This window comes from Haloarcula laminariae, from assembly GCF_025457605.1.
Lineage (GTDB): Archaea > Halobacteriota > Halobacteria > Halobacteriales > Haloarculaceae > Haloarcula > Haloarcula laminariae.
Map to the genome: position 1 here is coordinate 1 of NZ_JAMZFY010000002.1, position 108,265 is coordinate 108,265.

The following is a 108,265-nucleotide window of genomic DNA, read 5'->3' on the forward strand; positions in this document are numbered from 1 at the left end:
GCTGTCGGGACCGGTGAGATGTCCGGCGTTGAGTCCAATTAAACCGCAGGCTCCTCCGGTTGTGGTGCTCCCCCGCCAATTCCTTTAAGTTTCATCCTTGCGGACGTACTTCCCAGGCGGCTCGCTTCTCGGCTTCCCTAGGGCGCAGCGCAGGCTCGTAGCCTACGGCACACCTAGCGAGCATCGTTTACAGCTAGGACTACCCGGGTATCTAATCCGGTTCGAGACCCTAGCTTTCGTCCCTCACTGTCGGGTCCATCCTCCTGAGGTGGTTTCCCCATTGGTGGTCCGTCCAGGATTACAGGATTTCACTCCTACCCCGGACGTACCCCTCAGGTCTTCTGGCCCCAAGCCAAACAGTTTCCACCGGACGCCGACGCGTTGAGCGCGTCGATTTCCCAATGGACTTGCTTGGCCAGCTACGGACGCTTTAGGCCCAATAATATCGGTCATCACTCGTGCTGCCGGTATTACCGCGGCGGCTGGCACCGGTCTTGCCCAGCACTTGTTCCTGTACCTCCCTACGGTACAGAAAAGCGAGGACTATATGCCCTCGCACTCGGAGTCCCCTTATCGCACTGTCGTGCAGTGTAAAGGTTTCGCGCCTGCTGCGCCCCGTAGGGCCCGGTATCTTGTCTCAGATACCGTCTCCAGGCTCTTGCTCTCACAACCTGTACCGATTATGGGCATGGTGGGCCGTTACCCCACCATCTACCTAATCGGCCGCAGCCACATCCTATGGCGCCGGAGCGTTTCTCACTCTCTGCACTCCAGCATGAGAGTGGTATCAGGGATTAGCCTCAGTTTCCCGAGGTTGTCCCTGTCCATAGGGTAGTTTGGCCACGTGTTACTGAGCTATATGCCGCGGGTCTGAACCCGCGCGACTAGCATGGCTAAATCGGACTCCAATAGCAATGACCTCCGGCAGGATCAACCGGAATGTCTCCCGGCACAAGGCCGGGGGGTTAGGCGGGTCACACTCCAGATGGAGTGTGGTCGCTATCGAAGGGTGTTCGAGGACACTCGCCGACCGAGTGTCACCGAACTATCAGGGCTCACATCAGATCCCATCTTGACGGCGGACCGCAGGGGTGGAATCCTCATTTCTTCGGACCTGCATATTGTCCCGAAGCCATCTTAAAGGCTTCGAGTTCCGATGGCGACCCGGTGTCGCCGCAGTGTGTGGCCGGGTTTTGTCGGCCCCGGCCAGGCCTCGTTCGCGTTCAACCCGAATACCCTGTTACACTTAAGGGCATCGGAGTTGGGTCGCGTCGAACCGCACGACGTGAGCGACCTTCGCGTTCCATCCGAACACCCTGTTACACTTAAGGGCGTCGGTTGGTACGAGGCCCGACCGGGGAAGTGTCGTCCCCGACCTCCTTCGCATCAGAGTCGATGGGAGTGTCACACTTAACCTCGTCGGACCGAGGCCGCTTCGGCAGGCGATTACACGGGGTAGTGACTCTCATGGGGTGGACAGTCACATCGAACATGAGACGCGGGCGACGAGCTGGTGGCAAGTCCGCATATGCGTGGGTCGTGCGTGTGCGCGTTCACGCGCGCCCGAAGAGTAGGAACTGTGTGGCGGAGCAACCGGCCGGGTCGTCGGCAAAAAGTGCGTGCTGGGGAACTAGATGTCGTCGAGGTGCTCGACGCCCTCTTTCGAGACGTTCCCTTTCGTGATGTCGCCCGGCATCCAGTCCGGTTTGTCGTCGGGCGCTGTTTCTACCCAGGCCCACGCCTCGTAGATGTGGACCTTGTGGGTGCCTTTCTCCCGGAGCCGAATCTCCTCCGGGTCGGCTGCGTCCTCGCTGTCGGCCGGGTCGAGACGCCGGGCGGCCTTCAACGCAGCCTGCCGGGGTGTCCCGCCTGAGAAGACGCTCGATTCGTCACCATCCTCACGGAGCGCAAAGTTGCGCTTGTCGCTGTCGCGTGCCATGGTTTTCTCCGCTCCATGTCAACCCAAAACATGGCACAACATAAATATACCCCCCGAATCGGGCTCCCTGCCGGGGTACGTTTATATAGTGGAAGCCGAGCGCGACCGTATCCGGCCACGATTCGGGGAAAATCGCCGCCCCGACGCGCGGCCGCAATCGGCCCGCCGCACGGTAGACTTAAGTGTATCCTACGGCGATGCACGGAATAGGATAGCGCGATGGTGCGAAAGAAGAAGCTCAGCCCGAGTGGCGCCAAAGATGAGAACGGCGAGTACCACAACGTACATATCAACATCCACGAAGACGAACTCGCCGTCGCCGGCATGGAGATCGGCGACGAGGTGTTCGTTCGGGTTCGTGATAACAAGATCATTATTCAAAAGGCCGACCCCGAAGAGGTCGAACACGATTTCTGACGTGCCGTCGCCAACCCCCGGCAATCGTCGGGGGTCGGTTCGAACGCCCCAATGAGACTCTACGACATCGCCAAACCGGTTCTGTTCTCGCTCCCGGCCGAAACGGCACACGGTGCCGTTCACAGCCTATTGAAGACAGCACAGGGCACCCCGATAGCGACTGCGATGGCCCGGCGCTACACCGTCGGCGACGACCGGCTCGCCGTCTCCGCGTTCGGCCGGGAGTTCGACAATCCCGTCGGCGTCGCCGCGGGCTTCGACAAGAACGCGACGATACCGAACGCCCTGGCGTCGATGGGCTTTGGCTTCGCCGAGGTCGGCGGCGTCACGGCCGAGCCACAGGCCGGCAACGCCCGCCCGCGGATGTTCCGTCTGCGAGAGGACGGCGGCCTCATCAACCGCATGGGGCTGAACAACGAGGGCGCGGCGACCGTCGGTGAACGGCTGGCGGCGACCGATGCCCCGTTCCCGCTGGGGGTCAACATCGCCAAGAGCGAACACGTCGGTACCGACGCGGCGCCGGCGGACTACCGGGAGACGTACGAACGGGTCGCCGAGGGCGGCGACTTCTTCGTCGTCAACGTCTCCTGTCCCAACTCACAGGGGTTCGAGGAGCTCCAGAACCGGGCGGCGATGACGGCCATCTTCGAGGAGCTTCAGGACGCGGGCGCCAGCCCCCTCCTCGTGAAGCTCTCGCCGGACCTCCCCGACCCCGCGGTCGAGGACACGCTGGAGCTGGTGACCGAACTCGACCTCGACGGCGTCGTCGCCACAAACACGACGACCGAACGCCCCGAAGGGCTGCGCTCGCCCAACGCGAGCGAGACGGGCGGGCTCTCGGGCGCGCCGATCGAAGACAGAGCGACGCGAATGGTCCGCTTCGTCGCCGAGCGCGTCGACGTGCCCGTCGTCGGCGTCGGCGGGGTCGCCTCGGCCGAGGGCGCCTACCGGAAAATCCGCGCTGGCGCGTCGCTCGTCCAGCTCTACACCGGGCTGGTCTACGAGGGGCCGTCGCTGGCCCGCGATATCAACGAGGGGCTGGTGGACTTGCTGGACCGGGACGGCTTCGACAGCGTCGAAGACGCCGTCGGTGCGGACCTCTAGCGACACTCCGCTATCGGAATCGCGGCCTGGATGTCGGCCGACAGCCACGCCGTCCGGCTGTCGCCCGTACCCGGCACGATGGTGAGCACCGAGGGCGCGTCGGGGTCGTCGACGACCCAGTCGAGGGCGAACCACGGATAGGTCTCACAGGCCGGGTTGCCGTAGCGGTCCGGGTCGCCGCAGTCGGAGTGTCGCTCGGAGGCAGTCATTGTCCCTCTGTGTGCTAGTACGTGGCAATAACGCAAAAGCGCCCTGTAACGGGGCGGTAATCGGGTTACCGGACGGTTACGCCGGTCGACCGGACTCGCGTCACTCCAGCGCGCCGAGTCGGAACTCGAAGGCAGCTACCGGTAGCTCTAGGTCGTGCTGCTACCACCTTTTTCAGCGTCGGGTGGTCTCGCTGTACTCGACCACCACTCCTCGAAAAACGTGGGCGAAAAAGCGCTCACTCCATCAAGTCGCTCGCGTCACTCTAGCGCGTCGAGTCGGAACTCGAAGGCAGCTACCGGTAGCTCCAGGTCGTGCTCGACGAGCACCTTCGGATGCACCTCGCCGATGACGCCGACCGTCTCGCCGTCCAGGACGACGTCGGCGGCCCGACCGCCGATGAACGTCGGATGCTCCGTCGCGGGCGTTTCGAGGTCCTTGTCGAAGGCCTCGGCGATGGCCTGCAGGCGGGCCTTGGCGTCCTCGTAGGAGGCGTCAGTGCGGGCGAGGGCGCCGGCGACGGTCCGGTGCTCGGCCACGCCGGTGTTGTGGCTGTCGTCCAGCCCGGCGGCGAGCCCGATTTCCGCGATGTCCTGGGGGTAGCGCCGGTGGGTGTTGTTCTCCAGGACCATCATGAGCGACGGGAGTGCCCACGTGCGGAGGATGGTGTAGTCCTCGCTGTAGGGCTCTTGGATGGTGACCGGGTCCGCGAGGCCGACGAGCGAGTCGTCGGCGTCCGCCGTTCCGGGGTCGGGGAGGTTCATCCGACCGTAGTTCTCCGCCTCGTTGGTCATGTGGAAGTTCAGCAGGTCCTCGAAGCCGAGTCCCACGAGGGTATCGCGGGCGGCGTCCTCCAGGACGGAGCGGTCGTGGCGGCCGCCGACGGTCGAGACGTCCGGATAGGTCGGTTCGAGGCTGTTGAACCCGAGCGCGCGCCCGATGTCGTCGACGATGTCGAGGGGGTGGATGATGTCGACCCGGTAGGGCGGAATCTCGACCTCGAAGGCGACGCCGTCGTCGGTCACGACCCGCGTGGCGTCCAGTCCGGCGCGTTCCGTGTAGTCGATTATCCGCTCCGGCTCCAGGTCGACGCCGAGCAGCGACTCGATGCGGTCCTGCGTGACCGTCTTCGTCCGGGTCCCGAAGTCCGGGCGCGACAGCGTCCGGCCGGCGTACTCGCCGGGCGCGTCGTCGGCGTACTCGACGTTGACGCGCTCGACGGTCCCGCCGCGGGCCTCCAGCGCGTAACAGACGATGTTGCACATGTGGTCGATGGTCCACTGGTCGGTCCCGGTCATCTCGATGAGGAGGTCGCGGGAGTCCTCGCTGACCTCGGTCCGGCGGCCGTTGATGACCGGCGGGAACGAGAACAGCCCGATAGCGTCGTAGATGGCTGGGACGCGGTCGAAGTCGGCGACGAGGTCGCCGTAGGTCTGGCCGGTGTCGTGGCCCTCGATGACCTCGGCCGGCGTCATCTCGGCGTCGCTGTCGAGCGGGACGAAAGTGGCCTCGTCGGGGTCGGCGCTGGTGTAGGTAATCGCGTTGCCCCCGACCGGTTCGACGGCGGCGTCGCCGACCATCTCGTCCTGGGGCTCCTCGCTGGCTTCGGTCGGGTCCTGCCCGCCGGTCAGGTCCAGGCTGCTCGATTCCCCGTCGGACGGCCGGAGGTCGGTCCCCTTCAGCATCGTGAGGTCGTGGACCCCGATGGCGCCTTTCGCGCGCTTGCGGCCCATCGTCGCGTGGAGCTTCTCCTGCAGTTGAATCAGGGACTCCAGAGCGCCGTCGGAGAGGTCCAGCCCGCGGACGACGGCGCCGGTGACGTAGGGTCGTTCCGGCGGCTGGTCCTCGACCTCGATGGTCCACTCGGCGCTGTTCGTGTTCGGGACGTAGACGCCGCGGTCGTCGCCGTAGTGGTATCGCAGCGAGCGGGCGACGCCCTCGACGGAGAGGCGGTCCAATCTGTCGGGGGCGAACTCCAGCTGGAACTCGTCGTCCTCGGTCCAGCCCTCGAACTCCAGGCCGAGGTCGAACAGGTCCGATTTGAGTTCGTCGTCGTCCTTCTCGTCGTGGCCGGTCAGATAGCGAAGCTCGTCGGGGTCGACGTCGACGACTGGCATCAGTGAAGCACCTCCGTGGTCCGCAGCAGTTCAAGGTCACACAGCGTCCCGTGGACGTCCCGGATGTCCTCGAAGCCGTACATCAGCATGAGCAGGCGCTCCAGCGAGAGGCCCCACGCCATCACGTCACAGTCGACGCCCAGCGGCGAGAGCACCTCCTCGCGGAAGATGCCCGAGTTGCCGACCTCGACGACCTCGCCGGTCTCGGGGTGGGTACCGAACAGTTCGAAGCTCGGCTCCGTGTAGGGGTTGTAGTGGGGCTTGAACTCCAGGTCGGTGATGCCGAACTGCTCGTAGAACTCGGTGAAGGTGCCCATCAGGTCACGCACGGAGAGGTCCTCGGCCATCACCCACCCCTCTATCTGGAAGAACTCGAGCAGGTGCGTCGGGTCGAGCGTGTCGTTGCGGTAGACCTTCTCGACGCTGAAAAAGCGCTGGGGCGGTTCGAGTTCCCCTATCTCCTCGCCCGAGAGGTACCGCATCGACAGCGACGTGGTGTGGCCCCGCAGGTCCAGCCCGCGAGCCACCTCTTCCTCCCACGGCGAGTGGTACCCCTCGCCGTCGGGCCCGACGCCCTCTCTGTGGGCCGAGCGAACACGGTCGACGAGGTCGTCGGGCAGGTCCCGTATCTCGTCGGGCTGTTCGAGGGCGAACTGGTCCCAGTGGGTTCGCGCGGGGTGGTCCTGGGGCATGAACAGGCAGTCGTTGATCCAGAACTGGGCGTCGACGTGGGGGCCGTCCATCTCCTGGAAGCCCATGCCCACGAGGGTGTCCTTGACGCGGTTGGCGGTCTGGCGCAGGATGTGTTCCTTGCCGTGGCTCACGTCCTCGGCGTCCGCCTCGACGTTGTACTCGGTGAACTCCACGTCCTCCCACTCGCCGCTGGTGAGCAGTTCGGCGGTGAGCTGGTCGACGGTCTCGGCGGCCTCGACGCCGCCCATCAGCGCGGTGACGCCGTCGTCGGTGAGCTGGACCGAGCGGACGGTCTCCTCGCGGACCGAGAGCAGGCCGCGCCGTTCGAGCTGGTCGAGCGCGTCGGCGTCGGCCTCGTCGAGGCGGTCGTCGGCGACGGCTTCGAGCGCGTACATCTCGGCGTCGGACCCGGTGTCGGCGTCGGGGTCCGCGGTTATCTCGCCGCTGTCTATCTCGCCGTACCCCTTGCGGGCGTAGTTCGCCAGTGCCACGTCGACGGCCCCGCCCTCGAGTCCCGAGGCGCCGATAACCTGCCCCATGGCGACCGGGCCCTCGTCGGCGCCCGCGTCGATTGCGGCCTCGTAGAGGTCCTGTTCGGGGAGGCTCTCGAAGACGTACTGGGTGCCTTCGTCGGTCAGCGTGTAGTGTTCGAGGGTCTCCTCGGTGACGGACACCAGGCCGTCGTCTTCGAGTTCGAACGCGGCCCGCGTGGCCGTCTCCGGTTTGAGGTCGGCCGCCTCGGCCACCTCGTCGATGCGACTGGGTGTGTCAGCGTCGGCGGCGTGTAACACGCCGACCTGTGCCTGTGGTCGTTTCATAGAGATGTCTCGGTCGTTGTGGTGATAACCGCGGGTCGCTCAGTTAACGGTTCTCACTTGCTGTGAGGGGCGCCCCTCGCACCGGGCGATTTCGTCCGGGTCACGCCGGCCCCGAGTCCGCCGCCCGTCAGGCCGCGAAGAAAAATCCGAACCCCGGACTGCGCGGCGGCTGGACGGCGACACTGGCAGCGTGGGATTCGGGTGCCAGGTGCGACCGATTGTCGTGCGGTAGAAAAAGGATTGCGGAAGCGCACGCGCCATCGGGGTCGGAATCGTCCCAGTGGCTGAGCGAAGGCGGGCGACGTGAGCACGCGAGCCCCAGAGTTCGGCCCGCCAGGGGGTTCCGGCTGTTCGGAGTCCCCGGTGTCTGACTGAACACGACCGGGCTAGTGTCCGAGTAGATTTAATACGCGAAAAGCGGTATGGAACGCAGATGCAGAAGTACAGCCGCCGAGGCCTGCTTTCGACGGCGGCCGCCGGCACGGCAGCGCTGTCGGGGTGTAGCTCCATGTTCGACCGCAGCGGGACGAGCGCCGAGCGCGGAACCGATACTCCACAACCGGAGTTGAACACCGAAGCGACCGTCCAAGCGACAGCCGTCGCGAGGGAGGGGGACAACCGCGGCCGAGTGACGGTCAACGTCCTCGTCGAGAACCCGAACGACAGTCGCGTCGAGTTCAGCCCGAACATCCGTATCGGCGACACCGACGTGACGGGACTGCGGCCGGTGTCGGCCGGCGACGGGACTGACGATATGCGAGTGGCCCCGGACCAGCAGCGTCGGTTCCAAGCGACGGAGACGGTGTCGGCCGACGACCACGCGGTCACACTCGACGGCGAAGAAGTGACCACGGTCGCGCTGCACCCCGACGACACGACGTACATGGAAGGGAACCCCGGACGGACGGGTCCGACGCTCCCGAACAACGGTATCGGCGTCGAACCGGAGCTTGTGACACAGTTCTCACTGCAGAGCCCGGCCGGTATTGACCAGTCCGGAAGCGGAACGGCGCAGCTCCAGGCGGTGAGCGAGAACCGGCTCTACGTCCGAGTCCGGTGGGACACGCCGAACGGCGAGCGAAGCTCCATCGCCGCGCTGGACCGGTGGACCGGGGCCGAGCAGTGGCAGCAAGTGCTCTCGAAACCCAGCGAGGTCGCCGTCATCGGCGACACCGAGTACGTTTTCGACGGCGGGACGCTGCGGGCGCAGAGGGCCGACGGGACGGTGCGCTGGGAGAACGATGTCGCACCGTTCGAGTACGAGAGCCAGATTGACGAGACGGCAACGTACATGGTGCCGACCGACGGGGCGTTGTTTGTCGGGACCGAGGAGGGCGTCAAGGAGGTGGACCCGGACTCCGGAGACGTACAGCGTACGCTGCCCGGATCGTTCGCGGCGGTCGGCGAGGACGGCCTGTTCACCTACGGCGGACAGGTCCCACTGGCGAAATTCCCCCTCGAAGGCGGGACCGAACCGGAGTGGGTCGCCCGGCCATCGACGGGGACCGGAACGGGCGATACTGGAGCCGTCGCGAACGGTACCGTGTTCGTGAGCTCACCAGCCGGCTACGAAAACGCAGACGACGCGCGCATCGAGCTGTTCGCCTACGACGCGGCGACCGGCGAGGAGCAGTGGTCCGTCGTCGCGAGCCGCACGAGACAGGTAGGCGGCTTCTCCGCACTGCCCGGCCTCAGCGACCTCCGAGTCGCCGATGGCGCGGTGTTTTTCCGGTCGAACCGGGGGCTCAGCTTCGTCGACGTTGCCTCGGGAGAGCTAACCGAAGCCGGAATCCCTGAGACGCTCGGGGCCGGAGAGGTCGTGGCCAGTCGGAGACTGACCTACGGGTTCGCGAACCAGGGAAGCCTCGACATCGCCTCGCCGGCCGGGACACTGCTGACGCCGGCCTCCGCCGACGAGCCCAGGCCGTACCGCTCGGTCCCGGTCCCGGAGCAATCGGACCTCGACATCCGCGGCGGGTCGGCGCTGTACGGGCACGGCGTGCTGTATCTCGTCTCGAACGGCTACGTCTACGGGTACAGCGGGACGGAACAGCCCCGGATGCAATAGCCCCTCGCTTACGCCCGCTTCCGGTCCGAATCGAGGTCGATATCCAGTTCGTCGAGTTTCTCCTCCCACTCGTCGCGTTTCTCCTGGTGCTCTTCGAGGAAGGCTTCCATCAGTTCGGCCGCCTGCTCCTTGCACCCGCCACAGAGGCGCTCGCCGCCGACACACTCCTCGTAGACCTCCTCGGCGAACTCGTCGTCGTCGCCCGACAACAGGTAGGCGTACAGTTCGTAGACGGGGCACTCGTCGGCCTTCCCGCCCTTCTCGCGCTGTTCCTCGGCGGTGGTCCGGCCGCCGGTGGTGGCGGATTTCACCTTGTCGTACCCGTCCTCGGGGTCGTCGAGCAGGGAGATGTGCGAGGCCGGAATCGAGGAGGACATCTTCCCGCCGGTGAGGCCGGTCATGAAGCGGTGGTAAATCGACGACGGCGGCAGGAAGCCGTAGCCGCCGGTGTCGAGTTCGACCTCGCGGGCGAGTTCGTCCGCATCGGCGCGGTCCAGCTCGAAGGCGTCGACGTGTTCGTCGTAGACGCGCTTCTCGCCGGGAACGGCCTCGATGAGCGCCTCGAAGGCCTCGTCGGTGGCGTTGCGGTCGAAGATGCGGGTCCGCGGTCGAAGCGGCTCCTTGCCGGCGTTGTCGAGCTTCTTCGCGACCGACTCGCGGGCGTCGGCGGGGGCCGGTTCCCGCTCGCGCAGGTAGTCGGCGGCCTCGACACAGCGGGGCGTCTCCGGGTCCTCGGCGTACTCCTCGCGGGCGTCGTAGGCCTGCCGGAGCAGCGTCCGCTCGACGGCGTCGGCCTCGAAACTGGCGAACGCTTCGGTGACGCCGAAATAGCGCATCCGCGCCGCGAGGTCACGGGCGAGCCGCATGTGGGGGTCCTGGTCCGGGCCAACCGGGATGACGGTCGGTTTCGGCTCGTCCAGTTGCGGGTAGAGGATGTCGGCCATCTGCGTGACGACCGACTGCATGTGCGAGACGTCGGTCTCGCCGTCGAAGTCGTAGATGGCCTGTAGCTCCGAGAAGTTCGTCTCGGCGCCCAGTTCGAAGGCGAGGTCCTGCAACTGTCGGTTGTCGGACTGGCGATAGAGCTCGCCCTCCTCTGGGTCGAAGCCCAGCGCGAGCAGGGAGAGGACGTAGCTGCGAGCGTGTTCGTCGATTTCCGACCACGAGAGCTCGCGGGCGGCGTGGGCCTCCAGGTCGGCGATGAGCGCGTAGGCGTCGGCGCCCTGTTGCTGGTGCCAGATTATCTCGTCGAACACCATCTTGTGGCCGATGTGGGGGTCGCCGGTGGGCATGAAGCCCGACAGCGAGGCGAAGGGGTCGTCGTTGCGCATGGCCTCGGCGACCGGCGAGTAGTCCCGGTGGCCGAAGATGACGCCCCGGCGCATCAGGTAGTGGGGGTTCGGGACCTCCGGGAGGACGTCGTCGAACTCCTCGATACCGAACTGCTCAAACAGCTTGCGGTAGTCCTCGACGGTGGAAGAGCCCCACGGGTCGAGCACCGCTTCGTCGGCGCCGGCGGCGTCGGTACCCCCGTCGGTCACGGGGGTCGGCTCGGACTCCCGCCACGCCGCTCCCGACTGGCGGCGGTCCTCGTCGGGCGATGCATCGTCGTGGTGGGAGTCGCGGTCTGTCATAGTGATAGACACGGACAGGCCGTGTTAGTACACCCTTGGCTCCGGTCGGCGCAAAAAGGGTTCGCTTCTAGCGTTCTGTGTTGGCTTGAATCGGACAGCGATTGGTTACAGCCAGAAAGCCCCGCTAGCAACCGCAACCACGACCGGCACGGTTGACCTGAACAGCCAGAAAGCCCCCGACCGCTCGATGGCTGCGACTCGCTGCGGTCCTTGCTCACTGCGTTCGCTGTGGTCCTTACGTCGTCTCGCTCATCGAGCGGTCGGCCCCTTTCAGTCCCTCCCGTAGCTGGTTAGGCAAATAGCGCTGGGCGGGACTGAAAGGGGCGGCTGGCTGAACGACGGCGGACGATGTAAGCACCGGAACGAGCGAAGCGAGTGAGGAGCGCAACGAGGCCCCGAGTTCAGCCAGCCGGGGCTTTCTGGCTGTCAAGAGAGCAGGCAAAAACGTGAGTCGACGCTGCTTCGACAGCTAGGGCGTCAGCCGTTCGACCTGCACCCACTCGACACCGTCGCCGACCAGGGCGAACACCATCGTCTTCCGGACGCCGTGGGCCAGCCGAACGTCCAGGGCGAGGTCGCGCGGTTCGAAGGCGTGGCTCGCGGGCAGGACCCGGACGAGCAGTTCGGAGTGGCCCAGGTCCTCGACCGACTCGACGTCGGCGTAGGTCCGGAAGTCGGCGCCGAACTTGAACCCCGTCTTGGGGACGACGCCCGCGTCCCGCAACGCGGCGTACACCCGCAGCCGGCGGTCGAACCGGTCGCCCTCGACGTCGCGGCCCCGTTCCACGACAGCGGTTTCGCCGCCGTCGACCGTCAGCGTCCCCTCGCGAGCCAGGTACGCCGCCTCCACGAGCGAGAGCTGAACGGCGTCCTCGTCCAGCTGCTGCCCGTAGAACGCCTGCTGATACAGCGCTTCGGGCGGCTCCCAGCACAGCACCCGCTCTGACAGCAGGGTCCCGTGGACCTCGGGTACCTCGGCCGCGCTGGTGCCCTCGACAGTCCGACGGCTGGTGTCCAGATACGTCAGTTCGCTCTCCTCGTCGACGACGGCCAGCACGCAGTCGCCCAGCGACGCCGCGGGCACGTCGTCGCGCTCGCCGACGACGGTGACGCGGTAGGCGACTTCGTCGTCCCACGGTCCCTTGCCGCGGGGGTAGACCACGAAGTCCGCGCCGGCGGGGTCGTCGACCCATCCTTCGCGGGCGGGCGTGAGATAGAACCCACGGTCCCGGAGGTCCTTGTAGACCAGAAACTCCATCGCCGAGACGGCCCCGGAGGCGAGGAGTTCGTCGACAGCCATCCCGTCGACGGCGTCGATGTCGCCGCGGTAACAGAGATGTGCGGCCTCCACCGGCGCCAGGTCGAGGTCGCCGTTGCGAGCGTGGCCGTAACCGCGCGAGTCGTAGAACCGCTCGCGGGCGCGGGACCCGGCCCTGACGACGTCGCCGTCTAGCGTGAGTTGCATACCCGTGAGTGGTCGGCGCGGGGTGAAATCCCCTGCGGGTCGACGACGGCGGGCTAGCCGCTGTGCTCGCAGCCGCTGTCCAGACAGCGCCGGCCGCCGCTCGTCTCGAAGGTCGGCAGGCCACACGGACAGCGGTCGACGACGACGCCGGACGGCACCGCGTAGCCGGTGTCGCAGTCGGGGTAGTGCTCGCAGCCGGCGATGAGGCCGCCCCGCCGCAGAATCCGGAGGTCACCGCCGCAGTGCTTGCAGGTCCACTCGCGGTCGAAAAGCGCCGTGACCCGGTCGTCGAGGGACTCACACGTTCGGTCGATGCAACACTCGATGGCCGCGCCGCGCTCGACCCGCATCGTGGGGAGCCCGCAAGCGTCACACCGGCCCCCGGTGACGGTCGCGTCGGTCGGCAGGCCGTAGCGTGTCTCACAGCCGGTACAGGTGACCTCGCCCTGCGCACGCACGAGCGTCCCCGGACAGTCCCGGCAGTCGCCGACCGGGACGCCGGCCTGCGAGGCCGGAAACCGGGCGCTTCCGTGTTCCTCGTGGGCGACGACTCGGAGGAACTGGTCGCCGTCGCGGGCGGTGACGGTGCCGTCCTCGACGGCGACGCTCTCGGCCCTGGTGAGCCACGCGACGGGCTGGTACCCCCCGGCGTCGTGGACCAGAACGGTGTTGTCGGGCTTGACGACGACCAGCACGTCGCCCCGTTGCTCGCGCTCGCGGGACCCCTCGAAGACAGTCGTACACTCACCGGCCATCACGCGCGTTCCGTCGTGCATGGGCCGGGGTGGTCGCGTGCTGGTATTTGAACGTTCCCACGCGGGGGTCGAACTTGGTAGATAGGAATGATGTCTGAGAACGCGGCACACAGGGATATAACAGCCGCTCGTCAGTCTGACGTTATACAGAATGAGAATCGGAAATTCCGCCGTTATTAGCGTTATGGCCGTTGGTTATCAACAGAGAGAATCCAACGATAAGGGTTAAGTTACGAATTATGCGACCGTTGGTATGGACCTGAAGATAAAGCTAATAGTTTTACTTCTTACAATTTCGCTGGTCCCGCTGACCGCGGTTGGTCTGTTATCGGCCAACAGTATGGGCCAGCTGAACCAGGAAGCACAGACCCAGAGCGGCAACTACCTTCGTGGGGCGATGACCGACCAGCTGAACAACAGCGTCGAAGCACGACAGGAGGGGATTCAGAACCAGATAAACCAACGGAAAGTCGACGTCCGGTCGCTCTCTGACTCCTCGACGATGAACAACTACCAGGCCGCACAGGACGGCGAGATGGAACTCGTCCAGGAGTCGAGTCAGCGCCAGCTCGGGTACATGTCGCTCCAGATGCGAACGAGCATCGACAACGCGATGCAGACGGTGCTGGAAAACCAGTACAACGGGCGGGACTGGGATGAGCTCTCACCGTCCGAGCAGGAGGATGTCAAACGGGAAGTCGAGTCGATGATCGGCGGCACGGCCGGGGACCGGACGAACTCGGCCGGGACGATGTACGACTCGTTCCAGCCCGGCTACATGGGTGACACCGGGTACGCGTACATCACCGACAGCGACTCCAACGTCGTCGTCCACCACAGCCTCGACGACGGGCACAACCTCGTCGAGGACAGCGGCGGGACGCTGGTCGTCTTCGAGGACATCGAGTCCGAAGTCGAGTCCAACCAGGCGATCCGCAACGGCGAGGAGTGGGGCATCGCCGAGTACGAGTGGGAGGACACGACCCAGGAGGGCAACCCCGAGATGACGAAGTTCATCGCCTACACCTACTACGAGCCCTTCGACTGGGTCATCGCGCCGAGCGTCTACTACTACGAGCTCCAACAGACCGCCGTCGACGACACCAGAGGCGAGATGGCGGATGCCTTCGAGCGGTACCTCCTGACGCGGTCGGTCACCGTCGGTGACGAGGAACACCTGGCGTACGAACACATCACGTTTGCGGGGCCGAACGGGGACGAAATCCTCCACGCCGACCGGTCGGGCCAGGACGTGACGACCGGCTCGGACAGCTCACAGTCCTACGCCGATGCGGACTGGTTCACCGGCGCCGAATCCGGCAGCGAGGGCGAGGCGTACTTCGGCGAGGTCCGGACCGCGGACGGTCACGAGACGCAGTACGTCTCGACGCCGGTCTACAGGAACGGGGAGTTCCGGGGCGTCGTCGCGGCCCAGTTCAACTACTCGCTCATCACCGAGACGACGAACCGCGTGACGGTCGGGGAGAGCGGCTACCTCTACATCCTCAACGACCGCGGCGAGATAGTCAGCCACCCGGACCGGACCGAAATCGAACAGCGGACGAACGCCGCGGAGGGCGAGTACGGCACCGAACTCGGGACGATTGCACAGAACCGGATGGTCGCCGGTGAGTCGGGGATGACGACCCACACGAAACAGGTCGAGGGCGAGGGCAACGCCACGCGATACGTCGGCTTCGCGCCGCTCGAACTCGGCGACAAGCAGTTCACGCTCGTCGCCACCGTCCCCAAACAGGACATCGACGAACCGATTGCGGCGCTGGGCGCGACCCTCCAGAGTACGACGGACTCGGCACAGACCCTCGTCCTCGGGCTGTTCGTCCTGGCGGCCATCGTGGTCTCCGTGACGGGATACGGGGCGGCCAGGTACATCTCGAAGCCCATCGAACAGGTCCGCGACCGGGCGATGGCGCTGTCGCAGGGGCAGTTCGACGAGACGGACGACATCTCGACCGGCGACGACGAGATCGGCGAGATGGTGACGGCCTTCGAGGAGATGCAGGCGAACCTGAACAGGCAGGTCGAACAGATAGAGTCCGTCAGCGACTCGCTCAGCGACGGGCATCTCGACGACGAGATAGCGACCGACATGCCCGGGAAGTTCGGCGAGATCATGGAAGGGCTCGAAGACGGGATGAGCCAGCTGGGCGCGAGCTTCGCCGAGATCAGCCAAGCGAGCCGGAACATCGGCGCCGGGGAGCTGGACCAGGAGCTCGACACCGACCTGCCCGGCGACTACGGTGAAATCATGCGCGAGCTCAACGCCGGCCTCACGCAGCTCTCGGAGAGCTTCGAACAGCTCCGGGCCGTGAGTGCGGAGCTTCGGGAGGGACGCCTCGAGCAGGAGCTCGACACCGACCTGCCCGGGGCCTACGGCGATGTCCTCGCGAATATCGACGAAGGGCTCGACGCGGTCGACGAGAGCATCGCGCAGGTCCAGTCGATCGCACAGGAAGTGAGCGAGGCGAGCACCGAGGTCGCCACGAGCACGACCGAAATCGAGGAGGCGAGCCAGGAGGTCGCCCGGTCGGTCCAGGAGATATCGAGCGGGGCCGACACCCAGTCCGACAACCTCCAGGAGGTCGCCGGCGAGATGAACGACATGTCGGCGACCATCGAGGAGATAGCCTCCTCGTCGGTCGACGTGGCCGACACGGCCCAGGAAGCGGCCGAGCGAGCGCAGATGGGGAGCGAACAGGCCGCCGAGGCGTCCGCCGAAATCAAGGAGATCGAACACGGGGCCGACGGCGCGGTCGACCGGGTCTCGGACCTCCAGACGGAGATGGCGGAAATCAGCGAAATCGTCGCGATGATCACCGACATCGCGGAGCAGACGAACATGCTGGCGCTGAACGCCTCCATCGAGGCCGCACGAGCGGGCGAGGCGGGCGAGGGCTTCGCCGTCGTCGCCGACGAGATCAAGTCCCTCGCGGCGGAAGCCGGCGAGGCAAGCGAGGAGGTCGAGGCGCTCATCACCGAGGTCCAGGACTCGACGGACGAGACGGTCGATGACATCGAGGACATGCGCGACCAGGTCGAGAGCGGCGTCAGGACCACCGAAAACGCCATCGACCTGTTCGACGAGATCACCGAGGTCGTCCAGGAGGCCGAGCGCGGCGTCACGGAGATAAGCGACGCCACGGACGACCAGGCGGCCACCACCGAGGAGGTCGTGGCGATGGTCGACGAGGTCAGCAGCGTCAGCGAGGAGACGGCCGCCGAGGCGAGCAACGTCTCGGCCGCCTCCGAGGAGCAGTCCAGTTCGCTCACCAGCGTCTCCGAGAACGTCCGGTCGGTCGCCGGCCTCGCGGACGACCTGGAGGAACTGGTCGACGAGTTCGAGGTCAGCGACGGCACGGACCGCACGGGCGGGCCGGAGTCGCTCGACGCGGACGGCACTGAGCCGGCCGCCGGGGACGACTGAACGGTCGCCCCCGTCGGTCACCGCCCGGCGAAAGCGGCGCTACGTTTTACCGGACCCGACACTCACCGCGAGCGCTGTCCCGGACGAGCGGCGCAAACACAACAGGCAAACCCCTCGGACGAGTGAAGGCAGACAATGAGCGACGCGCCGACTGCAATCTGTTTCGACATGGACGGCGTCCTCGTCCAGTCCGAGGACCACTGGGCCCGCATCCAGCGCGAGCACATCCTCCCGACCGTCGCGCCCGACGACGACATCCCGCTGTCGGCCATCACCGGCCGGGACTACACCGAGGTGTATCCGGACCTCGCCGCCGAGTACGAGATGGCGGTCGACCGCGAGGAGTACGAACGGCTCTTTGCGGAGGCCGGCAGGGAGATATACGGCGAACACGCCACGATGCTTGCCGGCGTCGACGACCTGCTCGCGGACCTCCGGGCCGCGGGGATACCGCTTGCGCTGACGACCTCGGCGCCGTGGGACTGGATAGACGTCATCGAGGAGCGGTTCGGGCTGTTGCATCACTTCGACGCCGCCGTCAGCGCACAGGACGTCGACGGCCCGGGCAAGCCGGAACCGGACATCTACGAGCGCGGGGCGGAGGAGTTGGGCGTTGCCCCGGCCGACTGCTGGGCCGTAGAGGACTCCCACGCGGGCGCCACGGCCGCGGTGGCCGCCGGCATGACGACGGTCGGCTTCCGCGGCGACGGCGCGGAGACGGATCTCTCGATGGTCCATCACGTGGCGGGCGACGCCGCGGAGCTACGCGAGATTCTGCTCGGGTAGGTCAGAGGGAGTCGAAATCCTGCGGTGCCCGAGGGGGAGTCAGGCATCCGCACGATAACCCCGGCCCACAATGAGACCGAGGACGTTAGCGAAGAACACACTGGTTAACAGGAGGAGGAGCGTCCGTCCGCCCAGGCCGCTCACGAACAGTGCGGGATACGCCAGGGGCGCTACGACGGCGGTCCAGAAGCCGACGAACTGGACTGACCGAGCGGCTAGGGTCCGGGCGTCGGCACGTCCACTGGGGAGTGCATTGGTCGGTGACCGAAAGGGCGAAGCACTGGACATTGGGTTCCTCCTCACGCGAGTGTATGCCCCATACCCCCATATAAACGAGAGACGGTTGCGGTCAATTCGCGCGGATACGTTTCGTTTGATTGATTTTATCCGGTTTTACCGGCGTCGATGCTGTCCATTTAGACCCCCTCAGACAGCGGCATAAATTTTATCCGGCTGTTAGAGTTCGTTATCTGACTCAAGGTGAGGAGCCGGGCGACACCGGCAGTCCGGGCCTCACTCGACCCTGACCGTCCGCGAGGAGGTGACCGGGTCGAGGGGCTGGTTCGGGAACGCCACTTCGACGGTGAAGGTCAGCTCGTCGGCGTCGGCGCCGAAGACGCCCACCGGGAGCGTCGTCTGGCCGAGGTAGGCGGGTTTGGCCGTCATCTCGCGGCCGTTGACGGTGACGCGCAGTCCCGCCCGGGCGCCGCCGCCGTTGTTCGCGACGGTCACCTCCCGCATGTCGTGGTCGCCGGCCGCGATTGTCTCGGGGAACTCGCCCCAGTCGATGACGACGACGGGGAGGTCCCGGGCGTTCGAGACGACCTGCTCGGCGACGCCCTCGGAGAGCCCGGCCGAGACGAGCCCCGAGACGCCGGCCCGGACGATATCGCCCGGGGTCGAGAGCCCCGCGGCGGCGAGTTTGCCGGCTCGCCCGGAACCCACGCCGTCGATGGCCGTCAGCCCGACCGCGTCGTCGCTGACGCCGTGTTCGACGCGGGCCTCGACCCGGCAGGCCAGGTTGGCGAAGCGACCGGGCGCGAGGTTGTCGAGGAACTCCCGCAGCGCGGCCAGCAGGCGCAGGGCGTTCTGCCGGATGACCCAGGCGTCGCTCTTGAGCTCCGTCGGGGTCGTGCCGGTCATCCCCGAGCGAAGTATCGCGAGCACCTTCCGCTGGCCGGCGTCGAGTTCGTCGGGCGCCTCGCCGACCACCGCGTTCACGGCGTCCTGCTCGTCCGAGCGGGCGCTGACGCTGTCGAACTCGGTCGCGCCCGCGACCGTCGCGAGGAGGTCGTCGGCGTCTATCGAGTCGTCCCCCTCGCCGGCCGCGGCCTCGCAGCGCTCGGCGAGGTCGGCAAAGCGGCGGGCCGTGTCCAGCCGGAGGTAGAACTTCGAGGCCAACTGCCCGAGCCGGGTCGCCTCGATGCGGAGGCCGTCCCGTTCGACGAACCCCCACCCGACCAGCTCCGAGAGCGTGTTCGACACCCGCTCGCGGAGGTCGCTGCCGGCGTCGTAGGCGTCGGGCGAGGACTTCGCGCGGGCGTAGTAGAACGTCGTCTCCAGCCAGCTCATCACGTCGTCGATGTCCCGTATCGTACCCAGCGCGATCTCCGCGTTCAGATGCGCGTCGAGCTCGCCCGCCAGCCGGGACTCTATCTCCTTGCCGTCCCGGAGCAGGCGGCGGTACTTGTCGGCGTCTGAGCGGTCACAGACCACCCAGGCGTAGCCCATGTCGTCGTAGCCCGGCCGGCCCGCCCGCCCGAGCATCTGGAGCACGTCGAGCGGGCTCATGTCGACCTCGCCCTCCAGGGGGTCGTGGAGCTTCGTGTCCCGGATGACGACACAGCGGGCGGGGAGGTTCACGCCCCACGCCAGCGTCGAGGTCGAGAAGAGCAGCTGAATCTTCCCCTCCTTGAACCACTGCTCGACGCGGTTCTTGTCCTCGCGGGAGAGGCCGGCGTGGTGAAAGCCCACGCCGTCGAGGACGGACTGGCGCAGGGTGTCGTTGCTCAAGTCGGCGGCGTCGTTGTGGAAGTCGTAGTCCCCGCGGGCGCCCATCGGGATGTCCCGCTCGGTGAGTTCGTCGCGGGCCTTCTTGGCGGCCTGGACCGTGTCCTGCCGGGAGGAGACGAAGACGAGCGACTGGCCCTCGTCGCGGATGTGTGGCTCGGCTAAATCGAGCGCCCGGTAGAGCCGCCGGTACTTGTCGGCGAAGGCGTTCTCGCCGTGGGTGTAGGTCTTCACGTCGGCGTTCAGCGGCACGGGCCGGTAGTCCTCGCCGAAGGCGAAGGTGGTCTCCTCGGGGGCGTCGAGCCAGTCGGCCACGTCATCGATGTTGGGCATCGTCGCCGACAGCGCGACGACGCGGGGGTCACAGAGCCGCCGCAGCCGCGAGACCGTCACTTCCAGCACCGCCCCGCGGCGGTCCGAGTCCAGCAGGTGGACCTCGTCGATGACACAGCAGTCCACGTCCGTGATGAACGAGTAGCGCGCGGTCTCGTGTTTCCGGGTGGCCGAGTCGGCCTTCTCCGGGGTCATCACGAGGATGTCGGCCCGCTCGGCCCGGCGGGGGGAGAGGTCGCGTTCGCCGGTGACGACGTAGACCGAGTAGCCCAGGTCCTCGAAGCGCTCCCACTCGCTCTCTTTCTCGTTGGTGAGCGCGCGCAGCGGCGCGAGAAAGAGCGCCGTCCCGCCCGCCTGCAGGGTCTTGCAGATGGCCAGTTCCGCCAGCGCGGTCTTGCCACTCGCCGTGGGCGCGCTGACGACGACGTTGTCCTCGCGGTTCAGCAGAGCCGGGAGCGTCTCCGACTGCATCTCGTTGAACCGCTCGAAGGGGAAGGCGTCGGCGAGGTCCGGGAGGACCTCCGTGACCGCCACCGTCGGCTCGCTGTCGGCTCGGCTTGGCACGTGGAATGGGCGTCGCCGTGACGGCAAAGGCGTTTCTATCACCGGGCTCCGGCACCAGCCGAAACGACGGCGCGCTGTCGTGCGGGGCTTGCACTCGCCGGCCGCGGTGTCACAACTCGCGGGCCCGATAGCCGGAGTGGAACCAATGTCAGACCAGAACACCGCGGACGCGGAGGCGAACTACGAGTGCGACGACTGCGGGAACGCGTTCCACGCGAACAGGAACGACTCGCCGCCGTTTACCTGTCCGAACTGCAAGTCGGACAACGCGAGCCCGCTGAACGGCTGACCGTCACAGCGGGCGAACCCAACGGCTTTTGCGGGCACAGTCCAACGCTGGGGTAATGAGTCGCGCGCGCAAGCCCGACTGGCTCAAGACCCGACCGCCGTCGGGCGAGCGGTTCAGCGACATCAAGCAGTCGCTCCGCGAACGCGACCTCCACACGGTCTGTGAGGAGGCCAACTGCCCGAACCTGGGCGAGTGCTGGTCGGGAGCCGCGGGCGACGGGGACGCGGCCGACGGCGGCCCGGGGACGGCGACGTTCATGTTGCTTGGCGACCGCTGCTCGCGGGGGTGTAACTTCTGTGATGTCGAGACCGGCGGGATGGAGCCGCCGGACCCGGACGAGCCCACACAGGTCGCCGACGCCGTCGCCGACATCGGCCTGGACTACGTCGTCCTCACGTCGGTCGACCGCGACGACCTCCCCGACCAGGGGGCGGGCCACTTCGCCGAGACCATCCGGGAGATAAAACGGCGTGACCCGTCGGTTCTCGTCGAGTGTCTCATCCCGGATTTCCGTGGCGAACCCGACCTCGTGCGAGAGATAATCAACGCCGGCCCGGACGTGCTGGCCCACAACATCGAGACCGTCGACCGGCTCCAGTGGCCGGTGCGTGACCGCCGGGCGGGCTACGAGCAGTCGCTGTCGGTGCTGCGACAGGCGAGCCGCGAGAGCGACGTCTTCACCAAGACCAGTCTGATGTTGGGCGTCGGCGAGTACGCCCACGAGGTGTACCAGACCCTCTCCGACCTGCGCCAGGTCGGGACCGACATCGTCACCTTCGGCCAGTATCTCCAGCCCTCCCGCTCCCATCTGGAAGTCGCGGAGTACGTCCACCCCGACGTCTTCGACACCTGGCAACGCGTCGCAGAGGACGAGTTCGACTTCCGCTACTGTGCCTCGGGCCCGATGGTCCGGTCGTCGTACCGGGCCGGCGAGCTGTTCGTGGAGAGCGAGCTCGCGTAGCGAGCCCGGAGCGGACGGCGACCGCGAGGGCGTCCCGCGGGCTGGTACCCGAGACCGCCCGCATCAAAGACGGTATCACCGGGGCCGTCGATTTCTAGGCATGTTCGAGTTCGAGTTGCCCGACCTCGGCGATGGGGTCGCCGAGGGAGAGGTGCTGTCCTGGCACGTCGCGGTCGGCGACAGCGTCGAGGAGGACCAGGTGCTCGCGGACGTCGAGACCGACAAGGCCGTCGTCGACGTGTCCGCGCCGGTCGGCGGCGTCGTTCGGGAGCGCCACGCCGACGTGGGCGAGGTCGTCGCCACCGGCCAGCTGCTGGTCACCATCGATGACGAAGCCAGCGGGGACGCACCCGACAGCGAGCCGGCGGCCGAGAGCGGTAGTTCGCCCGCCACCGACCGCGTCTTCGCCCCGCCGAGCGTCCGCCGGCTCGCCCGCGAGACGGGCGTCGACATCACCGCCGTCGAAGGGTCGGGACCGAGCGGTCGCATCACTGAGGCCGACGTGGCGGCGGCCGCCGACGACGGCCCCACAGCGGAGAGCGACGACGAGGACGACAGCGGGCCGACCTCTGTGGTCTCGAAAGTGAGTGACGACGAGGACGACAGCGGCCCGACCTCCGTGGTCTCGAAAGTTGACGACGACGAGGAGGACAGTAGCCCGACCGCTGTAATCTCGAAGGTGAGCGACGACGAGGACGACACCACTACCGTCGTCGTCGACACTCGGGACGACGCCGACGAGCCGGCGGTCAAGTCCGCCGTCAGGCGGGTGTCCCCCGAGCCGATGGCCGAACGGCGGGACCACACGCTGGCGACGCCGACCACCCGTCGGCTCGCCCGCGAGCTGGGCGTCGACATCGACGCGGTGCCGACCGACGAGACGCGCGACGGCGAGCCCTACGTCGACGCCGCGGCGGTTCGGGCCGTGGCGGAGGGGCGAAACGCCCCGGCGGCGAGCGGCGCCGAGTCGGGTTCGGGCGAGGAAGCCGCGGGCGAGGGGCTCGAAATCGCGGACGGTGACGTACGTGAGGTCGCCGAGCGGGTGGTCTCGGCGCTGCGGGAGACGGCCGACGACATCGGGACGCCCGTCGAGGTGAGCGACGGGGACCGGCGGGATCCCTACCGCGGAGCCCGCCGGACCGCCGGCGAGCGGATGGCCCGCTCCCGGCGCGAGGTCCCCCACGCGACCCACCACGACAAGGTCGCCGTCCCCGGACTGGTCGAGGCCCGCGAGCGGCTCCAGCCGCTGGCCGAGAAACGGGGCGTCGACCTCACCAGTACGCCGCTCGTGCTGAAATGCGTCGCCGCCGCGCTGGACGACCACCCGGTTCTCGCGACGCAGCTGGACGCCGAGCGCGGGGAGATAGTCTACCGGAGCGACCGCGATATCGGCGTGGCGACGGCGACCGACGACGGGCTCGTCGTCCCCGTCGTCGAGGACGTCGACGCGAAGGGGCTGCTGGAACTGGCCGACGAGGTGAGCGGCCTCGCCGAGCGGGCCCGCGACATCGACAGCCAGGCGACGCGGGGCGGCGTCTTCACCGTGCGGAACTTCGGCGCCATCGGCGGGGAGTACGTCGACCCCGTCATCAACGTCCCCGAGACGGCGATTCTGGGCGTGGGGGCGCTGACGGAGCGACCGATTGCCGAGGACGGGACCGTGGCGGCAAAGCCGACGCTGACGCTGTCGCTCGCCGTCGACAGCCGGGTCGTCACCGGCACCGACGCGGCCCAGTTCGTCGACACGCTGAAGTCGTACCTGGCGGACCCGACGCGGCTACTGGCGTAGCCCGCCGGGGCGCGAACGGTTCGTTTATGCCGGCCCCACGCCACCGCTGATACATGAGTGAGGCCGACGCCGAGTCGCGGGCGGGACGGGAGGAAGTGTGGATAGAGAAGTACCGCCCACAGTCCCTCGCCGACGTGCAGGGTCACGAGGACATCGTCGGGCGCCTGCAGAGCTACGTCGACCGCAACGACCTGAGCCACTTCCTGTTCAGCGGGCCGGCGGGGACGGGAAAGACCACCTGCGCCGCGGCCATCGCCCGCGAGCTGTACGGCGAGGACTGGCGCGACAACTTCCTGGAGCTGAACGCCTCAGACGAGCGGGGTATCGACGTGGTCCGGGACCGCATCAAGAACTTCGCCCGGACGAGCTTCGGCGGCCACGAGTACCGCATCATCTTCCTCGACGAGGCCGACGCCCTCACGAGCGACGCCCAGTCGGCGCTGCGCCGGACGATGGAGCAGTTCTCGAACAACGTCCGGTTCATCCTCTCGTGTAACTACTCCAGTCAGATTATCGACCCCATCCAGTCGCGGTGTTCGGTCTTTCGCTTCTCGCCGCTGAGCGACGAGGCGGTCGAGGCGGAGATACGCCACATCGCGAGCGAGGAGGACATCGAGCTGACCGACGACGGGCTGGACGCGCTGGTGTACGCCGCCGGGGGCGACATGCGCAAGGCGATCAACGGGCTGCAGGCGGCCTCGGTCAGCGGCGACGTGGTCGACGAGGCGGCGGTGTACGCCATCACCTCGACCGCGCGACCCGAGGAGATACACGGGATGGTCCAGTCGGCGCTGGACGGGGACTTCACGGCGGCGCGGGCGACGCTGGACCGGCTGTTGACCGAGGAGGGTATCGCCGGCGGCGACATCATCGACCAGCTCCACCGCTCCATCTGGGAGTTCGAAGTCGAGGACCGGGCGGCGGTCCGCATCCTCGAACGGGTGGGCGAAACCGACTATCGAATCACGCAGGGCGCAAACGAGCGCGTGCAGCTGGAAGCGATGCTGGCCTCGCTGGCCAACCCCGAGTAGGGCGCAGTGGCCCTCACGGCCCGTTTTCACCGCCGATAATTGCTCACGCAAGTTTATACCCGAGTGACCGGCTAGCTATCAGTAAGTGAAATGTATCGGTTGAAAGACCACGCAGCCGACGACCGCGGGCAGGTCGGTATCGGCACCCTCATCGTGTTCATCGCGATGGTGCTCGTCGCCGCTATCGCGGCCGGTGTCCTCATCAACACGGCCGGGTTCCTGCAGAGTTCGAGCGAAGCGACCGGGCAAGGTGCGTCCGATGCGACCTCGAACCGCCTCCAGGTAGTCAGCGCGACGGGGAGCGACCTCGACAACGATGCCGTCGGTATCGTCGACATCCTCGTAAAACGCGGCCCGGGCGCGGGCAACGTCGACCTCTCGACGATGACGATACAATGGATCGGTCCGAGCGGCTCGTTCTACCAGCTGGCCGGGACCCAGTCCGGCAACCCCGACGGCTACTTCGCGATAGAGGCAGTACAGGATACCGACGGCTCCCTTCCGGTACTGAACGACCAGGAAGACCGTCTCCGAATCCGGTTGGAGCTGGGCGAGAACGACGGGGAGACCATCCTCGGTGACGACAAGTACAAGTTCGGCAACGAGCTAGGGGAAGGGGAAAGCGCGACAGTCCGCATCACGACTTCCTCCGGCTCGCAGACGACGGAGGAGATACTCGTGCCAAAGACCATCTCCGGCACCTCGGCGGTACAGCTGTAGTCGCCCGCTGTCGGGGGTTTGCGGCCAGTTACCGGGACGGGCGGCGCTCCCGTCCGGGCGCTGTGAGAAGCTGCATGACCCCTTCGGAACTGTTTTACCCGCTGCTGGGCCAACACTACGCCAATGAGCGACCTCGACGAGGCCTACCAACTCGACTACTTCGACGAGGCGGGATTCACCCGCCAGGAGTGTGGCGAGTGTGGCGATATGTTCTGGTCGCGGGCCGACCGCGACACCTGTGGCGAGCCCCCGTGTGCCGAGTACGACTTCATCGACAACCCCGGGTTCGACGAGGAGTACGCCCTCGGGGAGATGCGTGAGGCGTTCCTCTCGTTCTTCGAGGGGCGCGACCACACGCGGGTCGACCCGTACCCGGTCGCGGCCAACCGGTGGCGCGACGACGTCTTGCTGACGCAGGCCTCGATATACGACTTCCAGCCGCTCGTGACCAGCGGGACGACGCCCCCGCCCGCGAACCCGCTGTGTATCTCCCAGCCCTGCATCCGGATGCAGGACATCGACAACGTCGGGAAGACGGGCCGGCACACGATGGCCTTCGAGATGATGGCCCACCACGCCTTCAACGCGAAGGAGGACATCGAGGACCCCGAGGAGTACGCCTACCAGGGCGAGGTGTACTGGAAGGACGAGACCGTCCAGTACTGCGTCGAGCTGTTCGAGGAGCTGGGCGCCGACGTCGACGAGCTCACCCTCATTGAGGACCCGTGGGTCGGCGGCGGCAACGCCGGCCCCGCCTTCGAGGTCATCTACCAGGGCGCCGAGCTGGCGACGCTCGTCTTCATGTCCCTCGAACAGGACCCCGACGGCGAGTACGAGATGAAGGACGGCAACCGCTACTCGGAGATGGACACCTACATCGTCGACACGGGCTACGGGCTCGAACGGTGGACCTGGGTCTCCCAGGGCACCCCGACGGTGTACGAGGCGGTCTACCCCGAGATGATATCCTTCCTGAAGGACAACGCCGGCATCGAGCTGTCGGACGAAGAGGCCACAATCGTCCACAACGCGGCCAAGCTGGCGGGCCGGATGGACATCGACGAGGCCGAGGACATCGAGGCCGAGCGCGACACCATCGCCGAGCAGGTCGGCGTCGACGTCGCGGAGCTGCGCGAGCTCGTCGGCCCCCTGGAAGAGATTTACGCCATCGCCGACCACTCCCGCACGCTGGCGTACATGCTCGGGGACGGCATCGTCCCCTCGAACGTCGGGACGGGCTATCTCGCGCGGATGGTCCTCCGGCGCACGAAGCGGCTGGTCGACAGCGTCGGCGTGGACGCCCCGCTGGACGAGCTCGTCGACATGCAGGCCGACCGGCTGGGCTACGAGAACCGCGACACGGTCCGGGACATCGTCCGCACCGAGGTCGAGAAGTACCGCGAGACCCTCGACAGGGGCGGCCGGCGAGTGCGCCAGCTGGCCGACGACTACGCCGAGCGCGGCGAGCCCATCCCGACCGCGGAGCTGGTCGAGCTGTACGACTCACACGGCATCCAGCCGGACATGGTCGAGGAGATAGCGGCCGAGCGCGGGGTCGACGTCGACGTTCCGGACGACTTCTACGCCGTCGTCGCCGACCGCCACGGCGGGGAGACGGCCGGAGAGGGGGAGGGCGAGGGAACGCCCTACGCCGACCGGCTGGCCGAGTTGCCCGACACCGACCGGCTCTACTACGAGGACCAACAGCGCATGGAGTTCGAGGCCGTCGTCCTCGAAGTGTTCGACCGCGACGACGACCGCTACGACGTCGTGCTCGACCAGACGATGTTCTACCCGGAGGGCGGTGGCCAGCCGCCGGACCACGGCCACCTCACGACCGACGACAACACCGTCGAGGTCGAAGACGTACAGCGGTACGACGGCGTCATCCTCCACACCGTCGACGGCGACCCAGGCAAGGGCGAGTTCGTCCGCGGCCAGGTCGACGCCACCCGCCGCAAGCGGCTGATGCAACACCACACGGCGACCCACATCGTCGTCCACGCCGCCCGGCAGGTGCTGGGCGAGCACGTCCGCCAGGCCGGCGCCCAGAAGGGCGTCGACTCCGCCCGCATCGACGTGCGCCACTACGACTCCGTCTCCCGCGAGCAGGTCAAGGAGATAGAGTCCACGGCGAACGACCTCGTCCAGGACAACGTCACCGTGACCCAGCAGTGGCCCGACCGCAACGAGGCCGAGGCCAAACACGGCTTCGACCTCTATCAGGGCGGTATCCCGGCCGGCGAGCAGATTCGCCTCATCCAGGTCGGAGAGGACATCCAGGCCTGTGGCGGCACCCACGTCGCCCGGACCGGCGACATCGGGACCATCAAGCTACTGGGAACGGAGCGGATTCAGGACGGGGTCATCCGGCTGACCTTCGCCGCGGGCGACGCGGCAATCGAGGCCACCCACCGCACGGAGGACGCCCTCTACGAGACCGCCGACACCTTCGACGTGGCGCCCCCCGAAGTGCCCGACACCGCGGCCCGTTTCTTCGACGAGTGGAAGGCCCGGGGCAAGGAGATAGAGGAGCTGAAAGAACAGCTGGCGGAGGCGCGCGCCTCCGGCGGCGGCGACTCCGAGGAGGTCGACGTGGCCGACACGACGGCGGTCGTCCAGCGCATCGACGCCGACATGGACGAACTGCGCGCCCAGGCCAACGCCGTCGTCGAGCAGGGCCGGATAGCCGTGCTGGGCTCGGGCGCCGACGGCGCCCAGTTCGTCGTCGCGGTCCCCGAGGGCGTCGAGGTCGACGCCGGCGAAGTAGTGGGCGAGCTCGCAGGTCGGGTCGGCGGCGGCGGCGGCGGCCCCGCCGACTTCGCCCAGGGCGGCGGCCCCGACGGCGGGAAACTCGACGACGCCTTGGACGACGCCGAGGACATCCTCCACTCGGTCGCGAACGTCTAATCTCCTCGTAACACTCGTCTCGCGGACTGCATCGCCGTGTTTGTCTCACAGACCAGCGTCAGGTGGTCCCCACGCGAGACGACGAACTCGCCGTCGGGCACCCGGTCCTCCCCGCCGGCGCTGACCATCGCCACGAGACAGCCGTCGGGCAGCGAGTCGGTGAGCGCGTCGACGGACCGGTCGGCCAGCGACTCGTTTCGCAACTCGACTTCCAGCACGTCGCCGGTCTTGCCGGCGTCGGCCAGCCAGTGGGACAGCGCCGGCCGTTCGATGGCGTCGTCGATGGCGTCGGCGACGGCGAAGCCGGCCGAGATGGTCTCGACGTCCAGGTCCGCGAAGGCCTCGACGTTGTCCGGGTTGTTGGCCCGCGCGACGACGGTGTCGACGTCGAACCGGGTGGTCGCGAGCTGGGCGACAAGCAGGTTCACGTCGTCGTCCGCGGTCGCGGCGACGACGACCCCCGCGCGGCCCGCATCGGCCGATTCGAGCGTGCTGGCGTCGGTCGCGTCCCCGTTGACGACGCGATACCCCTCGTTGCGGGCGCGCTCGACGGCGTCGGTGTCGGTGTCGACGAGGGTTACCTCCTCGCCGCGCGCCTCGAAGCGGTCGGCCAGTTCCGTGCCGACGCGACCGGCGCCGACGACGAGCGTCTGTGTAGGCAAGATGTCCAGCCCCTGTGCGATGTGACGGGCCAGCCCGCCTTGAAAGATGACGGTCGCGAAGATGACGAGAAACACCGTCCCCACGAGGACGGTCGCGGCGCGGGGGTTCGTCGGCCGCAGCTCGATGGCAAAGAGGGTCGCGACCGACGCCGGGATGATGCCGCGGGGCCCCATCACGCCGACGAACACCCGCTCGCGCGCGCTCATCGACCCGCCGATAGTCGAGAGGGCGACGCCGAGGGGCCGGATGACGGCGATGACGACGACCACGACGGCGACACCGCCTAGCCCGAGCGCCCGGAGGTCCGAAAAGGAGAGCAGCGCGGCCAGCACGACGAAGACGAAAGAGAGGACGAAGACGGTGATGCCGCCCTTGAACTCCGCGACGTCGGACTCGTGGGGGATGTCGGCGTTGCCCAGCACGACGCCGGCGACGGCCGCGGCCGCGATACCGGCTTCCGAGAGGAGGCTACTGCCCACGGCGTAGGCGACCAGCGCGGCCGTCAGCACGACCAGTCGGGCGTTCTGTGTGGCGTTGTCCTGCGAGAGCGAGACGTACCGGGGGAGCAGGGCGACGGCCCCGCCGACGAGGACGCCGACGAGGACGCCGACCAGCAGGCGCGCGAGGAACGCCTCGACGACGACCAGCGGCGAGGCGGTCTCGGCGACGACGAACTCGAAGGTCGCGACGGCGAGGACGGCCGCGACGACGTCGTTGATGATACCCTCGGTCTCCAGCGCGGCCGCGACCCGCTCGCGGACCGGGACGACGCTCATGATGGGCGTGATGACCGTCGGCCCGGTCGCCACCAGCAGCGACCCGACGAGGACCGCGACCGGCCACGAGGTGGCGAAGACGAACCGGACGGCGAGGGCCGTCCCGACCAACGAGACGAGCGCGCCGACGGTGACCAGCCCCAGCGCCTCGCGGGAGGCCTCCCGGACCCGCTCGACGGTGAGGTGGAAGGCCCCCTCGAAGACGATGATACCGACGCTGAGCCCGACGATGGCCTGCAGTCCGGCCTGTCCGAACTGGGCCGGGTCGACGAGCCCGAGCCCCTGCGGGCCGACCAGAACCCCGGCCACGAGCAGGAACGCCACGCTGGGGACCTGGAGGCGGTCGGCGAGCAGCTGGGCGGCGACACCGATGCCGGCGACGGCGACGACGGCGCCGATGAGTGACGTTGCCCCGGACACGCCCGGGGGTTGGCGAGCCGTCCCCATAGACGTGTGGCTTCGAAACAGTGACCCGGGGCGCGGGCGAACGGGCGGATAATGCCTGCCGCATCCAACGGTGGCGCCTCACTGCACTACGAGACGACGGGCGAGGGACCCACCGTGGTCTTCGTCGGCGACGCCGGCTACGGCGCGTGGCTGTGGGGGTGGCACCACGACGCCGTCGCGGGCCCCTACGAGGCGCTGGTGTGGGACCTCCGGGGGACCGGCGAGTCGGACGCTGTCGGACCGTACGACGTGGACACCTTCGCCGCCGACCTCGAAGCCGTCCTCGCCGACCACGGCGTCCGGAACGCCCACCTCGTCGGCGCGGGGCTGGGCGGGATGGTCGCCCTGCAGTACGCCCACGAGTACGGCCGCGCGCGCACGCTGACGCTGTACAACACCGGGGCGTCGGGCGACGCCGTCGACGCCGACGCGCTGGAGCGACTCTCGCTTGACGCCGGCCCGGAGCAGTCGCTCGCGGGGGCGTTCTCCCCCGCGTTCCGCGAGAACGCGGCCGACCTCGTCGCGGACGTCACCGACTGGCGGCGCGAGGAGGACGCGACCGGCGACGCCTTCGCCGGCCAGGCCGCGGCGATGACCGGCTTCGAACCCCCGCCGCTGTACGAGGTGACCCTGCCGACGGAGGTGTACTACGGCGTCGACGACCCCGTCGTGCCCGGCGACGGCGCCGAGTCGCTGGCGCGGGACCTGCCCCGCGGAACCGCGACGGCCGTCGAGGGGCGTCACCTGTCGTTCGTCGAGCACGCGACCGCCGTCACCGACCGCCTGGTCGCGTTCCTGGACGACCACGCCGCCGACTGAGCGGCGTCACCGACAGCGGCAGCGATAGCCGCCGATACGTGGGCTTTTAGTCGTCGAACCGCTGTCAATCGGTAATGAGTCTGCGTATCGCTCTGCTGAACGCGGCCCACGACGGCTCGGACAACCGTCGGAACTTCCGACGGGAGCTCGACGCCGACCTCGTGGAGTTCGACGTCACCGAGCGCGAGCTACCCGGCAGTTTCGCGTTCGACGCGTGTCTCGTCACCGGCTCGCGGGCCTCGGTCTACTGGGACGAGCCCTGGATCGCCGACCTCGAAGGCTGGGTCAGCGAGGCAATCGACGAGGGTATCCCGTTTCTCGGGGTGTGTTTCGGCCACCAGCTGCTCGCCCACGCGCTGGGCGGGACCGTCGAGGCGATGGACGACTACGAAATCGGCTACCGGACCGTCACACACGACGGAGCGAACCCGCTGCTCGACGGCGTCGACGAGGAGTTCACCGTCTTCACCACCCACTCGGACCACGTCGCCGAGCTGCCGCCCGGCGCGACCCAGTTCGCCGAGAACGACTACGGCGTCCACGGCTTCCGCCACGGCGACGTCTTCGCCGTGCAGTTCCACCCCGAGTACGACCCCACGACCGCCGAGGACGTCGCCTCGGGCAAGGACCTCCCCGACGAGCGCATAGAGCGCGTCCTCGACGGCATCACCGAGACGAACTACCGGGCGGCCTGCGAGGCCAAGCGGCTGTTCGACAACTTCACCGACTACGCCCGCGACCAGCGCGTCGCCGGCGGCGCGGGCGAGCAGGTCGCGAGCGACGACTGATACCGCCGGTCGCCTCCGGCGAGCTTCTCGCGGTGCGGGATTACGCCACGCCGGCACGGCCGGCGGTGAAGCCGAAACGGGTCAGTAGCGCCTGTTGTGCGACCAGGACGCCGACGGCCAGCACGATAATCGCACCCTCCAGCGGCGCGGCGAGGATACCCAGCCCGACGATGAGCGTCGTCGCACAGGCCGGGGCGTGGCCGGTGTCGGTGAGGGCCATCCCGGCCGTGGTGAGCACGACGGCGACGACGCCGCTCGCCGCGAGTCGGAGGCCGGCCATCGAGCCGGGACCGGTCGAGGCGGTGACGACAGCGCCGCCGGCGATGGCGTGATAGGCGATGAGCCCGGCGACGACGCCGACGGCGTGCCCGCCCAGCACCCGCCGAGCCGCCGATGCCCGGGCCGACGGCCGCGTGGCGAAGAGATACGCCGTGGGGCCCAGACTCGGGAACAGGAAGGGGAGCCCGGTGAGCCAGACGACCCCGCCAAGCACCACGAGCAGGGCGCCGGCGTAGCTCGCCTCTCGGAACCAGGGACCGTCGAACACTGTGGCCGAACGTTCCCGTCACCGGGCAAAACAGTACCGTTCGGTACCGGTCAGTTCGAGTGTGCGAGAACAGAGGTGTGGGCCGTGTAGACAGCGAGTCCGACGGAAGCCTTACTCCCGCCGGTCGATATCGAGTTCGTCCTCGAGGTCGTCGAGCCAGTCGGCGTCTTCGAGCTCGGCCATCTGCTCGCGGAAGTGCGTCTTGCAGACGCCGACCTTGATCCCGTCGCTGTCGACGGCGATGTCCGCGTCGCGGTCGCAGTAGTGACACTGCATACGTGAGGGTTGGACCCGCGGGGCATTGAACCCTCGGTTTCCGTCTGCCAGCCGTCAGACGGAACGCGGTCAGTCCCGGGCGATGGCCTCCCGAACCCGGGCCCACGCGGCCCCGTCGAGACCCGCCACCCCCAGCCGGTCGTCGTGGGCGTCACTCCCGCCGGTCGGGAGCAGGTCGTGGCGCTCGATTGAGGCGTCGAGGCGGTCGGTGTCGACGGGGTGGTCGTAGGGGTACCACCGTTCGACGGCGTCCAGGTCCCCACAGCGAGCCAGCGCGGCGTCGGTGTCGCGGTACCGGAACGGGTGGGCCAGCCCGACCAGCCCGCAGGCGTCGGCGAGCAGCTCGCGGCCACGCTCGAAGTCGGGGACCGCCCGCGGGACGTAACAGGGGCAGTCGTCGCCGATGAGGTCGTCGAACACCCCCTGGACGCTGTACTCGGAGACCTCGGCGACGGCACGGGCGATGTGGGGCCGGCCCAACCCGGCGCGGGGTTCGACCGGCAGCGACCGGTCCAGGCGGTCCTCGACGCAGCCGATGATAGCCCGGCCCCGTTCCCGGCGGTCCCGCTGGATGCGGGCACACTCGGCGCGGAGGGCGTCGGTCGGCTCGACGCCGTAGCCCAGCAGGTCGAGCCGCTGTTCGCCCGCGTCGACGCGCAGCTCGATACCGTGGACGACCGTCACGCCGTCGCGGGTCGTCACCGGGCCGTCGAGGGCGGGCTGGAGCCGGTCGTGGTCGGTGACCGCGACCGCCTCGACCCCGGCGTCGGCGGCCGCGGCCGGGAGCGCATCGAGCGTGAGCGAGCCGTCAGAGCGCGTCGTGTGTACGTGGAGGTCCGCGGCGACCATATGGCCACACGGACGCCCAGCGGCAAGCCAGTTGCTCCCCGACCGTGCCACGCCGACCCAATTAATGCCATTACGGAATATTATCATTAAAGACCATGAGGTTTATGTCCCCCGAGTCTCTCCCCTGTGGTATGACGATGCTAACAGACGCGGCGGAGGCGTTCGACGCACACCAGTACCCGATGACCACGGAGGAACTCATCGAGGCCGACGGCGACATCACCCTGGAACTACCGAACGGGACCGAGAAGCTGGCCGACGCGCTCTCGCGGTCGGCCCCGGAGACGTTCGAGACGGCGGAAGACGCGCGACTGGCCGCCTACAACGGCGTCTCTGGCAAGGCTATCGGCCGGAAGGGGTACTCGGACCGGGACCCGGTCTGCATGGGCGAGGACGGCCCGGAAGAAGTCTCGTTCTGAGCGGCGGCGGCCCCAGCTACACTTTTTTCGGCGACGACGACCGACCAGCCTCGCCTAGAGCCCGTAGTCGTCGTCCATCTGGGCGGGGTCTTGCTGTTCGGCCGTGGTCTGGCCGAACATCTCGTCGTCGACCGGCGACTCCGACTCGTCGGTGGTGACGTTGTACGCCGAGATACCGCGTTTCAGCAGGTCCTCGACGGCCTGGTCGCGGTTGAGGAACTCCCCCTGTTCGACGAGGCGCTGGATGTCGGAGTCGACCTGGTCCGGCAGTGACAGTTTGATTCGGCTCATATAGCCCGGCTTATCTTGTCGAGTATATAACCCTGTTGCCGAAAGCGCTAGGAAGGGCGCGGGGCTCCACTGAGGGGCGCGCTACTGCTCTCCGGCTCCCGAGGGTCGCCGTTCCGCCGAGGGCCGCTCCCGGTGGTCGCGCCCCTCGCTACTGCTCTCCGGCTCCTGAGAGTCGCCTTCGAGACGATTCACTATGCGAATCGTTTCGCTACCGCTCCACGGCTCCCAAGGGTCGCCGTTCCGCCGAGGGCCGCTCCCGTTGGTCGCGCCCCTCGCTACCGCTCGAGAAAGTCGGGTCTGTCGACCGGCTCGGTGCTGTCGACGTCCTGGCGGTCGAGCAGGTCGCCCGAGTCGAGCGCGCCGGGGAGGCTGTCCCGCCCGCTCGTCGGGACGTCGTCGGGGTCGACCGTCGTCACCTCGCCCTGGACCAGTTCGGCCCAGACGGCGTCGGCGTCGTCGGCGCCGGGGTCGGCGGCGGCCTTGGCCTCGTTGCGGCCCTCCTCGTAGGCGAGTTCGACCATGCTGCGGTGGTACGCCGACTCCATCTCGGCGTAGATGGCTTTCAGCGCCTCGCGGTTGTCCTCGCCCAGGCGCTCGGCGACGCCGATGGCGTAGGCCCGCGTCGTCGCTTCGTCCTTGTCCATCGACTCCCACCCGCTGTCGAACTCGCGCTCGTAGCGGCTCATGACTCGATTTTCTCGTCGGCGTGGACCTGCAGGCCGCTGTCGGTGAAGGTTATCTTGCGGATGTCACAGTCGATGGCGGTGCCGCGCATCTTGATGACCTGGACGCCGCGGGTCATGCTTCCGCCGTCCAGGAAGTTGTGGAAGAAGATGACGCCGTGAGCGAGGTAGTGCTCGTCGCTGTACGAGGAGGGGTCGGTCATCTCCGAAATCAGAAGCGTCGTCGCGTCGGTCTGTTTCAGCGCCGAGAGAAAGCCCGTTATCTCGCTGTCGACGTCGTTCATGAAATGCTGCAACAGCATCGTCGAGTCGATGACGACGCGCTGGATGTCGTTTTGCTCGATGTAGGCGACCAATCGGTTCGTCAGGCCGCCCTCGGTCCCGAACTGGGTGATGGTCCGTTTGCCGCTCTCGGTGACGAGGTTGAGAAACTGGACGGCGTCGGACTGCATCGCCCGGTCGAAGCCGAAGTCGTAGCCGGCCATGTCCTGCATCAGCTCCTCTTTGGTCTCGTGCATCGTCACGTAGAGACAGGTCTCGCCCTCCTTGGCGCCCTGTGTCATGAACTGCGAACAGAAGGTGGTCTTCCCGCTTCCCGGCGGGCCGCTGACGACGTAGAGACGGTCGGGGAGCAACCCCCCCTCGACGAGGTCGTCGAATCCGGGGACACCGGTGGAGAGTCGCATATCACCAGCGTGCGCGCGTCGTGGCATATGTCTTCGTGTTCTGTTTTCACCGGTGATAACTCTCCCGGCCCGAATTCAATCGCTGATTCGGGCGGCGGCCCCGGGCGCCTCGTCAGCGAGTTCCAGCAGCGTCGCCGTCCCGTCGGCGTCGAAGCGCATCGGGCGACGCCACCACGGCCCCTTCCCCGAGTCCGAGGAGCGCTCCGTGACCAGCCAGTTGGCCTCCGTCCCCCCGGACGGGGCCGACAGCGGGACGACCGTCTCGTAGAGACGCGACTCCGTGGGGTCGCCCAGCAACAGCACCCGGGCGTCGAACTCGGCCCGTTTGACGTGGGCGTTCGAGTCGAAGACGGCCCGCTCGTCGGCCGGGAGGTCGCGGTACGCCTCGCCGGTGACGGGGTCCCGGGCGAGCCGGAAGTGGCCGACGACGTGGGCGCCCCACCGGGGCGGGGCCCACGCCGGCGACTCGCCGGTCGTCGAGAGCGTCGCGTAGAAAAACAGGTAGTCGCCGGCCGACAGCTCCGAGAGCGGGCCGGCCTTGACGCCGTGTCCGTCGCCGTAGGTGTAGCGCTCGCCGCCGACTTCGGGGAACTCCGGGTCGAAGTGGACGGGGCGGTCGGCAACGTCGCTCACGTCCGTCTCCAGGTCGAGGTCGGCGTAGGTCGGCACCGGTGTGGCGGTGGGCTCGGCCTCGGGGATGGGGATGTACTCGAAGGAACCGTCGGGAAAGAGGGGGCCGCGAAAACCGGGTTCGTTGGTGTTGGCGCCGACGTTGATGGCGATGGCCCGCATGGTCGGCAGTTGCGGTCGTCGACCAAAGGGCTACCGGAGCGACTCGGCGCAGGCGCCACAGTACCGAATCATGCTGTGGGACTCGTTGACGGCGCCACAGTGCCCGCAGACGACGGTCTCGGTCGCCTCGGCGGCGACCCGCCGGCCGCCGTCGGCCCGCGTGACGCGCCTCTCGGTCGGCTGTGGGGACGCCGTCCGGTCGCTGAAGTGCCGGTAGAGCAGCACCTGCAACAGCCCGAACCCGAGGACGTACGCCGCGAGCCACACCCAGGGTTGCATAGCCGTATCTGGACGGGAGAGCTACTTCGGTATTCCCCGCCAGTTTTCAGAAATGATAGCAGTCGGGTCCAGTCGCCTGCGACGGCCTCGGACGCCCGGCTGTGACACGCCGGCGGGACGAACGGGCGGGAGCCTCAGCGGTCCGGCGGCGCGAGGTCCCGTTGGAACTCGTCGAAGACGGTGATGTCCTCGGGAATCTCGACGTCGAGCTCCCGGTCGGCGCGGCGGTCGACGTTGGCGTCTTCGAGCGGTTCGGCGACCGACTCCCACCCGTCCTTGATAGCGATGGACTTGGCGGGCGTCCCGGCCGCGATGTGGTGGGCCGGGATGTCCGCGCCGGCGACGGATTTCGCCGCGAGGATAGCGTTCTCGCCCACCCTGACGCCCGCGCGGACCATCGAGTCGTAGGTCAGGCGGACGTCGTCCTCGATTATCGTGTGGTAGTTGTCGACGTGTGTCTGGTCGACCGCGTCGTGGTCGTGACTGTAGATGTGGGTGTCGTCGGAGATGGAGACGCGGTCGCCGATGGTGAGCTTGCCGCGGTCGTCTAAGTGGACGTCGTCGTGGACGACGACGTTGTCGCCGACCTCGATGTTGTGACCGTAGGTGACGGAGATGTTCTTGAAAAAGCGGCAGTTCTCGCCACAGGACTCGAAGAGGTGGTCGGCGAGCATCCGGCGAAAGCGCAGCGCGAACTCGACGTTGTCGGCCATCGGCGTCGCGTCGAACTGTCGCCAGAGCCACTGGAGGTGTTTGGAGCGTTTGAACCGCTCCTCGTCTTTCTCAGCGTAGTACTCGCTCTCCAGGGTCGTGTTACAGGGGTCATAGCCCTGGAGTCGGACCCGCTCGGCGGGCGAGACGTCCCCGCCGGACTGCCAGCGTTCGTAGGCCTCGCGGTCGCCGTGGAGGTCGACGAGCACGTCCGTGACCACGTCGCAGGTGTCTTCCTCGCCCGAAAGCCGCTCGTCGACCTCGTCGATGAAGGCCCGGAGCCCCTCCTCGGCGACCGGCGGCAACGACACGTGGCGCTTCGTCATGTCACAAGCCTGGCCGCGAGGGCAGATAGTGGTTTCCGTTACGTGTTCACCAGCGGGTAACGTGCGTGTAACCGCCCCGCTGACTGCGGGTTATCGGCCACGGACCGGGCTGGCTGAGCCGATGATATAAACCGCCGCCGGTCGAGACACCGGTATGCGCAGGTCCGACCCCGTATCGGCGGTACGTGGCTATCTCGTCAACCCCGGCGAGAGGCGGCTCCGTGCCCCGTGGCGAATCGGTCTCTGGATTCTGTTGGCCGGCTTCGGTTCGGTTGTGCTCACGCTGCTCTTTGCCGCCGTCCCCGCGCCCACCGGAGAGACCGGCGTCGTGGCGGCGCTGTACGCGCTGACCGAACTCGGCTGGGGGTTCCTCGCGATGGGCACTGCCGGCCTGGGGGTCGGCTATCTGCTGGACCGCCGGACGCTGGCCGACTTCGGGCTGGGGCTGGACGGACAGTGGTGGCGTGACGCCGCCTTCGGTGTTGCGCTGGGGCTCGGGCTCCCGACAGTCGTGCTGGCCGGCCAGGTCGCCGTCGGCTGGACCGCCGTCACGAGCGTGCTCCCCGCGACGACGGGCGGGACCTTCGGCCTCGCCTCGACGGGCGCCGTCACCGGGCTCGCGCTCCTGATACCCTTCTTCGTCGTCCAGGCTAGCGTCGAGGAGATACTCGTCCGCGGCTACCTCCTGACGAACCTCGCGGAGGGGGCGGCCGGCGCAATCGGCAAGACGGCCTCGACCGCCGCCGCCACGGTCCTGACCGGCGCGCTCTTTGGCGTCCTCCACTGGACCAACCCCAGCGCGACGCTGCTGTCGGTGACGAACATCACGCTCTACGGGTTCTTGCTCGGGGCCTGCTACGTCCTCACCGGCCGACTGGGCATCGCCTGTGGCTTCCACGTCGCCTGGAACTACGGGCTCTCGCTGTGGGACTTCCCCGTCAGCGGGCTCGACACCGGCGTCGCCCTCGTCGGCACCGAGGCCACCGGTCCCGAACTGGTGACAGGGGGGTCGTTCGGCCCCGAGGGCGGCCTCGTCGCGCTCCCCCTGCTCGCCGTCGGGGCGGGCGCTATCTACTGGTGGGTCCGACGGGAGTACGGCCGCGTCGAGGTGCTGGACAGCATCGCCGTCCCCGACCTCCGGATTACGACACGTGGCGGGGAATGAGAGCACGTAGCCGGCTGAACGACCGACGCGAGCGGGACTGAACGGGGGCTTTCTGACGGTACTGAGGCACAGTATCGGTGGTCGCTACGTCTGCGACAGGAACCAAGAGCGATAAGTGTGGACCGCCCTAACACGGCCCCATGAAGTACGATACGCTCGGGAACACGGGAATCGAAGTCTCGGAAGTGGGCTTCGGTGCCTGGGTCGTCGGCACGGACTGGTGGGGCGACCGCACGGAAGACCAGGCCATAGAGATGCTCCAGCACGCCGTCGACCGGGACGTCACGTTCTTCGACACCGGCGACGTCTACGGCCACGGCGACAGCGAGGAGCTCGTCGGCGAGGCCCTCGCGGAGGTGCGGGACGAAGTGACCGTCTCGACGAAGGTCGGCTACGACTTCTACAACAACCCGCAGGCGGGCCACGGCGAACTGCCGAAGAAGGTCACGCCCGAGTGGATTCGCACCTCGCTGGACCGCTCGCTCGACAGGCTCGACATGGACCACGTCGAGCTGCTGATGCTCCACAACGCCAACGTCGACGAGGTCACGCCGGACGTGCTGGAGACGCTCGACGAACTGCGCGAGGAGGGCAAGGTCGAGGCCATCGGCTGGGCGCTCGGACCGTCCATCGGCTGGCTGGCCGACGGCGACGCCGCCGTGGCAAACGAGTTCGACGCGCTCCAGACCGTCTTCAACCTCTTTGAGCAGACCCCCGGCCAGCACTTCATCGACACCATCCGCGAGCAGGGCGCGGACACGTCGGTGCTGGCCCGGGTGCCCCACTCCTCGGGGCTGTTGAACGAGCAGGTCACCCCCGACACCGAGTTAGAGGAGGGCGACCACCGCGGCCACCGGCCCACCGAGTGGTACGAGACCGGCTGGGAGAAGTTGGAGACGCTTCGCTTCCTCGAACGCGACGGCGAGCGGACGATGGGCCAGGCCGCCATCCAGTGGCTGCTCGCCCACGACGAGGTGGCCTCCGTCACCCCCACCTTCCGCACGAACGCCGACATCGACGAGTGGGCCGGCGCGCCCGACACCCCGCCGCTGTCGGACGAGGAGTACGACCGCGTCCAGGAGCTCCACGCCGACAACTTCGGTATCGACCGCGACGACGGGATGGACGCGCTGCGGTCCTCGGTCGGCGGCGACGACCTGGAAGGGACCGGCATGAAGTCGGCGGGCGACTGAGACCCGGGCCCGCCGAATCTGCAGTCGACAATCTACCCCTCGACAGCCGGTCGAATCAGTTCGCTGTCGTGTGGTTTTCGGTCACAACCCCCTCGTTTCGACAGGAGATGTATCGCCGTCGGGCGGTTTGTTCCCATCCGGACCACTTTCACTCCGGTCCGTCAGACGCCCGAAAGACGCCGGACGGCGCCGGGTTCCACGTGAAACGAGGGGGTTCGGGGCGTGGGGACACGACTCACATCAGCGACCACGGCGCTGTCGCTCACCGGCGACGCAAAACGGAAAAAGACCGTCGGCGCTACTCGTTTTTCAGCCCGGCGCCCTCGACGCGCATGACGCCCTCGCCGTCGGGGAGGTTCGGCGCGTCGACGAGCTTGACGATGCGCTTGTTCCCCTTGGACTTGCGGAGGTAGATGCGGAACGTGGAGGTGTGCCCGAGGATGTTCCCACCGATGGGCTGGGTCGGGTCGCCGAAGAAGGAGTCGGGGTTCGACGCGACCTGGTTGGTGACGACCACCGCGGTGTTGTTGAGGTCGCCCACGCGCATCAGGTCGTGGAGGTGCTTGTTGAGCTTCTGCTGGCGGTCGGCGAGCTGGCCGCGGCCGACGTACTCGGCCCGGAAGTGCGCGGTCAGGGAGTCGACCGCGAGCAGGCGGACCGGGAACTCGTCGTCCTGGCTCTCGCTGGCGATCTCCTGGGCCTTCTCGGCGAGGAGAATCTGGTGGTTGGAGTTGAACGCCTTCGCGACGTGAATCTTGTCCAGCACCGACTCGACGAGGTCTGCCATCAGGTCGTCGTCGGTCGCGTCGGCGGCCTCGTCCTCACCGACGATACCGTGGAGCCGCATCGTGTCCTCGATCACGTCGTCGTCCTGGCCTTCGACCATCTGCTCGATACGTTCGGGGCGGAACGTGTCCTCCGAGTCGACGAAGATGGCGCTGCCTTCCAGCCCGCCGTGTTCGGCGGGCAGCTGGACGTTGACCGCGAGCTGGTGGGTCACCTGTGACTTCCCCGCGCCGAACTCGCCGTACACCTCGGTGATGGACTGGGTCTCGACGCCGCCGCCCAGTAGCTCGTCGACCTCGTCGACGCCCCAGGAGAGCTTGCCGATCTGCTCCCGGCGTTCGAGCACCGCGGCGCCCGTCTCGAACCCGCCGATGTCGGCGGCCTCGCGGGCGGCGCTGATGATGTCGGAGGCGGAGGACTCGCCGATGTCGGCGGTGTTCGACAGCTCGCTCGGGGAGGCGACGGCGATCCCCTGATAGGAGTCGAATCCGTTGTCTTTGAGCTTCTCCGCTGTCGCGGGCCCCACACCCGGCAGGTCTTCGAGGTCTGCTGCTTCGGACATGGATGTGGGTTGCGCCCGATGGGATATAAACCCCCGTTAACAGTGTGGTGAAAGTGAAACTGGGAGACGGCAGTCGGATGAGCGGGACGCGTATCGGGAGATTTAGAAGGGAAGGGGGCGGCGGCGTGTCCCGGAGCCGATGTCGGTCAGGGCAACGACGCCCGCAAAGCGCCAGCCAATCGGGACGGCGCCGGCCGAGCGCAGGTGGTCGTAGACAGCGGGGTCCGACATCTCACTCCCAGGGGTGGTCGCCCGCGCGGTCGGGCCACAGCGGGTACCAGTAGGCCTTGTCGCCCTCGACGCTCAGCTCGCCGTCGAACTTGCTCTCCAGTTTGAACTCCGCCGCCTGGTCGCGCTCGTGGTCCGTGTCGGGGTCGGGCGCGAACGGGTAGAACGCCCCCCGTCGGAAGGAGTACACCCAGTAGGCGGGGTCGCCCGTGCGCTCGTCTTCGAACGCGAAAAGCGCCGCCAGCAGCCGCGAGCCGTACCGGCGCTCGATGAGCGTGTCGGCGGCGAAGTGAATCGACGTGACGAGGTCGTCGAAGTCCTCGTCGTGGAGGACGACCCAGCGGTAGCCGTGGCTGTCGCCGGTGAACTCGGCCTCCGTGCCGGTCTCGGCCTCCCCGGCGTCGAGGATAGCCTCGACCTCGTCGGTCGCGTCCTGGAAGTCCTCGCTGTCGACGTCGCCGAAACACAGCGCCGCGTCGCCGGTCGGAGCGTAGCCCAGTTCGGCTTCCATGGTGACGTGGGCCGTCGACATCCCGAAAAGGTCGTCGGGGTCCGCGTCCCGGGTCGCGTCGGCCTCCGCGCGCATCCCGAGGACGCTCTTGAGTCCGGAAAGCAGTCCCATACCGACACGTTGGGCGCGAGCGGTAAGGCGATTGCCGTTCCGGCGACAGTGTGATAGCGAGCGAGTGGCGCCCGACCCCGCCGCGAACGCGGCTACAGCTCCCGCTCCAGGTCGCGCAGCCGTTCGATGCGCTTCTCCGTGGACGGGTGCGTCGAGAACAGCCGCCCGATGAAGCCCGAGCGGATGGGGATGATGAAGAAGGCGTTCATTTCGGACTGGCCCCGCAGGTCGTCCTCGGGAACCTTCTCCATCCCGCTGTCGATCTTCATCAGCGCGGTCGCCAGCGCCGCGGGCCGACCCGTAATCGAGGCCCCGCCGCGGTCGGCGGCGAACTCCCGGTAACGCGAGAGCGCCCGGATGAGCAGGAAGGAGATGACCCACACCACGAGCGAGAGGAGGATAGCGACGAACACCGGCGCCTGTTGCTGGCCGCCGCGATTTCGCCCCCCGGTAAAGAGCCACCCCCAGCGGACCACGAGGAAGGCGATGGTCGAGAGGAAGGAGGCGATGGTCATCACCATCACGTCCCGGTTCTTGATGTGAGCGAGCTCGTGGGCCAGCACGCCCTCCAGTTCCTCGTCGTCGAGTAGCTCCATGATGCCCGTCGTCACGGCGACGGCGGCGTTGTCCTGGGAGCGCCCCGTCGCGAAGGCGTTCGGCGCCCGGGAGTCGGCGACGGCGATTTTCGGTTTCGGGAGGTCGGCCTGCTGGGCCAGCCGTTCGACTGTCCGGTGTAGCTCGGGGTACTCGTCGGGGTCGACCTCGCGGGCGCCCATCGAGTACAGCGCCAGGTTGTCGCTGAAGAGGAACTGCGCGCCCATGAACAGCCCCATCACGATGACGATGGGGAGCAGACGGTCGCCGAAGTACAGCGTGAGGACGCCCAGAAAGACGATGTACAGCCCGAACAGGAGGAACATCGTCAGGGCCATCCGCCCGCGGAGCCCCCAGTCGGTTTGCCACTGCATATCGGGAACTAGGTGACCGAGACGCTAAAACCCCGGTATCGTGCTCGCATGGGACACTCCTGTGGCGCCGTCAGGGATAGGTGCGTATTACGACGCTGACCAGTCATGGCCGAGAGCGCTGCTGTCGCCGATTTCGAAGCGACTATACGGTCCTGCTAGTAGAATCAGGCGGAGAGACGAAGAAATAATGTCAACAGAGCGAACTAACCAAGTGGACGTACTCGTCAGGATGGCCCGCGAGTTCCCCGTCCGCACCGGTATCTTTACCATCGGCCTGCCGCTGTTTGCGCTCCTCCAGTTGGTCAACGGCATCGTCTACGGCGGTTCGCTGCCCATGATTGGCCTCTTCGCGGCGTCGCTAATCGCGTTTTCAGTACAGCTTACTGGCTATCACGTGGCCTCGTATCGGCGGGCGGAGCTCTCACAGCGGTGGGCGAACGCGGAATAGCGCGGTCCCGTTCGACCGACGCTCTCAGCTGACCGTTCTGCGTTCCGCGGCTTCCTGGCGGTCCGCGCGGGCCTCGTACGCGCTGTAGCTACCGAGGCCGAACGCCAGGAGACCGACGACGATGTCGTTCCAGAACGCCAGGTCGTTGGTCGTCTCGGTCAGGCCCGCCTGGGCGCCGAGTACGAACGGCGCGATGACGAGCCACAGCCCCAACAGCGCGGCGACCGACGCGGCGCCGATGCTGCCGAGCTCCTTGTTCGACCGCCGATAGTAGTTGTACGCACCGACGGCGAGCAGGAGAGCGCCGACGCCGATGTCGTTCCAGAACTGCGAGACGACGATGTCGAACAGGACTGCCTGGAGTATCATCCAGAGCCCGAGTAGCGCGATGACCGCGGATATGCCTTTGCCGCTCTCGTCCGGGTTCTCGACCCGGTCGTGCGTTCGCTCGTCAGTCGTATTGTTACTCATGGTTCGTTCCCGCTTTGACGAAAGATGTCAATGGAGATGAACTCGCTGCCTGCAGCTCCCGGCGGCGACGGAACGGACGCCGCCTGATTCGGTCGATAGCTGGGGGCCTATGCCGGGCGAGTCGAGGCATCCGCGCGACCGGACCGGCCCCGGGACAGCGTCCGCTGGGACGCACCTGCAGGCCGGGTCGGTCCCGAGTCAGAACGCAATACGTAACAGCCCGAGCGCGCTATAGCGACCAATGAGTCGGTCCGGCGCCTTCTGTCCGAAGTGTGGCGACGAGTTCGAGCCACCCGAGGACCGCCCCGCGCTCCCGGGCGCACAGCGGGACTCCGAGCGAGTGCTGTGTGACGCCTGTTACTTCGAGGAGTTCGACCTGGTCGACGCCCCCGAGACCATCGAGGTCCGGGTGTGCTCGCGGTGCGGGGCGGTCCACAAGGGGAACCGGTGGGTCGACGTGGGCGCGGAGGACTACACCGATATCGCCGTCGAGCAGGTCAGCGAGGCGCTCGGCGTCCACGTCGACGCCGAGGCCGTCGACTGGCAGGTCGCGCCCGAGCAGCTCGACCGCAACAACATCCGCATGCACACCGAGTTCTCGGGCGTGGTCCGGGGGACGCCAGTCCACGAGCAGGTGAGCGTCCCGGTGCGCATCTCCCGGCAGACCTGCAAGCGCTGCGGGAAGATAGCCGGCGGCTCCTTCGCCAGCGTCGTCCAGGTCCGGGCCGACGGGCGGGACCCGACCGACGACGAGGTCGACCGGGCCAAGACCATCGCCGAGGAGTACATCGCCGAGCGGGAGGCCACCGGCGACCGCAACGCCTTCATCACCGAGACGAACGAGGTGGACGACGGGCTGAACATGAAGATATCGACGAACCAGATGGGCCAGGGCATCGCCAAGCGAATCACGGCCCAGCTGGGCGGGGGGTACTCCGATTCGAAGCGCCTCATCAGCGAGGACGAGGACGGCCAGAAGCTCTACCGGATGACCTACGCCGTCCGACTGCCCCGCTATCGACAGGGGGAGATAATCGACCCCGAGGACGGCGACGGCCCCGTCCTGGTGCGGTCGGTCCAGGGGAACCTGAAAGGGGTGCGCCTGGCGACCGGCGAGGCCTACGAGGCCCGCTTCGAGGAGGGCGAGGCGCCCGACGCCCGCCGGCTGGGCTTTCGCGAGGACGGCCAGTCGACGACGCTGGTGGCCGTCGAGGACGCGAACGCCGTCCAGGTGTTAGACCCCGAGACCTTCGAGAGCGTCACCGTCCCGCGGCCGGCGTATATGGACACCGACGCCGACGAGGTGCCCGTCATCAAGAGCCACGCGGGGCTGCACGTACTGCCCGAGAGCGACGATGAGTGAGGACGGAGCGGGGCCGGCGGAGACCCCCGACGCGGCGGCCGAAGACGAACTCGCGGACGCCCGGCACCTGGCCGTCGTCGTCGCCAAGCCGCGGGCCGAGTCAGTCATCGACGCACTCGAAGCGGAGGGGGTCTACGACGACAACCGCAGCGTCGAGTCGTGGGACAGCGACGGGGTCGCGGTTCCGGTGACCGCGCCGCCCGAGACCGTCGCGGTTCGCGAGGTCGTCCAGCAGGTCGGCGAGCAACGGCTGCGCGGCCTGGCCGACCACCTCCGCCAGCGGGGGTGGACCGAGGACGAACTCGACGCCGCGCCCGGCTCGTGGGCGGTCGTCGGCAGCGTCGTCCTCGTGGAGTTGGGCGACGCGCCCCGGCCCGGCGAGGTCGGCGAGGCGCTGCTGGCGCTGCACGGCGAGGCCGACACCGTGGTGGCCCGCAACGGCATCAGCGGCGCTCACCGCGAGCCCGACGTGACCGTCATCGCCGGCGAGGGCGACACGGAGACGGTACACACCGAACACGGCACCGAGTACGCCGTCGACCTCGCCGAGGTGATGTTCTCGCCGGGGAACAAGGCCGAGCGGGCGCGGATGGGAGAAGCCGTCAGCGATGGTGAGCGAGTGCTGGATATGTTCGCCGGTATCGGCTACTTCACGCTCCCTATGGCCCGGGCCGGCGCCGAGGTCACCGCCGTCGAGCGCAATCCGACGGCGTTCCGGTATCTGGTCGAGAACGCGATGCGCAACGGCGTCGACGACCTGGTCCACCCCTACCGGGCGGACTGCCGGGAGGTGGTCGCGGCCGGCATCGACGGCGGCCCCGTCGACCGCGTGGTGATGGGGTACTACGAGGCCTGGGAGTACCTCGACAGCGCGCTCGACGCGCTCGCTCCCGGCGGCGTCCTCCACATGCACGAGGCGACCCCCGATAACCTCGTCTTCGAGCGACCCGTCGAGCGACTGGAGAGCGCGGCGGCCGACGCCGGGCGCTCGGTCGAGGTGCTCGACACGCGTCGCGTCAAGAGCCACAGCGAGGGCGTCGCCCACGTCGTCGTGGACGCGCGAGTCGACTAGAACAGCGGTTTCAGCTCGCCGTCGCCGCTCCACAGCAGGTCCGAGAGCCGGTCGTCGGCCACGTCGCTTATCTCGCGCATCGAGCGCTGGGTCTCGATGGCGACGGCCTGTAGCTCCTTGACCCGCGGGACGTCGCTCACCCCGGAGAGCAACACCGCCGCCGCCACCTCGTCGGCGTCGGGCACGGGGAAGTCACCGCCCCTGACCTCCATCGTCCCGGTGGCCTCCTCCAGCCAGGTCCGGGCCTTCTCGACGCCGTTTCTGGAGAGCATCTCCGGCGGGCCGGCGACGACCACCAGCGCGCGCTCGGCGCTGGTTATCTCACAGGGCAGCGTGAGCCGCCCCAGCGTGGCCTGGCGCACCAGCGCGAGGATTCGGGGCGTGGCGTCGCTGGTGTCGGGGCGGCCCTTGCCGCCGAAGAGCCCCCGTTTGCGCTCGATGGGCGAGCTGGCGTAGCCGAACGTCGAGACGCCGCCACAGCCCAGCGTGTTGATTATCTCGCTCGCGTCGACGACCTGCTCGGGGACCGCCGAGCCGTCGGTCTCGCCGGCCGCAAAGAGGACCCCAAAGCGGCGGGCCAGGTCCTCGTTCGCCTTCGCGAAGCCGCCCGCGAGGCTGTCGCCCCCCGACGCCATCGTGTCGTTGTCGTAGACGACGAGGTTGTCGACCTCGCGGACGAACGTCTGGAACGAGCGCGCCGCGTTGAGGGTGTAGATACCGCCCTCGTCCTTCCCGGGGAGCAGCCCGAGCCCGTACACCGGCTCCTCGTAGCGCCGGCGCAGCTCCTTCGCGAGGTACGGGGCGACGCCGGAGCCGGTCCCGCCGCCCAGCCCGGCGACCAGCAGGAACGCGTCTATCTCGTGAGTGGGCATCCCGGCGACGGCGTCCAGTACCACCTCGCTGTCGTCGGCCGCGATTTCGGCCCCGAGTTCGTTGTCGGCGCCGACGCCGTGGCCCTTGACGCGGTCAGTCCCGATGAGCAGCCGGTTCGAGACCGGTATCCGGTCGAGGCCGAGCAGGTCGGCCTTGGCGGTGTTGACCGCGAGCGCGTCGACGACGATGTCGCTGTCCGTCCGGTCGGCGTACTCCAGGAACGCTTCTGTCACCTTGCCGCCGGCCTGTCCGACCCCGAGAAGTGCGAGACGCATGTGGTGACTGTGCGGGAGTGTCGGCTTAACAGTATGGTCCCGGCGGTGGCGTCTCCGACCCCGAGTCGGCGGCGGTTTTTATCATCCCACGTGTGTAGCCGGGGCGTGGACGATGATGTCACGCGTCAGGGGCTCTGAGCGCGGGCGCGCTCGCGGCGACGGCACTCGCAGTCGGCAGTGCATCACAGGGGGCCCAAGCGCCGCCGGACTACGGCAGCCGGCTCGACGGCGCCGACGACCGGGAGTGAGTGGACCCCGTAACGCCTAATTGGCTGTCCGGGAAAGTAGAGCTATGGATAGACAGCAGATACTCGCCATCATTCTCGTCTTCCTGATGGTGGGGTCGTCGTTCATCTACGGCGCGGCCTTCCTCATCTAGTCCCAGACGTCGGAGAGGGGGTGACTGCCGCTCGACCGCGACCCCGAGCGGCCGTGCCGGCTTCGGGCCGACTCCGAGATAGCCGACAGCGCCCGGTCGGGCGCGAAGTCGGGGAGGTCGGGCTCGGAACAGCGGTCGACCTGCTCGGCGAACCAGTCGGGCATGTCGGTTCGTGCGCGTTCGAAGAGGTCGAGCAGCGACGAGTCGGCCAGATAGGTCGCCCCGTAGTCGTCGGGCGCACGCACCACGCGACCGCAGGCCTGGATGACCGTCCGCAGCGCCGTCCGGTAGTACCAGCCCCACTGACCGTCCTCCAGCCGGCGCGCGACCCGCGAATCGCGGGTGTTGGGGTAGGGGGCCTTACAGAGCACCTGCCAGCGACACAGGTCCCCCTCCAGGTCCAGGGCCTCCTCCATCTTCACCGAGAGGAACAGGTCGGGGTTGTCGCTGCGCTTCCAGGCCGACAGCGCCGCGTCGCGGTCGGCCTTGTCGTGGCTCCGGACGCGGGGGCCGACCCCGAAGTCAGTCAGCAGTTCGTCGAGCCGCTCCTGAATCGCATACGAGTGACAGTGGACCAGCCCCTTCTCGTCGGCGTGGCGAGCCATCGCCCGGACGATGGCCCGGGCGACCTGCGGTAACGTGTCGTCGCGGTGTTCGTAGGTCATCTTCCCCTGCGTGATGTCGTACAGCGGCCGGTTCTCGACCGGGAAGGTGTGACCGACCTCCACGAGCGCCACGTCGGCGGGGTCCAGCCCGACGTTCCGGCAGAAGGCGTCCTTGTTCAAGATTGTGGCCGACAGCAGCGCAAAGCGGTTGCCGCGGTCCCAGACGGTGTGTTTGAGGTACTTCTCGGGGTTCATCGGCTTCACCGTCACGGGGGCGCCCTCGTCGCCGTTCTGGTCGACGACCCAGGTGGTCGCGCTCTCGGGGTCCCGGTAGTCCTCCTGGAACCACGAGAGGTCGCTGCGGAGCTTGTTCAGCGAGTCGCGCTCGGCCACCTCGTCTGGCGTGAGTTCGGCGTTGCCCCGCAGCTCCTTGACCCGGCGCTCGGTGACGTGCTCGATGCGCTCGGCGAACCTGACGGCCTCGTCCAGCCCGTCCAGGTCGGGGACGTCGAGCTCGTCCCAGAACGGAATGGTCGAGGGCGAGAGCTCGATGGTGGCGTACATCTCCGCCCACTCCCCGAGCCCGTGGGCCTCGTCGACGACGACCACGTCCCGCTTGCCGAAGACGTCGCTGCCGGCGGTCTGCATGAAATAGGCCAGCGTCATCGCGGCGATGCGGCGGTTCGAGGCGATGGCCCTGTCGGAGAAGTACGGACAGCGGTGTTTGACCTGGCAGTCGAACTCCCGCTCGCGGACACAGGGGGCCTGGTCGACCGGCGTGTCCGTCTCGCCGGGGAGGATGCAGTCGTAGTTGTTCTTCCCGCGGATGACACAGAGGTCCTCCAGCAGCGCGTCCTCGGCCACGTCGTCGAGCTGTGAGACCTGCGGCGTGGTGTAGTAGGCGTCGACGACCTGCTCCGGCGCGGCCTCGCCGGCGGTGCGGGCCGCGCCCGCGATGGCCCTGGCGAGCAGGGACTTGCCGCTCCCGGTCGGCGCCCGAACGAGCACTACGTCCTTGCCGCCCTCGAAGGCCGCGCGGATGTCCGCAAGCGCCTGCTTTTGGTTGCCCCGATGGCTCGGGGCCGGGAACTCGTCTGGAATCCGCGCGGGGTACACGAGAGAAGGCAACGGGCGGGCGGGCCTAAACCTTTCCAGTCGGTGCGTCCGCGAGCGTAGTGACACCCGCCTCGACTGCCGTGGTCCGTGGTCACACGCACTCGTTCGTGATAGCGCGACTCTCAGTAGCCTTATACATCCAGCGGCTGTACAGTTGTTTGTAATGGCAAACGGTAAGGTTGATTTCTTCAACGACACAGGCGGCTACGGTTTCATTTCGACTGAGGACGCGGACGAGGACGTTTTCTTCCACATGGAGGACGTTGGCGGTCCGGACCTCGAAGAAGGCGAGGAGATAGAATTCGACATCGAACAGGCCGACAAGGGCCCCCGCGCGACGAACGTCGTCCGCAACTAATTCGGATTTCCGGTCGCTTCGGCGACCACATCTGATACTTTGTTTTATCGACGCTCACCGCCGAGCGGAGAGCTCGCTCGGCGCGACACGTCGCCAGAGCGTCGGACGAGCGTCCGCGGGACCCGACCGAATAACCGCCGGTTCGGTCCCCGCGACCGGCCCTCTGTCCCCGTCTACAGCGGTCCCCCAACCGCTGTGGCACACGCTTCGGGCATAGTATTAATTAGTTGACAGCTCGTAGCGGCCTAGCGATGGCAGACACGACCACTCACGAGACGGAGCTGACCAGAGCCGAGACGGCGGAGTTCCTCCGGTCTATCGCCGACGAACTGGACGCCGGCAGGGACCGCATCCGGGTCGCGGTCGGCAACAAACGCGTCCAGCTCTCGCCGCCCGAACGCATCGCGGCCGAGGCGACGGTGACCGAGCGCTCCCGCCGGCTCCGGAAGGACGTCGAGGAGCTCGACCTCCACTTCAGGTGGACGCCGACGAAGGCGACCGCCGAGGCGGCCGCGGACGGCGGAGCACGGGGGGACACCGGACCGGAGTGATGACGGGGACGCTTGCCGGGCCGGCGTTGCAGGCGGGCGTCGAGACGCCGGCCGTCGTCAGCGGCGTCTTCGTCTTCCTCGTGAGCCTCGTCGTCGGCGCCGTGGCGATAACTATCGGGGCACAGGTGTTCATCGACCGGGACACCGGGTTCCGCCGGGCGGCTATCACCGCTCTGCTCGGGGCGCTCGTCTACGCACTCGTGGGCGTGTTCTTCGGCTGGATTCCGCTGCTGGGGCCGCTGCTGATGCTACTCGCCTGGGTCGGCGTCATCAACTGGCAGTACCCCGGCGGCTGGGGGACGGCGCTGGGCATCGGCTTCGTGGCCTGGCTCGTCGCACTCCTGCTCCTCTACGGGCTCGGGCTCCTGGGCATCGCGACCGACGCGTTCGGGATTCCGGGGGTGTAGGCCGGTCACGCCCGCAAGAGCGCGTACAGCACGGCGGCGAGGCCGGCGACGGTCACGAGCCCGCGAACGAGCAGGACGAGTCCGGCCCCGACGCCCGACCACGTCGCGAGCACCACGGCGAGGAAGACGCCGGCAGTCAGGAGGCCGATTCCGACGGCGAGCGCGCGCATCTTGTGTGCGCCGTTGCGCCGGTAGCCGCGGTAGGCCAGCGCCGCGACGAACAGCCCGACGACAGCCGTCAGGGCCCCCGAGGCCCACACGACGGCGTCCGGGCCGACCGCAGCGGACGGGAGCGCAGTCATCGAGTCCCCTCCATGTACACCGACCAGAGGATGAGCCCGAGACCGGCGAGTTCACAGCCGCTCACCAGCAGCGAGCGGCCGACGGCCCCGACGCCGGTGAGCGTCGGGAGCGCGATTCGGAGGCTCTCCGGGACCGTGGTCAACAGGAGCAGGCCGACCGCGAGCACCAGCGTCCCCCGGTGACCCGGCCCGCGGCGGTAGCCGCGGACGAGCACCGTCGCGACAGCGAGCGAGAGGAGCAGCGAAAGCGCCGAGAGCGCGAGCACCGCGACCGCTATCGACGGCTCGGCGCCGACGGCCCGGAGCTGCAAGAGCGACGACATCTCAGGACAGCCCCTCGAACAGGTCGGTAAATCGGTCGGCCGGGTCGGTGCCGGAGCGGGTCACGGCCACCTCGTAGCTCCCGTCGGCGAAGGTGACGGTCACGTCCTCGACGGTCGCGACGTAGCGCTTGTAGTGGTGGCCGTCGGGGTCTAGGGCCTGCTCCTCGGCCACGAGGTCGGCCGCCTGGAGTCGGTCGAGCCGGCGGTACGCGGTCGGGTCTGAAATCCCACAGGCCGTACAGAGTTCGGAGACGGACATCGGTTCGGTGGTGAGTTCGGCGAGGATGGCCCGCGCGTACTCGTCGTCGAGTAGGGCCAGGAGTTCGTCGTCGCCGTCCTCCATATCTCACCCAGCCCGGCGGCAGCCATAAAACGGTCCCGCCGGCTTCCGGGCCGGAAGCCGTCCGGCCGGTAGTTTACCCGTACCGCGCCTCCACCGACCATGTCCTCCACGACGCTCGGACGGCTCAGGCGCGGCGGTCGGTGTCTCGTCTGGCCGTTCTGGAACCGCGAACAGGGGCGACTCCGGGCGCCCCTTCGCGCGGTGTTGCCCCTCGTCGCGACCTTCCTTGCGCTGGCCGCCCTCCAGCCGGCCCTCAGGGCGTGGTTCGACCACCCCGTCGTCGAGGCGGTCGAGACAGGCGTGCTCGCTGTCGTCCTCGCAGCGGCGGTCCTCGCCAGCGCCCGGCTGTTGGACCGCCGACCGGTCGCCAGCTACGGGCTGGCGCTGGACCGGCGGTGGTGGCGGTCGGCGGCCGTCGGCGCCGGGTTCGCGACGGCGGTCAACGCCGTGACGCTGGTCGTCGCGCTGGCGGCCGGGTGGGCGACCGTCACCGGGTTCGTCGGCGGGGCCGGCGGGCTTCCGTTCCCGGTCGCGATAGTCGTCGTGTTCGGCTACGTCGCCGTCGCGGCCGCCTGGGAGGAGTTCGTCTTCCGGGGCGCGATGCTGAAGAACCTCGTCGAAGGGGCCGACGGCTACCTGCCTCGATGGGCGGCCGTCGGCGTCGGTGTGGCGGGCAGTACCGCCGTCTTCGCCGCCCTCCACGGCGGGAAGGTCACCGACCCCACCCAGTACGGCTACTACCTGCTGGCCGGTACCGTCTTCGGCGGCGTCTACGCCCTCACCGGCGACCTCGCCCTCCCGATAGGCTTTCACGCGGGCTACAACTTCAGCATGAGCGCGGTGTTCGGGCTCGGTGTCTCACAGCGGACGCCGGAGCTCCTGGTGGTCGACATCGGCGGCCAGACGTTCTGGCTCGGCGAGACCGGCGCCCTCCACGTCGTCTCCGCGGCGCTTGGCGGCCTGTTGTTACTCGCGTACGTCCGCCGGCGGGACGGGCAGCTGTACCTCGCCGACAGCGTGACCCGATGGACGCCGAGCGGGGGCCGGTGAGCCGTCAGGTGCGGTCGTCCAGCGCCGCCACGTCCGCCTCGGTCACCTCGCGGTCGTCGGGCAGCCGCTCGATACATCGGTAACACAGGAAGTGTTCGGTGCCGTCGCCCAGCTCAAGCACGATGCCCTCCGTCGGGCGGCTCTCCTGGGTCCAGATGTTGGCGATACCCCCCGCTATCGAGACGGACTCGCCGCAGCCGTCACAGGGCTGGGAGGCCATACCGACGGTACCGGCGACGGACGGAAGGCGTTTGTGCCCGGAGGGGGAGCATTTTAACCCCTTGCCGCTCTGTAACCGTGACATGCGCGTTCTCGTGACCGGGGCGACGGGGTTCGTCGGCAGCCATCTCGTGCCCGCCCTCCGCGCCGCCGGCCACGATGTCACCGTTCTCGTCCGAGACCCCGACGGCTACGACCCGCCGTCGGGGGTCACCGTCGCCGCCGGTGACTTGCTGGACCCGGGGAGCTTCGAGCACGCGCTCGCCGACGCCGACGCCGCGTACTACCTGGTCCACTCGATGCGGGCCGGCAGCGACTACGCCGAGCGGGACCGCCGGGCGGCGCGGAACTTCCGAGCGGCCGCCGACGCTGCCGGCGTCGACCGGGTCGTCTATCTCGGCGCGCTGGGCGAGGACGACGAGCTACAGTCGCGACACCTCCGCTCCCGGCGGGAGGTCGAGGGTATCCTCGGCGCCGGCGCGTTCGAGCTGACGACGCTCCGGGCGGCCGTCGTCATCGGTACCGGGAGCGCGAGTTTCCGCCTCATCCGGGGGCTTGCCGAACAGCTACCGGTGATGTTCACCCCGCGGTGGGTCCGCACGGAGTGTCAGCCCATCGCCGTCGAGGACGTAATCGAGTATCTCGTGGGCGTGCTGGCAGTCCCCGACACCGCCGGGGAGACCTACGAGATAGGCGGCCCGGAGGTCATAACCTACGCCGATATCCTCCGCCGGACGGGCCGGGTCGTCAGAGACAGCGAGCCGGCCGTCGTCCCGATTCCGATACTGAGCCCGCGGCTCTCGGCCCGCGCCATCGGGCTGGTGACCGACGTGCCCTCGACGGTCGCTCGGCCGCTCATCCACGGGCTGAAGACGCCCGTCGTCGCCCGGGACGACAGCATCCACGACGCGGTCCCGGTGGAGCTGACCCCGTTCGATACCGCCGTCGAGCGGGCGCTTTCGGGGACCCGCCAGCGGGTACACCCGGTCGCGGTGGAGGGCCCCGGTCAGTGAGCGACGAGAACCCCCGACCCGACTACGGCGAGACGTGGGTGTACGAGAGCATCGTCGGCGCGTTGCCGGGCATCCGGTTGCCCACGTGGGCGGCGCTTGCCATCCAGCTCGTCGTCTTCGAGGTCGCCGTCGTCGCCCTCTCGTGGTACTACGACACGTGGAACGTCGCCATCGTAGCGACGGCAGTCATCTTCGTCGCCACCGTCGGCAGCGTCGAGATGCTCCGCATCAGCACGCTCGTCCGGCGCATCGACGTGCCCCCGACCTACCGGGCGCTGCTCTTCTCCTCAAACATGGAAGTGGTGCTGTCGGTCCTCGCCTACATCGCCCTGCTGACCCACCTCTTCGTCTTCGACCCGCAGACAGCGCAGTCGCCGCTGTTGACCGCGCTCTTCGGTCCGGACCCGCCGGTGCTCGTCGTGTATCTCATGTTGCTCATCCTCTGGGACATCTGCTACCGCATCGGCACCGGCTGGTGGGCCAGCGTCACCGGCCTCTGGCGGTCCTTCCGGTTCCAGTTCGACCCCGAGACGGCCCGGGTGTTCCAGCGAGCGGACATCGAGACGTGGGGCTTTGGCGTCCTCCAGCTCGTGCTCGTCCCGTTCGTGTTGAACCAGCGCGTGCTGCTCGCGGCCCTGCTCGCGCACGTGGCCGCCGTCACGGTCGTCACCGCCGTCTCCGTGACGCTGTTACAGGTCAGGTCCGGAAGCGGCCTCACTCGGAGTTGATCTGCTTGAACTGGTCGAGCAGCTCCTCCGTGGACTCGCCGCCCTCGTAGTCGACTGTCCCGTGATACGCGGTCCGGTCGTCGTCTTCCGACATATCGACCTCGTTGTTCTTGCGCTCACGGCGCTCGTGTTCGTCGTCGTCATACGCTCCCATAGACATAGGCTACCACACCTTACGTAGCGTGGTATTGATTATCAATGTAACGGGGAAGGTTTTTAACTCAGTACCGTCCGCCGGCGGCGACAGTGCCGGTCGCGGGACGGGATACTCGGCCGAACACACCGCGAGGTCGACCAATCCGCCGGCGAGCGACGCGACTGGGTGTCGTCCGGAGACATCGGACCACAGGGCGAGAAGCGGAGCTACAGCACGAACTGTCCGACGAGGCCGAGAAAACCGAGCAGGACGCCGACGCCCCCCAACACGCGTCCGCGGCTCCCCCGTGCCAGCGGCGCGAAACTGCCGGCCGTCCCCAGCGCGAGGCCCACGAGCAGCCCGCCGCCGACGTACTGGAGGAGTGACGGCGGGGACAGCAATGTATCGACGAGGAACACCGGTGTAATCGCCAGGAACAGCCCGACCAAGCCGTAGCCGATCGCGGCCACCCACTTGCTACCCATGCGGGGGAGTATGCCAATCCGTCGAGAAAACGTTTGTCCTCGGCACCTACCCGACAATTGGAGAAGCGTGTCCCCGCGGACGTGGGCGGAGACGCGGTCAAGTGCGGTGCTGGTAGAAGCTCTGGAAGCGTTTCACGCCGGCGTCGGTCCCGGCGATGACGAGGCTGTCGCCGGACTGGACGCGCACGTCCGGCCCGAGGTCGGTCAGCACCGTCCCGTTGCGTTCGACGGCGACCACGGTACAGCCGGTGCGCGAGCGGACATCCGCCGCGCCGAGCGTCCGCCCCGCGAGGTCGCCGGCGTCGGTACGGACTATCTCGACCTGCTGGTCCATCGAGATGACATCCTCGTCTTCGAGGATAGTCGAGGCGAGCATCCGGCCGCTGACGGTCGCCAGCGAGAGGATGTAGTCCGCGCCGGCCCGGTACATCTTGGTGACGTTCTGGGTCTCCTCGGCGCGGGCGATGACCTCGACCTCCGGGTTCAGGTCGCGGACGACGAGCGTGGCGAACTCCGCATCGGTGTCCTTCGACAGCGCGAGGATGACCGTGCGGGCGGTCTCGACGCCGGCGGCCCGCAGGTCAGCCGGTTCGGTGGCGTCGCCGACGACGTCGACGCCGTCCGCCTCGACCTGGTCGAGGACCGTGTAGGGGACGTTCGCCGCCGACAGGTTGTCCGCGATGGTCTGTCCGACCTCGCCGTAGCCGACGATGACCGTCTCGCCGCGGCGAAAGCCCCGGACGCTGGAGAGAGTCCGGGATTTCAGCCGTTCGAGCTGGCGGGCGGTCCCGGCGGCGAGCAACACCGTCGAACCGTCCAGTTCGGCGTCGGGCGATGGCGGGCTGACGAACTGGCCGCGGAACCACGCGCCGATGACGTTGACCCCCGTCTCCTCGCGGATGCCGCTCTCGGCGAGCGTGGTCCCGACGAGGTCGCTCCCGCGGTGGACGGGGAGCTCGGCGATGTCGAAGTCCTCGCCGACCTCGATGGAGTCGCCGAGCGTCGTCGAGACGCCAGTCGTCACCTTGCTGGCGAGGCTCTCGCCCAGCAGCCGGCGCGGCGAGAGAACCGCGTCGGCGCCCGCGAGGTCGTGGTACCGGGCGCGGTCGGGCTCCTCGACGACGCTCACCGTCCGGACGCCCTCGTCGACCTCCCGCGCCGTGAGGACGATGCTGGTGTTGACCTGGTCGGAGGCGTCGGCGACCAGCGCCCGCGCGTCGGTGAGCCGGGCCCGCTCCAGCGCCTCGACGGACTGGGGGTCGGCGTGGACGACGTGATAGCCCGCCTCGTAGAGGTCGTCGGCGCGGTCGCCGTCAGGTTCGACGACGATGTAGTCGACGTCCCACGACTCCAGTTCGGTGACGAGTGTCTCGCCGCGGGGCGTGAAGTGACAGATAACGACGTGGTCCGCGAGGTCGCGCTCGACGGTGGTCGGGGCGTTCGTCTCGATGGCCTCCTCGAACAGCGGAAAGAGCAACACCGGCAGGGCGAGGAAGATGAGGACGACACCCGTGATGTCCATCACGATGACCAGCAGGCGCATCCCCGTACTCGACCACGGGGCGTCCGAGCCATACCCGGTAGTCGTGAACGTCTCGACGACGACCTGTAGCGAGTGGAGGAACTCGCGGGGGTCGCCCTCGAAGGCTGACATTCCGTAGTCGTAGGCCAGCGCGTAGCCCAGAATCACACCGACGAGTCCGACGAGATAAATCAGCGTCCGCCGCTGCCACGTATCCATCTATCCCCTACGTTGTCGAGACCCCCTAAAACAGTTCTGCCAGTCGGCGAGCCGGTCGGCTGCCTATATATACAGCCGTCCTGACACCGGAGTGATATTTGCCCGGAGAGGCTCCTAGTCCCGCGGTTACACTTTCACTCCGGTTCGGCTGGGTTTAAGTAGCGTCGGCCGTTCCGTCTATCTGCAGTCACACGCTCTCCCTATCCGTTTTCGCCGGTCCCAACAGTATAACACGCCACGGCCAGTAGCCGGTGCCATGCTCTCGTTCGAGGACGTGCAGGCGGCACGCGACCGGGTCGCCGAGACGACCCGACAGACACCGCTCGAGTACTCACACACATTTTCGGCGATGACCGGCGCCGAGGTCCACCTGAAGCTCGAACTGTTCCAGCGCACCGGCTCGTTCAAGCTCCGGGGCGCGACCAACCGCATCGCGACGCTCTCCGAGGCCGAGCGCGAGAACGGCGTCGTCACGGCCAGCGCGGGCAACCACGCCCAGGGGGTCGCGCTGGCGGCCACCCGCATTGGCGTCGACTCGACCATCGTGATGCCCGAACACGCCCCCATCTCGAAGGTGAAAGCCACCCGGAGCTACGAGGGGAACGTGGTGTTGTCGGGCGAGGACTACGACGAGGCCGCCGAGCGCGCCCACGAGATAGAGCGCGAGGAGGGGCGGACCTACGTCCACGCCTTCGACGACGACTACGTGATGGCCGGCCAGGGGACAATCGGGCTGGAGATATACGACGAACTCCCCGAGGTCGACACCGTCGTGGTCCCTATCGGCGGCGGCGGCCTCATCAGCGGCATCGCCACGGCGCTGGACGGACTGGACCCCTCGGTTCGCGTCGTCGGCGTCCAGGCCGAAGGGGCCTCAAGCGTCGCCGAGTCCCTGGAGAAGGGCCACCGCATCGAGCGCGACAGCGTCGAGACCATCGCCGACGGCATCGCCACTCGCACCGTGGGCGAACACACTTTCGAAGTGATTCAGGAGCGCGTCGACGAGGTGGTGACCGTGACGGACTCGGAGATAGCGGTGGCCCTGACCACCCTGCTGGAGCGGTCGAAGACGCTCGCGGAGGGCGCCGGCGCCGTCGCCCTGGCCGCCGTCACCGAGGAGAAGTTCGACTACGCCGACGATGAGGTCATCGTCCCGGCGCTGTGTGGCGGCAACATCGACCTGAACACGCTGACGAACGTCATCGTCCGCGGGCTGGTCGAGACCGGCCGTTATCTCCGGGTCAAAACGGTGCTGAAGGACCGCCCCGGCGCGCTGGAGGAACTCGTGGGCGTCCTCTCCGACCAGCAGGTCAACATCTACGCCATCGAGCACGACCGCACCAACCGCGACGTGGCGATGAACGACGCAGAGGTGGAACTGGACCTCGAAACCCGGGGGCCAGACCACGTCGACGAGCTACTGGCCGCGCTCCGCGAGCACGGCTACCCCGTCGAGGTGCTGGTCTGACGGCGCTTTTTTACCGCTCGGACGCCCGCCCACTGGTATGAAGGATATCGTCCACACCGACGACGCGCCGGCCGCCGTCGGCGCGTACAGCCAGGCGACCGCGACCGACGACCTCGTCTTCACCGCCGGCCAGATTCCGCTCACCCCCGACGGAGACTTGCTGGACGACGCACCGGTCGCCGAGCAGACCGAACAGGCACTCGAAAACGTTGCGGCCGTCCTCGAGGAGGCCGGCGCGGGGATGGACGACGTGCTGAAGGTCACGGTCTTCCTCGACGACATCGACGACTTCGACGCGATGAACGACACCTACGCCGGCTTCTTCGACGAGGCCCCGCCCGCCCGCTCGGCCGTCGGCGTCGACGCGCTTCCGAAGGGCGTCGCGGTCGAAATCGAGGCCGTCGCCGTCCGCTGATGCGCTCCCGAGCCAAGAACAGCCTGCTGTGGGGCGTCGTCGGCGCGCTGGCCTTCCTCGTGCTCCTGCAGGGGTACGAGCTGGTCGCCGGCCAGCGGGTGACCGTCGCCGCGAAAGCCGGCGTCGCCGTCGCCGTGCTGGTCGGTGCCACGGCGCTCAGCTACGCCGCCCGCGGCCGCCTGCTCGGAAACGAAAGTCCTTAACCGGACGCCCTCCCACTCTCGGCTGCGAGCCAGGATGGCCGAACGGTAAGGCGCACGCCTGGAAAGCGTGTTCCCTTTCGGGATTCTGGGTTCAAATCCCAGTCCTGGCGTACCACCTTTTTCCCGGTCGGGTTTCCTCGCGAGCCTCCGGCTCGCTGCGGGAACCCTCCCGGCAAAAACGTGGGCGAAAAAGGCCGGAAGCGCGCGCCGCGCGCTTCCGGTGAAACGGCTCGCTTCGCTCGCCGTATGCTACCGTACAGCAATATCTGGGATGGGAAGCTACAGCGCTCGCGAGCATTCGGCACAGTACGTGTAGTCCGTCTCGTTCTCCGTGCCGCAGTGCTGGCAGCGCACACCGGCAACTTCGCTGCTGTGTGCGTCCTCTACCGGTGGGTCAGGTCCGCCCCGCCGCAGTCGCTCACGGCCCTCTATCGCGATGTCGCGCAGCACCGGCACCGCCGCCGCGAGCGCGACCAGCGCCATCACGGTCGCGGTGAGAACGTACAGTTCGCCGGCCGTGACCATGTCGGGAGTTCGGTCGCCAGCGGGGTAGCTCCTCGGTCGCTACAGCCCGCGGTAGAGCTCCAGCGTGTACCCCTCGGGGTCCTCGACGAAGGCGGCGTAGGCGCCCGCGGGCTCGATTTCGGTGGGCTCCAGCACCGCCGCACCGCCGGCGTCGAGGGCGGTCTGGAACGTCTCCTCGACGTCCTCGACGGTGAAGGCGACGTGGTCGGTGTCGGCCCGCGAGGGCGCGATAGGCGTGGTTCGGTCGGGGTCGTAGCGCAACTGGAGGGCGCCGTCGCCGCCGGGTCTGTCGACGTAGACGTTCTCGACGCCCGAGAGCGTGAACCGGTGGGTCTCCTCGAAGCCGAGTTCGCGGTAGAACGCCAGCGCGCGGTCGAGGTCGGAGACGCAGATAGCGACGTGTGCCAGGTCCATAGCGACCGTTGGGTTCGGCCGCGGAAAGACTGTACCGGTTCGGGCACTCACCGGGAGTCGGCCGTCGCGGGCGTCAGATGGGGTCGAGTTCGTCGTTCTCGTCGGTGACCAGTTCCGCGACCTCGTCGTCCCGGGCGGACGCCTCGGCCTCGATTCGGTCCTGGGCGTCGACGGCGCGCTCCTGGAGCGTGTCGACGCGGGGCACGTCGGTCACGTTCGAGAGCAACACGGCCACCGAGAGCCGGTCGGCGTCCTCCCGGGGGTCGTCGCCGGCCAGCACCTCCACGCTGTCGGTCTGGGATTCGAGCCACTGGCGGGCGTGCTGGAGCCCCTTGCGAGAGAGCTCCTCGGGCGGCCCCGAGACGACGGCGAGGGAGCGCTCGGCCGACTCGACGTCGGCGGGACAGGTCAGCCGGGCGTTGACGGCCCGCCGGACGAGCCCGTGGACCTTCTGGGCGTAGTCGGTGTCGGCGTGGCCGTTGGTGCGGAACTGGTCGAGCAGGCCGGATTTGGTCTCCCGGTCGAGGTCCGCGCTCGCGTAGGCGATGGTGCTCACGCCGTCGGTCGACAGCGTCCGGTTGATGTCGCTCGCGTCCATCGCGGTCTCGGAGACCGTCGAGTCGTCGAGCGCCCCCGCGCCCAGCAGCGTCGTCACCCGCCGGGCCAACTCGGTGTTGGCGTGGTCGTAGCCGCTCTGGAGCGTCTCGCCGGCCTGTCGCCAGGCGTCGTTGTCGAAGAGGACGAGGCTGTCGGTGGCGTCGGTGAAGGACTGCAGCGAGCGGGCGGCGTTCAGCGACGCGCGCCCGCCCTCGTCCGCGCTGGGGAGGACCCCCAGGCCGTACACCGGTTCGGCGTACATCTCCCGGAGATGTCGGCTGACGACCGGCGCGCCGCCGGAGCCGGTGCCCCCGCCCAGCCCGGCGACGACGAGGAAGGCGTCGATTTCATACACCGGGACGTCGTCCAGCGCGCGGTCTATCTCCCCGAGGTCCCTGCGGGCCACCTCGGCGCCCAGCTCGGGGTTGGCCCCGACGCCGCGGCCCTTCACTCGCTCGTGTGTCTGCCCGATGAGCAACCGCCGGTCCTCGGGGACGTGGTCCGGTTTGGCCAGGTCTATCTCCGCGGAATTGACCGCGAGAACGTCCTTGCACAGCGACCGCCCGGTGTCGGCCTCGAACTCCAGCATGGCGTCGGCTATCTTTCCCCCGGCGTTCCCGAACCCGATGACGGCGACGTGCATACACCGGGGTCCGTCGGTCCGTCTGTTAGCTATACCCCGGTTACCGGCTCCGGTAGCCGGTACGCTGAGCTTACTGTCCCGCCGGTGGCGGCCCGGAGGCTACTGCACCTGTGCGACGGCGCGGGCCTCGTTCAGCATCGTCGGCACCTCGACGGCTTCACCGGTCTCGCTGCTCTCGATGGCGGCGAAGACGATGGCCATCGAACGCAGGGTCGACGCCACGTCGGTCGGCATCGGCTCGCCGCCGCCGAGCCAGTCGCAGAACTGCTCGATGAGCCAAGCGTTGGTCCAGGTCGGCCGCTCGACGGGCGGGACGTGTTCGCCGTCGTCCCGGCCGGCGCTCTCCCCGGCCCGGTCGTCGTCGCGGCCGAACCGCTCGACCTCGCGGTTGTCCAGAATGACTGTCTCGTCGGCGCACTCGGCTCGGAACTGCTCGTGGCCCCAGCCGTTGAGCGTGGTCGCGTTGGCGTAGCTGCCCTCGTAGTGGGCGCGGGTGCCGTCGGCGAAGGTAAGCGTCACCAACCCCGTGCAGTCGCCCCGGTAGTCCGCCCCATCCGGGACCCAGGTGTCGGCGTACACCCGCTCGCAGGGGGCGTCGACGAGCGAGGCGAGCATGTCGAGGTGATGGACGGCGCCGTCGAGGAGGAGCATGTCCTCCATCTCGTGGACGTACGGCGAGTAGTGGCCCCGCTCGCGGACGTTCCCGGTAAAGCGGGCCGTCAGATAGTCCACGGGACTGGCCGCCTCGACGGCCCGCCGGAACGTCGTCTTGTCCTGGTCGAACCGGTGGGTCATCGTCAGCCCCATCTTCGCGCCGGCTTGTTCGACCGCTCTGGCGATGCGTACGGAGCCCGCCAGAGTGTCGGCGATGGGCTTCTCCGAGAGGATGTCCAGGCCGTGGGCAAGCGCCGTCTCGACGACCGGTTCGTGGGCCGCCGGCGGCGTGACGACCGAACAGAAGTCGGCGTCGCGCTCGGTCAGCGCCGTATCGAGGTCGGTGTAACAGCGGTCCGGTGACAGTCCGAGTTCGGTCCGGGCCAGTTCGTGTCGCCCCGGGTCGGTGTCGACCGCGGCGACGACCTCGAGTCGGCCCGCCTCGACGTTCGGGGGAATCGCCTCGGTGAGCCAGGTCCGCCCCTGCCCGCCGAGCCCGACGTGAACCATCCGATAAGTCATGCCTATCGATGCGTCCGGAAGCTTAAAGCTCGCACTATTGGCTTTTTGTCATGCATTACTGTTCCGGCAGCGCGCGCTCTCTCGCCCGTTCGCGGCCGCGCTACTGGCGAGTGGCGGCGCCCATATCGCCGTTTCACTCCGAGGTCGCTCGGTCGCGCGCGACGGCTCGCGGGTCGCCGCGCTACTCGGGGAACTGGACGTGGCGCTCCATTCCGTCCTCGGCGACGACGACCTCGCCGTCGAAGACCTCGCGCGCTTCGGCGCCGAGCTTGTCGGCCTGGCCGGCGTAGCGCGTGGAGATGTGGGTCAGCGCGAGCGTCCGGACGCCGGCGTCGCGGGCCACTTCGGCGGCCTCCTTCGCGGTCGAGTGGGCCGTCGCCTCGGCGCGCTCTCTCCGGTCCTCGGCGAAGGTGGCGTCGTGGACGAGCAGGTCCGCGCCCTCGCTCTCCGCGACGACGTTGTTCGTCGGGAGGGTGTCGCCGGTGTAGACCATGGTGCGGCCGGGGCGGGGCGGCCCGACGACCTCCTCGGGTTCGACGGTCCGGCCGTCGTGTTCGATGGCCTCGCCGCGGTGGAGCTTCGAGTACTTCGGTCCCGGCGGGATGCCCAGTTCCTCCTCGGCCCTCTCCCGGTCGAACTCGCCCTTGCGGTCGTCCTCGGCGAGAACGTAGCCGACCGACGCACAGCGGTGCTCGGTCGCGATGGCCCGGACCTCGTACTCGGGCCGGTCCAGGACGGTGTCGCCGGCGGAGACCTCGTTGATACGGACCGGATAGGAGGGGGTCGTCCCGTTGGCCTCGATGAGCTGTTTGACGTTGCCCCGAGTGCCCGCCGGCGTGTGAATAGCCACGGGCCGCTCGCGGTCGTTGAAGTCGAACGTCTGTAGCAGGCCCGGAATCCCGAGGACGTGGTCGCCGTGCAGATGCGTCACGAACAGGTGGTCGACGGCGAACCCGGTCCCGTAGTGCATCATCTGGCGCTGGGTGCCCTCGCCGCAGTCGAAGAGGAGGTAGTCGCCGTCGCGATTACAGAAGATACCGCTGGTGTTGCGCTGGGTCGTCGGGATGGCCCCGCTCGTCCCGAGAAACGTCACTCGCATACTGTCCGTTGTCGGCCGCCGCCGCCTAAACGCGTGTCGAAAGTCGGCCGACCGCGCTCGGACGGTCGACGTTGGAGAGTGGTTACTCGTCGGTTGGCTACGGCTTCTGTTCTAAACGGTCGGCTTAGTTTATGAATCCGCCTTCTGTCCCCTCGTTTGCATTACAAGATGAAACGGAACACGATACTCGCCGCCGTCGCCGTCGCGGTCGTGACAGCGGCCCTCACGGCACAGGCCGGCGCCGTAGCCGGTCCGGTAGCACAGCAGGAGACGCCGACAGCAAACGAGACGCCGACCGACGGGGAGATGACTCCAACGGACGAGACGCCGACTGATGGAGAGATGACCCCGGCGGACGAGACGCCGACCGACGGAGAGGTGACTCCGGAGAACGAGACGCCGACTGACGAGCCGACGACCCCGGAGAACGAGACGCCCACCGAGACGCCCGACGACGGTATCGGAATGGGCAACGAGACGAACGACACCGAGCAGCCGTCGCTGACCTTCGACGATCAGGAGACCAACGGGACGGCCGTCACCGTCACGAACGTGACGCTGAACCAGTCCGGCTACGTCGCCATCCACGACGGGAGCCTCGAAACGGGCCAGACCCTCGATAGCGTCATCGGCGTGTCGGATTACCTCCCTGCCGGGACCCACGACAACGTGACCGTCACGCTGTTTGACGTCCCCGGCGCGAACTACACGTCGGACGGCGTCCAGACGTCCGACGCGGTCGGCAACGAGTCGGCAAACGAGACGGAGCCGCAACTGCAAGGGACGCAGACGCTCACCGCGATGATCCACGTGGAGAGCACCCCGAGCGAGACGATGGACAACGGTACCCAGTCGACGGAAACGGAGACGACCACCGAAACGCCGGCTTCGGGAACGGAGACACCCACTGAGACGCCGGCTTCGGGAACGGACACGCCGACCGAGACGCCGGAGTCCGACAACCAGACGACGAGTACCGATAACGAGACGATGAGCACCGACAACCAGACGTTCGACTTCGTCGACACTGTCGGGCTGCTTGACCCGCCCGCGCTCGTCAACGACACGCCGGTCACGGACAACGCGACCGTCACTGTAAGCAACGAGACGGAGACCGGCAACGAGACGGAGACCGGCACCGAGACCGAAACAGAAACCGGCACTGAGACCGGTACCGAGACCGACACCGGGGACGGCCTGGGAACGCCGACCGAGACTGAAACCGGGGACGGTCTGGGAACGCCGACCGAGACTGAAACCGGGGACGGTCTGGGAACGCCGACCGAGACCGAACCGGCTCCAGCCGACAGCACGGAGACAGCAACCGACGGCCTGTGAGCCGGTAATCGGACACCCCGTCCGTCGGTATCCGGTCCGAACCAATCGGCCCCATCCTATTCTCTTCGCGGTCGGTCCGCCAGCGGCCACGCGCTGACTGGCGCCGCGTACGACAACCCTGGTACACGTTCACATTTTTAATGCTGGCTGTCGTAGCCGCTCCCATGAAGTTCGTCATCGTCGGCTACGGTCGCGTCGGGACCCGGACGGCACACATTCTCCAGAGCGAGGGTCACGAGGTCGTTATCGTCGAGCGGTCCCGGGAGAAAGTCGACCGGGCGACAGCCGCCGGCTTCGAGGTAATCACCGGCGACGGGAGCGAGGAGTCGACGCTGGAGGCGGCGGGCATCGACGAGGCCGACGCCATCGGCGCGCTCACGGGCGACCTGAACACCAACTTCAGCGCCTGCATGATCGGCAAGGAACACGGCTGTCGCACCGTGTTGCGCATCGACGCCGACTACCGCGAGGAGATATACGACAAGTACGCCGCCGACGTCGACGATATCATCTACCCCGAGCGGCTCGGCGCCGCCGGCGCCAAGACCGCGCTGCTGGGCGGGGACTTCAACGTCCTCGCGGACCTGACCGAGCGGCTCTCTATCGCCTCCGTCGACGTTCCCGAGGGGTCGTCGGTCATCGGCAAGCGCGTCGTCGAGGTCTCCCTGCCCGGCGACGCCCACATCTACGCGCACGGCCGCGCCCACGAGTCGATGACGATTCCGCTGCCGCGGACCACCATCGAGGCCGGCGACAGTCTGGCCGTGATGACGAGCCACGACGGCATCGACGAGGTGCGGTCGGCGCTCAAGGCCGAAGCCTGACCCGACACCGACTCCGGCGGTGGGAGCGACTGCCGGGAGAGGCGTCTCAGAAGGGGTGGAAGTATCCGGGCGCGTGACAGGAGGATGGGACGTGCTACAGACGTAGCGAACGTAGCTGCCAGTGCGCGCCCGTATCCGGGGCGAGGGAGCGATTCGACATAAACTCCCGTCAGACGGACGGCAGACGGCACGGCTTTTTGTCCGCGTTCCCTACGCCGGCCATGGACTGGGCAGCCCTGTTCGAGCGCGCCAGCGACCACGAGACGACCGTCGAGACCGTCCGGGAGACGCTCGGGCGGCGGCGCGCGGAGGCCGAGGATGGGTGAGAACACCCCCGCCCGCGTCGTCGCCGACGCCGACGTCCTCGCGGCGGACCTGCTGTGTGGCGGCGCGGCCCGGGCGGCCCTGGACCACGTCCGGCGCCATTCCTGGGTCGCGCTCGTGGCCAGCGACGTCCTCCTCGACGACGCCGAAGCGGTCGTCGCCGAGCTGGCAGATTCGGACCTCGCGGCCGACTGGCGCGAGCGAATCGAACGCGAGCGCGAGCCGGTCGACCATCCCGAGGGGGACCATCCGGCGCTGGCCTCGGCCTACCGGGGCGAGGCCGGCCACGTGCTCAGCTACGACGAGGAGCTGCGGAGCGCGAAGACGGGGCTGGCGCTCAACGAGCACATGCAGGTCAGCGTTCGCACGCCCGACGCCTTCGCCGCCCTGTTCGACGCCGAAGCGCTGTACGAACTGGTCGAGGGGGGCGCGTATCCGGGGCCGGACCGGGACCCGCGGGCCTAGTCGTCCGCGCTGGGCGCGAACACTTCGGTGGTCTGGCCGGTGTCGGTGTGGGCCGCCGTCACGTCGAACTGCTGGAGCAGGTCCCGGAGGTCGTCGGTTCGCTCGGCCACCGACTGGACCTCGCCGGTCACCTCGGAGATGGTCGCGGTCTGTTCCTCCGTCGCGGCGGCGACGGACTCGGCCTCCCGTTTCGTCTGCTCGCTGACTTCCGCCACCTCGTCGACGGCGGCGACCACGTCCTGGGTCGTCTCGGCCTGTTCGGCCGTCGCGTCCGATATCTCCTGGATGGCGTCGTTGACCTCGCCGAGCACGTCGACGATGTCCTCGAAGTCCCGCAGCGTCGCCTCGATGCTGTCGGTGCTGTCGGCCACGCGCTCGTTCGTCTCCTCGACGTCCGCGACCGTCGCGCCGGCGCTCTCCTGGACCGACTCGATACGCTCGGAGATTTCCCCGGCGGCGTCCCGGGTCTCCTCCGCGAGGGATTTGACCTCGTCGGCCACGACGGCGAAGCCGTCGCCGTCGGCGTCAGCGCGGGCGGCCTCGATTGAGGCGTTCAGCGCCAGCATGTTCGTCTGTTCGGCCACCTCGGTGATGAGGTCGACAACCTCGTCTATCTCGGCTATCTCGTCGACCAGCCCCTCGACGGCGTCGGCAATCTCGTCGATGCGGGTCGTCATCAGTTCCAGTTCGTCGATAGCCGCGGCGGCCTCGGCCCGCCCGTCACGGCCCCGTTCGGCGGCCCGCTCGGCGGTCTCGGCGGCGTCGGTGGCCGTCGCCGCAATCTCCTCGACGGTGGCCGACAGCGTGTTCATATCGCCCGCCACGGCGCCGTGGCGGTCGGCCTGCTGGCTCGCGTCCGCGGAGATGTCCTGGACCGAACGCGCTATCTCGTCGCTCGCGCGGTCGATTTCGGCGACGCTCTCGGTGACGCGGTCGCTGGACTCCGCCACGTCGTCCGCGAAGGTCGCCACCTCGCCGATGGTGTCCGACAGCGTCTCCAGCAGGTCGTTGTAGTCAGTGACGACCTGCTGGAACTGGTCGTCGACGCCCTCGAACTCCGCGTCGATAGTCGCCGTGAGGTCCCCGCCTTTGGCCTGCTCGGCGGCGTCGCCGAAGGCCGTGACGAGCTCCGAGAGCGCCGCCGACCGCTCCTCTAAGTCGGCGGTCATCTCCTGCAGTTCCGTGGTGTAGGACTCCATGTTGGTCGCCATCCGGTCCAGCGACTCCCCGAAGGTGCCGGGCACGTCCTTGTCGAGCACCGGGTCGTCGAACTCCTGGGCGGCCAGGGCGTCGGCCTGTCGGGCCACCGTCGCGAGCGTGGTCTGCATCGCCCCGAAGGAGGCGAGCAGGCTCGCCACCTCGTCATCACGCTCGCTGTCGGGGATGTCGACGTCGACCTCCCCGGCCGCGATGCGGTCGGCCCGCTCCGAGAGGGTGACGATGGGGTCGACCATGTCCTCGCGCGTGATGAACACTGTATTGGCAAAGGCCACAGTCGCACCGGCCAACAACAACCCGATGAGAGCGAACTTGGTGATACCGCTGAACAGGACGGCCACGACGGCGAGGCCGACGGAGGCGCCGAACTGGAGGCCGACAGCCGCCAGCACTTTCCGCTCGATGGACCCCGAGACGTGGAGGAGGTCAAGCGACTGGCGTATCAGCCCCTTGTACTGTTCGACGACGGGTCGTGTCATGCGCCCTAGTTCAACACCGCCCTACTTCAACCACACCTGTGATTATCGCTATCTGAAAACAACTGGGACGTCCGTTCCGGCGTCCCGCCCGGTAGCTGGGCGTCGATATCAGCCCTGAGAGCTACCGGTCGCTGTTGACCCACGCCGCGACGCGGCGGACGACGGGGCGGGGCGCGATTCGGCCCAGGAGGTCGACGGCCCGCATCGCCCGGCTCGGGACGACGACCGTCTCGCCGGCCACCAGCCCCTCGTAGGCGGCTTCGGCGACGGCGTCCGGGGTCGTCGAGAGCACCGCCCCGACCGCCGAGTCGCCCATGCCGGCGCGGCCCTGAAACTCCGTGTCGACCGGGCCAGGACAGACCAGCGTCACGGCCACGTCGCCACGCAGCTCCTCGGCGATGGCTTCGGTGAAGCTGTTGACGTAGGCCTTGCTCGCGTAGTAGGTCGACAGGCCCGGTCCGGGCTGGAACCCGGCCACCGAGCCCACGTTCAGGACGCGCCCGCCCCCCGTGAGCTCGTCCAGGAACAGCCTGGTGAGCTCCACCGGCAGGACGACGTTGAGACGGAGCTGGGTCCGCTCGGCGTCGAGGTCGCTGTCGGCGAAGGGGCCGTACGTCCCGACGCCAACGTTGTTGACGAGGATATCGATGTCGAGCCCGCGCGCCGCGACCTCGTCGTAGAGGTCCATCGCCGCCGTCGCGGTATCCAGGTCCATGGCGATTGGAGTCGCTGTCACGCCACCGGTCTCTAGCTCGTCGGCGAGCGCCCGGAGCCGCTCCTCGCGACGGGCCACGAGCACCACGTCGTGACCGTGAGCCGCGAACTCGCGGGCCAGCGCCGCGCCGATGCCAGCCGAGGCGCCCGTGACGAGCGCGGTCCCGGGCCGGCTCATCGCCCCGTCGCCCCCCGAACGCGTCGCCGGGGTTGCAACAGCGTCACGTCACGTCGCCGCCGTAACCGCCGACAGGCGTCTCCGGGAGCGTCGGCCTCGCTCATCGCTCGGCGTACCACTCACCGCGTGTTCGCGGTTCGGGTTGCAACGCTTTCGCTTCGCTCCGCCGTTGCAACTTCCGAAAGGCGCTGGCGCGCCTTTCGACGCATGCCTCGCTCATCGCTCGGCATGCCACTCCGCGAACTGCGCCAGCGCCCGCCCGCGGTGGGAGACGGCGTTTTTCTCGTCGGTGCTCATCTCCGCGAACGTGGTGCCGTCGTGCTCGAAGATGGGGTCGTAGCCGAAGCCGCCCTCGCCTCGGGGGGCGACGATTTCCCCGGGCACCCGGCCCTCGAACAGCTTGACCGGCAGCGCGTCCTCGCCGCCCGCCACCTGGTCGTCGGTCGTCGCGCCGCCGCGCTCGTCGGCGCCGAGGTCCTGGCCCCGCCGGCCCTCGCGGTCCACCGGCTCCGGGGTCGCCGCGAACGCCTCGCCGTCGCAGTAGGCGATGACGGTTTTGAACGCCGCGCCGTGGTCGTCCTCGGGCTCGGTCAGCCGCCAGACGCGCTCGATGCCGACCCTGTCCTCGACGTACGAGGAGTAGGGCCCCGGAAAGCCGTCGAAGGCGTCGATGAACAGGCCCGCGTCGTCGACGATGACCGGGCCGTCGGCCGCCCGGTAGGCCTCGCGGGCGCCGTGGGCCGCCACCGCGCCGAGGTCGTCGGCCTGTACCTCGGGGTAGTCGAAGTCGAACTGGACCACCTCGTCGTCCAGGTAGGCCGTCGCCTCCCGGACCTTCCCGGGGTTGGTCGTCACGAAGTTGAGCATACCGCTACACGAGCGGGCAGCCCCAAAAGAGGCGTCGAAACCGCGCGCCCGGCTTCGGCTGTACCGCCGACGGGGACCGTCAGTCGACGACGACTTCGACCGGCTCGTCGGCCTCCTCGCCCCCGAACTCCTCGCCCTCGCCCCGGCGCTCCTGATACAGCATCGCGCCGGCGACCCCCAGCACGATCCACGCGCGCCAGTTCGCCAGGTTCAGCGTGTAGCCGATGCCGAACGGCTTCTCGACCAGCATCCCGTCGCCGGGCTGCCAGTACGAGGAGACGAGCCGCTTCAGGCTGGGCCGTTCGAAGTTGTACGGGACGCCGAACAGTTCCCCTGACTGGGGTTTGTCTACCATATCTGTCCGTACTCGCGGGTAGACTAAATTCCTTCCCCCCGACCTTTTTCATCGTCGGGTGTCCTCGGGCCGCTTCGCGTCCCTGCGGGCACCGCTCCTCGAAAAACGTCGACGAAAAAGGCGCGAATCGCCACACCGTGGCGATTCGCGTGAACCGGCGGTCTGTGGCCGCCGGATGCTCCCTCACACGCTTGTTCGCTTCGCGCCGGCGGCACCCTGCCTTTCCCCGGGTCGGCCGCAATCACGGCCGGCCACCGCACCGCTACTCCACAGACGTGAGATAGACGGCGGCGACGGCCAGCCCGATGCCCGCGGCTTTCCGGGCCGTGAGCGGTTCGTCGAGAAAGGCGATGCCGAGGATAGAGCTGGTGGCGATGAACATCCCGAAGATGGGGACGACGACGCTGATGGGACCGGCCGCGAGCGCCCGGTAGTACGAGACGATACCGACGGTGAGGGCGATACCGGCACCGTAGGCGTAGACGGCCCGCTCGTGGGTGAGATAGGGCGTCACCGACACGTCGGCGGTGAGGATGATGCCGACGGCCGCGACGACGAGAATCCCGTTGGAGATGAGGACGACCACGTCGCTCGGGATGTCCACGGTCGCGAGTTTCACCAGCGGCGGGACCGCCGTGTAGCCAAGCAGTGCGATAACGGCCCAGACGAGATAGCGCATCCGGCGCGGCTACGGCGGCGAGAAAGGTGTGCGTTCGGGTTTGCTACTGGTACCGGCCGCGGCCCTCGATGTCGGCCAGGCTGTCGAAGACGGCGTCGGCGTGGCCCGACACGGCCCGGTAGGCCCCACAGGCCGCCTCGAACAGCGCCTCGGGGTCGTCAGCGGTGCCGGCCAGCGACTGGGCCAGCACGTGGAGGTCCATCGCGTGGTCTTCCGGTTCGTCGGTGTAGTAGCCCAGCCCGAAGTCGATGAGGAAGACGGACCGCTCGCGGGTCGCTTCGCTCTCCGCTCGCCCGTTCCGCGTCGCATCGTCGGGCGCGACGCGGACGTTCCGCGTCGTCGGGTCCCCGTGGACGAAGCCGGCGTCGTGGATGCGCGCGAGGTGCCCGCCGACGGTCCCCACGGTGTCGGCGTTGAGTCGCTCCCGGAGGTCGGCCTCGCCGACGCGCTGGAAGACGATGCGGGCCTCGGCGGGGTCCACGTCCAGCACCAGCGGCGTCGGGACGCCGTGCTTGCGGGCCTCGCTCGTCAGCCGGACCTCCTGGCGCGTGCGTTCGGTCCGCAGCCGCTCGTCGAGGGCCGGATGGCGGTAGCTCCGCGGGGTGCGCGCCTTGACGACGCGGTCGGCCTCGACGGTGACCGTCGCTTCGGCGCCCTGGACCTCGGTCTCGCCCCGGTCGCGCCGGTCCACGCTCTCGTCGGGACCGCGCCACGTGACCGGGACCTCGTCCGGCCGGAAGTTCGAGTCGATGGCCGAGGCCTCGATGGCGACGGTGTCGCCGGCGGCGTACATCTTCGCGCCCAGCATCGCTATCATCCCGGCGTTGTCCCGCAGAAAGCGGTTCTCGGGGGCGTAAAACGACGCACCGCGCTGGTCGCACATCTCGCCGAGCATCCCCTGGAGCCGTTCGTTCTGGCCGACGCCCCCGCCAAGGACCAGTTCGTCGGCGCCGGTCAGCGACAGCGCCCGCTCGGAGACCTCCGTCAGCATGCCGAAGACGGTCTCCTCCAGCCCCCGACAGACGTCGTCCACGGGCACGCCGTCGTCGACGGCCTGCTTGGCCGCGCTCATGACCCCCGAAAACGAGAAGTCCATCCCCTTGACGACGTAGGGCAGGGGGTGGTACTCGCCCTCGCGGGCGTGCTGTTCGACCTTCGGCCCGCCGGGGTGTTGCCAGCCGATATGCCGGGTGAACTTGTCGATGGCGTTGCCCGCGCCGGTGTCCATCGTCTCCCCCAGCACCCGGTAGCGGCCGTTCCGGTAGCCCAGCACGTGGGCGTTCGCGCCGGAGGCGTTCAGACAGACGGGCGAGTCAAAGCCCGAGCGGTGGCGGCCGACCTCCAGGTGGGCGACCATGTGGTTGACGCCGACGAGTGGCACGTCGAACCGCTGGGCGACCGCGCGGGCGGCGGTGGCGACGATGCGCAGACAGGGGCCCAGCCCGGGGCCACGGGAGAACGCGACCGCGTCGAACGGCGGGTCGCCGTCCTCGCCGGCGCGCTCCCGGGCGTGGTCGATAGCCGTCTCGACGACCCGCGGAATCGCCTCGCCCATGTGTTCGGCGGCCTCGCGCGGGTGAATGCCGCCGCTGTCGGGCTGGTAGGCGTCGGTCTCGATGAAGACGTGGTCGTCGCTGGTACTCGGCAGGCCGTCAGATTCGAAGACGCCGTCGGAACTGGCGTTCTGCCGGGCGTTCGAAACCGCCACGCTGTCGGTTTCGAAGACTGCAGCGCTAGCTGCCCACGCGGTGCCTTCGATACCGAGAATCCGCATCGCGCCCTACTTCCACTCGGTGTAGCCGCACTTCCCGCAGTGCTGGCGGTCGTCGTGGTCGGCGAGCACCGTGTCGCCACAGCGCGGACAGAGGTCCTTCGTCAGCTCGCCGTCGTCGTAGTAATCGGAGCGGGGCATCTATGCTTCCTCCGCCTCTTCCTCGCCGTCGGCGACGATCTTGTTGCGCTCGAGCATGTGGTCCTGCTCGACGTCGCGGGCGTACTCCGGGCTGTCGTAGACCTTCGCGTAGCCGACCGTCTTTCGCATCCCGAACTTCGTGTCGAGCTTGTGGATGACGACCTCTTCGGCGTCCTTGTTCAGGGTCGCGGCCAGCGAATCACGCACGGAGAGCCGGGACGGCGTGGCCTCGTCGTGGACGACCTCGAAGCGGACGTCCGTTCTGTGCAACATGGGATTTTCGTCTTCCTCGATGATGTCGATTTCCATGGTTCGTTGTCCATAGATTCCCGCCGTAGCGCCTAAAAGGATTTCGAAGCCGCCATTCGCGGTCTCGCGGGCCGCGACCCCACGGTCGGCGCCCAGCGCCGCGCCGCCGGCCGAACTGAACGCATAAGTGTCGGTTGTGCGAATCAACCGTCGAGGGGTTCCCTATCTACTCGCGAGACCACTTCGTCATCTCCGTCGCCGTCGGCCTGGTCGCCGGCCTGTACGCCGGGGTGGACCTGCTGACGGGGCTTGGCTGGGTCGCGTTCGCCGCCGTCGTCGGCGTCGGCATCGACTTCGACCACTTCCTGGTCGCCTGGTACAACACGGGCGAGCCGCGGGCGATTCGCTACTGCCTCCGGCATCCCCGTGCGGTGTTTACCGACCAGGCGGCGATATTCCACGAGTACGAACTCGGCAAGCTCGACCGCCTGCTCAGTCACGTGCTCATCGGCGGGCCGCTGGTCGCCGCGCTCTGGGTGCTCGCCCCGCCGCTCGCGCTGCTGGCGGCCGCGACGCTGTACGCACACGTCGTGGCTGACCTCGCCCAGGACATCCGGGACGTGCGGGAGACGAACGCCCCGCTCGGCTGATAAGGGCAGTCAGAGCTGGCCGATATCCGCGAGCAGCCGCGAGAGGTGAATCCGCTCGTTGGCGGCTTCGGTCAGCGCCATGTCGGTCTCGCCCGCGAGCTCGTGGACCGTCGCCAGCCGCTGGCCGGAGTACCGCGAGCGGGCCACGTCCAGAATCTCCTCGATGACGTCGTCGGCGCCGTACCCCTCGTCGACGAGCAGGTCGTCAAGCTCCGAGCGGGCGTCGGTAAAGCGGCCCTCCTCGGCGGCCTCGACCATCGACTCCACGGCGTCGTCGGCCTCCAGCCCCTGGAGGGTCTCGTAGGCCGTCTCCATGGTCACTGCGCCGGTCTCCTCGTAGGTGGTCTGGGCGGCCAGCACCGCCGTCCGGAGGTCGCCCTCCGCGTAGCCGGCGACGTACTCCAGCCCGTCCTCGTCGTAGTCGGCCCCCTCGGCGGCCACGATGTCGGAGAGGACGCCGACGGTCTCGTCGTGGGTCGGCGCCCGCATCACGACCGGGAAACACCGCGAGCGAATCGGCGGGATGAGCGCCGACGGCTGGCGCGTGGCGATGACGAACTGCGTCGCCTCGTAGTACTGCTCCATCACCCGGCGCAGCGCCTGCTGGAAGTCCTCGCGCATCCCCTCGGCGTTGTCCAGCAGGATGGTCTTGTACGTCCCCGACATCGGCGAGTAGCTGGCCGACTCCTTCAGAACGTGGTTGATGAGGTCGGCCTTCGAGGACGTCCGGCGGCGCTTGCTGTCGATAAAGGACGAGAATCGGGGGTCGTTGGCGACCTCCTTTTTCGTCATGTCGAACACGTCGGCGACGTTGAGTTCGGTGAAGTCGGCGTCCGGGTTGTCGTGGACCTCGCGGGCGTAGGCCCGCACGGCGGCGGTCTTGCCCGCCCCCTTCGGCCCGTGGACCAGCAGGTTCATCGGCTCCTCGATGGCCCCCTGCAGGTGGTCGCGGGCCGCCGACTGGGGAACGTCTTCGAGTGCCGGCGCGTGCGTCTCGGTCCACAGCGGCGCGTCCATCTGTCGTCCGGGCGTAGGCGAGGGGCCGACAAGTATCCCCCGCTTCCCCGCGTCCCGGCTACTCCCCGCTCACCGGTCTATCGGCCCGGTGCTCGCTGATAATCTGGTCGACCATCTCGGCCTTCTGTTCCTGTCGGCGCTCCTCGGCCCGGTCGTGCCAGTCGTCGATGGCCTCCTCGACGGCCTCCTCGCGGGCGATGGCGAGCTCGTCGACCTCCTGGACGGGGACCATCTCGGCGGGGGCGACGGGTATCTCGTGGTCGAACAGCACCTCGTCGGCGGCGTCGGAGAGGGTCTCGTTGCGAAGCACCAGCCGCGGCTCGACCTCGGCCAGCCGCTGGGCCGTCGACCGGCCCGCGCCGGAGGCGTCCCGGAACATGACGATGTCGCCCGCCGCGAGCCCGAACTGCTCGTCGGCCTCGTCGATGGCGTCGCGGGTGAACTGCTCGACGACCTTCACCGGGACCAGCCCCTCCTCGTGTTCGGAGACGTCGGCGAAGTTCGAGTGGTCGAGCTTCCAGAGCTCCTTGAGCCGTTCCAGCTTCTCGGAGAGGGCCTCGCGTTTCTCTTTCTCCGTCTCGACCTCGCGTTCGAGGGCGTCGTTGCGCCGCTCCAGACGGGTGACCTCGCGGTCCTTGCGGACCTCGCGGCGGCCCTCCTGTCTGGCTTTCTCCAGTTGCTTGTCCTTCTCTTCGAGCTGTTCGTCCTTCCGCCGGATGGTCCCCTTGAGCTCCTCGACGTGGTCCTCCAGCCGGTCGATGCGGGCCTCCAGTCGTTTGATTTCCTTCTCGTCGGCGGTGAGTTCCCGGGGCTGGTGGCTGGCGGCCTCCTCATCGGGCTCGTCCTCGCCCTCGATGTCCCGGAGGACGCTCTCGACCGACTCCTCCCCGGCGACGACGCGGGCGACGACTGGGCCGACCTCGTGGCGCGGGGGGACCTTCTCGGCGACCCGCTCGAACTGGCTCTCGTGGTGGTCGAAGGCGTAGAGGGCGGCGGCCATCGCGTCACGTTCGTGGTCGTTGTCGTACCCCTCGTGGCGGGTGCGGTGTTTCTTCTCGTCGACCGGGAGGTCGCGCTCTGGCGCCCACCCCGCCGCGTCGAACGAGCGGCGGAACTTCTCGACGGTCTCGGGCATCGGCTGGACGTCGGCGGCGACGACGACGGGCCGGCCCCGCTCGATTATCCACTCGATGACGGCGGCCTGGTCGCTCGTGCGGGAGGAGTAGACGTCAAGCACCTCGCCGTCCAGGCCGACGATGGCGACCGCCGTCGTGGTGCCGGGGTCGACGCCGACGACGACGTGGTCCCGGCGTTTCGCCAGCGGGCGAAACTCGATGCCGTCCCGCCGGACGCGCTCGATTTCGATGCGGGTGTCGCCCGACCGGTGCGTCGAGACCGGGATGTCCCCCGGTCGGGCTTTCACGCGAAAGACCGCGTTCGAGAAGCCGCCGTACTTCTCGGTCACGTCCCGCTCGTACTCCAGCCCCGCGGCGTCGAGTTCGGACTCGACCTCGCGGGCCTGGCTCTTGACCGCGCCGTGGATTCGGCGCGTGTAGCGGTCCTCGGACCAGCCCCCCTTCCCGGTCGAGCGGCCCCGCGAGACCTTCACCTCCGTCGTGTCGGTAAAGGCGGACACCTCCTGGCCGACGTTGGCGGCGGCGAGCCTGGCGGCGGCTTCGGCCTCCTGCATCGGCTCCTTGCCGTACGGGACGCCGTGGCGCTTGGCCACCCGCGAGAGCGGTTCGGGCCGCTCGTCGCCGGTGACCTGCACCAGTTTCGTCTCATCGGGCAGCGACCCCAGGAAGTGGACCAGCCGGTCCTTGTCGGCGGCCAGTTCGTACATGTTGTCCGTCGCCACGATGGCGGGCGCCTCGCTCTCGATTCGCCGCCGGAGCTTCCGCCGCGAGACGACGTCCCGCTCTAGCTCGTCGCCGTCGAAGACCACCAGCGCGTAGGAGGGCGCGTCACCGCGGACGTCGCCGCTCTGGATGTCCACCCCGAAGACGACGGCGTCGAGCGCTGCCGTGCGATTCACGGCCCTCGCTAGGGGATGCGTGCTAATAAATGTCGTTCCGCGTCCGGGAACTGCGTACGGTTTTTCGAGGATGAGGCAACACAGCCTGAAAGCCCGCTGGCTAAACTTGGGAGCTTTCTGGATGTTGGCGACAGCCACTGTCCCAACTCACGGGTCGCCGACAGAGACGAAAGATGGATTTACCGAACCGGGTTCTCGGGACCGCGGCCGAGGAACTCCGAGAGGAACGCGTGGACGGTCTGAGCGTCGTAGCTGTCCATGTACATGCGGTTGCGCCACGCCGTCAGGACGAAGTCGGACTCGGCGCTCTCGTTTTCGTTCGGGACGACGATGACGCTGCGCCAGGTCCCGGTGTGGGTGCTGGCGAACTCCTGGAGGCTGTTGCGGGCCGATTCGTTCATCGCGCTCTCGTCGTAGTAGATGACGACGGCACCGTGTTCCAGCGCGTGGACGATGTTACCCGCGGGCTGGGACTCCTCGTAGAACCCCCCCTCCGTCGGCGTGTTGTAGTGGGGCCCAGACAGGGGCGGGGACTGTTCGTAGTCGACGTCCCGGCTCTCCGGGACGTGCTGGGTCCCCTCGCTGGGGAACTGCTCGACCGCCGAGAGCCGCTCGCTGTCGCCGGAGTCGTCGAGTGCCGCGGCCTCGATACCGTCGCCACCGCCGCCGCCGCTCAACTGCGTGACATAGACGACGGCGCCGAGTGCGATGACGGCCCCGACGACGCCCGCCACCACAGCGAGCGAGACGCCGCCGTCGTCGTCGCTCGCGCGGCCCTCGACGCGCCGCCGGTCGATAGCGCCGAGTTCCCCTCCGTGCTCGTCGGCGAGGTGGTCCAGATACGCGTCCTCGCCGTCGAACGACGCCTCACAGTACTCGCAGTCAACCATTGGCCCGACCGTATGCGGCGGGAGGGTTTGAACGTATTGCTACGAGAACTCCGCCGTCTCGACCAGGTCGGCAAAGGCCGCCCGCTCGCGCTCGTCGCCGGTCGCCTGGTCGGTGTCGTCCCGGAGCCGACGTTTCAGCGTCCGGAGCGCGTCGTGGTCGACCGCGGCCAGCTCGTCGGCCACGGCGCGGGGGTCGTCGGTGACCCGCGAGACGAGCCCCATCCGCAGCGCCGCCTCGGCGCCGACGGTCCGACCCGACAGCGCGAGGTCCATCGCCTCGCCCTCGCCGACGACGCGGGGGAGCCGCGTCGTCCCGCCCCACGCGCCGAACAGCCCCAGTTTCACCCCGGTCTCGGCGAACGTCGCCCCGGGCGTGGCGACCCGCAGGTCACAGGCCAGGGCCAGCTCGACGCCGCCGCCCCTGGCCGCCCCGTCGATACCGGCGACGACGGCGCCGTCGTAGGCCGCCAGTTCGTTCGCGACCCGCTGGCCCAGCGCGGCGAAGTCGGCCGCCGCGTCGTCGTCGAGGTCCCGCACCACCTCCAGGTCCGCGCCGGCACAGAACGCCCTCCCCTCGCCGTGGAGATAGAGGACCGGTTCGCTCGCCTCGGCCACGGCGTCCGACAGTGCAGACAGGGCGTCCCTGTCGAGCGCGTTGCGCCGCGCCGGCCGCGACAGCGTCAGCACGCGCACGTCTCCCTCGGCCGTTGTCCGGACCATGCCCCTGCTTGCTGGTGGTGTTTCCAAAGGTCTTTGCCCTTGCCTCCGCTAGAGCGCGCCAATGGAGGAAGTGGCGGCGGTCCGTCGAGCCGCGCTGGCAGGCGTCGACGACATCGAGCCCGAGCGGCTCCACGACCGCCTCGCCGCCCGGCTGGACGACGCTTCGTTCGCGCCGGGCGTGTTGACCCTCGTCGCCGAGGCGGCCGCTCGCGATCAGGCGGTCGACGACAGCGACGCGGACCGCGCCGCCGGCGTCCAGCTCATCTACGAGGGGCTCGCGCTGACCCGCCGGCTCGCCCACGACGACCCCTGGACCACCGGCGACCGCGACGCCGCCGACCTGGACATCCTCATCGCCGACATCCTCGTCTCCCGGGGGTTCTATCTGCTGGCCCGCACCGGAGCCGCCGAGGCCGCCGTCGACGTGGTCCGGGAGTTCGGCAAGGACCAGACCGAACTCCGGGCGACCGGCAACGACGACCTCGACGGCAACCTGGAGGCGGACATCTGCGAACTCGCCGTCGTCGCCGGCGTCACCGCCGCCGGCCACGAGCCGACGGCGGCGCTGCGCGCGGTCGGTCCCGACCTGGCGAGCGACGGGCTTCCCGCGGTCGACACCCTGCTGAGCGGCGAGGTCGCCGACCGGCTGACCGGTCACGACAGTCAGGCCGCCGCCGACCACTGATTCTCGGTCGGAATCGAAACGCCTAAAGACAACTGCCGGATACAGATGAGTGCGTGCCTGGGTAGCTTAGCGGTAAAGCGCGTCCTTGGTAAGGACGAGACCCCGGATTCAAATTCCGGCCTAGGCTTTTGCCGACTACACTTCTGCGAGGCGCTCCGTCGCCGAGCGACTGCTGTGGTCGACAAACCGGCAGCGGGATTTGAATCCCTGGAAGTCACAGCCCGCGCGGTCGAGCGTCACGAGACGAGCAGGAATGTCTTCCTCCGGGTTCAAATTCCGGCCTATGCTTTCTCGGAACAACCGACTCAGAGCATCTGCGACCGGTCCGGGGTGCGTGGAATTTCGGCTTGGGCTCGTTCTACACACCAACTGCGAGCGGCGTGGGCACCGTTAACGACAAACCGGCCCAACAGTGGGCCGGCCACGACGGGGCCGTCAGACGCCCCAGGAGATACGGTCCCAGACCCGTTCGTACCCGTAGTACGTCCCTGTCTTGACGACGTTCGCCACGAGACCGATGCTCAGTGCCTGGCCGGTGTCGCCAGTGACGGACAGCGCGACTAGGACGGTGATGACGATCATAAGCGTCCGGTACAGTAACGTCTTGACCAGCGCACGGGACACCCGCTGGTGTGGTGACCGCGTCAGAAGGCCGGCCAGGGCCGCTCGAATTGACGCGAGAGGCGACACTGTCTATGCGGACGGGCGCCAGTCATGAAATAGTTCCGCGCCCGTGCATTCGCGACGCGCTCACTCCCGGCTCGGTTCCTCGGCGAGGGCCTTCTCGCGGAGCCTCTTGCACTTCTCGCCCCCGACCTGGAGGTCCGGGACCGGAGTCGGCTTGCCGTCCTCGACGGCGACGAACGTGGCGTAGGCCGAGGTGGTGGACTCGGTCTCGCCGGTGTGGGGGTTCTCGGCGCTGACGTCGATGCGCACGCGGACGCTCGTCCGGCCCGTCTCGTAGGCGTAGGACTCGACGAGAGCGTTGTCGCCGATGGGGATGGGGCGCTCGAAGTCGACGCTCGACATCTGGGCGGTGACACAGGACTCCTCGGCGGCCCGCATCGCGGACATCGCGCCGATTTCGTCCATCCACTTCATCACGATGCCCCCGTGGGCGCTGTTGTAGTTGTTGGCGTGGGTGGGCTGGACGCGCTCGCGGTTGACGATGTGCGTATCGGCAATCTTGGGCATGGGCCCGCGTAGACGGGCCGGAGGTAAAAACGGGGCGTCGTCGGGCTACTGCTGTTGGCCCGGGTTGCCTTCCTCGAAGGGCTGGACGACGACGAAGCCGTCGGGGTTGGTGAACTCGAGCTGGTACTGCTCGCCGGAGGACTGACCGACCATGTCCGAGAGGCTGCGGTTGACGCTGCTGGAGGGGGAGTTGTCGGCGCTCCAGGCCACCGTCGCCTGCGGGTCCGTCTTGACCGGCGGGGTGAGCACGAGCGGACTCCCGTGGGTCGTGATGGCGATGTGGCCCGGCCCTTCGAGGAAGACGTTCGTCAGGCCGCCCGCGGAGGCCCCCGAGAGGCTCCCGATGGTCGAGATGCTGTAGTCGACGCTCGACTCGAAGGCGAGGACGTCGTTGCCGTTGACCGAGATGGACTCGTCGGCGTCGAGGTCCATTATCTGTATCTCCTTGGCGTCGTCGGCGACGTAGAGGTGGCCGGTCCCCTCGACCTCCATCACGGGGGTCCCCTCGCTGGTCGCCTTCGACTTGATGAACCCCGTGAGACCGCCCTCGGCGTTCGAACTGCCGGTAAAGGAGAGGTCCCCCTCGTAGGCGACCATCGAGCCGGCCTTGGCCGTGACAGTCCCGTCGACGGCGATGTCGAGGAGCTTGCTGTTCTCTAGCTGGAAGGTGTCGCCACCCTCCTCCGGTCCGTTATCGGTGATGAACTGGTCGATATCCATGTGTATTTCGGCCAAACGGTCGGCCGCTACCGCCGCGTTCGTCGGGGGAGTATGAAACTTTTGTCCCGCTGTCCGGTACATTTACTCTCCGACGTGGGAAAAATACCCCCTCAAAATGGCAGCGGGAACGGGACCGAGCCCCGCGAGTACCCCTCGACCCGGCCGTCGGGCCGGTAGCGGAAGACGACGAGCGGCTCGTAGCCGACGCTCGGCTTTTCGGCGTGGACCCGCCGCCACTCGTCGTCGCGGAAGGAGGTGCAGTCGACGGCGAGGACGGCGCCGGGGTGGGCCGCCAGCTGGTCGCGGGTCTTGGCGTCGCCGGAGGCCTTCAGCGCGCCGATGGCGGTGTCTATCTGGCGGCGGCTCGGCGGCCGCGGCCGCGTCACCTCGACGAGGGTGTCGTCGACGCGGAAGTCGACGGAGTGGCCCGAGTCCAGTTCGACCTCGGGGACGATGTCGTTGCCCGCGTCGACGAGCAGCTTCGCGGCGTTGAACTCGCCCATCGTCGCCCGCATCCGCGAGAGGTCAAAGCCCTCGCTGGTCCCCAGTTTGCTGGCCATCGTGTAGCGGTAGTCGTCCAGCACGCCGGTCGCGAGGAAGTCGTCGTAGAACCGCAGGCCGTCCTCGCGGTCGGCGTCGGGGAAGCCGGCGGCGTGGTCGCGGAAGAAGGTCCGCGTGGAGTCGCGGCCGTCCTTCGAGAGGAAGACGGGCAGGAAGAAGTGCGCGAGCGCCTCGTACTCGGTGAGCCACGGGTCCTCGACCTCCAGCTGGGCGAGCAGTTCCCGCTGGGCCCACTCGGCTATGGGGCCGGGGCTGTGTTCGAACGTGTACTTGTCCGTCCGCCAGAGGGTCTCGGGCGTCTGTGTGTTCCCGAGCCAGTAGGCCTCCTGTCCGTTCCAGATGAAAAGCGCAAGGTCGCCGTTGTCCATCTCCAGCCGGCGGGCCGCCCACCCCTCGGGCGGGGCGAACCACGGGCCGGTCAGTTCGGCGCCGAAGGTGTCCTCGAGCGGGGAGAGCAAGTCACGCCGGACGCGGTCCTCGTTCCAGCGTTCCGTCGAATGTCGGAATCGAAGCGGGCCAGCCACGGTGGCTTATAAACGGCCGACGCTCTTGTGCGTTCCGCTGGCTATCGGTCCGCGAGCGGAACGAACGTCGTCTCGTCGGGGTCCGGTCCGGTGTAGCGCGCGCGGGGCCGGATGAGGCGGTTGTCCTCGATGTACTCGGCGACGTGGGCGACCCAGCCGCCGACGCGGGACATCGCGAAGATGGGGGTGTAGATGTCGATGGGGATGCCCATCTGGTAGTACGTCGACGCCGAGTAGAAGTCGACGTTCGGGGCGAGCCCCTTCTCCTCCATGAGGTAGTCCTCGATGGTGGTGGACATCTCGTACCACTTCAGCGAGCCGGCGGCCTCGCCCAGCTCCTTCGAGCGCTCGCCGAGAATCTTCGCGCGGGGGTCCTTGACGTTGTAGACACGGTGGCCGAAGCCGGACACCCGCCGGCCCTCGTCGAGGGCGGTCTTGACCCAGTCCAGGGGGTCCATCTCGGCGTCGTCGACCTCCTTGAGCATCTCCATGACGTCCTGGTTGGCGCCGCCGTGGAGCGGCCCCTTCAGGGTGCCGATGGCCGACGTGACGGCGCTGTGGAGGTCCGAGAGGGTAGAGGCGGTGACGATCGACGAGAACGTCGAGGCGTTGAGGCCGTGGTCGGCGTGCAGCACCAGCGCCTGGTCGAAGACGTCGGCCAGCACGTCGTCGGGTTCCTCGTCGTTGAGCATGTAGAGGAAGTTCGCGGCGTGGCTCAGGTCCTCTCGGGGCTCGATGGGTTCGTCGCCGTCGCGGATGCGGGCGAAGGCGGCGATGATCGTCGGAATCTTCGCGGTGATACGGCGGCCCGTAGCGAGATTGACCGCCTCGTCTGTCGGGTCGGCGTCCTCGGGCGCGGGGTCGAATCCGGAGAGCATCGACACCGCTGTCCGGAGCGCGGCCATCGGGTCCTCGTCGGCCTCGGCCAGCCCGCGGACCGTCGCGAGCACGGCGTCGTCGACCGCCCGCTCACTCGCCATCTCCGACTCGAAGTCGTCGAGTTCGGACTGGTCGGGGAGGTGCCCATGCCAGAGGAGATACAGGACCTCCTCGTAGCTGGCGCCGTTCGCGAGGTCCTCGATAGTGTACCCCCGGTAAACGAGTTTACCCGCGTCACCGTCAATCACACTGAGACCGGATTCGGCGACGAGGACTCCCTCCAGCCCTTTCTTGAGGTTGTCGGACATACCCAAACCGTATCCAACCTGCCGGGAAAAACATTTTCTTTCCGGTCGTAAGTGTCACCCCTCTGCGGTGGGAAAGTGAACGTTCAGTCACCAATTACCACCGCGTTCCGTCGATACCCAACTAGCCGCCTGTCGAACCGACACGCCGCCGCCGGCCCGTGAGCGAACGGCTGTGGGAAAGGACAGCACGGAGCGAACGCTTTTCACGGGTGGTGGCAAATCGGGGGATATGGAGTCTACGGGCACGGTGGAGTACGAGCCGGTGAGCGTCAAGGCGGTGCTCTCGGAGATGAAAGACACCGCCGAGCTACTTATCGACCTCTCGTACTCGGCCGTACTGCTGGGCAGCGACGACGTGGCCAGCGAGGTGCTGGAACTGGAGGCCAAGATGGACGTACTCCAGCTCCGGGCCCGCATGAGCCTGCTTATGGCCTGTCGGTCGACCGAGGACGCCGAGTCGCTGGCGCCGGTGCTGGGGATGGTCGGCGCCGCCGAGAAGATAAGCGACGCCGCCGGCGACATCGCGAAAGTCGTCCTGGAGGACATCGGCCTGCCGGACACGATGCGGGCGGCCCTGCCCGAGGCCGTCGAGACGCTGGTGCGTGCGACCGTCGCCGCCGATTCGCCGCTGGCCGGCCAGAGCCTGGGCGCGCTGAACCTCGAAACCGAGACCGGCGTGCGTGCGCTGGCTATTCGCCGTCAGGGGAGCTGGCTGCTCAACCCCACCCGGGAGACGGAGCTACAGGCCGAGGACGTGGTCCTCCTGCGCGGTCCCGAGGACGGCGTCAGCGAGGTGTACCAGGACGCCACGGGCGACCCGTACGAGCCGCCGGAACCGCCACAGGGAGACACACAGGACCTGGAGCGAGCCATCGACTCAATCGTCCTGATGAAAGACATGGGTGAGCTCGCGGTAGACCTGGCCTACGGCGCCGTGCTCTTCGACAGCGAGGCCGTCGCCGAGGAAGTCGTCGAACTCGAAGCCGAGGTGGACGCGCTGCAGTCGCGGTTCGAGGCGTGGACGCTCCGGGCGGCCGCCGACATGGACGACCCCGTCTCCCTGCGCGGGCTGGTCCATCTGGCCCGCTCGACGGAGGTCATCTCCGACGCCGCCCTCGAGATCAGCGAGGGCGTGTTGCGGGGGCTCTCGACCCACCCCGTCGTCGCCGAGGCCGTGCGGGAGTCCGACGAGATACTCGTCCGGGCGACGGTGGCCGAGGAGAGCGACCTGGCCGGCCGGACCATCGGCGACGTCGCCGTGAAGACCGAGACGGGGATGCGCATCATCGCCATCCGGCGGCCGGCCGGCGAGAGCGACCGCACCGGCCGCGAAGGCGGCGAGTGGGTCGTCTCGCCCGGCCCGGAGACGCCGCTGATGGCCGGCGACGTACTGCTGGCGAAAGGGACCCGCACGGGCGGCGAACGGCTGGACGCGCTCACGGGGCCGAGCGGGCGAGCCTGACCGCCGAGACGACGGTGAAAAGCGCCGTCAGCAGGCCGCCAAGTGAGACGACCAGCACGAACGCCAGCGCGCCGTAGAGGTAGGTCGGCCGGGCGGTCCCGGGGAGGACGAAGAGCGCGACCAGCCCCGCCGTCAGGAGGACGGACAGCGAGAAGCCGTACTTGGCGTTCCGCGGGACGTTCAGCGCGGCGACCATCGCCGCCGCGCCACTCTCCGGTTCGGACTCGGACACGCCCCCCGATAGGGGCGGGGACAAAAAGACCCCATCGGTGTCGTCACGGGGCCACGGGGCGGTTTCGCCGCGGGAAATCCGAACCAGTAAAGTCGGACAACCCGAATGGGCGCGTAATGGTAACTCTCGGTACGGCGAGTGCCGCTCCCGGTGAGATAGACACCGGGCGTCTGGAGGTCGGCGAGAGCCGCGACGGCAGCCCCGTCGGGCTACCCGTCGCGGTCATCAACGGGTCACAGGACGGGAAGACGCTCTACATGCAGGCCGCGAGCGACGGCGACGAGCTGAACGGCGTCGGCGTCATCCAGCGGGTCGTCCCGCAGCTGGACCCGACCGAGCTCTCGGGGACGATTCTCGTCTGTGGCATCGTCAACTACCACGCCTTCCAGGTGGCCGAACACCGCAACCCCATCGACGACACGAAGATGAACCGGGCCTACCCGGGCGACGCCTCGGGCACCTCCAGCGAACGCATCGCCGCGGCGACCCACGACGCCGCCGTCAGCGCCGACCTCGTCGTGGACCTGCACCAGGGCTCTACCTCCCGGATGATAGAGGAGGTCCGGGTGCGGTGTGGCTCCCGGCACCGCCTCCACGAGCAGTGCCTCGAACTCGCGAAGGTGTTCGACTGCGGCTACATCCTGGACCAGAAAGGCCCGGACGGCCAGCTCGCCCGGACCGCGCCGGACGAGGGCGTCCCGACCATCGACCCCGAACTCGGGGGCTGTGTGGGCTGGGACGAGCAGTCGATTCGGGCCGGCGTCGACGGCGTCTTCAACGTGCTCCGGTACTACGGCTTCCTGCCCGGCGCGTACACGCCGTCGCCACAGACCCGCGCGACCGGCTTCGAACAGTACGGCTCGCCGGTCGGCGGGCTCGTGGACTTCCACCCGAACCTGGGCGACCGCGTGAGCCGCGGGGACACGCTGTTCGAGGTGACCGACGTGTTCGGCGGGACGAAAGCCGAGGTGACGGCCGAGTCGTCCGGTATCTTCTGGCGCTCGCGGCGGCTCCCGCAGGTCGCAACCGGCGAGTACGTCTGCTCTCTCGGGACGAACATCGACACGTACTAGCGCCACAACACCAGCGACACGGGCGTGTCGGCGTCGACCGAGACCCACTGTGAGTCGACCTCGGCCGGGTCGACGTCGACGGCGTAGCAGATGTACCGCTCAGTCCCATCCGAGCGGCTGCGGACGACCGCCGGCAGGACGCCTTCGTCGGGGTCCGGCGAGGGCGTCCCGCCGGACGCTTCCTGGTGCTCAGTGCCCATAGACGGGCTGTAGCCGGGTATCGGTATTGTTACCGGTCGATTATGCGCCCGAAGGCGTCACCGAATGCCGTCGAGGTCGACGAGAAGCCCCTCGGGGACCGCGAGCCAGTGGGTCGCCATCTCCACGTCCGGTTTGTCGGTGGGGTACAGCAGGGCGCGCTGCCCGCCGTCGGCGGTCGGCTCCAGTTCGCTGGTGAGCAACGCCTCGCTGAATTCGTCCTGCGGAAGTGGGTGTCTCGTTTCGATGTCCGACGGCGACGACTCGCTGCTCATAGGCTCTCTACCGGGTCGAGACCCATTGTTATAGACGACATAATCGCGGACCGACGGGTTTGGGTCGGCTTACTTCGCGGGCCGTCGAGGCGGCCGTCCCGACGAGGACTCTAACACGGTCGTGCTGTTCCGGCGGGATGGCGGCCACGGGCCGCCGTACGCCCCTACCGCTCGGGATGCGTCATCCCGTCGAACCCGCCCCGAACGAGCGGTTTCGAGATGTGGCGCCGCGCCACCGGCGGCACCTCGTACCAGCCGGGTTCGAGGTCGCGCTCTATCGGGCGGTCGACCTTGCCGTCGGCGCTGGTCGAGCAGTCGCGGCAGCGATAGCCCTGCCCGCGCCCCGCCGAGGACATCGTGCCCCCGCAGTCCGGACAGGTCGGGGTGGCCGGCTCGGTTCGGACCAGCTCCCGGACCGCGAACTTCTCCAGTTTCAGCGTCCCGTCGGCCACCTCGCCGCAGACGGTGACGCGGTCGCCCACACGAAGCGCCCGCACGCGGTCGCGGAACCGCTTCGTCGGCTCGAACGCGGCACACTGGAGCCGGGCGTCGCCGTCGGATCCGGGGTCCGCCGGGACTCGCGACCCTTCAGGTCGCTCACCGCCGTCCGCGACGGACAGGAAGACGTGGCCGCCCTCGCGGGTCTCGGGCGCCGCGGCGACGGTCCCGTCGATGCGGTAGGCGCTGTCGTCGGCCACCGTTTCCACGGTGCCGTCCTGCAGGTGGACGTCGGTCCCCTGATTCGTCACGAACGTCGCCCGGCGGTCGACGGGCTCGCTTTCGATGGCGTCGGCGACCGCGCGGCAGGCGTCGGGGTCGTCGCCCCGAATCCCGTAGAGGATGGGACAGGGCGTGCGGGGGACACAGACCGGGTACCCCGAGGCGCGGTCGACGGTGTCCCACACCGCCGGGTACCGGCTGTCCGCCGCGGCACGGACGCTCTCGGCGTCGACGCAGCGGTCGCTGCCCCAGCGCTCGGGCTCGCGGTAGGCGATGTGTTCGTAGGTCCAGTCGGAGAGGGCGGACCACGCGCCGACGGCCGCCAGCGCGCCGACGAGCCCGCGGCCGTCGCCCCGCTGAAAGCGGGCGAAACCGGCGGTGTCCGCGAGCAGCGTCGCCGTCGTCGGGTCCTGTATCTCCCGAATCGCGTCGAGCGCGAAGTCGGCGACCCGCGCCGGAACGCCGTCGGGCGCGCAGTCGGCGACGACGGCGCCGGGGTTCGTCTTCGGGTCGTCGGTCTGTGCGAGGTCGAGCGTCTCGCGGGCCAACGGCGCCGCCCGGTCGGCGTCGAGGTCCGTATGCACCGCCAGCGCGGCGTTGCCGCGGGTCTTGTGCTCGACCGCCGGGTTGAGCCGCACGAGGAGCAGGCGCTCGACCGTCCCGCCGGCGTCGCGTATCCGCTCGGCCAGGTCGGCGGCGGCGTAGGTCGTACACATCCCCGTCTCCCGGGAGTCCGTATCGTCCAGTCCGACGACAGTCACAGACCCGGCTACTGGACTCGTCCGGATAGCGGTTTCGTCGCGGACTGGCGGCGTCCCCCGGCTCACCCTGGGCCGACGCCGGCAGCACGGACCGCGGTGGCAGTTCGCCCCGTTTACAGCGGTACGTAGCGGGAGCCTACCCCGAAGACGGCACAACGCATATATGGGGTGACTGGCTTAACCCTCAGTAGAGAAACGATGTCAAGGTCGGCACTGGTAGGCAACGTAACCGCCATGCTCGAGGACGCCGGGTTCCTCGTGAGCGACCGGTGTGCGATTCGACCGAAGAGCTTCGACATCGCGGCCCGCCGCGGCGAGGACGTGTTGCTCGTGAAGATACTGGGCAACATCGACGCCTTCGACGCCCGGACCGGCGCGGAGATGCGCCGGCTGGGCACCTACCTCAACGCGACGCCCATCGTCGTCGGCCTTCGCACCCGCGACGAGGAGCTGAAACCGGGCGTCGTCTACTTCCGCAACGGCGTCCCCGTCCTCTCGCCCGACACGGCGCTCGACCTCTTCGTCGAGGAGGTCCCGCCGCTCATCTACGCCGCGCCGGGCGGGCTGTACGTCAACATCGACTCCGAGGTCCTGGCGGACATCCGCGAGGAGAAGGAGTGGTCGCTCGGCAAGCTCGCGAAGGAGCTCGGCGTCTCCCGGCGCACGGTCTCGAAGTACGAGGACGGGATGGACGCCTCCGTGGAGATAGCGGCCGAGCTCGAAGACCTCTTCGACGCGCCGCTGACCTCGCCGGTCAGCGTGCTGGACGGGGCCGAGGAGATACGCGACGAGGAGCCGACGCCGGAGGACCCCGACGTGGCGCCGGAGGACGAGCCCATCGCCACGGTCTTCACCCGCATCGGCTTCGAGGTCCACCCGACCAACCGGGCGCCGTTCAAGACGGTCAACGAGAACGCCAAACGGCGCGAGCAGGTGTTGACCGGCCACTCGGCCTTTACCGAGGCCGCCGAGAAGCGCGCCCGCATCATGTCCTCGGTCGGCGAGGTCACGCGGACCCGCTCCGTCTACGTCGTCGACGAGCTCACCCGCGAATCCGTCGACGGGACGGCGCTCATCGAAAAGACGGAGATGGAGGAGATACAGGACGCAGACGACCTCCGGGACCTCATCATGGAACGCGGCGAGGAACCCCAGGAAGACGCGGCCTGAGGCCGGCCCCGAAACGATGTTTGGGCAGCGGTCCACTTATCCAGAACGACATGGACAGCTAGCGAGCTGCAGTAAGAACATGAGCGAAAAAGCAGTCCGCGAGCGGCCTTACGCGCCGTACGTCTCTTCGAGGTACTCCACGATGTCGTCGGACTCGGGCATCCCCTCGACGCCGTGTTCCTTGTCCACGAGCACCGGGACGCCCGTCTGGCCCGACACTTCCTCGACCTCGGTGCGCTCGCTGTGGGAGCGTGGCACCATGTGTGACTCGTAGTCGAGCTCCAGCTCGTCGAGTTTCTCGATGACCTTCGCGCAGTACGGACAGCCTTCCAGTTCGTAGAGTTCGAGGTTTGCCATTACGCAAGTTAGTACGGGGTCGACCCGAAAAAGCGCGTCGGTGGTGTGTACCGGCTCTCAGAGCGCGCCGCCGATGATGCCGCTCGTCCGGACGAAGAAGTAGAAGACGAACGCGCCGGCCAGTATCCACTGGCCGACGTGGATGTCACGCGCCTCGCCCTGTGCGAGCTTCACGATGGGGTAGGCGATGATACCGGCGGCGATACCGTAGGAGATGGAGTAGGTAAACGGCATGATGAAGATGGTCAGCCCGGCCGGGATAGCGTGGCTCAGGTCGTCCCAGTCGATGTCGACGATGTTGCGCAGCATGAGCACGGCGACGACCACCAGGGCGATGTGGGAGGCGTGCAGGGGGACGGCGGCCGCAAGCGGGACCAGGGCGAGCGAGGCGAGAAAGAGCAGCGCGACCACGAGCGCGGTCAGGCCCGTCCGGCCGCCCTCCTCGACGCCGGTCGAGGACTCGATGTAGGTCGTCACCGTCGAGGTGCCGATGATGCCGCCGACGGTGGTGCCGATGGCGTCGGCCAGCAGCGGCTTGTCCATCTCGGGGAGGTTACCCTCATCGTCGAGAAAGCCAGCTATCTGGGAGACGCCGGTGAGCGTCCCGGCGGTGTCGAAGAAGTCCACGAAGAAGAACGTGAACACGATGAGCGAAAAGCCCAGGGCGTCGACGTTCGAGAAACCCTCGATGAACGCGCCGACGAGCGGCGTGATGTCGTAGCCCGCCGCCGAGTAGACGATGTCGGTCTGCCCGGTCAGGCTGGCGGGCGTGTACAGCGAGACGCCCTCCGCGACCTGTGGGTCCGTCGCCGTGTAGCCGAGCGCGCTGGCGACGTAGGACATCACCGTCGTGATGACGATACCGAGGATGATAGAGCCCGGCACGTCGGCCGAGTACAGCGCGAACGTGAGAAAGAGGCCGATGACGGAGATGATGGCTATCGGGTCGGTCGCGAAGACGGGGTTGAACTGCAGGAAGGTCGCGGGGTCGGAGGCGACGACGTGCATCGCCTCCAGCCCGATGATGGCAAGGAACAGGCCGATACCGCCCCCGACGGCGAACTTCACCGGTTCGGGGAACAGTTTGATGAGGTACTCGCGCGCGCCGACGACGGTCAGCAGGGTGAACAGAATCCCCTGAACGACGACGGCGGCAAGCGCCGTCTGCCACGGCACGCCCAGTCCGAGAACGACCGTGAAGGCGAAGAAGGCGTTCAGCCCCAGCCCCGGGGCCTGGGCGAACGGTCGGTTCGCGTACAGGGCCATAATCAGCGTGGCGACGGCCGCGGAGATGATTGTCACCACGGCCAGCATCTGAATCGTCTGGCCGCTCGTTCGCCCGTCCACGGAGATGGCGGCACTGAGGATAGCGGGGTTGACGATGACGATGTAGCTCATCGTCAGGAACGTCGTCAGGCCCGCGAGTATCTCGGTCCGGACGTCGGTGTCGTGGTCGTCGAGGTCGAAGAATTGCTCCAGCGTACCCATTACGGTGGCGTTGCCAGCGGACGAGTTAAGCGTAACGAGTCGCGAAAATAGTGTCGATTTGACAACAGCGCCGCGCTCTGACCTTACCGTTCGCCGCCTTCGTCCGCGTCCGCGAGCAGGTCCGAGGCGGTCACGAGCGACTCCAGTTCGAGGCCGTGGTCGGCGAGGTTCTCGCTTGCGCCCTCCTCGCGGTCGACGACCACGAGCACGCGCTCGACGACGGCGCCGGCCTCCCGCAGCGCCTCGGCGGCGTCGACGGCGCTCTGGCCGGTCGTCGCGATGTCCTCGATGACGACGACCTCCTCGCCCTCGGTCAGTTCGCCCTCGACTAAGTTCGCGGTGCCGTACTCCTTTTGCTGTTTGCGGGCGATGACGTAGGGGAGGCCGGTCTCGACGCTGGTGACCGCGACCAGCGGTACCCCGCCCAGCGCGACGCCGGCCAGTTTGTCGTCGCCGAGCCGTTCGGCGAAGGCCGCGGCGATGAGCTCCAGGCATCGGGGGTCCGTCTCGAAGACGTACTTGTCGACGTAGTAGTCCGACGTGCCGCCGTGAGAGAGCTCGAACTCCCCGTACTTGACCGCGTCCGCCTCGCGCAGCGCCGCAATGAGTTCCTGATTGGCCATATCTGCTGTCTGGGGCCCGGTGGCTAATGGCTGTTGGAACGGGGACGTATCGACCGAGCGACACCGGTTGTTACTGTCGACATTCATAAGCCGGTCGGCGACGCAGTTCCCCACGAATGCACGTGTTCGGGTCGAGCGGCGTTCGGGGCGTCGCGGGCGAAGAGCTGACGCCGGGGGACGCCATGCAGGTCGCACAGGCCGCGGGGAGCGTGTGGGCCGCCGACACCGACCGGGTCGCCGTCGCCCGGGACACCCGAACCACCGGACGGACCTACGAGAACGCGGTGACGAGCGGGTTCACCGGACTGGGTTTCGACGTCGACAGACTGGGCGTCGTCCCGACGCCGGGGCTGCAGGCGTACTGCGAGGGCGAGGGCGTCCCGGGGCTGATGGTGACGGCGAGCCACAACCCGCCGGCGTACAACGGCATCAAGCTCGTCGGCGCCGACGGGGTCGAGCTGAGCCGCGAGAACTTGGACGAGGTCGAGCGGGCACTGACTGCGGAGCCCGGCTACGCGACCTGGGACCGGATGGGGACCGACCGGCGCGTCGAGCGAGCCAGGCGCGACTACGAGGCCGGCGTCCTCGCCGCCGTCGACCGCCGGCGCATCGCCGACGCCGACCTCACCGTCGTCGTCGACCCGGGCCACGGCGCGGGCTCGCTGGTCAGCCCGGAGCTGTTCCGCGAGCTCGGCTGTACGGTCCACACGGTCAACGCCCAGCCAGACGGCCACTTCCCCGGCCGGAACCCCGAGCCGGTCGCCGCGACGCTGGGAGACCTCCGGAGCTACGTCAGGGCGACCGGCGCGGACCTCGGCATCGCCCACGACGGCGACGCGGACAGGGCGATGTTCGTCGACGAGCGGGGCGAACACGTCGACGGCAGCGCGATGTTCGCGGCGCTTGCCGCCGCGGAACTGCGGGCGGGCGACGGGGTCGTCAGCGCGGTCAACGCCTCCCAGCGAATCGTCGACGTGGTCGAGGAGGCCGGCGCGACCCTCTCGCTCACCCCCATCGGCTCGACCTACATCGTCAGCCGCATCAGGGACCTCCAGGCCGAGGGGACCCACGTGGCCATCGCGGGCGAGGGCAACGGCGGCATCCTCTTTCCTGACTACCGCATCGCCCGCGACGGCGCTTACACAGCCGCCCGCTTCTGTGAGCTGCTCGCCGACCGGCCCGCAAGCGAGCTGGTGGCCCCCTACGATGACTACTACAACGTCCGCCGGAACCTCCACGTCGACGGCGAGGCCGACCGCGAAGCGATGCTGTCCGGCATCGAGGGCCACGCCACCGGGGCCGCCGCCGACCTCGACACGACCGACGGCTGGCGGCTCGACTACGGCGACGGCTGGGTGCTCGCCCGCCCGTCGGGCACCGAGCCCGTGGTACGGGTGTACGCGGAAGCGCGGACGCCCGAGCGCGCGGAGGAACTCGCCGGCCAGATGGTCGGTGCGGCGGAACGGGGCGGGTAGTCCTGCGGTCGTATTTGGCGTAGCGCGGACCGAACAGCGATGGCAGACGGCAAATCGGTCTTGATGACACCCGACAGGTTCCAGTGGCCGTAGTGAATAGACAGTGTGTATCGTACACAAGTTCGCGAACTACCCACATCTGCCGAATGTGACAGATTCAGTATACAGTTCACAGCCGAGATGATATAGTCGTATCTCTCTTGATGAGACGGCGGCCGCTGATGTTCGAGAGTTACTTGAGCTATCGGTTATTGTCAAAGCGTCTGGGTGGGAGCTATTGGAAACCGCGGGAGGGTTCGATGCAATGTCCAGCCTTCGGCGCCCAACAGAGCGAGCATGAACGGCACAGCGGTCGGCAACTCAGTTTTGCGATGAGGTCGTGGTGAAAGTCACGCCGCTAAATGTAAATCGTGCCCCACCACTACGACTCGCTGAGATATCGATACGCCACTGGTGTGCCTCGGCAATTTCTGCAACGATATGTAGGCCGTATCCAGTACCATCGGTGGTTGACGTATGTCCAAATTTGAGGACGTCGGCACGCTCGCTCTCCGGGATGCCGGGCCCATCGTCACTCACATAAAATCCGTCACCCGTGCGGCCGACAGTGACAGCGACGTCCTCGCCGCAGTGTTCTATGGCGTTACGAAATAGGTTCTCGAATATCTGTTCCACTCGGCTTACGTCTGCCCGGAATTCTCCGTCATCAACCACTGTCAGTGACGCGCCGCCGGTTTCGACACGGTCCCAACAGCGGTGGCTCACAGTATCCAGTCTGACAGTCTCTGTCTCGGCGACGGTCTGTCCTTGTTTGGCGAGCGTTAGCGTCTCACTGATAAGTGTATCAATACGGTCCAGAGCGTCCACAATCGGGGGGAGGTGCTCACTGTCGGTTTCATCGGCAAGCAGTGTCGCTCGCCCTTTGGCCACGCTCAGCGGATTCCGAATATCGTGGCTGATGGTTCCTGTGAACTTTTCGAGTCGTTCGTTTTGCCGTGTCAGCTGCTGTTCCCGTTGCTTGAGTTCCGTTATATCCTTTAGGACGAGTACACGTGCCATTGCGCCAGTGCCGTACTCTACTGTCGAGAGTTCGGCTTCGAAATACCGCTCCATATCAGCTGGTGAGACGGTACCAGACCAATCGGATGTCCCGGAACGGAACGCTTCAGTAAGGCCTTGCGTATCAGGGAAGATGTCGGCCACGTTCTGTCCGATCAATCTATCCGCTTCGATTATGTCACCCAAGTGTGTATTCATATCAATGACCATGCCATGGCGATTGGTGATAAGAATGGCCTCGTCGATGATATCGAATGCGTGCTCACGCCCAGGCCCCAATTCTAACCGGTGGTTGGCGTTCCCGCGCAGCGCGTAGAAAAATACGCCGCCGGTAACGAAGAGCGCAAGCGGGGTGGCGTCTACATAATCCGGAACGAATCCAGTGGTGTGTAACACGGGGGGAATAGCCATCAGAAGCGTGCCAGTGAGCAACGTCGCGGATAGTTCGACCTGTTTCCGTTGACCCGTCAGTAGACTCCCCGTCCAGAGCGCGATTGCAGCGAGTATGAGCCCATAGCCAAAGATATGGAGGTCAAATGCAAGCCACGGTCCGAGGTTGTTGTAGAACACGCCACGGTCGTCGACATAGCTGTCTGCCGTGTAGAGAAGCGTCGGTCGGGCGAGACCGATGAATTGGGTAGCCAGTGGCACCGAGAGGAGCCCAGCGAACACATATTGTGAGACGGGCTGTCGAAACACCGATTCTACTGCCATGAGGAACCAGCAGATTGCAACCAACGAAATACAGAAAATAATGACACGGTCAAAAAATATCGTCAGACTTGGACTGTTTGTAAACAATGCAGCCCCCCGAGAGAGCGTCCAGAGTCCGAGGCCACCCATTGCGATGATGAACCACCGGAATGCCGGTTGGTGTCGATAATTCCAGGCGACCCAAATCAGAAGTCCGATGGGTATCAGACCAAGCCACGTTAAAATAGTTAGCAAATTAAGTCCCGTTGGGACAAACATCACAGATATCAGATTGGTTAGCTTATACTAAATATATATATCTTATGATATTATTCAGTATCAAGTACGGTATTCGAGGTGGCTTTTTTACAAAATATTGTACAGCCGACCAACACAGATTCCTCCCGCCGCCTTCATCGAACCAGGACAGCCGTTTTACAATCTGTGTTTATAGGGGTGGTAAATACGCTTTTTCAGGAGATGAGCCAAATAAGCAGCCGATGCAACAGAATGTATACAGCGGACGAGAATCCACTGTGTTCGACCCACTGCTGGATTCAACAGCCAGTGCGTCCCGGGATTACAACGACTCGTGTTCCGCTAGCGCGTCCTCGATAGCCGCTTTCTCCTCACGGGCCTCCCGCAGTTCCGCCGCCACCGCGCCGCTGGCCAGCCGCTCGCGCTCGTCGGCGGCCAGTTCAGCCCGGGCGAGCGCGCTCTCGCGTAGCCGGTCGTAGTCCTCTCGGCGGGCCAGCGCCCGCACGTCACGCAGGCGCTCGACTACCTCGTCATCGGCGAACGTCGAGACCACCGACCGGTACTCGCGGGCGAGCCACGGCAGGCGGTCGGCCGGCGGCGGGGGCCACCCGACCGTCAGCGGTTCGGCGTCGAGGTTGCGGAGGTATGTCCGCCGGGTGCCGACGGCCCGCTTGAGCGCCTCAGTGTCGTCGACGTAGTGGTCGAGCTTCGAGGCGGAGTAGTCGGCGTATTCGAGCAGCGTCGGAATCGTCTCGGTGCCGGCGTCGTATCGCTCGACGTAGCCGACCAGGTCCTCGGGCGGCGACTGGAACTCGACCAGCGGGTACGCATCGGCTCGGGACAGGGCCGACAGCACCTCACGGGCCGGCGCCGACGAGCGGAACTCGCTGAACGCCGCGCGCACGCGCTCGTCGTAGGCCTCGATGGGGTCCCGGAGCCGCTCGACCGGCGCGTCGAGGTCCGCCTCGCCGAGGCGCTGGAGCCGCTCCAGCTCCTCGATTCGGTCGTCCAGTTTGTTCAGCCGCTTGCGGGCGTCCCGGCGGGCCTCCCGGTAGCGCTCGCGGGCCTGCTCCCACTCGTCCAGCCGGCCGGCCACGTCGCCGGCCGGTTCGAGCTTCCGCCGGGCGGTCTCGAAGTCGGACTCGCTGAGCCGTCGCTGCTGGAGGTAGTCGTCGACGGCCTCGAACGTCTCCTTCTCGGGGAGGTCGTCGTCGAGGTCGTCGGTCAGTTCGGCGACCCGCCCCTCGAACTCCGTGAACGCCTGGAAGTTCCCGCTCCCGGTCGCGGTGTCCTCGTAGCGGTCGAGCAGGTCGTGTAGCTCCCGGAAGCGGTCCCGACAGCGGCGCAACTCGTCCTCGCCGACGGCTTCGACCCGTTCGCGGGCCCGCTCTCGCTCGGCGGCCGCCTCCCGGAGCGCCCCGGCAGCGTCCGTCATCAGTAGACGTCGTCGGGGTCGAACACCTTCTCGCCGACGTCCTCGCCGTCGAGGGTCCGGTAGAAGCAGGACTCGTAGCCGGTGTGGCAGGCGCCGCCGGACTGGTCGATGCGGTACAGCAGGGCGTCGCCGTCACAGTCGACCCGGATCTCCTCTATCTCCTGGGTGTGACCGCTGGTCCCGCCCTTCTTCCAGAGCTCGTCCCGGCTGCGGGAGTAGTAGTGGGCGTAGCCCGTCTCGCGCGTCTTTTCGAGGGCCGCCTCGGTGACGTAGGCGAGCATCAGTACCTCGCCGGACTCGGCGTCCTGGGCGACCGCCGGGAGGTACTCGTTGTCGTCGAAGGCGAGCGTGACGTCGGTCATAGTTCGAGCGTCGCCTGTCCGGAAGATAGGTCTTTTGCACGGTCACGCGAGCCCGAGCGCCGACAGCAGCGCGTACAGCACGTCGCCGTAGACCAGCGCCGCGACCAGCCCGACGAACATCGGGACGAGGAAGGGGATACCGGGCGAGACCCACACCTCGTCGGCGTCGGCGAGCAGTTCCAGCCCCGCCCGCAGCGTCTCGGGGTCGGTGCCGTAGGCCGACCCCTCGACGTCGTCGAGGAACCGCTCGGCGCCCCAGGGGTCGGCCGTGCCGACAGTGCCGAACTGGTCGGCCGACCCCGAAGCGGGGACGCCGCCGTCCGTGACGACGGAGCCGTCCCCCGGCGGGTTCGGGTCGGCGGGCAGCGAGTCGGGGTTCCGGTGGGCGTCCGGGGCGGCCCGAAGCTCCGACAGGCTCGCGCCACGCCACTGGAGGTACATCCGGAGCGCGTCGAGGTCAAGCCCCGAGCGCGTGAACCCGTCGGCGTCCTCCAGCAGGCGGCCGTACTCCTCGGGGAGGCGCTCGACGGCGACGGGCTTGCCGAGGAACATCGCCCAGGAGAAGCGCCCCCGGACGAGGTTGCCGGCCGCGACGCCCAGCGGGTAGACGACCCCCGCTAGAACGGTGTTCGAGAGGATGGTCAGCGAGAAGACGCCGACCGGTGACCGCTCCAGCGGGAGTGCCTCAAACGGGAGGTAATAGATAGGGAACACCGGAAAGAGGACCGCGACGAGCATGAACGCCTTGGCGTCGGCGCCGCCGAAGCCGCCGATGAGCCAGAACCCGTAGGCCAGCGGCGCGACAAATCCTAGGCTGATAGTGACTTGGAGGAAGAACAAGCGGTCAGTGACCCTGGTTGGCCGCCCGAACGCGCCGCCGTTCAGGACGGCGTAGGTGTCCCAGAGCAACAGCACGACGGCCAGGGCGGCCAGCGGGAGCCACGTCTTGTTCGGGACCCGCCGGGTCTCGATATCGCGGTAGGCCGCCCAGCCGAACACGGGGACGGCGAGCAGTCGCAACAGGTCCGGTATCGACCCCAGCACGACTCCCCATGCCACGCCGACGGCCCTAATGGTTCCGGAACACCGGGCGTCCGGCGTCGGCCGTCCCACGGGGGGTCCAGCGGCTACCCGTGGTGGAGAGACGGGAACGTGAGTCCCCGAAGAATCGCGCGTTCAGCGAACGCACGTGTCCGTGTTTATATGACGCGGTTCTGCAGGTAGTCGAGGTGTTTGGCGTTGTAGACGATCTTGACCTCGTCGGCGTCGGGGCTGCCGATACAGGTCAGTCGGACGTTCTTCTCGTCGACTTCCTCGTCGCTGAGAATCTGCTGCATGTCCATGTCGATGTCGCCTTCGAGGACAATGGCGGCGCAGTTCGCACAGGCACCGGCGCGACAGGAGAAGGGCCAGTCGTAGCCCTGTGCCTCCGCCGCTTCGAGGATATACTCGCCCTCGTTGACTTCGAGCGAGCCGTAGTCCTCGTCGTCGAGGTCCATGTCCTGGGCCTCGCCGAAGACGTCGTCGTCGTACATGTCCCAGCCGTTGTCGTCCACTACTTCGTAGTTTAGGTACTCTACCGTGGGCATCATAGCCGGGTTCGAACCCCGTCTTGTTAGACTTTGCCCTTCGAACAGGCCGAACGGACAATTGTGACGGACGGAGCGGGGTCAGAACACCGGCAGGAAGCGGAAGACGAGATAGGCGGCGACGGTCGCGATGGAGGGGACGACGTTCTGGAGGAAGATGACGCGGGCGGTCGTGGCCGGTTCGAACAGGTCAGAGGCCTTCGGGAGGTCCTCCCGGGACTCCTCGCCGATGGGCTCGGTGTCCTTCGGTTCGGGCGTCCCCTTCTGCCCGCCGACGGTCGGGGCGTCGTCGGCGTCGGCGGTCAGCGCGCCGACCGAGACGTCGGGCGCCTCGCGCTTGGTCACCGTCTCCGAGAGGCGGGTCATCCGCGTCGCCCGCCCCCACCCCAGCCCGACGATGCTCATCGTGGCGATGATGACGAAGCTGGCGGGGATACCCAGCGCCGAGAGGAAGGTGACGATGGTCGAGGCGACCGTCGCCACGACGATGGCCGCGACCAGCGGCAGGTCGGTGAGGTCGTTGCCCACCGTGTCCATCGTCCGGCGAGCGATGGTGAACGCGCCGAGCCCGATGGCGGCCCCGCCCAGCAGGATGGCCGGGTAGAGGTCGAGCGAGCCGTTACCCACCAGCGGCGCGACGGCGTTGGCGACGTTCGACGCGCCGGCGGAAAAGCCCATGTAACAACCGATGCCGATGACGACGACCGTGCCGACGAACTCCCGCTGTGTGGTGTTCTCGCCCAGCGAGGGGCGGGGAATCGCGCCCGACCGGTCGAAGTCGAGCAGCGACCCCTCGCTCTGTGAGACGGCGAACCACGCGACCAGCTTGGGGTAGAAATACCGCCCGATGACGCCGCTGACCCAGAACGCGAGGATGGGCGAGACGAGCCACCAGACGACGATTTCCAGCATCAGCCCCGCGTTGAGCGTCCCGCGAGCGAGCCCGAGGCCGGCGATGGCGCCGACGGCCGTCATCGACGTCGAGGCGGGGACGCCGACGACGTTCGAGAGGAACAGCGCGATACCGATGAAAAACAGGACGACGATGCTGATGAGCGGCGAGAACTGCGTGGCGACGAGGTCGCTCCCGAGGCTCTTGACGACCGCGGGGCCGACGATGAGCCCCCCGGCCATCGCGAACACGGTCATCAGCGCCGCCGCCGACAGCTTCGAGAGAGTGTTCGACCCGACGGCCGGGCCGAAGGCGACCCCCGTCGAGGACCCACCGATGTTGAACCCGACGAAGATAGCGACGATAATACCGAGCGCGAAGAGAACCTCGACCATACCGATTCGAGACCGTGACGCCGTTAAAGATTACCGCCTCAGTGACCCTGTGGGCCGAGTGAGCAGGTCACAGCGAACTCACGCCGCGTCGTCGTTCTCGTCGTCCGCGAGCCGCTCGCGCTTCTCTGCGGCGGTCTCCTCGACCTCGCTTGCAGTCTCCTTTGCCGCCTCGACTTCCTCCGTGACCGACTCGGCGGTCTGTTTCGCGTCGCTGGTCTTGTCTTTCACTTCGGTCGTCTTGTCCTTGGCCTCGGTCACCGTCTCGACGGCGTCGCGGTCGCCGGTCTGGGCCGCCGTCTGCTCGACCTCGTCGGCCGTCTGCTCGACCTCGTCTGCGGACTGTTCAACCGCGTCCGCGGACTGTTCGACCTCGTCGGCCGTCTGCTCGACCGCGTCCGCGGACTGTTCGACCTCGTCCGCGGTCCGCTCGACGTCCTCGGCGGCCTCGTCGACGACCTCGGCCGCGGTCTCGACCTCGGTCGCGGTCGTCTCTATCTCCTCGGCGGTCTGTTCGAGCTGCTCGGCGGCCTGTTCGAGTTCGGCGGCCTTGGTCGCGACGTCGTGGTTCGTCCGTTCGAGCACGTCCGCCATCACGAGAAACTGCAGGATGCCGACCAGGACGAACGCCGAGATAGCGACGCTCGCGGCGGTCGCGAGCACCGACGCGGTCGTGTCCCCGACCGGGACGACGCCGACGGCGACGAGCGCCCACGCGAGCGCCAGCCCGATAGCGACGGCGGTGACGGCCTGCTCGAACAGGCGGTACTTCCGTTCGTGTGGGCCGAACATCACGGCCTCCAGCCGTCGAGCGAATGGCGTGAGAAACAGGATTCCAGCGGACATAGTAGCGAATGCTTGTCGGGCCCGATAAGGGTGTGGGGTGAGCGCCCCGGCCGGGAGCGGGCGTCCGCCGGGGCGGAACCGCCGGGACCGACACGCTTTCGACCGGGGCCGTCCCACCCACAGCCATGTTCCCGACCTTCGAGGTCGTCCCGGCGGTCGACATGCAGGACGGACAGGTGGTCCAGCTCGTCGGCGGCGAGCGCGGCACCGAGAAGACCTACGGCGACCCCGTCGCGGCGGCACAGCGGTGGGTCGAGGCCGGCGCCGACACCCTCCACCTGGTCGACCTGGACGGCGCCTTCGAAGGCGAGCGCGCGAACGCCGACGCCATCGACGCGGTGCTCGACGCGGTCGGGACGGGCGTCGACGTGCAACTGGGCGGGGGTATCCGCACCGCCGACGACGCTATCTCGCTGCTGGACCGCGGTGTCGACCGGGTCATCCTGGGGACCGCGGCCGTCGAGAACCCCGACATCGTCGCGGAGATAAGTCGGACACATCCCGACAGCGTCCTCGTCAGCCTCGACGCGAAGGGCGGCGAGGTCGTCGTCTCGGGGTGGACCGAAGGCACCGGGCTGGACCCCGCCGAGGCCGCCCGGCGCTACGCCGACCTCGGCGCCGCCGGGATTCTCTTTACCGACGTGGACGTGGAGGGGCAACTGGCGGGCGTCCGAACCGACCCCGTCGAGCGGCTGGTGGAGGCCGTCGACATCCCCGTTATCGCCAGCGGCGGCGTCGCCACCGTCGACGACGTGCTGGCCCTCGAAGCCGCGGGCGCGGCGGCCGTCGTCGTCGGCTCCGCGTTATACGAGGGCGAGTTCACGCTCGAAGCGGCCCAGCGCGCCGTCGACGAGCGGTAGATGGGGGACTCGGCCGCGGGGACGGAGGGGGGTCTGGCGGGGTCGGCTGCGAGCGAACGAACCGGCGGGGCCGGCGAGCGCGGTGACACCGGCCGGCGCTGGTGGACGGTCGCTATCTTCGCGTACATCGCACTGGAGGGCGCCGGCCTGCAGATGCGGGGGGCGGTCATCCCCGCGCTCCGGCGGAGCTTCGACGTGCCCGAGTGGCAGCTGGGACTGGTCGCGCCGGCCGGCACGGTCGGCTACGTCCTCGCCGCCGTCCTCGTCGGCGCCGTGGCGGGCCGGCTCGACACGAGGCGGCTCCTGGTGGTCGGCTTCGTCGGCACCGGCGCCGGCATCCTGCTGATGGGGCTCGCGCCCTCCTTCGGCCTCTTCCTCGCGGCGTTGCTCGGCCGGGGGCTCTTTACCGGCGTCGGCCGGGGGACCGACCGGCCGCTACTGTCGCATCTCTACCCCCGCCAGCGCGGCCGAATCTTCGGCTTCTACGACATGATGTGGGCCGTCGGCGCGACGGTCGGCCCGCTGCTCGTGGCCGCCGCCGTCGCCGCCGGGGACTGGCGGCTGGCGTACTACGCGCTCGCGCTCGCGTTCGTCCCCGTCGTCGCGCTGGCCGTCGCGCTGCCGACACCGGAGGTCGACGGCGGCGACGACGCGCTGGGGTGGGCCGAACTCCGCCGCATCACGCGCCAGCCGCCGGTCCTGACGATGGCGGTCGCGCTCTTCCTGTCGACGGGGTTCGAGGGCGGGCTGTTCACCTGGGTGACGACCTACGCGCAGGGCCGGCTCCCGGAAACGCTCGCGACGGGGTCGCTGTCCGTGATGCTCGCGGCCTACGTCCCCGGGCGCTTCGCCTCCGGCTGGCTCTCCGAGCGGCTGGGTTACGTCCGCCTCGCCGCCGCGCTGGTCGGGCTGACGATTCCGGCCTTCTGCTACACGTTCTTCCTCGCGGAGGGGTACGGCCTGCTCGTCGGCCTCTTCGTCGTCGGGCTGGGGCTCTCGGGGATGTACCCCACGCTGCTGGCCTACGCGACCGAGGCCGTCCCCGAACACAGCGCCCCGGTCAACGCGGCGGCCGCCGTCACGAGCGCCGCCGGTATCGCCGTCGTCCCCGCCGCGATGGGCTTTGTCATCAGCGACACGGGCGTCGTCGGTGCCATGCGGCTGCTCGCCGTCCCCCTGGCCCTGCTCGCGCTGGTCCTGTCGTACGCGCTGTATCGGACTGGTAGGTAGCTGCTGGGACTGTGCCGTTTCCGACCTCTCTGGTAGCGACGGCTCCTGCGACCGGCGACACGAGACGGTAGTACAGGCGATTACCGGGCGCTGTCCTCACACATCACCGGGCGCGGGCCGGTTGGTGAGCGTCACGGTCACTTGTTCCCGTTGCCCGTTGCGGAGGACGGTGAGCCGGACGGGGTCGCCGGGTGAGCCTTCAACGGCGAGATATCTCGCCATATCCGCCGGCGTGTCGACCGGTTGCCCGTCGATACTCACGATCACGTCACCGCCGACAGGGACTCGCATTCCCTCTGTCGCCTCGAATCGATTGCTCTCCTGGAGCTCCGCGCTGGCCGGCGTCCCGCCCTGAGTGTTCAAGACGATCACGCCCTCCGTAGCGTTGAGGTCGTTGGCCTGGGCGATTAGCGGGCTTACTTCGGCGACTTGTACGCCCATGTATGAATGCTCGTAGTCCCCTTCCGCGATGAGTTGCGGGACGACCCGTTCGACGATAGAGGCGGGAACGGCGAAGCCGATGTTCTCTCCACCGCCGAGGGTGTTCACGCCGACGACGGCGCCGCTATTGCACGAGACGAGCGGTCCGCCGCTGTTCCCCGGATTGATGGGGGCATCCGTCTGAATCGTGTTCGGGACATCGAAGGCCCGTTGCGTCGGCACTGACCGGTTCACCCCGCTAATTATGCCCGACGTAATAGTGCTCCTGAGCCCGAACGGGCTCCCGAGTGCGGCGACGCGCTCGCCGGGCCGAGGTGGGCTGTCGGCCAATTGAATCTGCTCGGCGGTTTCGGGCGTCTCGTTCACTCTGACAACGGCAAGGTCCGCAACGGCGTCAGTCCCGATGACAGTTCCCGGCACCGCCTCGCTCCCGGTGAACGTTACCTGAACTCGTGCCGTATCGTTGACGACGTGGTTGTTGGTGATAACGTAGCCCGTCCGGTTCTCCGAAACGTTGTACAAAAACCCGGACCCGAGCCCGCCCTGCGTTTGAATCAACGCGACCGAGCTAATCGTCTCGCTGTACAACTGCTCGTAATTACACCCCTGCTGGGCCGTGCTGAGAGACGAACCAGTACGACTCTCCTCGTCCTGGGCTGTCAACGACGTGCCGAGCGCCGGTGCAGTCGTAAGGCCGACGAGGGCGAGGAGGACGAAAATGAGGTGGAGTCCGTTGCGTTGCATACACGTTTGTCGTTAACAGGAATCAAGAAAAGGGGGAAACACCGTTTTTTCCGCTCCTCTCCCGGGACGAGAAGTAAGCCCCGGTTGACGAGCGTCGAGCTGACGTACCGATAGTCGGCAAGTTCCCGGTCACCCCTCTCACGACACCTCTAACGCCGAAATATCGGGTACGGGATGCCTATTGACGTACCGGACACCGTGTGTTTTCTCGGGGGTGGTCAGATACAGCGTCCCGCCGAGCGGCCGTCCCCAGCCCTCGGTCCCCGATACCTGCTACGACGCGCTCAGTCCCATAATGAGTCCTATCGACCACCGGAACAGTGATTGGAACATGTTTTCTAACCACGATATGGTTCGACTCAAGTTTGCGTTCGCCGCCGGTATTTTTGCGATGCTTGGGGCCGCAATCACTCAGTTCATACATCTGACGTTCATCGAATCGACTGTGGCGAATATAGCGTTAGAGGCTCTTTTCGTGGGAGCAGTCGTCTACATCGGCCTCAAAGCTCTTGAACGGTCTGTGGATACGCAGTAGTTACCACGCAGTACGGTGAGCACGGACTACACGCGCCCGCACTGAGTGGCTGATTCAACAACGAGTGTCTGAAAGGGAGAATCGCGCTGTGCTGACTGTATCCTCTGTATCCAGCAAGCAGTTCCCGGGGTGTCCCAACGAGGGGGCCCTGAGTATGATACAGTCGTATTCTGCTTTTGTCATCCGCGTGCGCGTAGCTGGTCGGGGCTTTATACCTGCCACACTGCCCTCGAACTAGCCGCTCTCACTGGTAACCACGTCGTGAGCCCGTTCGACAGCCGTCACCAGCTCCTCGCTGTCGTCACATCCGACGAGATGCGAGTCGCAGGCACAGTCCGAACAGCCGAAATCCGGGACCGTCCGGTCCGCTGAATCGGCGAGGTGCTGTGCGACGGCACACTCGACGTCCGCGGCGGTCGTCACGACCGTCTCGACGCTGGTCGCGTCGTCGCCCAGCAGGTAGTCGACGTGCCAGTGGCGGGCGCCGTTCTCGCCGCTCGCGACGGCGCGGTGGCGCTCGACGCGGGAGAAACCCCCCGAGCCCAGTGCGCTCCCGGTGTAGGCGTACCAGCCGGCCGGAAAGTCGATATCGCCCAGCGCGCCCACCTCGATGGGGCCGTCGCTCGCACGCTCTAAGACGAGCGTGTACGTCCCGCCGGTCACCGTTCAGCCCGTGATGGTCGGGTCAGCCGCGAACGGGCCGGGGCCCTCGATGCGGAACTCCCGGGAGTCCGTGCAGTCCTCGTTGGCGGCGGCGAGGTCTCCCACGAGCCAGTTGAACGCGCGGCGGAAGTCGGCGTGGGGAGCCTCGGCGTAGCGGTCGATGACGGCCTCGCTCGTGAGCTCCTCGTCGTACTGCTCGGCGAACTCGGCGATGTTCTCGGCGGCCGTTGCTGCGGTGTCGGCGTCGGTCTCCTCGCCGAATGCCTCGGCGAGTGCGTCGGTGAGGTCGGACATACGCGGAACAACAGGCCCGAGCCACCTATGCGTTCTGGAACCGGTCAGTACGGCTCCCCACTGCGGTTTCCCAACCCTTTTGCGCGGATTCGGCTTAGTCGGCGACACACATGGAGACCGAGCCCTCAAACGGTCTGGCCCGAGCTATCGACCGCGTTCGGGGCCAGCGGGCCGTCGTCTGGGCGGTCATCACGAGTACGTTCTTCATCGGCTTCGGCGGCGGCGTCGTCTACCCCATCCTGCCGAACCTGGGGGCCGTGCTGGGGATTTCGCCGTGGCTCGTCGGCGCTATCCTCTCCGCCAACCGCTTCTCGCGGCTGGTCGCGAACGCGCCGGCGGGCGGGCTCGTCGACCGGGTCGGCACGCGGACGCCCTTCGTCGTGGGGATGGTCGTCCAGGCCGTCGCCACCGGCACCTACGTCGTCGCGATGGTCGCACCGTTCCCGGAGGCGTGGTTCATGGTCGCGCGAGTCGGCTGGGGCGTCGGGAGCGCCCTCGTCTTCGCGACGGCCTACACCATCGCCGCGGACGTCAGCGACGGCGGCTCGCGGGGCGCGAACATGGGTCTCATCAGGGGCGGAGTCCTCTTTGGCTTCCCGACTGGCGTGGTCATCGGCGGCATCGTGAGCGAGGTCGCCGGCACCGTGACGGCGTTTTCGGTCGCTACGGCCTTTGCCGCCCTCGCCAGCGTCGTCGCCTACTGGGCGGTCCCGGAGACCCACGTCGAGGGGGAGCGCAGCCAGTCGGTCAAGCCCTGGGACGTCAACACCAGCCTGCCGGCGCTGACGGTCGGCACGGTGAACTTCGCCGTCTTCTTCGTCTACATCGGGGCGTTCTTCGCGGTGCTCGTGCTCTTTCTCGACCAGGCCCAGCTTCGCGTGTTCGGCTTCGACGCGCAGGGCTCCTCGGGCATCTTCATGGGCATCACGGTCGTCGCCGCCGGCGTCTCGATGTACACGAGCGGCGCCATCAGCGACCGTCGGCAGTCGCGGGTCCCGACGCTACTTGTCTTTCTGGTCGCTACGTCGCTGGGCTTCCTGCTCCTGGCCGCCGTCGAGAGCCTCCCCGTGCTGGTCGTCGCCTGCCTCCTGATAGGCGCCGGCCAGGGCGGGACGAGCGGGCCGTTGATGGCGCTTTTGGGCGACCTCGTCCCCGACGCGGAGATGGGGCGAGCCGTCGGCACGAACAACGTCCTCGGGGACCTCGGCGGCGGATTCGGCCCCATCGTTACGCTCCCGCTGGTCGAGACGGCCGGGTTCGACCCCATCTTCGTCGCCTGTGCGGCCCTGCCGCTGCTGGCCGGCGGGCTCCTGCTGGCCGGCGTCCGCCGGGAGACCGGTCAGTTCGTCCCCCGCGTCGAGTCCTAGAGCGAACTGCCGTGTCGCGTCCCGCACGAGACACCCGAACAGCCCGAAAGAGCTTGCGCTGCGAACCGCCGTAGCGAACCCCAACGCCGGCGACCGACCAGCGAGCCCGACCTTCTTGTACGCAGACGGCCAACTGTCCCGTATGCGCCCCCTCCGGCAGAGCCCGACCGTCGTGACGCTGGCGCTCGTGCTGGCGGTGTTCGCCTGCCAACAGGTCGCCGGCCTCCTCGGCTGGCGGGGGCTGTTCGCGCTGTCGAACCCGCTGCTGGCGCGGCCGTGGACGCTGGTGACGAGCGTTTACGCCCACGAGAACGTCTCACATCTGGTCGCCAACGCCCTCGCGCTGGCGCTCGGCGGCTTGCTGGTGGAGCGGGCGACGACCGGCGCGCGCTTTCACGCCTTCTTCGTCGGCGTCGGCGCCCTCGCCGGGGCGACACAGGTCGCCGTCGCGGGCCTCGTCGGGCCGGTGGTCCCGGGACTCCCCGCAAAGGTCACCGTGCTGGGCGCGAGCGGGGCCGTCTTCGGCCTCTATGGCTATCTGCTGGGGGCGAACCGCCTCACGGAGTGGGTCGTCGCGGGCGTCGAGCTCGCCCCACGAGTCCAGCTCGCGCTCGGGGTCGTGCTGGCGGCGGTCGTCACGCTGTTGACGGCCAACCCCGGCGCGGCGCTCATCGCCCACTTCACGGGCCTGCTGGTGGGGTTTCTGGCCGGTCGCGGACACCTGCTGGCGCCGAGCGAACGGCCCCGGGAGCGCCGCCCGACAGTGGAGTGAGCGCCCCGCTGGCTCTACGGGTCGCTTCGCTCACGGCTGCACCGTTCGCCGTCGAGGCGTTCCCGCCGGTCACGCCTCGTACTCCCCGTTCCGCTTCGAGGAACGCTCCCGTTGGTCGCGTTCCTCGCTAGATAAAGACCTGCTCGTCTAACTGCGCCGTCACCTCGTCGGCCAAGGTCCGGAGGTTGACGGTGTCCTCGCGGTTGTAGGAGATGAGCGTCTCCAGGGAGCCGTCCTGGCCCCGTTCGTGTTCGCGCCAGAGCCGGACCGCGTCCTGCCCGGAGATGTCGGGCCGGTCGCGCTCGATGCCGATGTCCTTCTCGACCTGCTTGAGCCCGCCCGAGAGCCCGATTTTCTTGCAGGTGTACATCAGGTCGAGGTGGGGTCGCTGGAGGTCGATATCGAAGTTCGCTTCCAGGAAGGGGACGTCGAAGCGCTTCCCGTTGAACGTCACCAGCAGGTCGGCGTCGGCGAAGGCCGCCCGG

General features: G+C 67.9%; 115 protein-coding genes, 2 tRNA genes and 1 rRNA gene (1 of these 118 cut by a window edge). 44 read left to right on the top strand and 74 right to left on the bottom strand.

Features of this window, described 5'->3' with window-relative positions; translation table 11 throughout:
• Together NJQ98_RS11490 and NJQ98_RS11495 are read right to left on the bottom strand one after the other, a co-directional pair.
• Window positions 1-941: ribosomal RNA gene (locus NJQ98_RS11490) — 16S ribosomal RNA — on the bottom strand; the annotation flags it as partial.
• A 689-nt stretch (window positions 942-1,630) separates the two neighbouring features.
• Entirely contained in the window at window positions 1,631-1,939 is a 309-nt protein-coding gene (locus tag NJQ98_RS11495; protein WP_262178815.1) for a non-histone chromosomal MC1 family protein, read from the bottom strand.
• A 219-nt stretch (window positions 1,940-2,158) separates the two neighbouring features.
• Here NJQ98_RS11495 and NJQ98_RS11500 point away from each other — a divergent pair, with 219 nt between their 5' ends.
• Together NJQ98_RS11500 and NJQ98_RS11505 are read left to right on the top strand one after the other, a co-directional pair.
• Entirely contained in the window at window positions 2,159-2,356 is a 198-nt protein-coding gene (locus NJQ98_RS11500; RefSeq protein WP_262178817.1) for a hypothetical protein, read from the top strand.
• 51 nt (window positions 2,357-2,407) lie between these two features.
• Window positions 2,408-3,460: a quinone-dependent dihydroorotate dehydrogenase gene (locus NJQ98_RS11505; RefSeq protein ID WP_262178819.1), complete on the top strand. Its 1,053-nt coding sequence runs from the start codon at window positions 2,408-2,410 to the stop codon at window positions 3,458-3,460.
• On the opposite strand, the gene NJQ98_RS11510 is transcribed toward NJQ98_RS11505, so the two are convergent.
• The 3 genes from NJQ98_RS11510 to pheS form a co-directional block, all read right to left on the bottom strand.
• Window positions 3,457-3,669, bottom strand: coding sequence for a hypothetical protein (locus NJQ98_RS11510; RefSeq protein ID WP_262178821.1), 213 nt, complete (start codon window positions 3,667-3,669; stop codon window positions 3,457-3,459). The genes NJQ98_RS11505 and NJQ98_RS11510 overlap by 4 nt on opposite strands.
• A gap of 258 nt (window positions 3,670-3,927) precedes the next feature.
• Entirely contained in the window at window positions 3,928-5,784 is a 1,857-nt protein-coding gene (gene pheT / locus NJQ98_RS11515) for a phenylalanine--tRNA ligase subunit beta (RefSeq protein WP_262178823.1), read from the bottom strand.
• A complete protein-coding gene (gene pheS, locus NJQ98_RS11520; protein WP_262178825.1) occupies window positions 5,784-7,295 on the bottom strand; it encodes a phenylalanine--tRNA ligase subunit alpha in 1,512 nt (503 codons plus the stop codon). The genes pheT and pheS overlap by 1 nt, the downstream gene beginning before the upstream one ends.
• 433 nt (window positions 7,296-7,728) lie before the next feature.
• On the opposite strand from pheS, the gene NJQ98_RS11525 reads away from it, so the two are divergent.
• On the top strand, window positions 7,729-9,363 hold the full coding sequence (locus NJQ98_RS11525; RefSeq protein ID WP_262178826.1) for an outer membrane protein assembly factor BamB family protein: 1,635 nt from the start codon (window positions 7,729-7,731) through the stop codon (window positions 9,361-9,363).
• A gap of 8 nt (window positions 9,364-9,371) precedes the next feature.
• Here NJQ98_RS11525 and NJQ98_RS11530 read toward each other — a convergent pair whose 3' ends face one another.
• From NJQ98_RS11530 to NJQ98_RS11540, 3 genes are all read right to left on the bottom strand, one after another.
• Window positions 9,372-10,997, bottom strand: coding sequence for a tryptophan--tRNA ligase (locus NJQ98_RS11530; RefSeq protein WP_262178828.1), 1,626 nt, complete (start codon window positions 10,995-10,997; stop codon window positions 9,372-9,374).
• A gap of 469 nt (window positions 10,998-11,466) precedes the next feature.
• Window positions 11,467-12,462, bottom strand: coding sequence for a tRNA-intron lyase (gene endA, locus NJQ98_RS11535; RefSeq protein WP_262178830.1), 996 nt, complete (start codon window positions 12,460-12,462; stop codon window positions 11,467-11,469).
• Between the two features lie 53 nt (window positions 12,463-12,515).
• The gene (locus NJQ98_RS11540) at window positions 12,516-13,238 is read right to left on the bottom strand and encodes an endonuclease NucS domain-containing protein (RefSeq protein ID WP_262178832.1); all 723 of its coding nucleotides are present in this window, start codon (window positions 13,236-13,238) and stop codon (window positions 12,516-12,518) included.
• A gap of 319 nt (window positions 13,239-13,557) precedes the next feature.
• Here NJQ98_RS11540 and NJQ98_RS11545 point away from each other — a divergent pair, with 319 nt between their 5' ends.
• Window positions 13,558-16,662, top strand: a complete 3,105-nt coding sequence (locus NJQ98_RS11545; RefSeq protein WP_262178834.1) for a methyl-accepting chemotaxis protein — start codon at window positions 13,558-13,560, stop codon at window positions 16,660-16,662.
• 135 nt (window positions 16,663-16,797) lie between these two features.
• Window positions 16,798-17,448, top strand: a complete 651-nt coding sequence (locus NJQ98_RS11550) for an HAD family hydrolase (RefSeq protein ID WP_262178836.1) — start codon at window positions 16,798-16,800, stop codon at window positions 17,446-17,448.
• Window positions 17,449-17,487: 39 nt separating this feature from the next.
• Here the strand turns inward: NJQ98_RS11550 and NJQ98_RS19235 are convergent, their stop codons facing one another.
• Together NJQ98_RS19235 and NJQ98_RS11555 are read right to left on the bottom strand one after the other, a co-directional pair.
• Window positions 17,488-17,736, bottom strand: coding sequence for a DUF8028 family protein (locus tag NJQ98_RS19235; protein ID WP_489146081.1), 249 nt, complete (start codon window positions 17,734-17,736; stop codon window positions 17,488-17,490).
• Window positions 17,737-17,961: 225 nt separating this feature from the next.
• Window positions 17,962-20,325: a DEAD/DEAH box helicase gene (locus NJQ98_RS11555; RefSeq protein ID WP_262180986.1), complete on the bottom strand. Its 2,364-nt coding sequence runs from the start codon at window positions 20,323-20,325 to the stop codon at window positions 17,962-17,964.
• Window positions 20,326-20,500: 175 nt separating this feature from the next.
• On the opposite strand from NJQ98_RS11555, the gene NJQ98_RS11560 reads away from it, so the two are divergent.
• The 6 genes from NJQ98_RS11560 (at window position 20,501) to alaS (ending at window position 28,055) form a co-directional block, all read left to right on the top strand.
• Window positions 20,501-20,644 carry an FmdB family zinc ribbon protein gene (locus NJQ98_RS11560; RefSeq protein WP_262178838.1) on the top strand — a complete coding sequence of 48 codons (144 nt, stop codon included), beginning with the start codon at window positions 20,501-20,503 and terminating at the stop codon, window positions 20,642-20,644.
• A gap of 28 nt (window positions 20,645-20,672) precedes the next feature.
• The gene (gene lipA / locus NJQ98_RS11565) at window positions 20,673-21,605 is read left to right on the top strand and encodes a lipoyl synthase (RefSeq protein ID WP_262178840.1); all 933 of its coding nucleotides are present in this window, start codon (window positions 20,673-20,675) and stop codon (window positions 21,603-21,605) included.
• Between the two features lie 100 nt (window positions 21,606-21,705).
• Entirely contained in the window at window positions 21,706-23,394 is a 1,689-nt protein-coding gene (locus NJQ98_RS11570) for a dihydrolipoamide acetyltransferase family protein (RefSeq protein WP_262178843.1), read from the top strand.
• Between the two features lie 53 nt (window positions 23,395-23,447).
• Window positions 23,448-24,425 carry a replication factor C small subunit gene (locus tag NJQ98_RS11575; RefSeq protein ID WP_262178845.1) on the top strand — a complete coding sequence of 326 codons (978 nt, stop codon included), beginning with the start codon at window positions 23,448-23,450 and terminating at the stop codon, window positions 24,423-24,425.
• Between the two features lie 90 nt (window positions 24,426-24,515).
• Complete coding sequence (locus NJQ98_RS11580; RefSeq protein ID WP_262178847.1) at window positions 24,516-25,145, top strand: flagellin; 630 nt, start codon at window positions 24,516-24,518, stop codon at window positions 25,143-25,145.
• 123 nt (window positions 25,146-25,268) lie between these two features.
• Entirely contained in the window at window positions 25,269-28,055 is a 2,787-nt protein-coding gene (gene alaS / locus NJQ98_RS11585) for an alanine--tRNA ligase (protein WP_262178849.1), read from the top strand.
• On the opposite strand, the gene NJQ98_RS11590 is transcribed toward alaS, so the two are convergent.
• The gene (locus NJQ98_RS11590; RefSeq protein WP_262178851.1) at window positions 28,052-29,914 is read right to left on the bottom strand and encodes a cation:proton antiporter; all 1,863 of its coding nucleotides are present in this window, start codon (window positions 29,912-29,914) and stop codon (window positions 28,052-28,054) included. The genes alaS and NJQ98_RS11590 overlap by 4 nt on opposite strands.
• 78 nt (window positions 29,915-29,992) lie before the next feature.
• Between NJQ98_RS11590 and NJQ98_RS11595 the strand changes: the two genes are divergently transcribed.
• Both NJQ98_RS11595 and NJQ98_RS11600 read left to right on the top strand, forming a co-directional pair.
• Window positions 29,993-30,760, top strand: coding sequence for an alpha/beta fold hydrolase (locus tag NJQ98_RS11595; protein WP_262178852.1), 768 nt, complete (start codon window positions 29,993-29,995; stop codon window positions 30,758-30,760).
• A gap of 74 nt (window positions 30,761-30,834) precedes the next feature.
• Window positions 30,835-31,548, top strand: coding sequence for a type 1 glutamine amidotransferase (locus tag NJQ98_RS11600; protein WP_262178854.1), 714 nt, complete (start codon window positions 30,835-30,837; stop codon window positions 31,546-31,548).
• A gap of 40 nt (window positions 31,549-31,588) precedes the next feature.
• Here the strand turns inward: NJQ98_RS11600 and NJQ98_RS11605 are convergent, their stop codons facing one another.
• The 3 genes from NJQ98_RS11605 to NJQ98_RS11615 all read right to left on the bottom strand — a co-directional run bounded on the left by NJQ98_RS11605 (window position 31,589) and on the right by NJQ98_RS11615 (window position 33,220).
• Complete coding sequence (locus NJQ98_RS11605) at window positions 31,589-32,095, bottom strand: HPP family protein (protein ID WP_262178856.1); 507 nt, start codon at window positions 32,093-32,095, stop codon at window positions 31,589-31,591.
• A gap of 111 nt (window positions 32,096-32,206) precedes the next feature.
• On the bottom strand, window positions 32,207-32,371 hold the full coding sequence (locus NJQ98_RS11610; RefSeq protein ID WP_262178858.1) for a DUF6757 family protein: 165 nt from the start codon (window positions 32,369-32,371) through the stop codon (window positions 32,207-32,209).
• Between the two features lie 69 nt (window positions 32,372-32,440).
• Entirely contained in the window at window positions 32,441-33,220 is a 780-nt protein-coding gene (locus NJQ98_RS11615; protein ID WP_262178859.1) for a PHP domain-containing protein, read from the bottom strand.
• A gap of 131 nt (window positions 33,221-33,351) precedes the next feature.
• Here NJQ98_RS11615 and NJQ98_RS11620 point away from each other — a divergent pair, with 131 nt between their 5' ends.
• The gene (locus NJQ98_RS11620; RefSeq protein ID WP_262178861.1) at window positions 33,352-33,639 is read left to right on the top strand and encodes a DUF5789 family protein; all 288 of its coding nucleotides are present in this window, start codon (window positions 33,352-33,354) and stop codon (window positions 33,637-33,639) included.
• A gap of 54 nt (window positions 33,640-33,693) precedes the next feature.
• On the opposite strand, the gene NJQ98_RS11625 is transcribed toward NJQ98_RS11620, so the two are convergent.
• From NJQ98_RS11625 to NJQ98_RS11650, 6 genes are all read right to left on the bottom strand, one after another.
• A complete protein-coding gene (locus NJQ98_RS11625) occupies window positions 33,694-33,930 on the bottom strand; it encodes a ribbon-helix-helix domain-containing protein (protein WP_262178863.1) in 237 nt (78 codons plus the stop codon).
• Window positions 33,931-34,205: 275 nt separating this feature from the next.
• Entirely contained in the window at window positions 34,206-34,616 is a 411-nt protein-coding gene (locus tag NJQ98_RS11630; RefSeq protein ID WP_262178865.1) for a DUF8057 family protein, read from the bottom strand.
• Window positions 34,613-35,299 carry an RAD55 family ATPase gene (locus NJQ98_RS11635; RefSeq protein WP_262178867.1) on the bottom strand — a complete coding sequence of 229 codons (687 nt, stop codon included), beginning with the start codon at window positions 35,297-35,299 and terminating at the stop codon, window positions 34,613-34,615. The genes NJQ98_RS11630 and NJQ98_RS11635 overlap by 4 nt, the downstream gene beginning before the upstream one ends.
• A 75-nt stretch (window positions 35,300-35,374) precedes the next feature.
• Window positions 35,375-36,091 carry an Nmad3 family putative nucleotide modification protein gene (locus NJQ98_RS11640; protein ID WP_262178869.1) on the bottom strand — a complete coding sequence of 239 codons (717 nt, stop codon included), beginning with the start codon at window positions 36,089-36,091 and terminating at the stop codon, window positions 35,375-35,377.
• Window positions 36,092-36,121: 30 nt separating this feature from the next.
• A complete protein-coding gene (locus NJQ98_RS11645) occupies window positions 36,122-36,370 on the bottom strand; it encodes a DUF7577 domain-containing protein (RefSeq protein WP_262178871.1) in 249 nt (82 codons plus the stop codon).
• Between the two features lie 134 nt (window positions 36,371-36,504).
• The gene (locus tag NJQ98_RS11650) at window positions 36,505-37,407 is read right to left on the bottom strand and encodes an acyltransferase (protein ID WP_262178873.1); all 903 of its coding nucleotides are present in this window, start codon (window positions 37,405-37,407) and stop codon (window positions 36,505-36,507) included.
• A 154-nt stretch (window positions 37,408-37,561) separates the two neighbouring features.
• On the opposite strand from NJQ98_RS11650, the gene NJQ98_RS11655 reads away from it, so the two are divergent.
• Entirely contained in the window at window positions 37,562-38,572 is a 1,011-nt protein-coding gene (locus NJQ98_RS11655) for a CPBP family intramembrane glutamic endopeptidase (RefSeq protein ID WP_262178875.1), read from the top strand.
• A 140-nt stretch (window positions 38,573-38,712) separates the two neighbouring features.
• A complete protein-coding gene (locus tag NJQ98_RS11660; protein ID WP_262178877.1) occupies window positions 38,713-39,765 on the top strand; it encodes an aldo/keto reductase in 1,053 nt (350 codons plus the stop codon).
• 298 nt (window positions 39,766-40,063) lie between these two features.
• On the opposite strand, the gene radA is transcribed toward NJQ98_RS11660, so the two are convergent.
• The 4 genes from radA to htpX form a co-directional block, all read right to left on the bottom strand.
• Entirely contained in the window at window positions 40,064-41,113 is a 1,050-nt protein-coding gene (radA, locus tag NJQ98_RS11665) for a DNA repair and recombination protein RadA (RefSeq protein ID WP_262178879.1), read from the bottom strand.
• A gap of 102 nt (window positions 41,114-41,215) precedes the next feature.
• Window positions 41,216-41,344: a hypothetical protein gene (locus NJQ98_RS11670; protein WP_262178881.1), complete on the bottom strand. Its 129-nt coding sequence runs from the start codon at window positions 41,342-41,344 to the stop codon at window positions 41,216-41,218.
• A 1-nt stretch (window position 41,345) separates the two neighbouring features.
• The gene (gene pspAB / locus NJQ98_RS11675; protein ID WP_262178883.1) at window positions 41,346-41,963 is read right to left on the bottom strand and encodes a PspA-associated protein PspAB; all 618 of its coding nucleotides are present in this window, start codon (window positions 41,961-41,963) and stop codon (window positions 41,346-41,348) included.
• 92 nt (window positions 41,964-42,055) lie between these two features.
• Window positions 42,056-42,931 (bottom strand): zinc metalloprotease HtpX, encoded by an 876-nt coding sequence (gene htpX / locus NJQ98_RS11680; RefSeq protein WP_262178885.1) that lies wholly within the window; start codon window positions 42,929-42,931, stop codon window positions 42,056-42,058.
• Window positions 42,932-43,118: 187 nt separating this feature from the next.
• On the opposite strand from htpX, the gene NJQ98_RS11685 reads away from it, so the two are divergent.
• Entirely contained in the window at window positions 43,119-43,379 is a 261-nt protein-coding gene (locus NJQ98_RS11685) for a hypothetical protein (RefSeq protein ID WP_262178887.1), read from the top strand.
• Window positions 43,380-43,403: 24 nt separating this feature from the next.
• On the opposite strand, the gene NJQ98_RS11690 is transcribed toward NJQ98_RS11685, so the two are convergent.
• A complete protein-coding gene (locus NJQ98_RS11690) occupies window positions 43,404-43,850 on the bottom strand; it encodes an SPW repeat protein (protein ID WP_262178890.1) in 447 nt (148 codons plus the stop codon).
• 241 nt (window positions 43,851-44,091) lie between these two features.
• Here NJQ98_RS11690 and NJQ98_RS11695 point away from each other — a divergent pair, with 241 nt between their 5' ends.
• Entirely contained in the window at window positions 44,092-45,213 is a 1,122-nt protein-coding gene (locus NJQ98_RS11695) for a 60S ribosomal export protein NMD3 (protein WP_262178893.1), read from the top strand.
• A complete protein-coding gene (locus NJQ98_RS11700; protein ID WP_262178895.1) occupies window positions 45,206-46,285 on the top strand; it encodes a class I SAM-dependent methyltransferase in 1,080 nt (359 codons plus the stop codon). The genes NJQ98_RS11695 and NJQ98_RS11700 overlap by 8 nt, the downstream gene beginning before the upstream one ends.
• Here NJQ98_RS11700 and NJQ98_RS11705 read toward each other — a convergent pair.
• Together NJQ98_RS11705 and NJQ98_RS11710 are read right to left on the bottom strand one after the other, a co-directional pair.
• Window positions 46,282-47,433, bottom strand: a complete 1,152-nt coding sequence (locus tag NJQ98_RS11705; RefSeq protein ID WP_262178897.1) for a tubulin/FtsZ family protein — start codon at window positions 47,431-47,433, stop codon at window positions 46,282-46,284. The genes NJQ98_RS11700 and NJQ98_RS11705 overlap by 4 nt on opposite strands.
• A 375-nt stretch (window positions 47,434-47,808) precedes the next feature.
• Window positions 47,809-49,533, bottom strand: coding sequence for a helicase C-terminal domain-containing protein (locus tag NJQ98_RS11710; protein ID WP_262178899.1), 1,725 nt, complete (start codon window positions 49,531-49,533; stop codon window positions 47,809-47,811).
• 163 nt (window positions 49,534-49,696) lie between these two features.
• Here NJQ98_RS11710 and NJQ98_RS11715 point away from each other — a divergent pair, with 163 nt between their 5' ends.
• The 3 genes from NJQ98_RS11715 (at window position 49,697) to NJQ98_RS11725 (ending at window position 50,849) form a co-directional block, all read left to right on the top strand.
• Complete coding sequence (locus NJQ98_RS11715) at window positions 49,697-49,891, top strand: cold-shock protein (protein ID WP_166967680.1); 195 nt, start codon at window positions 49,697-49,699, stop codon at window positions 49,889-49,891.
• A 251-nt stretch (window positions 49,892-50,142) separates the two neighbouring features.
• A complete protein-coding gene (locus NJQ98_RS11720; RefSeq protein ID WP_262178903.1) occupies window positions 50,143-50,442 on the top strand; it encodes an amphi-Trp domain-containing protein in 300 nt (99 codons plus the stop codon).
• Window positions 50,442-50,849, top strand: coding sequence for a hypothetical protein (locus NJQ98_RS11725; protein WP_262178905.1), 408 nt, complete (start codon window positions 50,442-50,444; stop codon window positions 50,847-50,849). Before NJQ98_RS11720 ends, NJQ98_RS11725 begins: the two co-directional genes overlap by 1 nt.
• 5 nt (window positions 50,850-50,854) lie before the next feature.
• Here NJQ98_RS11725 and NJQ98_RS11730 read toward each other — a convergent pair whose 3' ends face one another.
• From NJQ98_RS11730 to NJQ98_RS11740, 3 genes are read right to left on the bottom strand one after another with little or no spacing between them, the layout of a single operon-like run.
• Window positions 50,855-51,151: a DUF7521 family protein gene (locus NJQ98_RS11730; protein WP_262178907.1), complete on the bottom strand. Its 297-nt coding sequence runs from the start codon at window positions 51,149-51,151 to the stop codon at window positions 50,855-50,857.
• A complete protein-coding gene (locus NJQ98_RS11735) occupies window positions 51,148-51,474 on the bottom strand; it encodes a hypothetical protein (RefSeq protein WP_262178909.1) in 327 nt (108 codons plus the stop codon). Before NJQ98_RS11735 ends, NJQ98_RS11730 begins: the two co-directional genes overlap by 4 nt.
• 1 nt (window position 51,475) lies before the next feature.
• Window positions 51,476-51,817 carry an ArsR/SmtB family transcription factor gene (locus NJQ98_RS11740; RefSeq protein WP_262178911.1) on the bottom strand — a complete coding sequence of 114 codons (342 nt, stop codon included), beginning with the start codon at window positions 51,815-51,817 and terminating at the stop codon, window positions 51,476-51,478.
• Window positions 51,818-51,916: 99 nt separating this feature from the next.
• Here NJQ98_RS11740 and NJQ98_RS11745 point away from each other — a divergent pair, with 99 nt between their 5' ends.
• Window positions 51,917-52,867, top strand: a complete 951-nt coding sequence (locus tag NJQ98_RS11745) for a CPBP family intramembrane glutamic endopeptidase (RefSeq protein WP_262178914.1) — start codon at window positions 51,917-51,919, stop codon at window positions 52,865-52,867.
• 4 nt (window positions 52,868-52,871) lie between these two features.
• On the opposite strand, the gene NJQ98_RS11750 is transcribed toward NJQ98_RS11745, so the two are convergent.
• On the bottom strand, window positions 52,872-53,087 hold the full coding sequence (locus NJQ98_RS11750) for a DUF7561 family protein (protein ID WP_262178916.1): 216 nt from the start codon (window positions 53,085-53,087) through the stop codon (window positions 52,872-52,874).
• 82 nt (window positions 53,088-53,169) lie between these two features.
• On the opposite strand from NJQ98_RS11750, the gene NJQ98_RS11755 reads away from it, so the two are divergent.
• Complete coding sequence (locus NJQ98_RS11755) at window positions 53,170-54,099, top strand: NAD(P)H-binding protein (RefSeq protein WP_262178918.1); 930 nt, start codon at window positions 53,170-53,172, stop codon at window positions 54,097-54,099.
• A complete protein-coding gene (locus NJQ98_RS11760) occupies window positions 54,096-54,827 on the top strand; it encodes a DUF7530 family protein (RefSeq protein WP_262178920.1) in 732 nt (243 codons plus the stop codon). The genes NJQ98_RS11755 and NJQ98_RS11760 overlap by 4 nt, the downstream gene beginning before the upstream one ends.
• Here NJQ98_RS11760 and NJQ98_RS11765 read toward each other — a convergent pair.
• From NJQ98_RS11765 to NJQ98_RS11775, 3 genes are all read right to left on the bottom strand, one after another.
• Window positions 54,814-54,987: a DUF5786 family protein gene (locus tag NJQ98_RS11765; protein WP_262178922.1), complete on the bottom strand. Its 174-nt coding sequence runs from the start codon at window positions 54,985-54,987 to the stop codon at window positions 54,814-54,816. The genes NJQ98_RS11760 and NJQ98_RS11765 overlap by 14 nt on opposite strands.
• 203 nt (window positions 54,988-55,190) lie before the next feature.
• The gene (locus tag NJQ98_RS11770; protein ID WP_262178923.1) at window positions 55,191-55,448 is read right to left on the bottom strand and encodes a hypothetical protein; all 258 of its coding nucleotides are present in this window, start codon (window positions 55,446-55,448) and stop codon (window positions 55,191-55,193) included.
• A 97-nt stretch (window positions 55,449-55,545) separates the two neighbouring features.
• Complete coding sequence (locus NJQ98_RS11775) at window positions 55,546-57,189, bottom strand: potassium channel family protein (protein ID WP_262178925.1); 1,644 nt, start codon at window positions 57,187-57,189, stop codon at window positions 55,546-55,548.
• 256 nt (window positions 57,190-57,445) lie between these two features.
• Here NJQ98_RS11775 and ilvA point away from each other — a divergent pair, with 256 nt between their 5' ends.
• The 4 genes from ilvA to NJQ98_RS11795 all read left to right on the top strand — a co-directional run bounded on the left by ilvA (window position 57,446) and on the right by NJQ98_RS11795 (window position 59,385).
• On the top strand, window positions 57,446-58,657 hold the full coding sequence (ilvA, locus tag NJQ98_RS11780; protein WP_262178928.1) for a threonine ammonia-lyase: 1,212 nt from the start codon (window positions 57,446-57,448) through the stop codon (window positions 58,655-58,657).
• 37 nt (window positions 58,658-58,694) lie between these two features.
• Complete coding sequence (locus NJQ98_RS11785; protein WP_262178930.1) at window positions 58,695-59,072, top strand: RidA family protein; 378 nt, start codon at window positions 58,695-58,697, stop codon at window positions 59,070-59,072.
• Window positions 59,072-59,275: a DUF7981 family protein gene (locus NJQ98_RS11790; RefSeq protein ID WP_262178931.1), complete on the top strand. Its 204-nt coding sequence runs from the start codon at window positions 59,072-59,074 to the stop codon at window positions 59,273-59,275. Before NJQ98_RS11785 ends, NJQ98_RS11790 begins: the two co-directional genes overlap by 1 nt.
• A 28-nt stretch (window positions 59,276-59,303) precedes the next feature.
• Window positions 59,304-59,385: transfer RNA gene (locus tag NJQ98_RS11795), tRNA-Ser, on the top strand.
• Window positions 59,386-59,554: 169 nt separating this feature from the next.
• Here NJQ98_RS11795 and NJQ98_RS11800 read toward each other — a convergent pair.
• The 5 genes from NJQ98_RS11800 to rnz all read right to left on the bottom strand — a co-directional run bounded on the left by NJQ98_RS11800 (window position 59,555) and on the right by rnz (window position 63,729).
• The gene (locus tag NJQ98_RS11800; RefSeq protein WP_262178933.1) at window positions 59,555-59,800 is read right to left on the bottom strand and encodes a DUF7577 domain-containing protein; all 246 of its coding nucleotides are present in this window, start codon (window positions 59,798-59,800) and stop codon (window positions 59,555-59,557) included.
• Window positions 59,801-59,839: 39 nt separating this feature from the next.
• On the bottom strand, window positions 59,840-60,214 hold the full coding sequence (locus NJQ98_RS11805) for a VOC family protein (RefSeq protein ID WP_262178935.1): 375 nt from the start codon (window positions 60,212-60,214) through the stop codon (window positions 59,840-59,842).
• A gap of 73 nt (window positions 60,215-60,287) precedes the next feature.
• The gene (locus tag NJQ98_RS11810; protein WP_262178937.1) at window positions 60,288-61,454 is read right to left on the bottom strand and encodes a tubulin/FtsZ family protein; all 1,167 of its coding nucleotides are present in this window, start codon (window positions 61,452-61,454) and stop codon (window positions 60,288-60,290) included.
• Between the two features lie 99 nt (window positions 61,455-61,553).
• Window positions 61,554-62,630: a Gfo/Idh/MocA family protein gene (locus NJQ98_RS11815; protein ID WP_348533575.1), complete on the bottom strand. Its 1,077-nt coding sequence runs from the start codon at window positions 62,628-62,630 to the stop codon at window positions 61,554-61,556.
• Window positions 62,631-62,811: 181 nt separating this feature from the next.
• Window positions 62,812-63,729: a ribonuclease Z gene (gene rnz, locus NJQ98_RS11820; protein ID WP_262178941.1), complete on the bottom strand. Its 918-nt coding sequence runs from the start codon at window positions 63,727-63,729 to the stop codon at window positions 62,812-62,814.
• Window positions 63,730-63,897: 168 nt separating this feature from the next.
• On the opposite strand from rnz, the gene NJQ98_RS11825 reads away from it, so the two are divergent.
• The 3 genes from NJQ98_RS11825 to NJQ98_RS11835 all read left to right on the top strand — a co-directional run bounded on the left by NJQ98_RS11825 (window position 63,898) and on the right by NJQ98_RS11835 (window position 66,680).
• A complete protein-coding gene (locus tag NJQ98_RS11825) occupies window positions 63,898-65,067 on the top strand; it encodes a DUF7282 domain-containing protein (protein WP_262178943.1) in 1,170 nt (389 codons plus the stop codon).
• Between the two features lie 164 nt (window positions 65,068-65,231).
• Window positions 65,232-65,891, top strand: a complete 660-nt coding sequence (locus tag NJQ98_RS11830; RefSeq protein ID WP_262178945.1) for a potassium channel family protein — start codon at window positions 65,232-65,234, stop codon at window positions 65,889-65,891.
• Window positions 65,892-66,209: 318 nt separating this feature from the next.
• Complete coding sequence (locus tag NJQ98_RS11835; RefSeq protein WP_262178947.1) at window positions 66,210-66,680, top strand: DUF7384 family protein; 471 nt, start codon at window positions 66,210-66,212, stop codon at window positions 66,678-66,680.
• Here the strand turns inward: NJQ98_RS11835 and NJQ98_RS11840 are convergent.
• The 8 genes from NJQ98_RS11840 to NJQ98_RS11875 all read right to left on the bottom strand — a co-directional run bounded on the left by NJQ98_RS11840 (window position 66,677) and on the right by NJQ98_RS11875 (window position 73,391).
• Window positions 66,677-68,377: a methyl-accepting chemotaxis protein gene (locus NJQ98_RS11840; RefSeq protein WP_262178948.1), complete on the bottom strand. Its 1,701-nt coding sequence runs from the start codon at window positions 68,375-68,377 to the stop codon at window positions 66,677-66,679. The genes NJQ98_RS11835 and NJQ98_RS11840 overlap by 4 nt on opposite strands.
• A gap of 121 nt (window positions 68,378-68,498) precedes the next feature.
• The gene (locus tag NJQ98_RS11845; RefSeq protein WP_262178950.1) at window positions 68,499-69,269 is read right to left on the bottom strand and encodes an SDR family NAD(P)-dependent oxidoreductase; all 771 of its coding nucleotides are present in this window, start codon (window positions 69,267-69,269) and stop codon (window positions 68,499-68,501) included.
• 216 nt (window positions 69,270-69,485) lie between these two features.
• Window positions 69,486-70,136: a non-canonical purine NTP pyrophosphatase gene (locus NJQ98_RS11850; RefSeq protein ID WP_262178952.1), complete on the bottom strand. Its 651-nt coding sequence runs from the start codon at window positions 70,134-70,136 to the stop codon at window positions 69,486-69,488.
• Between the two features lie 79 nt (window positions 70,137-70,215).
• Complete coding sequence (locus NJQ98_RS11855) at window positions 70,216-70,491, bottom strand: DUF5808 domain-containing protein (RefSeq protein ID WP_262178953.1); 276 nt, start codon at window positions 70,489-70,491, stop codon at window positions 70,216-70,218.
• A gap of 262 nt (window positions 70,492-70,753) precedes the next feature.
• Window positions 70,754-71,170, bottom strand: coding sequence for an EamA family transporter (locus NJQ98_RS11860; protein ID WP_262178955.1), 417 nt, complete (start codon window positions 71,168-71,170; stop codon window positions 70,754-70,756).
• 43 nt (window positions 71,171-71,213) lie between these two features.
• Entirely contained in the window at window positions 71,214-72,944 is a 1,731-nt protein-coding gene (locus NJQ98_RS11865; protein ID WP_262178957.1) for a bifunctional N(6)-L-threonylcarbamoyladenine synthase/serine/threonine protein kinase, read from the bottom strand.
• A 6-nt stretch (window positions 72,945-72,950) separates the two neighbouring features.
• The gene (locus NJQ98_RS11870; protein WP_262178959.1) at window positions 72,951-73,082 is read right to left on the bottom strand and encodes a 30S ribosomal protein S27ae; all 132 of its coding nucleotides are present in this window, start codon (window positions 73,080-73,082) and stop codon (window positions 72,951-72,953) included.
• Window positions 73,083-73,391, bottom strand: a complete 309-nt coding sequence (locus NJQ98_RS11875; protein WP_262178961.1) for a 30S ribosomal protein S24e — start codon at window positions 73,389-73,391, stop codon at window positions 73,083-73,085.
• A gap of 134 nt (window positions 73,392-73,525) precedes the next feature.
• Here NJQ98_RS11875 and NJQ98_RS11880 point away from each other — a divergent pair, with 134 nt between their 5' ends.
• The gene (locus NJQ98_RS11880) at window positions 73,526-73,981 is read left to right on the top strand and encodes a hypothetical protein (protein ID WP_262178963.1); all 456 of its coding nucleotides are present in this window, start codon (window positions 73,526-73,528) and stop codon (window positions 73,979-73,981) included.
• Window positions 73,982-73,990: 9 nt separating this feature from the next.
• Here the strand turns inward: NJQ98_RS11880 and NJQ98_RS11885 are convergent, their stop codons facing one another.
• From NJQ98_RS11885 to NJQ98_RS11900, 4 genes are all read right to left on the bottom strand, one after another.
• Window positions 73,991-74,998: an AAA family ATPase gene (locus NJQ98_RS11885; RefSeq protein ID WP_262178965.1), complete on the bottom strand. Its 1,008-nt coding sequence runs from the start codon at window positions 74,996-74,998 to the stop codon at window positions 73,991-73,993.
• 58 nt (window positions 74,999-75,056) lie between these two features.
• The gene (locus NJQ98_RS11890) at window positions 75,057-77,033 is read right to left on the bottom strand and encodes a DUF460 domain-containing protein (protein ID WP_262178966.1); all 1,977 of its coding nucleotides are present in this window, start codon (window positions 77,031-77,033) and stop codon (window positions 75,057-75,059) included.
• A gap of 179 nt (window positions 77,034-77,212) precedes the next feature.
• Entirely contained in the window at window positions 77,213-77,923 is a 711-nt protein-coding gene (locus NJQ98_RS11895) for a thioredoxin-like domain-containing protein (protein WP_262178969.1), read from the bottom strand.
• A gap of 39 nt (window positions 77,924-77,962) precedes the next feature.
• Entirely contained in the window at window positions 77,963-78,643 is a 681-nt protein-coding gene (locus NJQ98_RS11900) for an enoyl-CoA hydratase/isomerase family protein (RefSeq protein ID WP_262178972.1), read from the bottom strand.
• A gap of 61 nt (window positions 78,644-78,704) precedes the next feature.
• Here NJQ98_RS11900 and NJQ98_RS11905 point away from each other — a divergent pair, with 61 nt between their 5' ends.
• A complete protein-coding gene (locus tag NJQ98_RS11905; RefSeq protein WP_262178974.1) occupies window positions 78,705-79,328 on the top strand; it encodes a DUF7114 family protein in 624 nt (207 codons plus the stop codon).
• Between the two features lie 55 nt (window positions 79,329-79,383).
• Window positions 79,384-79,455, top strand: a tRNA-Thr gene (locus NJQ98_RS11910).
• A 308-nt stretch (window positions 79,456-79,763) separates the two neighbouring features.
• On the opposite strand, the gene NJQ98_RS11915 is transcribed toward NJQ98_RS11910, so the two are convergent.
• From NJQ98_RS11915 to citZ, 5 genes are all read right to left on the bottom strand, one after another.
• Window positions 79,764-80,018: a DUF2061 domain-containing protein gene (locus tag NJQ98_RS11915; protein WP_262178977.1), complete on the bottom strand. Its 255-nt coding sequence runs from the start codon at window positions 80,016-80,018 to the stop codon at window positions 79,764-79,766.
• Between the two features lie 60 nt (window positions 80,019-80,078).
• Window positions 80,079-80,522 carry an acyl-CoA thioesterase gene (locus tag NJQ98_RS11920; protein ID WP_262178978.1) on the bottom strand — a complete coding sequence of 148 codons (444 nt, stop codon included), beginning with the start codon at window positions 80,520-80,522 and terminating at the stop codon, window positions 80,079-80,081.
• A gap of 45 nt (window positions 80,523-80,567) precedes the next feature.
• On the bottom strand, window positions 80,568-81,242 hold the full coding sequence (locus NJQ98_RS11925; RefSeq protein WP_262178980.1) for an AIM24 family protein: 675 nt from the start codon (window positions 81,240-81,242) through the stop codon (window positions 80,568-80,570).
• A gap of 110 nt (window positions 81,243-81,352) precedes the next feature.
• Window positions 81,353-82,327 (bottom strand): DUF5784 family protein, encoded by a 975-nt coding sequence (locus NJQ98_RS11930; RefSeq protein WP_262178981.1) that lies wholly within the window; start codon window positions 82,325-82,327, stop codon window positions 81,353-81,355.
• A gap of 41 nt (window positions 82,328-82,368) precedes the next feature.
• The gene (citZ, locus tag NJQ98_RS11935; RefSeq protein WP_262178983.1) at window positions 82,369-83,514 is read right to left on the bottom strand and encodes a citrate synthase; all 1,146 of its coding nucleotides are present in this window, start codon (window positions 83,512-83,514) and stop codon (window positions 82,369-82,371) included.
• Between the two features lie 229 nt (window positions 83,515-83,743).
• On the opposite strand from citZ, the gene NJQ98_RS11940 reads away from it, so the two are divergent.
• Window positions 83,744-84,976 (top strand): potassium channel family protein, encoded by a 1,233-nt coding sequence (locus NJQ98_RS11940; protein WP_262178984.1) that lies wholly within the window; start codon window positions 83,744-83,746, stop codon window positions 84,974-84,976.
• Here the strand turns inward: NJQ98_RS11940 and NJQ98_RS11945 are convergent.
• On the bottom strand, window positions 84,951-85,208 hold the full coding sequence (locus NJQ98_RS11945) for a DUF7536 family protein (RefSeq protein ID WP_431357501.1): 258 nt from the start codon (window positions 85,206-85,208) through the stop codon (window positions 84,951-84,953). The two genes, NJQ98_RS11940 and NJQ98_RS11945, sit on opposite strands and share 26 nt — an antisense overlap.
• Window positions 85,209-85,324: 116 nt before the next feature.
• On the opposite strand from NJQ98_RS11945, the gene NJQ98_RS11950 reads away from it, so the two are divergent.
• Window positions 85,325-86,281 (top strand): succinylglutamate desuccinylase/aspartoacylase family protein, encoded by a 957-nt coding sequence (locus NJQ98_RS11950; RefSeq protein ID WP_262178986.1) that lies wholly within the window; start codon window positions 85,325-85,327, stop codon window positions 86,279-86,281.
• Here NJQ98_RS11950 and NJQ98_RS11955 read toward each other — a convergent pair.
• From NJQ98_RS11955 to NJQ98_RS11965, 3 genes are all read right to left on the bottom strand, one after another.
• Window positions 86,278-86,481 carry a hypothetical protein gene (locus NJQ98_RS11955; protein ID WP_262178987.1) on the bottom strand — a complete coding sequence of 68 codons (204 nt, stop codon included), beginning with the start codon at window positions 86,479-86,481 and terminating at the stop codon, window positions 86,278-86,280. The genes NJQ98_RS11950 and NJQ98_RS11955 overlap by 4 nt on opposite strands.
• Window positions 86,482-86,538: 57 nt before the next feature.
• Window positions 86,539-86,754, bottom strand: a complete 216-nt coding sequence (locus NJQ98_RS11960) for a DUF7511 domain-containing protein (protein WP_262178989.1) — start codon at window positions 86,752-86,754, stop codon at window positions 86,539-86,541.
• Window positions 86,755-86,918: 164 nt separating this feature from the next.
• Complete coding sequence (locus tag NJQ98_RS11965) at window positions 86,919-88,235, bottom strand: tRNA(Ile)(2)-agmatinylcytidine synthase (RefSeq protein ID WP_262178991.1); 1,317 nt, start codon at window positions 88,233-88,235, stop codon at window positions 86,919-86,921.
• Between the two features lie 198 nt (window positions 88,236-88,433).
• On the opposite strand from NJQ98_RS11965, the gene NJQ98_RS11970 reads away from it, so the two are divergent.
• Window positions 88,434-89,405 carry a transcriptional regulator gene (locus NJQ98_RS11970; RefSeq protein ID WP_262178992.1) on the top strand — a complete coding sequence of 324 codons (972 nt, stop codon included), beginning with the start codon at window positions 88,434-88,436 and terminating at the stop codon, window positions 89,403-89,405.
• Window positions 89,406-89,513: 108 nt separating this feature from the next.
• Here NJQ98_RS11970 and NJQ98_RS11975 read toward each other — a convergent pair whose 3' ends face one another.
• From NJQ98_RS11975 to pyrE, 3 genes are all read right to left on the bottom strand, one after another.
• Window positions 89,514-89,762, bottom strand: coding sequence for a glutathione S-transferase N-terminal domain-containing protein (locus tag NJQ98_RS11975; protein WP_262178994.1), 249 nt, complete (start codon window positions 89,760-89,762; stop codon window positions 89,514-89,516).
• A 57-nt stretch (window positions 89,763-89,819) separates the two neighbouring features.
• Window positions 89,820-91,250, bottom strand: coding sequence for an NCS2 family permease (locus NJQ98_RS11980; RefSeq protein WP_262178995.1), 1,431 nt, complete (start codon window positions 91,248-91,250; stop codon window positions 89,820-89,822).
• An 83-nt stretch (window positions 91,251-91,333) separates the two neighbouring features.
• A complete protein-coding gene (gene pyrE, locus NJQ98_RS11985; protein WP_262178997.1) occupies window positions 91,334-91,873 on the bottom strand; it encodes an orotate phosphoribosyltransferase in 540 nt (179 codons plus the stop codon).
• A 116-nt stretch (window positions 91,874-91,989) separates the two neighbouring features.
• Between pyrE and glmM the strand changes: the two genes are divergently transcribed.
• Complete coding sequence (gene glmM / locus NJQ98_RS11990) at window positions 91,990-93,348, top strand: phosphoglucosamine mutase (protein WP_262178998.1); 1,359 nt, start codon at window positions 91,990-91,992, stop codon at window positions 93,346-93,348.
• Window positions 93,349-93,708: 360 nt separating this feature from the next.
• On the opposite strand, the gene NJQ98_RS11995 is transcribed toward glmM, so the two are convergent.
• The 7 genes from NJQ98_RS11995 to NJQ98_RS12025 all read right to left on the bottom strand — a co-directional run bounded on the left by NJQ98_RS11995 (window position 93,709) and on the right by NJQ98_RS12025 (window position 100,874).
• Window positions 93,709-95,379 (bottom strand): histidine kinase N-terminal 7TM domain-containing protein, encoded by a 1,671-nt coding sequence (locus tag NJQ98_RS11995; RefSeq protein ID WP_262179000.1) that lies wholly within the window; start codon window positions 95,377-95,379, stop codon window positions 93,709-93,711.
• 301 nt (window positions 95,380-95,680) lie between these two features.
• Complete coding sequence (locus tag NJQ98_RS12000; RefSeq protein WP_262179002.1) at window positions 95,681-96,793, bottom strand: DUF7118 family protein; 1,113 nt, start codon at window positions 96,791-96,793, stop codon at window positions 95,681-95,683.
• Complete coding sequence (gene hisI / locus NJQ98_RS12005; protein ID WP_262179003.1) at window positions 96,793-97,155, bottom strand: phosphoribosyl-AMP cyclohydrolase; 363 nt, start codon at window positions 97,153-97,155, stop codon at window positions 96,793-96,795. The genes NJQ98_RS12000 and hisI overlap by 1 nt, the downstream gene beginning before the upstream one ends.
• Before the next feature lie 42 nt (window positions 97,156-97,197).
• On the bottom strand, window positions 97,198-98,199 hold the full coding sequence (locus NJQ98_RS12010; RefSeq protein WP_262179005.1) for an A24 family peptidase C-terminal domain-containing protein: 1,002 nt from the start codon (window positions 98,197-98,199) through the stop codon (window positions 97,198-97,200).
• A 155-nt stretch (window positions 98,200-98,354) separates the two neighbouring features.
• Complete coding sequence (gene fer1, locus NJQ98_RS12015; protein ID WP_262179006.1) at window positions 98,355-98,744, bottom strand: ferredoxin Fer1; 390 nt, start codon at window positions 98,742-98,744, stop codon at window positions 98,355-98,357.
• Window positions 98,745-98,825: 81 nt separating this feature from the next.
• A complete protein-coding gene (locus tag NJQ98_RS12020; protein ID WP_262179008.1) occupies window positions 98,826-100,031 on the bottom strand; it encodes an inorganic phosphate transporter in 1,206 nt (401 codons plus the stop codon).
• 78 nt (window positions 100,032-100,109) lie between these two features.
• The gene (locus tag NJQ98_RS12025; RefSeq protein ID WP_262179009.1) at window positions 100,110-100,874 is read right to left on the bottom strand and encodes a hypothetical protein; all 765 of its coding nucleotides are present in this window, start codon (window positions 100,872-100,874) and stop codon (window positions 100,110-100,112) included.
• Between the two features lie 125 nt (window positions 100,875-100,999).
• Between NJQ98_RS12025 and hisA the strand changes: the two genes are divergently transcribed.
• Both hisA and NJQ98_RS12035 read left to right on the top strand, forming a co-directional pair.
• Window positions 101,000-101,734 (top strand): 1-(5-phosphoribosyl)-5-[(5-phosphoribosylamino)methylideneamino]imidazole-4-carboxamide isomerase, encoded by a 735-nt coding sequence (hisA, locus tag NJQ98_RS12030; RefSeq protein ID WP_262179011.1) that lies wholly within the window; start codon window positions 101,000-101,002, stop codon window positions 101,732-101,734.
• A complete protein-coding gene (locus NJQ98_RS12035; protein WP_262179013.1) occupies window positions 101,735-102,964 on the top strand; it encodes an MFS transporter in 1,230 nt (409 codons plus the stop codon).
• A gap of 96 nt (window positions 102,965-103,060) precedes the next feature.
• Here the strand turns inward: NJQ98_RS12035 and NJQ98_RS12040 are convergent, their stop codons facing one another.
• Window positions 103,061-104,149 carry a S1C family serine protease gene (locus NJQ98_RS12040; RefSeq protein ID WP_262179014.1) on the bottom strand — a complete coding sequence of 363 codons (1,089 nt, stop codon included), beginning with the start codon at window positions 104,147-104,149 and terminating at the stop codon, window positions 103,061-103,063.
• Window positions 104,150-104,498: 349 nt separating this feature from the next.
• Between NJQ98_RS12040 and NJQ98_RS12045 the strand changes: the two genes are divergently transcribed.
• The gene (locus NJQ98_RS12045) at window positions 104,499-104,684 is read left to right on the top strand and encodes a hypothetical protein (protein WP_262179015.1); all 186 of its coding nucleotides are present in this window, start codon (window positions 104,499-104,501) and stop codon (window positions 104,682-104,684) included.
• Between the two features lie 234 nt (window positions 104,685-104,918).
• Here the strand turns inward: NJQ98_RS12045 and NJQ98_RS12050 are convergent, their stop codons facing one another.
• Together NJQ98_RS12050 and NJQ98_RS12055 are read right to left on the bottom strand one after the other, a co-directional pair.
• The gene (locus tag NJQ98_RS12050; protein ID WP_262179017.1) at window positions 104,919-105,347 is read right to left on the bottom strand and encodes a GIY-YIG nuclease family protein; all 429 of its coding nucleotides are present in this window, start codon (window positions 105,345-105,347) and stop codon (window positions 104,919-104,921) included.
• A gap of 3 nt (window positions 105,348-105,350) precedes the next feature.
• Complete coding sequence (locus NJQ98_RS12055) at window positions 105,351-105,641, bottom strand: hypothetical protein (protein ID WP_262179019.1); 291 nt, start codon at window positions 105,639-105,641, stop codon at window positions 105,351-105,353.
• Between the two features lie 110 nt (window positions 105,642-105,751).
• Here NJQ98_RS12055 and NJQ98_RS12060 point away from each other — a divergent pair, with 110 nt between their 5' ends.
• Together NJQ98_RS12060 and NJQ98_RS12065 are read left to right on the top strand one after the other, a co-directional pair.
• Window positions 105,752-107,008: an MFS transporter gene (locus NJQ98_RS12060; protein ID WP_262179020.1), complete on the top strand. Its 1,257-nt coding sequence runs from the start codon at window positions 105,752-105,754 to the stop codon at window positions 107,006-107,008.
• Window positions 107,009-107,150: 142 nt separating this feature from the next.
• Window positions 107,151-107,780, top strand: a complete 630-nt coding sequence (locus NJQ98_RS12065) for a rhomboid family intramembrane serine protease (RefSeq protein ID WP_262179022.1) — start codon at window positions 107,151-107,153, stop codon at window positions 107,778-107,780.
• Window positions 107,781-107,907: 127 nt separating this feature from the next.
• On the opposite strand, the gene NJQ98_RS12070 is transcribed toward NJQ98_RS12065, so the two are convergent.
• Window positions 107,908-108,265 carry the 3' end of a ribonuclease H-like domain-containing protein gene (locus tag NJQ98_RS12070; protein WP_262179023.1) on the bottom strand. Its footprint extends 377 nt past the window's final position, so the window shows 358 of its 735 coding nt (coding positions 378-735); its start codon lies beyond the right edge, outside the window; the stop codon is at window positions 107,908-107,910.

Coding starts and splice junctions, on each gene's coding strand:
- NJQ98_RS11900 (WP_262178972.1), bottom strand. CDS start 78,643: ATGGTCCGGACAACGGCCGAGGGAGACGTGCGCGTGCTGACGCTGTCG.
- NJQ98_RS11640 (WP_262178869.1), bottom strand. CDS start 36,091: ATGCGGGCCATCGCCATCAACGTCGGCGCCAACACCAACGAACCCGGT.
- NJQ98_RS11685 (WP_262178887.1), top strand. CDS start 43,119: ATGTCAACAGAGCGAACTAACCAAGTGGACGTACTCGTCAGGATGGCC.
- NJQ98_RS11810 (WP_262178937.1), bottom strand. CDS start 61,454: ATGCACGTCGCCGTCATCGGGTTCGGGAACGCCGGGGGAAAGATAGCC.
- NJQ98_RS11920 (WP_262178978.1), bottom strand. CDS start 80,522: ATGCCCAAGATTGCCGATACGCACATCGTCAACCGCGAGCGCGTCCAG.
- NJQ98_RS11655 (WP_262178875.1), top strand. CDS start 37,562: ATGCGCAGGTCCGACCCCGTATCGGCGGTACGTGGCTATCTCGTCAAC.
- NJQ98_RS11635 (WP_262178867.1), bottom strand. CDS start 35,299: ATGCGACTCTCCACCGGTGTCCCCGGATTCGACGACCTCGTCGAGGGG.
- NJQ98_RS11715 (WP_166967680.1), top strand. CDS start 49,697: ATGGCAAACGGTAAGGTTGATTTCTTCAACGACACAGGCGGCTACGGT.
- NJQ98_RS12045 (WP_262179015.1), top strand. CDS start 104,499: ATGGTTCGACTCAAGTTTGCGTTCGCCGCCGGTATTTTTGCGATGCTT.
- NJQ98_RS11705 (WP_262178897.1), bottom strand. CDS start 47,433: ATGCGTCTCGCACTTCTCGGGGTCGGACAGGCCGGCGGCAAGGTGACA.
- pspAB (WP_262178883.1), bottom strand. CDS start 41,963: ATGGGACTGCTTTCCGGACTCAAGAGCGTCCTCGGGATGCGCGCGGAG.
- NJQ98_RS11630 (WP_262178865.1), bottom strand. CDS start 34,616: ATGAGCCGCTACGAGCGCGAGTTCGACAGCGGGTGGGAGTCGATGGAC.
- NJQ98_RS11785 (WP_262178930.1), top strand. CDS start 58,695: ATGAAGGATATCGTCCACACCGACGACGCGCCGGCCGCCGTCGGCGCG.
- NJQ98_RS11975 (WP_262178994.1), bottom strand. CDS start 89,762: ATGGCAAACCTCGAACTCTACGAACTGGAAGGCTGTCCGTACTGCGCG.
- NJQ98_RS11720 (WP_262178903.1), top strand. CDS start 50,143: ATGGCAGACACGACCACTCACGAGACGGAGCTGACCAGAGCCGAGACG.
- NJQ98_RS11905 (WP_262178974.1), top strand. CDS start 78,705: ATGGAGGAAGTGGCGGCGGTCCGTCGAGCCGCGCTGGCAGGCGTCGAC.
- NJQ98_RS11940 (WP_262178984.1), top strand. CDS start 83,744: ATGGAGTCTACGGGCACGGTGGAGTACGAGCCGGTGAGCGTCAAGGCG.
- NJQ98_RS11570 (WP_262178843.1), top strand. CDS start 21,706: ATGTTCGAGTTCGAGTTGCCCGACCTCGGCGATGGGGTCGCCGAGGGA.
- NJQ98_RS11770 (WP_262178923.1), bottom strand. CDS start 55,448: ATGGGTAGCAAGTGGGTGGCCGCGATCGGCTACGGCTTGGTCGGGCTG.
- NJQ98_RS11870 (WP_262178959.1), bottom strand. CDS start 73,082: ATGCCCCGCTCCGATTACTACGACGACGGCGAGCTGACGAAGGACCTC.
- NJQ98_RS11645 (WP_262178871.1), bottom strand. CDS start 36,370: ATGCAACCCTGGGTGTGGCTCGCGGCGTACGTCCTCGGGTTCGGGCTG.
- NJQ98_RS11850 (WP_262178952.1), bottom strand. CDS start 70,136: ATGCTCAACTTCGTGACGACCAACCCCGGGAAGGTCCGGGAGGCGACG.
- NJQ98_RS11505 (WP_262178819.1), top strand. CDS start 2,408: ATGAGACTCTACGACATCGCCAAACCGGTTCTGTTCTCGCTCCCGGCC.
- NJQ98_RS11530 (WP_262178828.1), bottom strand. CDS start 10,997: ATGACAGACCGCGACTCCCACCACGACGATGCATCGCCCGACGAGGAC.
- NJQ98_RS11695 (WP_262178893.1), top strand. CDS start 44,092: ATGAGTCGGTCCGGCGCCTTCTGTCCGAAGTGTGGCGACGAGTTCGAG.
- NJQ98_RS11815 (WP_348533575.1), bottom strand. CDS start 62,630: ATGACTTATCGGATGGTTCACGTCGGGCTCGGCGGGCAGGGGCGGACC.
- NJQ98_RS11840 (WP_262178948.1), bottom strand. CDS start 68,377: ATGACACGACCCGTCGTCGAACAGTACAAGGGGCTGATACGCCAGTCG.
- NJQ98_RS11960 (WP_262178989.1), bottom strand. CDS start 86,754: ATGAGCAGCGAGTCGTCGCCGTCGGACATCGAAACGAGACACCCACTT.
- NJQ98_RS11540 (WP_262178832.1), bottom strand. CDS start 13,238: ATGCACGACGGAACGCGCGTGATGGCCGGTGAGTGTACGACTGTCTTC.
- NJQ98_RS11550 (WP_262178836.1), top strand. CDS start 16,798: ATGAGCGACGCGCCGACTGCAATCTGTTTCGACATGGACGGCGTCCTC.
- citZ (WP_262178983.1), bottom strand. CDS start 83,514: ATGTCCGACAACCTCAAGAAAGGGCTGGAGGGAGTCCTCGTCGCCGAA.
- NJQ98_RS11650 (WP_262178873.1), bottom strand. CDS start 37,407: ATGACGAAGCGCCACGTGTCGTTGCCGCCGGTCGCCGAGGAGGGGCTC.
- NJQ98_RS11580 (WP_262178847.1), top strand. CDS start 24,516: ATGTATCGGTTGAAAGACCACGCAGCCGACGACCGCGGGCAGGTCGGT.
- NJQ98_RS11750 (WP_262178916.1), bottom strand. CDS start 53,087: ATGGCCTCCCAGCCCTGTGACGGCTGCGGCGAGTCCGTCTCGATAGCG.
- NJQ98_RS11860 (WP_262178955.1), bottom strand. CDS start 71,170: ATGCGCTATCTCGTCTGGGCCGTTATCGCACTGCTTGGCTACACGGCG.
- endA (WP_262178830.1), bottom strand. CDS start 12,462: ATGCAACTCACGCTAGACGGCGACGTCGTCAGGGCCGGGTCCCGCGCC.
- pheS (WP_262178825.1), bottom strand. CDS start 7,295: ATGAAACGACCACAGGCACAGGTCGGCGTGTTACACGCCGCCGACGCT.
- NJQ98_RS12035 (WP_262179013.1), top strand. CDS start 101,735: ATGGGGGACTCGGCCGCGGGGACGGAGGGGGGTCTGGCGGGGTCGGCT.
- NJQ98_RS11495 (WP_262178815.1), bottom strand. CDS start 1,939: ATGGCACGCGACAGCGACAAGCGCAACTTTGCGCTCCGTGAGGATGGT.
- hisA (WP_262179011.1), top strand. CDS start 101,000: ATGTTCCCGACCTTCGAGGTCGTCCCGGCGGTCGACATGCAGGACGGA.
- NJQ98_RS11500 (WP_262178817.1), top strand. CDS start 2,159: ATGGTGCGAAAGAAGAAGCTCAGCCCGAGTGGCGCCAAAGATGAGAAC.
- NJQ98_RS12020 (WP_262179008.1), bottom strand. CDS start 100,031: ATGGTCGAGGTTCTCTTCGCGCTCGGTATTATCGTCGCTATCTTCGTC.
- NJQ98_RS11950 (WP_262178986.1), top strand. CDS start 85,325: ATGGTAACTCTCGGTACGGCGAGTGCCGCTCCCGGTGAGATAGACACC.
- NJQ98_RS11755 (WP_262178918.1), top strand. CDS start 53,170: ATGCGCGTTCTCGTGACCGGGGCGACGGGGTTCGTCGGCAGCCATCTC.
- NJQ98_RS11805 (WP_262178935.1), bottom strand. CDS start 60,214: ATGGACCTGGCACACGTCGCTATCTGCGTCTCCGACCTCGACCGCGCG.
- NJQ98_RS11830 (WP_262178945.1), top strand. CDS start 65,232: ATGAAGTTCGTCATCGTCGGCTACGGTCGCGTCGGGACCCGGACGGCA.
- NJQ98_RS11885 (WP_262178965.1), bottom strand. CDS start 74,998: ATGGACGCGCCGCTGTGGACCGAGACGCACGCGCCGGCACTCGAAGAC.
- NJQ98_RS11690 (WP_262178890.1), bottom strand. CDS start 43,850: ATGAGTAACAATACGACTGACGAGCGAACGCACGACCGGGTCGAGAAC.
- glmM (WP_262178998.1), top strand. CDS start 91,990: ATGCACGTGTTCGGGTCGAGCGGCGTTCGGGGCGTCGCGGGCGAAGAG.
- NJQ98_RS11510 (WP_262178821.1), bottom strand. CDS start 3,669: ATGACTGCCTCCGAGCGACACTCCGACTGCGGCGACCCGGACCGCTAC.
- pyrE (WP_262178997.1), bottom strand. CDS start 91,873: ATGGCCAATCAGGAACTCATTGCGGCGCTGCGCGAGGCGGACGCGGTC.
- NJQ98_RS11740 (WP_262178911.1), bottom strand. CDS start 51,817: ATGGAGGACGGCGACGACGAACTCCTGGCCCTACTCGACGACGAGTAC.
- NJQ98_RS11610 (WP_262178858.1), bottom strand. CDS start 32,371: ATGCAGTGTCACTACTGCGACCGCGACGCGGACATCGCCGTCGACAGC.
- NJQ98_RS11620 (WP_262178861.1), top strand. CDS start 33,352: ATGACGATGCTAACAGACGCGGCGGAGGCGTTCGACGCACACCAGTAC.
- NJQ98_RS11525 (WP_262178826.1), top strand. CDS start 7,729: ATGCAGAAGTACAGCCGCCGAGGCCTGCTTTCGACGGCGGCCGCCGGC.
- NJQ98_RS11995 (WP_262179000.1), bottom strand. CDS start 95,379: ATGTTTGTCCCAACGGGACTTAATTTGCTAACTATTTTAACGTGGCTT.
- NJQ98_RS11600 (WP_262178854.1), top strand. CDS start 30,835: ATGAGTCTGCGTATCGCTCTGCTGAACGCGGCCCACGACGGCTCGGAC.
- NJQ98_RS12025 (WP_262179009.1), bottom strand. CDS start 100,874: ATGTCCGCTGGAATCCTGTTTCTCACGCCATTCGCTCGACGGCTGGAG.
- rnz (WP_262178941.1), bottom strand. CDS start 63,729: ATGCGAGTGACGTTTCTCGGGACGAGCGGGGCCATCCCGACGACCCAG.
- NJQ98_RS11700 (WP_262178895.1), top strand. CDS start 45,206: ATGAGTGAGGACGGAGCGGGGCCGGCGGAGACCCCCGACGCGGCGGCC.
- NJQ98_RS11970 (WP_262178992.1), top strand. CDS start 88,434: ATGTCAAGGTCGGCACTGGTAGGCAACGTAACCGCCATGCTCGAGGAC.
- NJQ98_RS11800 (WP_262178933.1), bottom strand. CDS start 59,800: ATGGTCACGGCCGGCGAACTGTACGTTCTCACCGCGACCGTGATGGCG.
- NJQ98_RS11560 (WP_262178838.1), top strand. CDS start 20,501: ATGTCAGACCAGAACACCGCGGACGCGGAGGCGAACTACGAGTGCGAC.
- fer1 (WP_262179006.1), bottom strand. CDS start 98,744: ATGCCCACGGTAGAGTACCTAAACTACGAAGTAGTGGACGACAACGGC.
- htpX (WP_262178885.1), bottom strand. CDS start 42,931: ATGCAGTGGCAAACCGACTGGGGGCTCCGCGGGCGGATGGCCCTGACG.
- NJQ98_RS12040 (WP_262179014.1), bottom strand. CDS start 104,149: ATGCAACGCAACGGACTCCACCTCATTTTCGTCCTCCTCGCCCTCGTC.
- NJQ98_RS11745 (WP_262178914.1), top strand. CDS start 51,917: ATGTCCTCCACGACGCTCGGACGGCTCAGGCGCGGCGGTCGGTGTCTC.
- NJQ98_RS11625 (WP_262178863.1), bottom strand. CDS start 33,930: ATGAGCCGAATCAAACTGTCACTGCCGGACCAGGTCGACTCCGACATC.
- NJQ98_RS11615 (WP_262178859.1), bottom strand. CDS start 33,220: ATGGTCGCCGCGGACCTCCACGTACACACGACGCGCTCTGACGGCTCG.
- NJQ98_RS11660 (WP_262178877.1), top strand. CDS start 38,713: ATGAAGTACGATACGCTCGGGAACACGGGAATCGAAGTCTCGGAAGTG.
- pheT (WP_262178823.1), bottom strand. CDS start 5,784: ATGCCAGTCGTCGACGTCGACCCCGACGAGCTTCGCTATCTGACCGGC.
- NJQ98_RS12000 (WP_262179002.1), bottom strand. CDS start 96,793: ATGACGGACGCTGCCGGGGCGCTCCGGGAGGCGGCCGCCGAGCGAGAG.
- alaS (WP_262178849.1), top strand. CDS start 25,269: ATGAGCGACCTCGACGAGGCCTACCAACTCGACTACTTCGACGAGGCG.
- radA (WP_262178879.1), bottom strand. CDS start 41,113: ATGTCCGAAGCAGCAGACCTCGAAGACCTGCCGGGTGTGGGGCCCGCG.
- hisI (WP_262179003.1), bottom strand. CDS start 97,155: ATGACCGACGTCACGCTCGCCTTCGACGACAACGAGTACCTCCCGGCG.
- NJQ98_RS11725 (WP_262178905.1), top strand. CDS start 50,442: ATGACGGGGACGCTTGCCGGGCCGGCGTTGCAGGCGGGCGTCGAGACG.
- NJQ98_RS11545 (WP_262178834.1), top strand. CDS start 13,558: ATGGGCCAGCTGAACCAGGAAGCACAGACCCAGAGCGGCAACTACCTT.
- NJQ98_RS11765 (WP_262178922.1), bottom strand. CDS start 54,987: ATGTCTATGGGAGCGTATGACGACGACGAACACGAGCGCCGTGAGCGC.
- NJQ98_RS11595 (WP_262178852.1), top strand. CDS start 29,993: ATGCCTGCCGCATCCAACGGTGGCGCCTCACTGCACTACGAGACGACG.
- NJQ98_RS11980 (WP_262178995.1), bottom strand. CDS start 91,250: ATGGGTACGCTGGAGCAATTCTTCGACCTCGACGACCACGACACCGAC.
- NJQ98_RS11775 (WP_262178925.1), bottom strand. CDS start 57,189: ATGGATACGTGGCAGCGGCGGACGCTGATTTATCTCGTCGGACTCGTC.
- NJQ98_RS19235 (WP_489146081.1), bottom strand. CDS start 17,736: ATGTCCAGTGCTTCGCCCTTTCGGTCACCGACCAATGCACTCCCCAGT.
- NJQ98_RS12055 (WP_262179019.1), bottom strand. CDS start 105,641: ATGTCCGACCTCACCGACGCACTCGCCGAGGCATTCGGCGAGGAGACC.
- NJQ98_RS11735 (WP_262178909.1), bottom strand. CDS start 51,474: ATGTCGTCGCTCTTGCAGCTCCGGGCCGTCGGCGCCGAGCCGTCGATA.
- NJQ98_RS11835 (WP_262178947.1), top strand. CDS start 66,210: ATGGGTGAGAACACCCCCGCCCGCGTCGTCGCCGACGCCGACGTCCTC.
- NJQ98_RS11730 (WP_262178907.1), bottom strand. CDS start 51,151: ATGACTGCGCTCCCGTCCGCTGCGGTCGGCCCGGACGCCGTCGTGTGG.
- NJQ98_RS12060 (WP_262179020.1), top strand. CDS start 105,752: ATGGAGACCGAGCCCTCAAACGGTCTGGCCCGAGCTATCGACCGCGTT.
- NJQ98_RS11955 (WP_262178987.1), bottom strand. CDS start 86,481: ATGGGCACTGAGCACCAGGAAGCGTCCGGCGGGACGCCCTCGCCGGAC.
- NJQ98_RS11875 (WP_262178961.1), bottom strand. CDS start 73,391: ATGGAAATCGACATCATCGAGGAAGACGAAAATCCCATGTTGCACAGA.
- NJQ98_RS11670 (WP_262178881.1), bottom strand. CDS start 41,344: ATGTCGGACCCCGCTGTCTACGACCACCTGCGCTCGGCCGGCGCCGTC.
- NJQ98_RS11895 (WP_262178969.1), bottom strand. CDS start 77,923: ATGGTTGACTGCGAGTACTGTGAGGCGTCGTTCGACGGCGAGGACGCG.
- ilvA (WP_262178928.1), top strand. CDS start 57,446: ATGCTCTCGTTCGAGGACGTGCAGGCGGCACGCGACCGGGTCGCCGAG.
- NJQ98_RS11925 (WP_262178980.1), bottom strand. CDS start 81,242: ATGGATATCGACCAGTTCATCACCGATAACGGACCGGAGGAGGGTGGC.
- NJQ98_RS11575 (WP_262178845.1), top strand. CDS start 23,448: ATGAGTGAGGCCGACGCCGAGTCGCGGGCGGGACGGGAGGAAGTGTGG.
- NJQ98_RS11865 (WP_262178957.1), bottom strand. CDS start 72,944: ATGCGGATTCTCGGTATCGAAGGCACCGCGTGGGCAGCTAGCGCTGCA.
- NJQ98_RS11845 (WP_262178950.1), bottom strand. CDS start 69,269: ATGAGCCGGCCCGGGACCGCGCTCGTCACGGGCGCCTCGGCTGGCATC.
- NJQ98_RS11790 (WP_262178931.1), top strand. CDS start 59,072: ATGCGCTCCCGAGCCAAGAACAGCCTGCTGTGGGGCGTCGTCGGCGCG.
- NJQ98_RS11825 (WP_262178943.1), top strand. CDS start 63,898: ATGAAACGGAACACGATACTCGCCGCCGTCGCCGTCGCGGTCGTGACA.
- NJQ98_RS12065 (WP_262179022.1), top strand. CDS start 107,151: ATGCGCCCCCTCCGGCAGAGCCCGACCGTCGTGACGCTGGCGCTCGTG.
- NJQ98_RS11855 (WP_262178953.1), bottom strand. CDS start 70,491: ATGGTAGACAAACCCCAGTCAGGGGAACTGTTCGGCGTCCCGTACAAC.